This is a genomic window from Pantoea sp. X-Soil-TKNS-1279 (assembly GCF_059730565.1).
The window spans coordinates 3,449,260-3,564,602 of record NZ_AP035948.1 but is presented as its reverse complement, the minus strand read 5'-3'; the positions used below and the strand labels follow the sequence as shown (position 1 = coordinate 3,564,602).

General features: G+C 55.7%; 92 protein-coding genes and 1 other RNA gene (2 of these 93 only partly in view). 61 read left to right on the top strand and 32 right to left on the bottom strand.

Annotated features, from left to right (window positions below):
• On the bottom strand, positions 1–163 hold the 5' portion of the coding sequence (locus AC6I8N_RS16570; RefSeq protein WP_013510385.1) for an oxidative damage protection protein. It extends 110 nt beyond the left edge of the window; 163 of the gene's 273 nt are visible here — the first part of the coding sequence; the start codon lies at positions 161–163; its stop codon lies beyond the left edge, outside the window.
• Entirely contained in the window at positions 163–1,248 is a 1,086-nt protein-coding gene (mutY, locus tag AC6I8N_RS16565; protein WP_415173756.1) for an A/G-specific adenine glycosylase, read from the bottom strand. The genes AC6I8N_RS16570 and mutY overlap by 1 nt, the downstream gene beginning before the upstream one ends.
• Before the next feature lie 154 nt (positions 1,249–1,402).
• Between mutY and trmB the strand changes: the two genes are divergently transcribed.
• The 3 genes from trmB to AC6I8N_RS16550 all read left to right on the top strand — a co-directional run bounded on the left by trmB (position 1,403) and on the right by AC6I8N_RS16550 (position 3,278).
• On the top strand, positions 1,403–2,122 hold the full coding sequence (gene trmB, locus AC6I8N_RS16560) for a tRNA (guanosine(46)-N7)-methyltransferase TrmB (RefSeq protein ID WP_497829491.1): 720 nt from the start codon (positions 1,403–1,405) through the stop codon (positions 2,120–2,122).
• Positions 2,123–2,449 carry a YggL family protein gene (locus tag AC6I8N_RS16555; protein ID WP_021186190.1) on the top strand — a complete coding sequence of 109 codons (327 nt, stop codon included), beginning with the start codon at positions 2,123–2,125 and terminating at the stop codon, positions 2,447–2,449. It abuts the gene before it with no gap.
• A gap of 112 nt (positions 2,450–2,561) precedes the next feature.
• Positions 2,562–3,278 (top strand): YggN family protein, encoded by a 717-nt coding sequence (locus AC6I8N_RS16550; RefSeq protein WP_208723654.1) that lies wholly within the window; start codon positions 2,562–2,564, stop codon positions 3,276–3,278.
• 80 nt (positions 3,279–3,358) lie between these two features.
• Here AC6I8N_RS16550 and ulaA read toward each other — a convergent pair whose 3' ends face one another.
• From ulaA to tkt (AC6I8N_RS16530), 4 genes are all read right to left on the bottom strand, one after another.
• Entirely contained in the window at positions 3,359–4,735 is a 1,377-nt protein-coding gene (gene ulaA, locus AC6I8N_RS16545; RefSeq protein WP_021186192.1) for a PTS ascorbate transporter subunit IIC, read from the bottom strand.
• 86 nt (positions 4,736–4,821) lie between these two features.
• Entirely contained in the window at positions 4,822–5,094 is a 273-nt protein-coding gene (locus AC6I8N_RS16540) for a PTS sugar transporter subunit IIB (protein WP_021186193.1), read from the bottom strand.
• 34 nt (positions 5,095–5,128) lie between these two features.
• Positions 5,129–5,590 carry a PTS sugar transporter subunit IIA gene (locus tag AC6I8N_RS16535; protein WP_497829490.1) on the bottom strand — a complete coding sequence of 154 codons (462 nt, stop codon included), beginning with the start codon at positions 5,588–5,590 and terminating at the stop codon, positions 5,129–5,131.
• Positions 5,591–5,623: 33 nt separating this feature from the next.
• Positions 5,624–7,618, bottom strand: a complete 1,995-nt coding sequence (tkt, locus tag AC6I8N_RS16530) for a transketolase (protein WP_497829489.1) — start codon at positions 7,616–7,618, stop codon at positions 5,624–5,626.
• Between the two features lie 500 nt (positions 7,619–8,118).
• Here tkt (AC6I8N_RS16530) and AC6I8N_RS16525 point away from each other — a divergent pair, with 500 nt between their 5' ends.
• A complete protein-coding gene (locus tag AC6I8N_RS16525) occupies positions 8,119–8,853 on the top strand; it encodes a GntR family transcriptional regulator (protein WP_021186196.1) in 735 nt (244 codons plus the stop codon).
• Between the two features lie 51 nt (positions 8,854–8,904).
• Here AC6I8N_RS16525 and hemW read toward each other — a convergent pair whose 3' ends face one another.
• The 4 genes from hemW to AC6I8N_RS16505 are packed head-to-tail and all read right to left on the bottom strand — an operon-like array spanning position 8,905 to position 11,925.
• Positions 8,905–10,044, bottom strand: coding sequence for a radical SAM family heme chaperone HemW (gene hemW / locus AC6I8N_RS16520; protein WP_497829488.1), 1,140 nt, complete (start codon positions 10,042–10,044; stop codon positions 8,905–8,907).
• The gene (locus AC6I8N_RS16515; RefSeq protein WP_021186198.1) at positions 10,037–10,630 is read right to left on the bottom strand and encodes an XTP/dITP diphosphatase; all 594 of its coding nucleotides are present in this window, start codon (positions 10,628–10,630) and stop codon (positions 10,037–10,039) included. The genes hemW and AC6I8N_RS16515 overlap by 8 nt, the downstream gene beginning before the upstream one ends.
• Before the next feature lie 20 nt (positions 10,631–10,650).
• Positions 10,651–11,205 carry a YggT family protein gene (locus AC6I8N_RS16510; protein ID WP_021186199.1) on the bottom strand — a complete coding sequence of 185 codons (555 nt, stop codon included), beginning with the start codon at positions 11,203–11,205 and terminating at the stop codon, positions 10,651–10,653.
• A gap of 12 nt (positions 11,206–11,217) precedes the next feature.
• Positions 11,218–11,925, bottom strand: coding sequence for a YggS family pyridoxal phosphate-dependent enzyme (locus AC6I8N_RS16505; protein WP_415173732.1), 708 nt, complete (start codon positions 11,923–11,925; stop codon positions 11,218–11,220).
• 16 nt (positions 11,926–11,941) lie between these two features.
• On the opposite strand from AC6I8N_RS16505, the gene AC6I8N_RS16500 reads away from it, so the two are divergent.
• Positions 11,942–12,934: a type IV pilus twitching motility protein PilT gene (locus AC6I8N_RS16500; RefSeq protein ID WP_497829487.1), complete on the top strand. Its 993-nt coding sequence runs from the start codon at positions 11,942–11,944 to the stop codon at positions 12,932–12,934.
• Between the two features lie 4 nt (positions 12,935–12,938).
• Here AC6I8N_RS16500 and ruvX read toward each other — a convergent pair whose 3' ends face one another.
• The 8 genes from ruvX to metK all read right to left on the bottom strand — a co-directional run bounded on the left by ruvX (position 12,939) and on the right by metK (position 20,253).
• Positions 12,939–13,355: a Holliday junction resolvase RuvX gene (gene ruvX / locus AC6I8N_RS16495; protein ID WP_021186202.1), complete on the bottom strand. Its 417-nt coding sequence runs from the start codon at positions 13,353–13,355 to the stop codon at positions 12,939–12,941.
• Positions 13,355–13,918, bottom strand: a complete 564-nt coding sequence (locus AC6I8N_RS16490) for a YqgE/AlgH family protein (RefSeq protein ID WP_208723660.1) — start codon at positions 13,916–13,918, stop codon at positions 13,355–13,357. The genes ruvX and AC6I8N_RS16490 overlap by 1 nt, the downstream gene beginning before the upstream one ends.
• Positions 13,919–14,005: 87 nt before the next feature.
• The gene (gene gshB, locus AC6I8N_RS16485; protein WP_497829486.1) at positions 14,006–14,950 is read right to left on the bottom strand and encodes a glutathione synthase; all 945 of its coding nucleotides are present in this window, start codon (positions 14,948–14,950) and stop codon (positions 14,006–14,008) included.
• Between the two features lie 91 nt (positions 14,951–15,041).
• Positions 15,042–15,773 (bottom strand): 16S rRNA (uracil(1498)-N(3))-methyltransferase, encoded by a 732-nt coding sequence (gene rsmE / locus AC6I8N_RS16480; RefSeq protein WP_036627824.1) that lies wholly within the window; start codon positions 15,771–15,773, stop codon positions 15,042–15,044.
• A 74-nt stretch (positions 15,774–15,847) separates the two neighbouring features.
• Positions 15,848–16,555: a deoxyribonuclease I gene (gene endA / locus AC6I8N_RS16475; protein WP_021186205.1), complete on the bottom strand. Its 708-nt coding sequence runs from the start codon at positions 16,553–16,555 to the stop codon at positions 15,848–15,850.
• Positions 16,556–16,630: 75 nt separating this feature from the next.
• A complete protein-coding gene (locus tag AC6I8N_RS16470) occupies positions 16,631–17,143 on the bottom strand; it encodes a SprT family zinc-dependent metalloprotease (RefSeq protein ID WP_152521918.1) in 513 nt (170 codons plus the stop codon).
• Between the two features lie 100 nt (positions 17,144–17,243).
• On the bottom strand, positions 17,244–18,638 hold the full coding sequence (locus AC6I8N_RS16465; RefSeq protein ID WP_497829485.1) for a sugar porter family MFS transporter: 1,395 nt from the start codon (positions 18,636–18,638) through the stop codon (positions 17,244–17,246).
• A gap of 463 nt (positions 18,639–19,101) precedes the next feature.
• Positions 19,102–20,253: a methionine adenosyltransferase gene (metK, locus tag AC6I8N_RS16460; RefSeq protein ID WP_021186208.1), complete on the bottom strand. Its 1,152-nt coding sequence runs from the start codon at positions 20,251–20,253 to the stop codon at positions 19,102–19,104.
• Between the two features lie 128 nt (positions 20,254–20,381).
• On the opposite strand from metK, the gene AC6I8N_RS16455 reads away from it, so the two are divergent.
• The 9 genes from AC6I8N_RS16455 (at position 20,382) to AC6I8N_RS16415 (ending at position 47,806) form a co-directional block, all read left to right on the top strand.
• The gene (locus AC6I8N_RS16455; RefSeq protein WP_497829484.1) at positions 20,382–20,807 is read left to right on the top strand and encodes a hypothetical protein; all 426 of its coding nucleotides are present in this window, start codon (positions 20,382–20,384) and stop codon (positions 20,805–20,807) included.
• A gap of 242 nt (positions 20,808–21,049) precedes the next feature.
• Entirely contained in the window at positions 21,050–23,026 is a 1,977-nt protein-coding gene (gene speA / locus AC6I8N_RS16450) for a biosynthetic arginine decarboxylase (RefSeq protein ID WP_071783608.1), read from the top strand.
• Between the two features lie 714 nt (positions 23,027–23,740).
• A complete protein-coding gene (locus tag AC6I8N_RS16445; RefSeq protein WP_497829483.1) occupies positions 23,741–24,502 on the top strand; it encodes an EAL domain-containing protein in 762 nt (253 codons plus the stop codon).
• Positions 24,503–24,738: 236 nt separating this feature from the next.
• The gene (locus tag AC6I8N_RS16440) at positions 24,739–41,376 is read left to right on the top strand and encodes an Ig-like domain-containing protein (RefSeq protein ID WP_497829482.1); all 16,638 of its coding nucleotides are present in this window, start codon (positions 24,739–24,741) and stop codon (positions 41,374–41,376) included.
• A gap of 74 nt (positions 41,377–41,450) precedes the next feature.
• Positions 41,451–42,902 (top strand): TolC family outer membrane protein, encoded by a 1,452-nt coding sequence (locus tag AC6I8N_RS16435; RefSeq protein ID WP_497829481.1) that lies wholly within the window; start codon positions 41,451–41,453, stop codon positions 42,900–42,902.
• Positions 42,899–45,079 (top strand): type I secretion system permease/ATPase, encoded by a 2,181-nt coding sequence (locus AC6I8N_RS16430; RefSeq protein ID WP_208723666.1) that lies wholly within the window; start codon positions 42,899–42,901, stop codon positions 45,077–45,079. Before AC6I8N_RS16435 ends, AC6I8N_RS16430 begins: the two co-directional genes overlap by 4 nt.
• Positions 45,076–46,296, top strand: coding sequence for an HlyD family type I secretion periplasmic adaptor subunit (locus AC6I8N_RS16425; RefSeq protein WP_208723667.1), 1,221 nt, complete (start codon positions 45,076–45,078; stop codon positions 46,294–46,296). The genes AC6I8N_RS16430 and AC6I8N_RS16425 overlap by 4 nt, the downstream gene beginning before the upstream one ends.
• Before the next feature lie 143 nt (positions 46,297–46,439).
• Entirely contained in the window at positions 46,440–47,360 is a 921-nt protein-coding gene (speB, locus tag AC6I8N_RS16420; protein ID WP_208723668.1) for an agmatinase, read from the top strand.
• A gap of 35 nt (positions 47,361–47,395) precedes the next feature.
• Positions 47,396–47,806, top strand: coding sequence for a YidB family protein (locus tag AC6I8N_RS16415; protein WP_208725549.1), 411 nt, complete (start codon positions 47,396–47,398; stop codon positions 47,804–47,806).
• Positions 47,807–47,893: 87 nt separating this feature from the next.
• On the opposite strand, the gene loiP is transcribed toward AC6I8N_RS16415, so the two are convergent.
• Positions 47,894–48,649, bottom strand: a complete 756-nt coding sequence (loiP, locus tag AC6I8N_RS16410; RefSeq protein WP_497829480.1) for a metalloprotease LoiP — start codon at positions 48,647–48,649, stop codon at positions 47,894–47,896.
• Between the two features lie 274 nt (positions 48,650–48,923).
• On the opposite strand from loiP, the gene tkt (AC6I8N_RS16405) reads away from it, so the two are divergent.
• The 6 genes from tkt (AC6I8N_RS16405) to argO all read left to right on the top strand — a co-directional run bounded on the left by tkt (AC6I8N_RS16405) (position 48,924) and on the right by argO (position 56,543).
• Positions 48,924–50,915, top strand: coding sequence for a transketolase (tkt, locus tag AC6I8N_RS16405; RefSeq protein ID WP_013510352.1), 1,992 nt, complete (start codon positions 48,924–48,926; stop codon positions 50,913–50,915).
• 372 nt (positions 50,916–51,287) lie between these two features.
• Positions 51,288–52,307, top strand: a complete 1,020-nt coding sequence (gene epd / locus AC6I8N_RS16400; protein WP_021184642.1) for an erythrose-4-phosphate dehydrogenase — start codon at positions 51,288–51,290, stop codon at positions 52,305–52,307.
• Between the two features lie 51 nt (positions 52,308–52,358).
• Positions 52,359–53,522, top strand: a complete 1,164-nt coding sequence (gene pgk, locus AC6I8N_RS16395; protein WP_021184641.1) for a phosphoglycerate kinase — start codon at positions 52,359–52,361, stop codon at positions 53,520–53,522.
• Between the two features lie 113 nt (positions 53,523–53,635).
• Complete coding sequence (gene fbaA, locus AC6I8N_RS16390) at positions 53,636–54,715, top strand: class II fructose-bisphosphate aldolase (protein WP_021184640.1); 1,080 nt, start codon at positions 53,636–53,638, stop codon at positions 54,713–54,715.
• 188 nt (positions 54,716–54,903) lie between these two features.
• Positions 54,904–55,779, top strand: a complete 876-nt coding sequence (gene mscS, locus AC6I8N_RS16385) for a small-conductance mechanosensitive channel MscS (protein WP_021184639.1) — start codon at positions 54,904–54,906, stop codon at positions 55,777–55,779.
• A gap of 140 nt (positions 55,780–55,919) precedes the next feature.
• Entirely contained in the window at positions 55,920–56,543 is a 624-nt protein-coding gene (argO, locus tag AC6I8N_RS16380) for an arginine exporter ArgO (RefSeq protein ID WP_497829479.1), read from the top strand.
• Here argO and AC6I8N_RS16375 read toward each other — a convergent pair.
• Entirely contained in the window at positions 56,522–58,798 is a 2,277-nt protein-coding gene (locus AC6I8N_RS16375; protein ID WP_497830703.1) for an FAD-dependent oxidoreductase, read from the bottom strand. The genes argO and AC6I8N_RS16375 overlap by 22 nt on opposite strands.
• A 59-nt stretch (positions 58,799–58,857) precedes the next feature.
• On the opposite strand from AC6I8N_RS16375, the gene AC6I8N_RS16370 reads away from it, so the two are divergent.
• Positions 58,858–59,556, top strand: a complete 699-nt coding sequence (locus tag AC6I8N_RS16370; protein ID WP_497829478.1) for an IclR family transcriptional regulator — start codon at positions 58,858–58,860, stop codon at positions 59,554–59,556.
• Here the strand turns inward: AC6I8N_RS16370 and AC6I8N_RS16365 are convergent.
• Positions 59,543–60,850 (bottom strand): MFS transporter, encoded by a 1,308-nt coding sequence (locus AC6I8N_RS16365; protein WP_497829477.1) that lies wholly within the window; start codon positions 60,848–60,850, stop codon positions 59,543–59,545. The genes AC6I8N_RS16370 and AC6I8N_RS16365 overlap by 14 nt on opposite strands.
• Before the next feature lie 218 nt (positions 60,851–61,068).
• Here AC6I8N_RS16365 and AC6I8N_RS16360 point away from each other — a divergent pair, with 218 nt between their 5' ends.
• Complete coding sequence (locus AC6I8N_RS16360; RefSeq protein WP_021184633.1) at positions 61,069–61,797, top strand: oxidative stress defense protein; 729 nt, start codon at positions 61,069–61,071, stop codon at positions 61,795–61,797.
• Between the two features lie 74 nt (positions 61,798–61,871).
• Here the strand turns inward: AC6I8N_RS16360 and AC6I8N_RS16355 are convergent, their stop codons facing one another.
• Positions 61,872–62,777, bottom strand: a complete 906-nt coding sequence (locus AC6I8N_RS16355; protein WP_013510342.1) for a LysR family transcriptional regulator ArgP — start codon at positions 62,775–62,777, stop codon at positions 61,872–61,874.
• Between the two features lie 159 nt (positions 62,778–62,936).
• On the opposite strand from AC6I8N_RS16355, the gene rpiA reads away from it, so the two are divergent.
• Together rpiA and serA are read left to right on the top strand one after the other, a co-directional pair.
• Positions 62,937–63,596, top strand: a complete 660-nt coding sequence (gene rpiA, locus AC6I8N_RS16350) for a ribose-5-phosphate isomerase RpiA (RefSeq protein ID WP_021184632.1) — start codon at positions 62,937–62,939, stop codon at positions 63,594–63,596.
• Positions 63,597–63,875: 279 nt separating this feature from the next.
• Entirely contained in the window at positions 63,876–65,114 is a 1,239-nt protein-coding gene (gene serA, locus AC6I8N_RS16345) for a phosphoglycerate dehydrogenase (RefSeq protein ID WP_208723675.1), read from the top strand.
• 58 nt (positions 65,115–65,172) lie between these two features.
• Here serA and AC6I8N_RS16340 read toward each other — a convergent pair whose 3' ends face one another.
• From AC6I8N_RS16340 to zapA, 3 genes are all read right to left on the bottom strand, one after another.
• Complete coding sequence (locus AC6I8N_RS16340) at positions 65,173–65,763, bottom strand: 5-formyltetrahydrofolate cyclo-ligase (protein ID WP_497829476.1); 591 nt, start codon at positions 65,761–65,763, stop codon at positions 65,173–65,175.
• 76 nt (positions 65,764–65,839) lie between these two features.
• Positions 65,840–66,023, bottom strand: a non-coding RNA gene (gene ssrS / locus AC6I8N_RS16335) — 6S RNA.
• 39 nt (positions 66,024–66,062) lie between these two features.
• Positions 66,063–66,392: a cell division protein ZapA gene (zapA, locus tag AC6I8N_RS16330; protein WP_013510338.1), complete on the bottom strand. Its 330-nt coding sequence runs from the start codon at positions 66,390–66,392 to the stop codon at positions 66,063–66,065.
• Between the two features lie 170 nt (positions 66,393–66,562).
• Here zapA and AC6I8N_RS16325 point away from each other — a divergent pair, with 170 nt between their 5' ends.
• The 9 genes from AC6I8N_RS16325 (at position 66,563) to trhA (ending at position 77,467) form a co-directional block, all read left to right on the top strand.
• A complete protein-coding gene (locus AC6I8N_RS16325; RefSeq protein ID WP_013510337.1) occupies positions 66,563–67,144 on the top strand; it encodes a YecA/YgfB family protein in 582 nt (193 codons plus the stop codon).
• 51 nt (positions 67,145–67,195) lie between these two features.
• Positions 67,196–68,518, top strand: a complete 1,323-nt coding sequence (pepP, locus tag AC6I8N_RS16320) for a Xaa-Pro aminopeptidase (protein WP_497829475.1) — start codon at positions 67,196–67,198, stop codon at positions 68,516–68,518.
• Positions 68,515–69,693, top strand: coding sequence for a 2-octaprenyl-6-methoxyphenyl hydroxylase (ubiH, locus tag AC6I8N_RS16315; RefSeq protein WP_497829474.1), 1,179 nt, complete (start codon positions 68,515–68,517; stop codon positions 69,691–69,693). Before pepP ends, ubiH begins: the two co-directional genes overlap by 4 nt.
• A gap of 20 nt (positions 69,694–69,713) precedes the next feature.
• Positions 69,714–70,916 (top strand): FAD-dependent 2-octaprenylphenol hydroxylase, encoded by a 1,203-nt coding sequence (gene ubiI / locus AC6I8N_RS16310; RefSeq protein ID WP_208723678.1) that lies wholly within the window; start codon positions 69,714–69,716, stop codon positions 70,914–70,916.
• A gap of 477 nt (positions 70,917–71,393) precedes the next feature.
• Entirely contained in the window at positions 71,394–72,491 is a 1,098-nt protein-coding gene (gene gcvT / locus AC6I8N_RS16305; RefSeq protein ID WP_208723679.1) for a glycine cleavage system aminomethyltransferase GcvT, read from the top strand.
• A gap of 20 nt (positions 72,492–72,511) precedes the next feature.
• Positions 72,512–72,898: a glycine cleavage system protein GcvH gene (gene gcvH / locus AC6I8N_RS16300; protein ID WP_208723680.1), complete on the top strand. Its 387-nt coding sequence runs from the start codon at positions 72,512–72,514 to the stop codon at positions 72,896–72,898.
• Between the two features lie 84 nt (positions 72,899–72,982).
• Entirely contained in the window at positions 72,983–75,856 is a 2,874-nt protein-coding gene (gene gcvP, locus AC6I8N_RS16295; RefSeq protein WP_021184624.1) for an aminomethyl-transferring glycine dehydrogenase, read from the top strand.
• A gap of 60 nt (positions 75,857–75,916) precedes the next feature.
• Entirely contained in the window at positions 75,917–76,660 is a 744-nt protein-coding gene (locus AC6I8N_RS16290) for an SDR family oxidoreductase (protein WP_021184623.1), read from the top strand.
• A 153-nt stretch (positions 76,661–76,813) separates the two neighbouring features.
• Positions 76,814–77,467: a PAQR family membrane homeostasis protein TrhA gene (gene trhA / locus AC6I8N_RS16285; protein ID WP_021184622.1), complete on the top strand. Its 654-nt coding sequence runs from the start codon at positions 76,814–76,816 to the stop codon at positions 77,465–77,467.
• Positions 77,468–77,557: 90 nt separating this feature from the next.
• Here the strand turns inward: trhA and ygfZ are convergent, their stop codons facing one another.
• The gene (gene ygfZ / locus AC6I8N_RS16280) at positions 77,558–78,541 is read right to left on the bottom strand and encodes a tRNA-modifying protein YgfZ (protein WP_021184621.1); all 984 of its coding nucleotides are present in this window, start codon (positions 78,539–78,541) and stop codon (positions 77,558–77,560) included.
• A 225-nt stretch (positions 78,542–78,766) separates the two neighbouring features.
• Here ygfZ and sdhE point away from each other — a divergent pair, with 225 nt between their 5' ends.
• Together sdhE and AC6I8N_RS16270 are read left to right on the top strand one after the other, a co-directional pair.
• The gene (gene sdhE / locus AC6I8N_RS16275) at positions 78,767–79,033 is read left to right on the top strand and encodes an FAD assembly factor SdhE (protein WP_021184619.1); all 267 of its coding nucleotides are present in this window, start codon (positions 78,767–78,769) and stop codon (positions 79,031–79,033) included.
• Complete coding sequence (locus AC6I8N_RS16270; RefSeq protein WP_497829473.1) at positions 79,008–79,409, top strand: protein YgfX; 402 nt, start codon at positions 79,008–79,010, stop codon at positions 79,407–79,409. Before sdhE ends, AC6I8N_RS16270 begins: the two co-directional genes overlap by 26 nt.
• Before the next feature lie 84 nt (positions 79,410–79,493).
• On the opposite strand, the gene fldB is transcribed toward AC6I8N_RS16270, so the two are convergent.
• Positions 79,494–80,012, bottom strand: coding sequence for a flavodoxin FldB (gene fldB, locus AC6I8N_RS16265; protein WP_021184617.1), 519 nt, complete (start codon positions 80,010–80,012; stop codon positions 79,494–79,496).
• A gap of 102 nt (positions 80,013–80,114) precedes the next feature.
• Between fldB and xerD the strand changes: the two genes are divergently transcribed.
• The 12 genes from xerD (at position 80,115) to AC6I8N_RS16205 (ending at position 91,591) form a co-directional block, all read left to right on the top strand.
• On the top strand, positions 80,115–81,008 hold the full coding sequence (xerD, locus tag AC6I8N_RS16260; RefSeq protein ID WP_021184616.1) for a site-specific tyrosine recombinase XerD: 894 nt from the start codon (positions 80,115–80,117) through the stop codon (positions 81,006–81,008).
• A 22-nt stretch (positions 81,009–81,030) separates the two neighbouring features.
• Complete coding sequence (dsbC, locus tag AC6I8N_RS16255) at positions 81,031–81,744, top strand: bifunctional protein-disulfide isomerase/oxidoreductase DsbC (RefSeq protein ID WP_021184615.1); 714 nt, start codon at positions 81,031–81,033, stop codon at positions 81,742–81,744.
• Between the two features lie 6 nt (positions 81,745–81,750).
• A complete protein-coding gene (recJ, locus tag AC6I8N_RS16250; protein WP_021184614.1) occupies positions 81,751–83,481 on the top strand; it encodes a single-stranded-DNA-specific exonuclease RecJ in 1,731 nt (576 codons plus the stop codon).
• Positions 83,482–83,576: 95 nt separating this feature from the next.
• A protein-coding gene (gene prfB / locus AC6I8N_RS16245; protein ID WP_152521887.1) for a peptide chain release factor 2 occupies positions 83,577–84,675 on the top strand; the annotation gives its coding sequence in 2 pieces (ribosomal slippage) (positions 83,577–83,651 and positions 83,653–84,675; 1,098 coding nt in all).
• A 9-nt stretch (positions 84,676–84,684) separates the two neighbouring features.
• Complete coding sequence (gene lysS / locus AC6I8N_RS16240) at positions 84,685–86,202, top strand: lysine--tRNA ligase (protein WP_415175254.1); 1,518 nt, start codon at positions 84,685–84,687, stop codon at positions 86,200–86,202.
• 192 nt (positions 86,203–86,394) lie between these two features.
• Positions 86,395–87,246, top strand: coding sequence for a MurR/RpiR family transcriptional regulator (locus AC6I8N_RS16235; protein ID WP_021184611.1), 852 nt, complete (start codon positions 86,395–86,397; stop codon positions 87,244–87,246).
• Positions 87,247–87,487: 241 nt separating this feature from the next.
• On the top strand, positions 87,488–88,324 hold the full coding sequence (locus AC6I8N_RS16230; RefSeq protein ID WP_208723686.1) for a transporter substrate-binding domain-containing protein: 837 nt from the start codon (positions 87,488–87,490) through the stop codon (positions 88,322–88,324).
• A gap of 2 nt (positions 88,325–88,326) precedes the next feature.
• Complete coding sequence (locus AC6I8N_RS16225; RefSeq protein ID WP_021184609.1) at positions 88,327–88,959, top strand: DUF1989 domain-containing protein; 633 nt, start codon at positions 88,327–88,329, stop codon at positions 88,957–88,959.
• Positions 88,943–89,590 (top strand): urea carboxylase-associated family protein, encoded by a 648-nt coding sequence (locus AC6I8N_RS16220; protein WP_021184608.1) that lies wholly within the window; start codon positions 88,943–88,945, stop codon positions 89,588–89,590. Before AC6I8N_RS16225 ends, AC6I8N_RS16220 begins: the two co-directional genes overlap by 17 nt.
• Before the next feature lie 3 nt (positions 89,591–89,593).
• Entirely contained in the window at positions 89,594–90,244 is a 651-nt protein-coding gene (locus tag AC6I8N_RS16215; protein WP_415175252.1) for an amino acid ABC transporter permease, read from the top strand.
• Positions 90,244–90,909 (top strand): amino acid ABC transporter permease, encoded by a 666-nt coding sequence (locus AC6I8N_RS16210; protein WP_497829472.1) that lies wholly within the window; start codon positions 90,244–90,246, stop codon positions 90,907–90,909. The genes AC6I8N_RS16215 and AC6I8N_RS16210 overlap by 1 nt, the downstream gene beginning before the upstream one ends.
• Positions 90,910–90,922: 13 nt before the next feature.
• Complete coding sequence (locus AC6I8N_RS16205) at positions 90,923–91,591, top strand: DUF1989 domain-containing protein (protein WP_208723689.1); 669 nt, start codon at positions 90,923–90,925, stop codon at positions 91,589–91,591.
• A 112-nt stretch (positions 91,592–91,703) separates the two neighbouring features.
• Here the strand turns inward: AC6I8N_RS16205 and AC6I8N_RS16200 are convergent, their stop codons facing one another.
• Positions 91,704–92,330, bottom strand: a complete 627-nt coding sequence (locus AC6I8N_RS16200; protein ID WP_036626568.1) for a hypothetical protein — start codon at positions 92,328–92,330, stop codon at positions 91,704–91,706.
• 377 nt (positions 92,331–92,707) lie between these two features.
• On the opposite strand from AC6I8N_RS16200, the gene AC6I8N_RS16195 reads away from it, so the two are divergent.
• Positions 92,708–93,871 (top strand): MFS transporter, encoded by a 1,164-nt coding sequence (locus AC6I8N_RS16195; RefSeq protein WP_415175250.1) that lies wholly within the window; start codon positions 92,708–92,710, stop codon positions 93,869–93,871.
• On the opposite strand, the gene AC6I8N_RS16190 is transcribed toward AC6I8N_RS16195, so the two are convergent.
• Positions 93,868–94,788: a LysR family transcriptional regulator gene (locus AC6I8N_RS16190; protein ID WP_415175249.1), complete on the bottom strand. Its 921-nt coding sequence runs from the start codon at positions 94,786–94,788 to the stop codon at positions 93,868–93,870. The genes AC6I8N_RS16195 and AC6I8N_RS16190 overlap by 4 nt on opposite strands.
• 110 nt (positions 94,789–94,898) lie before the next feature.
• Between AC6I8N_RS16190 and lysA the strand changes: the two genes are divergently transcribed.
• A complete protein-coding gene (lysA, locus tag AC6I8N_RS16185; protein WP_415175248.1) occupies positions 94,899–96,152 on the top strand; it encodes a diaminopimelate decarboxylase in 1,254 nt (417 codons plus the stop codon).
• A 114-nt stretch (positions 96,153–96,266) separates the two neighbouring features.
• On the opposite strand, the gene AC6I8N_RS16180 is transcribed toward lysA, so the two are convergent.
• Positions 96,267–96,572 carry a PTS lactose/cellobiose transporter subunit IIA gene (locus tag AC6I8N_RS16180; RefSeq protein ID WP_497829471.1) on the bottom strand — a complete coding sequence of 102 codons (306 nt, stop codon included), beginning with the start codon at positions 96,570–96,572 and terminating at the stop codon, positions 96,267–96,269.
• 181 nt (positions 96,573–96,753) lie between these two features.
• Here AC6I8N_RS16180 and AC6I8N_RS16175 point away from each other — a divergent pair, with 181 nt between their 5' ends.
• The 5 genes from AC6I8N_RS16175 (at position 96,754) to AC6I8N_RS16155 (ending at position 101,158) form a co-directional block, all read left to right on the top strand.
• Positions 96,754–98,088 carry a PTS sugar transporter subunit IIC gene (locus AC6I8N_RS16175; protein ID WP_021184599.1) on the top strand — a complete coding sequence of 445 codons (1,335 nt, stop codon included), beginning with the start codon at positions 96,754–96,756 and terminating at the stop codon, positions 98,086–98,088.
• A 9-nt stretch (positions 98,089–98,097) separates the two neighbouring features.
• Complete coding sequence (locus AC6I8N_RS16170) at positions 98,098–99,525, top strand: glycoside hydrolase family 1 protein (RefSeq protein ID WP_497829470.1); 1,428 nt, start codon at positions 98,098–98,100, stop codon at positions 99,523–99,525.
• Between the two features lie 10 nt (positions 99,526–99,535).
• Entirely contained in the window at positions 99,536–99,853 is a 318-nt protein-coding gene (locus AC6I8N_RS16165; RefSeq protein WP_021184597.1) for a PTS sugar transporter subunit IIB, read from the top strand.
• 79 nt (positions 99,854–99,932) lie between these two features.
• Positions 99,933–100,706 carry an FCD domain-containing protein gene (locus tag AC6I8N_RS16160; RefSeq protein WP_208725551.1) on the top strand — a complete coding sequence of 258 codons (774 nt, stop codon included), beginning with the start codon at positions 99,933–99,935 and terminating at the stop codon, positions 100,704–100,706.
• Complete coding sequence (locus AC6I8N_RS16155) at positions 100,706–101,158, top strand: GNAT family N-acetyltransferase (RefSeq protein WP_497829469.1); 453 nt, start codon at positions 100,706–100,708, stop codon at positions 101,156–101,158. Before AC6I8N_RS16160 ends, AC6I8N_RS16155 begins: the two co-directional genes overlap by 1 nt.
• A 77-nt stretch (positions 101,159–101,235) precedes the next feature.
• Here AC6I8N_RS16155 and AC6I8N_RS16150 read toward each other — a convergent pair whose 3' ends face one another.
• A complete protein-coding gene (locus AC6I8N_RS16150) occupies positions 101,236–102,759 on the bottom strand; it encodes a methyl-accepting chemotaxis protein (protein WP_497829468.1) in 1,524 nt (507 codons plus the stop codon).
• Positions 102,760–102,924: 165 nt separating this feature from the next.
• On the bottom strand, positions 102,925–103,926 hold the full coding sequence (gene galR / locus AC6I8N_RS16145; protein ID WP_036626566.1) for an HTH-type transcriptional regulator GalR: 1,002 nt from the start codon (positions 103,924–103,926) through the stop codon (positions 102,925–102,927).
• 194 nt (positions 103,927–104,120) lie between these two features.
• Between galR and AC6I8N_RS16140 the strand changes: the two genes are divergently transcribed.
• The 7 genes from AC6I8N_RS16140 to AC6I8N_RS16110 form a co-directional block, all read left to right on the top strand.
• Positions 104,121–106,394: a molybdopterin-dependent oxidoreductase gene (locus AC6I8N_RS16140; RefSeq protein ID WP_497829467.1), complete on the top strand. Its 2,274-nt coding sequence runs from the start codon at positions 104,121–104,123 to the stop codon at positions 106,392–106,394.
• A 271-nt stretch (positions 106,395–106,665) separates the two neighbouring features.
• Positions 106,666–108,396, top strand: a complete 1,731-nt coding sequence (locus tag AC6I8N_RS16135; RefSeq protein ID WP_208723696.1) for a penicillin-binding transpeptidase domain-containing protein — start codon at positions 106,666–106,668, stop codon at positions 108,394–108,396.
• Between the two features lie 423 nt (positions 108,397–108,819).
• Positions 108,820–109,008 carry a hypothetical protein gene (locus AC6I8N_RS16130; RefSeq protein WP_021184590.1) on the top strand — a complete coding sequence of 63 codons (189 nt, stop codon included), beginning with the start codon at positions 108,820–108,822 and terminating at the stop codon, positions 109,006–109,008.
• 288 nt (positions 109,009–109,296) lie between these two features.
• The gene (locus AC6I8N_RS16125) at positions 109,297–110,433 is read left to right on the top strand and encodes an efflux RND transporter periplasmic adaptor subunit (RefSeq protein ID WP_497829466.1); all 1,137 of its coding nucleotides are present in this window, start codon (positions 109,297–109,299) and stop codon (positions 110,431–110,433) included.
• 9 nt (positions 110,434–110,442) lie between these two features.
• Positions 110,443–113,577 (top strand): efflux RND transporter permease subunit, encoded by a 3,135-nt coding sequence (locus AC6I8N_RS16120; RefSeq protein ID WP_497829465.1) that lies wholly within the window; start codon positions 110,443–110,445, stop codon positions 113,575–113,577.
• A complete protein-coding gene (locus AC6I8N_RS16115; protein WP_415175242.1) occupies positions 113,567–114,973 on the top strand; it encodes an efflux transporter outer membrane subunit in 1,407 nt (468 codons plus the stop codon). The genes AC6I8N_RS16120 and AC6I8N_RS16115 overlap by 11 nt, the downstream gene beginning before the upstream one ends.
• Positions 114,974–115,115: 142 nt before the next feature.
• On the top strand, positions 115,116–115,343 hold the start of the coding sequence (locus AC6I8N_RS16110; protein WP_497829464.1) for an MdtA/MuxA family multidrug efflux RND transporter periplasmic adaptor subunit. 1,020 nt of this gene lie beyond the right edge of the window; the window shows 228 of its 1,248 coding nt (coding positions 1–228); it begins with the start codon at positions 115,116–115,118; the stop codon falls past the right edge of the window.

Below are 115,343 nucleotides of genomic sequence, written 5' to 3'. Positions count from 1 at the left end.
GTTTTTTCTCGTTGATCAGCATGGTCTGCTTGGTCATCCATTGCTGCCAGGCCTCTTTGGAGATTTCGTTGTAGATGCGCTTACCCAACTCGCCAGGATAGAGCTGAAAGTCCTGACCTTCAGCGTCGCGTTGCAGATAAGTACAAAAAATAGTGCGGCTCATTACTCTTCCTCTTCGGTCACTCGCGTATGCAGTGCCAGTTGCTGGGGATGTCGCAGTTCATGCAACAGGCGCTCGACCGGCGCAGCCAGACCCACTGACGGTGGTTGCGCTAAGTTATACCAGAGACCGCCTGCTTCATCCATCAGCGACCCGGACGAAGGCCATGCCAGCCACATAGGCACAATATCCAGATGGAAATGGCTGAAAGTATGGCGAAATGCAGTGAGCTGCTGCGGTCTGGCGTGAATACCACGTTCTGCCAGCCAGTCGGTCATCGCCTGTTCGGTGGTGAATTGCGGGAAGCAGAACAGGCCGCCCCACAGGCCCACGGGTGGGCGTTGTTCCAGCCAGACATCATCACCGTGTTGCATCATCAGAAACCAGCCACTGCGTTCGGGCAGCGTCTGCTTAGGTTTTTTGCCGGGATAGTTGGCCCAACTGGCATTGGCATATGCAACACAGCCGCTGCTAAGGGGGCAAATCTCACACTTCGGACGTGAGCGGGTACACACTAACGCGCCGAGATCCATCATCGCCTGATTAAACTGGCTGACGCCCTGTGCTGGCGTCACTTCTTCGCTCAGTTGCCATAGCCGCTTCTCGACCTCTTTTTTCCCCGGCCAGCCTGCTACGGCGTAGCAGCGCGCCAGCACACGTTTAACGTTGCCATCGAGGATGGGGAAGTGCAGTCCCAGCGACAGCGACAATATCGCCCCCGCCGTTGAGCGGCCAACACCCGGTAACGCGGCCACGTCATCAAAGTTACGCGGGAACTCGCCAGCGTGTTTATCCACCACCTGTTTTGCCGCTTTGTGCAGGTTACGCGCACGGGCGTAATAGCCCAGACCGGTCCACAGATGCAGCACCTCATCCAGTGGCGCAGCCGCCAGATCGGCAACCGTGGGGAAGCGCGCCATAAAGCGTTCAAAATAGGGAATGACGGTGGCAACCTGGGTCTGCTGCAACATCACTTCGGAGAGCCATACTTTGTAGGGCGTTTTCTCCTGCTGCCAGGGCAGGGTTTTGCGACCAAAGCGCTGATACCAGTCCAGCACCTGTTGCGCGAACTGCGGCGCTTGCATCATAAGAAGGAAATTTTCCGTGGTTACTCTACACTCAGGCAGGAATTCCAGCATAGAGACATCAGGGTGTAAACCGGAAGTTTGCAAAGGCTTGCTTCTGCTATTGAACTTTGCATAATGCGCGTTTCCCTGAACACGCTAATCAACAGGCTTTGACATGATTAATGACGTCATCACCCCAGAATTTGATGAGAACGGGCGGCCATTGCGCCGTATCCGCAGTTTTGTGCGCCGCCAGGGGCGCTTAACCAAAGGGCAGCAGCTGGCACTCGATCAATACTGGCCGGAGATGGGCGTCGAGTATCAGCCGGAACCGCTGGATTTGACCGCGTTGTTCGGCCGCGATGCGCCGCTGGTGCTGGAAATTGGTTTTGGTATGGGAGCCTCGTTAGTGACGATGGCGAAAAATAACCCGCATCAGAACTTCCTCGGCATTGAAGTTCATGCGCCAGGTGTTGGTGCGTGTCTGGGTTCAGCAAAAGAAGCGGGGGTGGAAAACCTGCGCGTGATGTGTCACGACGCCGTTGAAGTGCTGGAGAAGATGATTCCAGATAACTCGTTGCGCATGGTGCAGTTGTTCTTCCCGGACCCCTGGCATAAAGCGCGCCACAACAAACGTCGTATCGTTCAGGTACCGTTTGCTGAGCTGGTCATGCGTAAGCTGAAGTTGGGCGGTGTCTTCCATATGGCGACCGACTGGGAAGCCTACGCCCAGCACATGCTGGAAGTAATGAGCAGCATTCAGGATTATCAAAACCTGTCTGCAAGTCATGATTACGTGCCGCGTCCGGAGACGCGTCCGTTAACCAAATTTGAGCAACGCGGGCAGCGACTGGGCCACGGCGTTTGGGATCTGATGTTTGAGAGGGTGAAATAAATGGCCACACAGCGCAGCCGTCGTTTACGTAAAAAATTGCATATTGATGAGTTTCAGGAACTGGGTTTCTCCGTTGCCTGGCGTTTTGCCGAAGGTACCAGCGAGGAGCAAATTGACAGCACGTTGGATGCTTTCATCAATGAAGTGATTGATCCAAATGGTCTGGCTTACGATGGTAGCGGTTACCTGGTCTGGGAAGGGTTGGTGTGCCTGCAACAAACTGGCAAGTGCACCGATGAGCATCGTGAACTGGTTCGCAAATGGTTACAGGATCGTGGCCTGACAGACGTGCAGGTGACTGAACTCTTTGATGTGTGGTGGGACTAAGAATCCTGTAGACGGTACTTATTGGTACACCCCGTAGCGGCGCGATTTTCGCGCAGTTCCATGCGCGATAAATCGCGCCGCTACGGTTCCGCAAATGGACGCAGGAGATTTCATGGTTCGTAAAGCGCTTCTCGCCGCGTTATTGCTGGCGGCGACACAGGCTCAGGCTGCTTATGAATGCAGCGTTAAGCCACAAGATGATGTGATTATTAAGCCGCAGAGCGTGCAGGTGGTGGGAGAGAACGGCAACCTCGAAATCTCGCCGCAGGGTGACGTGCAGTTCAATGGTCAGAAAGTTAGCGTTGATAACGCGACGCGCCAGAAAGCGATCAACTATCAAAATGCGTTGCGCCGTGACTTGCCCTGGATTGATCAAGGTGCCAGCACGCGACTTGAGCGTAGCCGCGTTGCGTTGGATCAGGTGATTGTCGAGAAGCTGGGGCCAAACAGCAACGTGCGTAATCGTCTTACTAAGCTGGATGGTCAGCTGAAGCAGCAGATGAACCGCATTATCGAACATCGCAATGATGGTCTGACTTTCCATCATCAGGCCATTGATCAGGTGCGTGCCGACGGTGAAAAGCTGGTGCAAAGCACTATGGGCGGCATCTTACAGGACAGCCTGAACGAGATGGGTAGCCAGCAGACAGGTGGCGGCAATAACCCATTGCAGGCACTGATGGGCAATCTTGGTGGTTTACAACAGTCGATTCAAACCGAGTGGAACAAGCAGGAGCAGGATTTCCAGAATTTTGGCCATGAAGTATGTAATCGTGTGACGGATCTGGAAGGGCAGCGTAAAGGCCTGGTACAAGGTTTTAAAGGTTAATTTCGTAGCGGCGCGATTTATCGCACGGTTTTTTCCGACACTGCGCGATAAATCGCGCCGCTACTTTTCAGTGATAAGTTTTATTCGCCTTTCACTTCTTTTGCCACGGCCTTATTGCTGGTGGCAAAGTTATAAATAACCAGCAGAGCGAAAATCCCGGTAATCACCATAGTGATGGTGCCCTTGTCCATATATCGGGCCATATTGCCGAGGATGATCCCGGTGACACCAAAGTCGGTATCCGAGAAGGTGGTGTTGGTTAATCCCAACGCGCCCAGTACTGGTAACAGCGCTACCGGCAGGAAGGTAATTAATACACCATGTGCGAACGCACCGAGCATTGCACCACGTTTACCTCCGGTCGCATTACCGAATACCCCGGCGGTGGCACCGCAGAAGAAGTGAGGCACTACGCCTGGCAGAATTAATACCCATTTCAGCTGGCCGAGGATAAATAATCCAACCAGACCCCCAACGAAGCTGGAAATAAAGCCAACCAGTACCGCATTCGGCGCGTAAGGGAATACAATCGGACAGTCGAGTGCCGGGCGTGCATTTGGCACCAGCTTCTCAGAGAAACCGGTAAACGCCGGGACGATTTCTGCCAGAATTAAACGAACGCCTTGCAGAATAATAAATACGCCAGCCGCGAAGGTGATTGCCTGCACGAATGAGTAGACCAGATAGTTCTGACCATGACTGAAATGGCTTTCCACATACTCTTTGCCCGCAGAAACGGACAGAATAAAATAGATAATCATCATCGTCAGGGAAATAGAGATGGTGCTGTCACGCAAAAAACTCAGGTTTTTTGGCATGTTCATCTCTTCGGTAGATTTTGAACCTTTACCGACTAATGAACCAATCCAGCCTGACAACACGTAACCCACCGTGCCGGTATGGGCTAACGCGACCTGGTCATGGCCGATGATTTTACGCATATGCGGCTGAGCCAGCGCCGGGAAAAATGCCATCAACATGCCGAGTGCCAGTGAACCGGTGTAAATAAGCTGGACACCTTCGAAGCCAGCCACCGACAGAATAATTGCCACCATACAGGCCATGTAAAATGTCACATGACCGGAAAGGTAGATATATTTCAGGCGGGTAAAGCGGGCAACCACAATATTCGCCACCATACCAAACGCCATAATCAGCGTGGTGGGTGCGCCGTATTTTTCCAGTGCAATGGAAACCATCGCTTCGTTGTTAGGGATAATTCCCTGTACATCAAATGCCTGCTTAAAGATATCACCGAGTGGCGTCAGTGAACCAACCAATACGGAGGCACCACCTGCCAGTACTAAGAAACCCAGAATCGTTTTTACCGTGCCTTTAATCACATCCGGGAACGGTTTTCTTTGCGCGACCAGACCAAATAAAGCCACCAACCCTACGAGGATTGAAGGCACTTTCAGCACGTCGACAACTACCAATAAAAGGTTTTGGATAAACATATTAACCTCAGCGGTAAGCGTTCTATTTTTTCAGGTTGCATATACCCTGGTTGCAACCTGAATTATTAAGGGTAGAGAAGGTTGAGTCAGGCTTTATTAAAATATTCGCGGATCTTTAGCTCAAGCTCTTTGATGTCAATGATGTTATTGATGATGATGACTTTATCCTCAGGCAGGTTCGCACTGTAGGCAATGTCTTTACCCATCACAAAAACATCAGCAACATCCGGGGTAACTGAACCCAGATCGGAATGTTCGACATCCGCTGTGATTTCGATGGCTTTAAGAACTTTTTTAATGTTCATTTCCATCATAAAACTGCTTCCCAGGCCTGAGCCACAAACCGCCATAATTTTCATATAACACCTCTTGATTCGTATTCTGAATGGTTTCTTAATTAACAGCCTTGTCTGCCAGTAAAATGGCGCTCAATTCTTCTTTACTACCTGCGTTGAATAATCGCCCCATCGTCTCGTCATCGGAAAGGACTTCAGCCAGTTGCGAAATCATTTCAATATGGCTGTTACTGTCCGGTGCTGAGAACATAAAAATAGCATCAACCGGATCATTTTCATCCGCATCGAATTTAACGGCATGGCCCAGTTTGACAATCGATAACCCCAGTTTTAGCGCTCCCTGTTCAGGGCGCGCGTGGGGCATAGCGATACGTGGTGCGATAACAAAGTAGGGACCAATGTCCTCTTTTTGCTGAATGATGACATCAATATATTGCTGAGAAATGGCGCCTTCATTCAGCAGTGGGCGTCCTGCAACCTGAATTGCCTCTTTCCAGTCGGAGACATTTTCCAGGTATTGGATCTTTTCCTCATTCAGCCACTTTGACAGATTCGACATAGTTATATCCTGAATTAAAGTCGTATTCGGTGTTTACTTCAGCAGGCTACGGGCGGTCTCAAGGACATTCTCCACCGTAAAGCCAAAATGTTTGAACAGGACGTTGGCCGGTGCTGACTCACCAAATGATTTCATACCAATCACTTTCCCATCCAGACCGGTATACCGCTGCCAGAATCCTTCGATGCTGGCTTCCACCGCCAGACGTTGGCGCACGTCTTTCGGTAGTACCGATTCTTTATATTGTTCGTCCTGTTGATCGAAACGCTCGGTACAGGGCAGGGAAACCACTCGCACTTTGCGGCCTTCTTCGCGCAGCACTTTGGCGGCGGCAACCACCAACTCGATTTCTGAACCGGATGAGATCAGCAACAACTCGGGCTTGCCTTCACAATCGATAAGGACATAACCACCACGGGAAATATCCGCCACCTGGGCCGCCGAACGCGGTTGCTGCTCAAGCGGTTGTCGGGTAAGGATCAGCGCGGTTGGTCCGTTTTGGCGTTCAATCGCCTGACGCCATGCCACCGCGACCTCAACCTGGTCGCAGCCACGCCAGGTTTCCATATTGGGTGTCAGTCGCAGCGAAGCTAATTGTTCCACCGGTTGGTGGGTTGGGCCATCTTCGCCCAAACCGATGGTGTCGTGGCTATAGACGAAGACCGAACGGATTTTCATCAGTGCCGCCATACGCACCGCATTGCGTGCATACTCCATAAACATCAGGAAAGTGCCGCCGTAGGGGATAAAACCACCATGCAGCGCCAGGCCATTCATGATGGCTGACATACCGAATTCACGCACACCGTATGAGATGTAATTTCCCGCCGGGTTTTCAGCGCTGAAATCGACAGAGGTTTGCTGTCGGGTCAGGTTTGAGGGTGACAAATCCGCTGATCCACCCAGCAGTTCCGGCAGTAAATCGGCAAAATGGTTCAGGCACTTTTGGCTGACCTGACGGGTGGCAAGATTAGCTGGCGTTGCCTGCAATCCGGCGATGTAGCTGTCCATGTCCTGTGCCCAGTTGGCAGGCAGCTCACCCTGCATACGGCGGCTAAATTCCGCCGCCAGCTCCGGCCAGCGCTGTTGATAAGCGGCAAACAGGTGGTCCCACTCTTGCTGGTTTTTTCCACCCTGCTCGGTTGCATCCCAGGCCTGGTAGATGGCGGCGGGAATTTCAAAGGGCGCATGCGGCCAGTTCAGAGCTTCACGCACCAACGCGACTTCTGTGCTGCCAAGGGCTGAGCCGTGGCAATCGTGGCTGTTGGCTTTATTCGGTGAACCAAAACCAATGATGGTTTTGCAACATAGCAGGCTGGGTTTGTCGGTGACGGCTTTGGCTTCACGCACCGCAGCATCCACTGCCGCTGCATCATGTCCGTCGACACCTTCAATCACATGCCAGCCATAAGCGCGGAAGCGGGCGGCGGTATCTTCTGAGAACCAGCCTTCCACATGCCCATCAATCGAGATGCCGTTGTCGTCCCAGACGGCAATCAGTTTGCCGAGCTGCAAAGTGCCTGCCAGGCCACATGCCTCATGGGAGATCCCTTCCATCAGGCAGCCATCGCCTAAAAACAGCCAAGTGTAATGATCGACCAGCGCGAAATCCGGTTTATTGAACTGTGCCGCCAGCCCTTTTTCGGCAATCGCCATCCCGACGGCATTTGCAACGCCCTGACCAAGTGGGCCGGTGGTGGTTTCTACACCGGGTGTATAACCGTATTCGGGGTGTCCTGGCGTGCGGGAATGCAACTGGCGAAACTGACGGATGTCTTCAATGGTCACATCATAGCCAGTCAGATGCAGCAAGGAATAAAGCAGCATGGAGCCATGTCCGTTGGACTGAACGTAGCGATCACGGTTGAACCACTGTGGGTTTTTGGGGTTGTGGCGTAAGTGATGACGCCATACCACTTCGGCAATATCCGCCATTCCCATTGGCGCGCCAGGATGCCCTGAATTGGCTTGCTGGATCGCATCAATGCTCAGAAATCGAATCGCGTTTGCTAACTCTCTATTTACCATGAACTGATCTCGCTTTAGCGCTGTTTTATGCAGAAATCCTGACTGTCATCGCTGGGTCGGTGGTAAAAGATGTCCAGTCACTTCCCGGTGGCTGCCCCTGGTGTGGCGCCCTGTCGTGATGTGTGAAGAGGTTCCCACCGTCAACCTGCTTTCGGCTGGGAAGTCACAGCATCTAAATAAATAATGATAAATATCATTATGTTGATTTGATTTGTTATGCAGGCATCCTGATTTTTATTTTATATCAATCGGGTTTTATGGTTGCCTGATTAAGTCTATACATGTTTAATGTGTCTAGTCATCTTGATGATGCACCTGGACGTGTACAGATACAATATGTAAAATTCAAATCTGGCTGGACACCCTGAGCGGGAGTGCAAATTCGTTAACTGGATCACATCCTCATACGGTCAGGCTGGTGCGAAGAAAATAAACTCAGGCATACATGTGCACTGATGGCTCGCGGTTGTCGGGTCTTACACTTATCGGGAACAACGTTGATGGTCGATGGCATTACTGAGAAGCAGAAAGAGGTTGTCGATTACATCCTCCGCAAAATCAAAGAGGATGGGCTTTTGCCTGGCGATAAGCTCGACACCGAAATCGCGATAGCCAAGAACATCGGCATCACTCGTGCGACGGTGCGCGAAGCAACCAGAATTTTGATTGAACAGCAGCGAATTTACCGGGTGAAAGGCTCAGGTCTGTTTGTTGGCTCGATTGGCAAAAGTAACCATTCTGGCCGTTTTCATGCGCTGTCACCTTTTGATTATCAGGCACAGAAAAAAGGTTTTAAGGGCGTCAGAAAAGTTATCACCGTCAGCATCATGAAAGTGCCAACGCCAGATATGGCACAGTCGTTACGCATTAAGAACAGCGACCAGGTGTATAAAATCGTCCGTTTAATGTGCTTTGATGATATTCCGGTGGCGCTGGAACATATTCATTTGCCGGTCACCATGTTTAGCAGCATGGAATTCAGCAAGCTGGAGATCTCCAAATACTCGTATATTGAACAGCTCACCGGGAAGAAAGTGCAGCGCAGGGATCAGAACCTGAGCGCTATCAACTTAACCGATGCTGATCAGCTTAATCTGCTGAATTTGAAAGAGAACGATGCCGTGCTGGAGATCAGTGAAACCGTCTATCTGGATGATGGTACGCCGTGCGAAGTGAATATCGCGCTGATTAACACCAACCTGCTTCAGCTACGACAAAATACCGAGAGAGGCTGATTTATCGCGCGTTTTTAAACACGCGCGATAAATCGCGCCGCTAAGTCGGGGCTACTCTTCAGCTAAGAACAACTCCAGCAGTGAGTTCAGGAACAATTTACCTTTCTCCGTAATCTGCCAATGTTGCTCCGTTTCCAGCACATATCCTGCTGCGATCGCTGCATCGATCTGTGGACGAATCACTGCCTCATCCAACCCGGTGTAGCGGCGGAAATCGGCGCGCGGTGCCGCTTCCAGCAGACGGAAACGGTTCATAAAGAACTCAAACGGTTTGTCGGCATCTGCGACATCATGCTGTTTATCGAGGTAATTACCCTTCATAAAACCACGCGGATGACGGGTTTTTACGGTACGGACAATGCGGCCATCCGGCTGTGTCAGTTTGCCATGCGCACCACAACCAATACCGAGGTAATCACCGAAGCGCCAGTAGTTGAGGTTATGCTCACAGCGATAGCCGGGCTTCGCATAGGCCGAAGTTTCATATTGCTGATAACCCGCGGCGGTCAGCAACTGATGGCCTTGTTCGAAGATATCCCACAGCGCGTCATCATCCGGCAGCACTGGCGGGCGTGAGCCAAACAACGTATTTGGCTCAATGGTCAGCTGATACCACGACAGATGAGGTGGATTTAAGGCAATCGCCTGACGCAGATCGTCGAGCGCTTCTTCCAACGACTGGTCTGGCAGACCGTGCATCAAATCGAGGTTGAAGCTGCGTAACCCAAGACCGGCGGCAAGATGTGCCGCGCGTTTTGCTTCTTCCGGACCGTGAATACGTCCGAGACGCTCCAGTTTTTGCGGACTGAAACTCTGCACACCAATTGAAATTCGGTTAATCCCGGCTTGCTGATAACCGCTGAAGCGGTCAGCTTCTACCGTACCAGGGTTGGCTTCCATGGTGATTTCGGCATCGGCCGCCAGCGGTAGCCGCGCACGTACGCCATCCATCAACATTTGCATCGCGTTGCTGCTTAACAGACTCGGCGTACCACCACCAATAAAGATGGTACGGACTTCGCGCCCGCTGGTCAGCGGTAAATCCTGCTCAAGATCGTTCAGCAGGTGCTGCACATACTCGATGTGCGGCACCTCGCCTTTCAATGCGTGGGAGTTGAAATCACAGTAGGGACATTTTTGTACACACCACGGAATGTGGATGTACAGGCTTAACGGTGGTAAATCAGGCATTGCGCATCGCATCCAGTAACAGCGTCAATGCTTTGCCACGGTGAGAAACAGCGCGCTTTTCATCTTTACTCAGCTCAGCCGCCGTTTTGCCTAATTCAGGTACATAGAAAATCGGGTCATAGCCAAAACCGCCTGCACCCGCGGCAGCACGCGTGATTTCACCGGCCCAGCTACCGTGGAATACCAGAGGCGTAGGGTCGGCCGCGTGACGCACGTAAACCAGCACGCAGTGGAACTGCGCCTGACGTTCGCCGTCTGGCACATTTTCCAGCGTAATCAGCAATTTGTCGAGGTTCTGCTGATCGCTGGCATCGAGACCGGCATAGCGGGCAGAGTAGATACCCGGCGCACCGCCGAGGGCGTCGACCGCCAAACCGGAGTCGTCGGCAATCGCAGGCAGGCCGGTGATTTGCGCGGCATGGCGGGCTTTGAGAATGGCGTTTTCAATAAAAGTCAGACCAGTTTCATCCGCTGACTCTACGCCTAACTCGGTTTGCGCCACGATATCCAGACCAAAGGCCGCCAGCAGGTCGGCCAGTTCACGAACTTTGCCCGGATTACCGGTGGCGAGAACAACTTTTTGCATAACAGTTCCAGATTAACGAATTACAGCAAATACCAAAGACCCGGGAACAGGTCCATGCCGAGGAAATTCAGCGCATACAGCACCAGAATGACAATCATGGCAGAAAAATCGATACCACCCATAGCTGGCAAAATGCGACGAATCGGTGCCATCAGCGGTTCAGTCAGTTGGATCAACACATAATCAATGGGACCGCGACCCTGGCTGATCCAGCTCATCAGTGAACGAATGATAATTACCCAGAACACCAGATAACCGGCTGACTTCAGCAGTGATAACAGGCCTACCAACAGGTTGGTTGGATCTACCGAGAACACGCCTACCTGAATCAACAGCAGAATCGGGTATTTCAGGGTGGTCAGCACAAACGCCAGCAGTAACGAGGCGGTATCAATCGGCCCCAATGCCGGTAATACGCGGCGCAGTGGTTTGATAATTGGCTGGGTAATCTTCACGACAAACTGCGACAGCGGGTTGTAGAAGTCACAGCGTGACCACTGCATCCAGATGCGCAGCAGCAAGACCATCACGTACAGGTCGATCAGCGTTTTGACTAAAAACGTCATTGTTAACATGAGGTTCCTCAATTATTGTTGTGAAGTGCGCGCATAATCTCGCGCGCCAAATACGGCGGTGCCGATACGCACCATAGTACTGCCAGCGGCGATGGCCGCTTCCATGTCGTCGCTCATTCCCAGAGAAAGCGTATCGACGTCAGGGTAATTCTGTTGCAGGGCACGAAACGCGGCAGCCATTTGCTGGCAGACCGCCAACTGGCGATCATAATCCTGTTCCGGTGCCGGAATCGCCATCAGGCCGCGCAAACGTAGCTGCGGCAAGGCAGAAATCTCCTGTGCCAACGTTGGCAGTGCCTCCAGCATGATGCCAGATTTGCTGTTCTCGTCACTGATATTTACCTGAATTAACACATTAAGTGGCGGCAGGTGCGCCGGGCGCTGGTCATTAAGACGTTGCGCAATGCGCTGACGATCCACGGTATGGCACCAGTCAAAATGCTCCGCCACCTGGCGACTTTTATTCGATTGCAATGGGCCAATGAAGTGCCATTGCAGTTCAGGATGTGCGGCCAGTGTGGTGACTTTTTCAACCCCTTCCTGCACGTAATTTTCGCCAAACGCCCGCTGTCCGGCAGCAATGGCTTCTTCGACCGCACTCACAGGTTTGGTTTTACTCACTGCAAGCAGCGTAATTTCTTCTGGAGCGCGTCCGCAACGCGCGGCAGCAGCGGCGATACGCTCGCGTACTTGCTGTAAGTTGTGCTCAATGGAAGTCATAGTCAGGAGAATTTCTATGGATTTGGATAAAGTTGTGGCCCTTAGTGTAAAGCATAACGCCGCCGATCTGCACCTTTGCAGCGGACATTTGCCACACTGGCGACGGCAAGGGGTGCTGGAGCCCATCCCGGAGCAATCCGCGCTGGAATCGGCCTGGCTGGAAGCCTTTATGATGCAGTGGCTGGATACCGCGCAGCAGACGGCGCTGGAAGCAAAGGGGCACGTCGATTTTGCCATCACATTGCCAAGTGGCGTGCGACTGCGCGCCAATCTGTTTCTCCAACGGCACGGTTTGTCTCTGGCCTTGCGGTTGATTGCCAGTCAGGTACCGGCAATCGACAGCCTGGGGTTGCCGCCGGTTGTTGAGCAATTGCTTCTGCTGGAAGAGGGATTGATTCTCATCACCGGTGCAACCGGCAGTGGCAAATCCACCACACTGGCGGCGCTGGTCGATAGCCTGAACCGTGCGCAGTCACGCCATATTCTCACGCTGGAAGATCCCATCGAGTTTATTCATCACAGCCTGCGTTCGCTGATTCAACAGCGTGAAGTTGGGGTGCACTGTGCTTCGTTCCGTCAGGGACTGAAGGCGGCGCTGCGCGAGGATCCGGATGTGATTCTGTTAGGTGAACTGCGCGATAGCGAAACTATCCGCCTGGCATTAACGGCGGCTGAGACTGGCCATTTGGTGCTGGCAACCTTGCATACGCGTGGTGCGACTCAGGCAGTGGACCGGTTGGTGGACGTGTTTCCCGCCGAGGAAAAAAACCTGGTGCGCAGTCAACTGGCAGGGAGCCTGAAAGCGGTGCTGGCGCAGCGGCTGGTGCCGGCAAAGCAGGGAGGGCGGGTGGGATTGTTTGAAGTGCTGGTGGCGACGCCTGCGGTAGCTAACCTGATTCGCGAAGGGAAAATGCATCAGTTGCCGGCAGTACTGCAAACCGGCGCACAGGCCGGAATGCAAACCTTCGCCCAGAGCGAGCTGGCGCGACAGCAGGCAGGGCTGATTTGAACGATCAGTGGGTGTCGAACCAATCTTCGAGGATGATGACCGCCGATTGCGAATCGACCGCTCCTTTTTGCAGCGCGCGGTAGCCACCACGTTCGAACAAACCGGCACGAGCTTCAACAGTACTGAGGCGTTCATCCTGCAACTCAACACGCACCCCAAAACGACCATGCAGGCGGTTGGCAAACTTACGTGCGCGCGCGGTCAGTTCCTGTTCGCTGCCATCCATATTGAGCGGCAGACCTACCACCACGTAGTCGGGCTGCCATTCTTTTAGTAACCGCTCGATCAGGTTCCAGTCCGGCGTACCATCCTGCGCTTTAAGCGCCGCCAGCGCGCGGGCGGTGCCTGTCAGTTGCTGTCCGACAGCAACACCAATACTTTTGGTGCCGAAATCAAAGCCCAGCAGCGTTTCACTGGCCATCAGGCGTGTCCTGCATCGTTAGTCATATTGTGGATATCCACACCCAGGCATTTCGCGGCTTCACGCCAACGTTCCGCGATCGGCGTCTGGAACAGAATGGTGCTGGATGCCGGTGTGGTGAGCCAGGCGTTTTCCAGCAATTCGTTTTCGAGCTGATCTTTTTCCCAGGCGCAGTACCCCAGCGCCACCAGCACATGTTCTGGTTGAGAGCTGCTACCAATCGCTTCCAGCACATCTCTCGAGGTGGTGATCACGGTGGTGTCTGAAATACGAATGCTGGAGGAGTAGACGCGTTGTGCAGAATGCAGAATAAAGCCACGGTCCTCCGCCAGCGGGCCGCCAGCGAATACCGGTTTATCCAGCCTGATAGCTGGATCGCGATCTGATGGGCTGATTTTGAGCTTTTTAAGGATGCCTTCGACCGTCAGATTCTCCATCGGCTTATTAATAATCAAGCCCATAGCACCATCTTCGTTATGCTCGCAAATGTACACGACCGAGCGCTTGAAGAAGGGATCTTGCAGGGATGGCATCGCAATCAAAAAATGATGCTGTAAATTCATTCTCACTCGTATACCAAAAATAACCGGCATTGCTGCGGCAATGCCGGTATTGGAGATATTCACGGAGCCTTGGCTCCGACGGCATCCTTAGCCCAGACGTTTCTCAATGGCATCCATCAGCATACCGGTGATGGAGATTGGGAAGGCGGCTTCAATTTCACGCACGCAGGTCGGGCTGGTCACATTCACTTCCGTCAGTTTATCACCGATGATGTCAAGACCGACAAAAATCAGCCCTTTTGCTTTAAGCATCGGCCCAACGCGACGGGCAATCTCCCAGTCGCTGTCGCTCAGGGGACGAGCTTCGCCACGGCCACCCGCTGCCAGGTTACCACGGGTTTCGCCACCTTGCGGAATTCGCGCCAGGCAGTAAGGGACGGGTTCACCGTCAACCACCAACACACGTTTGTCGCCATCTTTAATGGCTGGCAGGTAGTTTTGCGCCATACAGAAGTTCTGCCCGTGATTGGTCAGGGTTTCGGTGATAACGCCGAAGTTAGGATCATCCTGTTTCACGCGGAAGATCGATGCACCACCCATGCCATCCAGCGGTTTGAGGATCACATCGCCGTGCTCCTGCCAGAAGGCGCGTAATTTCTCTTTGCTGCGCGTCACCAGCGTGTCGGGGGTGAGATCGGCAAACCACGCGGTGTAGAGTTTTTCGTTGCAGTCACGCAGGCTCTGCGGCTTGTTGACGATCAGCGTACCTTGCTCTTCAGCACGTTCCAGCAGGTAGGTGGCATAGATAAATTCGGTATCGAACGGCGGATCTTTACGCATCAGCACCACATTGAGATCGGCCAGTTTGATCTCTTGCTCGCTGCCAAATTCATACCATTTATCGTAGTTTTGCTCGACGCTGAGCAGGCGCGTGCGTGCGTACGTCACACCGCCACGCAGGGAGAGATCGTTCATCTCCATGTAATGAATTTCGTAACCACGGCGCTGCGCTTCCAGCAACATGGCGAAGCTGGTGTCTTTTTTAATGTTGATGGACGAAATCGGGTCCATAACGATGCCAAGCTTAATCATTATTCTCTCCTCAAAGGGGGGAACTCACTACCCCTGCTTAGTCAGGACGCCATGTTAACGTTGGCGTCTTTATACAACCCGAAAGTATCCCTTAACCGAGGTCGCCAAACCTCACCTGAAGTGCCGTAATGGCGGTGAGGGCGGTGGTTTCGGTGCGTAACACGCGTGGTCCCAACAGAATATCAGTGAAACCGTGCTGTGCCGTCATGGCAATCTCCTCTGTCGACAGGCCGCCTTCAGGACCAATCAGCAGGCGGATGCGCTCAACAGGGTGGGGCAGCGTGTTGATACTGTGGCTGGCGCGCGGGTGTAAATTCAGTTTTAGCCCTTCATCGGCTTCACTGCACCAGGCTTCCAGCGTCATCGCTTCGCGAATCTCCGGCACGCGATTACGGCCGCACTGCTCGCAGGCGGCAATTGCAATTTTTTGCCATTGCTGGATTTTTTTTGCCAGACGCTCAGCATCCAGCTTTACGCCACAGCGTTCAGAAAACAAGGGCGTAATGACATTGACGCCAAGTTCGATGGATTTCTGGATGGTGAATTCCATTTTTTCACCGCGCGACATCACCTGTCCAAGGTGCAGATGCAGCGGTGATTCGCGATCATCCTGTTGACTGTCAAGGACTCTTACTTTTACACGCTTTTTATCAGCCTGGGTGATTTCGGCGGCAAAAGTCAGATTACTGCCATCAAACAGCTCTAGCCGCTGGCCTGCGTTCATACGCAGCACGCGTCCGACGTGATTGGCGGCGTCTTCATCAAGGAAGACCTCACTGTTCACAGTAAGGGGTTCGGGGTGAAAAATGCGAGGTATACGCATGCGGTTCCTGCCAGCGTTAATGCCGTGCCAGCGGCACGGCTCAATCGGAAAGCAGCTAGTGTAGGGTAGCGGTTTTAGCGCTGGCAAGCCTGAAGCACATAAGGATTATGATTGCCCTGCACTTTGGCGATGCGTTGATCGCGTTCGCACTCCCACGGCGTCACCGGATATTGCTTATCCCACGCGGTAAACAGCTGTGTTTGCTGACGTGACAGGCTCAGTTTGTATTGATCGCGCATATAAAAGTAGGTGCGGGCAATGGCTCCACGGGCGCGCTCCGGTGGCTGCGCCAGTTTCTGTTTAAAATCGATCTTCATGCTGCACTGGCCGTAGGGCTGTTCACCACCGTTCCACTGACTGTACTGGAAGTTGCCACGATCGCCATTCACTTCACCTATTGCCGGCTCAAGGTTGTGCAGATCGCTCTCAATGCGGCGGTAATCGGCATCTTTGCTGCAATTTTTACGTCCACCGTTTTGCCAGCACTGGCGCTGATGGCCGAACTCCCATGCAGGCATCACATGTTCCCATTCGATGCGGGCTGCGCGGTTAGCATTTTTACGCACGTTATAGCCACAGCTGCTGAGGTCAGGTACGCCTTTCTTGCCCTGCCAGTTGATTTTGCAGCCACAGTAGAAACTGCCGGGCGCATCGGCATTGATTGAGGCCGCGTATTCTTTGGCCTGCTGGAAGTTATTCTGATGGTAATTATTGAGGTTGAGGCTCCAGGCACTCAGCGGAGCGACTAACAAGGTCAGGGCGATAATAATTTTGCGAGACATATTCCAAACTTAACCCGATGCGAAAAAAGGCGGCAGGTTAGCAGAATGCGCCCGGCGGTGAAATGAGATTACCGACTAACTTGCTGAAAATTCACCAGGTTGCAATATCGTACCGCAATGTACGCAGCGATATTCACTTTCGCCACGCACGACGCGGTTATGACGGCGCACGGTGAGTTGATGTTGCTGACAACGGCAACGGTAGGCAAAGGTACGGCTGCGCACCGAGTCGATTTCGAATTGATGTGTGCGGCGTGCGGGAACACCCAGCACTTCCTCCATCATCCATTTCCACTCTTTGCCGTGTGGGGCAACGCGACCGAAGGTTTTCCATACCAGCAGATGTGCGAGTTCGTGCGGCACCACTTCGTCGATGAACGCCTGTTGATTTTCCAGCAACAACACCGGGTTGAGACGGATTTCCCACTTCTCCAGCCAGGCGGTGCCTGCCGCTGTACCACGCTGTTGATAAATCAGTTTCGGTTCGGGATAGCTGCGTTTCAGCCGCTCATTTGCCAGTTGCAGGAACTGGCGCAGTGAGCGCATCACTGCTTGTTGTATGGCAATGGGCAGGCGGGGCGTTTTCATGGCGGAAAGCATAAGGCGTTGCGCGGGGGAACTCAACTGCTGCGGGATGCGCCATAAAAAAGGGCCGCCCGCAGGCAGCCCTTGTTCGCGCATATTTCGATCATTCCTGACCGATTTCACGCAGTTTTTTACCCGACAGCAGGTTGCGTTCGATGTGCTCCAGCGAGACGTTTTTGGTCTCAGGGATCAGCACGAGCGTCAGCAGGATAAAGAACACGTTGAGTCCGGCGTAGACCCAGAAGGTCGGCGCGTTGCCCAGTGAGTTCAGCATGGTCAGGAAGGTGGCACCGACGATCATGTTGGCAATCCAGTTGGTCGCTGTTGAGACGGTGATACCGAAGTCACGGCCTTTCAGCGGCTGGATTTCAGAGCACAGTACCCAAATCAGCGGACCGGCGCTCATGGCGAAGCCGACGATAAACATCAACAGCATCGCCACCGCGAAGTACTGCGCACCGGCTGAGTGAATACCGACATGCAGCATGGTACCGAGGATACCCATACCGGCTGCCATCACCAGGAAACCCAGCACCAGTGTAGGCTTACGGCCCCAGCGATCCACCAGGCCAATAGCGATAAAGGTTGCCAGGACGTTGACCAGACCGACAATCACTGTGCCCCACATTTGTTGTGTGGTGTTGGCGAAGCCCGCGATTTCAAAGATTTTCGGTGCGTAGTACATGATGACGTTCATACCGGTGAACTGCTGCATCACCTGCAACAGCACGCCAAGGAATACCGCGCGACGGAAGTTGCTGTTGCTCTGGAACAACTGCCAGCCTGACTGTTTGATCTTCAGGCTTTCGCGGATTTCATCCAACTCGCGTTTGGCCTGCTCGCTGGTGTCACGCAGGCGATCGAGCACGCGCTGCGCATCGCGGAAGTTACCCTTCGCCGCCAGCCAACGCGGGCTGTTTGGCAGAAATACCACCCCTACCAATAGCAGGATTGCCGGAATGGTGATGACACCCAGCATCCAGCGCCATGCACCTGCGTCACTGAACGCGGTGTCGGACAGGTACGCGGCCAGAATACCAATGGTGATCATCAGCTGATACAGGGAGATCATACTGCCGCGGATTTTTTCCGGTGCGATTTCAGACAAATACAGTGGCGCAGTGTAAGACGCTACACCGACTGCCAGACCGAGTACCACACGGGCAACAATCAGCATTTCCGGGTTGGGGGCAAAGGCTGACCACAGGGAGCCAATCACAAACAGAATGGCACCGGCCATCAGGCTTTTTTTACGACCCAGTTGTGATGACATCCAGCCGCTGCCGATAGCACCCACTGCTGCACCAAACATCATGGAGCTGACGATCCACTCTTGCTGGTGGGAGGTAACGTTAAAGTCTTTAGCGATAAAGGGCAGGGCACCAGCGATAACGCCGATATCCAGACCGAACAGCAGGCCGGCCAGAGCCGCGAGAAAGCAGACAAACAAGGTCATCGCCTTATTTGAGGTTCTGCTTTTATGAGTATTGCCAGGCATATTGCCTCCAAATTTATCTATCGTTGTTTTTATCAATGTTAAGGAACCTGCTTGCGGGAAAAAGTGAGGAAGATCACATGAATGTAATCGGTTACACTCGCTGAATCCCTGTCATTCAGCATTTTTCGCCCAAAATGGTTCTGTAACCAGTAAGGTATAGCACCCTTTAAGTTTCTGACATCATTCTAAATATCGGCTATCAGACGACGCTGAAAATAACGCATTTTTACTGGAATAACCACGCTGCAAAATTCCTAAATCTCAGATATTTAAAGCGTTTCAAAATGTAATCGTTAACAATTTGTTGTTAATGGAAAAGCTGACCCGAAATGTAACGATGCGATTTATCGCGCGCTTTGGTTTCTGGCACGAAAAAAATGCGCGATAAATCGCGCCGCGACGGATGTGAGAAATAGTAAGGGAGGCCATTGGCCTCCCTTACTTGAACCGCAGGGGGATAAACTTACAAACCAGCAGCTTCGCGCAGCTGTGCAGCTTTGTCGGTTTTTTCCCATGGGAAGTGTTCGCGGCCAAAGTGACCGTAAGCGGCAGTTTCTTTGTAGATAGGCTTCAGCAGGTCCATCATCTGGATCAGACCGTACGGACGCAGGTCAAAGAACTCACGTACCAGCAGGGTCAGTTGCTCGGTTGCCACTTTCTCAGTACCGAAAGTTTCCACCATGATCGATGTCGGTTCTGCCACGCCGATTGCGTAGGAAACCTGGATCTCACAACGGTCAGCCAGGCCAGCCGCAACAATGTTTTTTGCCACGTAGCGTGCTGCGTAAGCCGCAGAACGGTCAACCTTTGATGGGTCTTTACCAGAGAAAGCACCGCCGCCGTGACGCGCCATGCCGCCGTAGGTATCTACGATGATTTTACGACCGGTCAGACCGCAGTCACCCATTGGGCCACCGATAACGAAACGGCCAGTCGGGTTAATGTGGTATTTGGTGCTGGCGTTGATCCACTCAGTCGGCAGTACCGGCTTGATGATCTCTTCCATTACCGCTTCACGCAGGTCAGTCTGGGAAATCTCTTCCGCGTGCTGAGTCGACAGTACCACGGCATCGATACCGACAATTTTGCCGCCATCGTACTGGAAAGTGATCTGGCTTTTTGCATCCGGACGCAGCCACGGCAGGGTGCCGTTTTTACGTACTTCAGCCTGACGCTGGACCAGACGGTGCGCATAGGTCACCGGAGCAGGCATCAGAACGTCAGTTTCGTTGGTGGCGTAGCCAAACATCAGGCCCTGATCGCCAGCACCTTGTTCCAGCGGGTCGGTACGGTCAACGCCCTGGTTGATGTCCGGAGACTGTTTACCAATGGCGCTCAGTACTGCGCAAGAGTTGGCATCGAAGCCCATATCGGAATGAACATAGCCAATTTCACGAACGGTATTACGGGTGATCTCTTCGATATCAACCCATGCGCTGGTGGTGATTTCACCGCCAACCAGCACCATACCGGTTTTCACGTAAGTTTCGCAGGCCACACGAGCTTTCGGATCCTGTTCAAGGATGGCGTCGAGCACGGCGTCAGAAATTTGGTCAGCGATTTTATCAGGATGTCCTTCTGATACGGACTCAGACGTAAAAAGGTGTTTAGCCATTCTGTTCTTTACCTTACAAATGGTTTGAATTCGACTGCATAGCGTAAGCGAGGTTGTGCCAGGCTCGACGCCCCTTCAGGCAAAGCCGCGAGCAGTAAGAAAGCTTGGATGTTAACCAGTTTAGATGGATGACCATCTGGACGGCTATTTTAGGTTACTCACTGAGCGAATTACCAGCCCTTTTTCTGTTTCCGCATTTTACGCAACAGCTGAACTGGAAAATTTTCCTGACACGGATCACCGTATTGATCTGGGTATCGGCCGGTCGGGCAAAAGCTTTTGCAATTTTATGCGTCAGGCTGTATAAATCGCCGCTGCTGTCGACCACAGCCCAAAAGGATGACGCCGCCGTGCGTCGCGCCCGTCAGATATGTGTGTATCTGGCTTTCACCCAGGCCGTTTCCCGCATGTTTTCCCCATGCGTTGGAGGTGATAAAAGTAATGAACCACCCTTTCTCTTTTTACGGTTCACTGCGCTCAACGTGCGCGTTGGCAATCCTTTCCATTTCCACTTCTGTTTTTCACTCCAGTCGAAGTTTTGTTCGTTGCGGTAATTATCCCGACACGAGCGCCGGCTAACTTGTTCCTACAATCCTGGTGATTTTTTTCACGCTCGGGTGATGATGGCACTGCCAGGCTATTTCTGGCACGGTTGCACGCATCCCGGCCTGGTGTTTTACACTTAACGTCAGCAGCTCTTGAGGATAAGCAGGCAGAATGGGGCAATTTTATCCCGGCGTAATAACGACAAAACCCGGCAACTTTTTCATATTTCAACGGAAAATTGAGGTTCGTGATGTCTGACGACATGAAGAATATCAAGGGTTCGTCAGCTGGCGAACAGGGTGTACTCCGCTCCATGCAGGAGGTGGCGATGAATGATCAGGAAGCGAGCCGAATGCTGCGCACCTACAATATTGCCTGGTGGGGTAATAACTATTACGACGTCAACGAATTGGGCCACATCAGCGTGTGCCCGGATCCGGACATGCCGGAAGTTCGTGTCGACCTCGCCAAACTGGTGAAAGAGCGTGAAGCTGATGGTCAGCGCCTGCCCGCGCTGTTTTGCTTCCCACAGATTTTGCAGCACCGTCTGCGTTCGATTAACGGTGCCTTCAAACGTGCCCGCGAATCCTACGGGTATAAAGGTGACTACTTCCTGGTGTATCCCATCAAGGTAAACCAGCACAAACGTGTGATTGAGTCGCTGGTCAACTCCGGCGAACCGCTGGGGTTGGAAGCTGGTTCCAAGGCGGAGCTGATGGCGGTATTGGCGCATGCGGGTAAAACCCGAACCGTTATCGTCTGTAACGGCTACAAAGACCGCGAATACATACGTCTGGCGTTGATTGGTGAGAAACTCGGTCACAAGGTGTATCTGGTGATCGAGAAGATGACTGAGGTACGCATGGTGCTGGAAGAGGCAGAACGGCTGAATGTCGTGCCTCGCCTCGGTATTCGTGCCCGTCTGGCATCGCAAGGCTCCGGTAAATGGCAGTCGAGCGGCGGTGAAAAATCCAAATTTGGTCTGGCGGCGTCGCAGGTGTTGCAGCTGGTGGAGATCATGCGTAAAGCGGGTCGTATCGATAGCCTGCAATTGCTGCATTTCCACCTTGGTTCGCAGATGGCGAATATTCGCGATATCGCTACCGGGGTGCGTGAGTCAGCCCGTTTCTATGTAGAGCTGGCGAAGCTTGGCGTTAACATCAAATGTTTTGACGTCGGCGGCGGTCTGGGTGTGGATTATGAAGGAACACGTTCACAGTCCGATTGCTCGGTTAACTACGGCCTGAATGAATACGCTAACAACGTGATTTGGGCGATTGGTGATGCCTGTGATGAACACGGTCTTGAGCATCCTACGGTGATTACCGAATCGGGTCGTGCGGTAACCGCTCATCACACCGTGCTGGTGTCCAATATTATTGGTGTTGAGCGCAACGAATTTAGCAACCCGGAAGCGCCGGATGTAGATGCGCCACGCCCAATCCAGAGCATGTGGGATACCTGGCAGGAGATGCACGAACCGAACGTGCGTCGCTCGCTGCGTGAGTGGTTGCACGACAGCCAGATGGATCTGTTTGACATCCATACCGGTTACTCGTCCGGCACTTATGATCTGCGTCAGCGCGCTTGGGCGGAACAGCTTTACCTCAGCATCTGTCATTACATCCAGCAGCACCTTGATCCGAGCAACCGTGCTCATCGCCCGATTATCGATGAGTTGCAGGAGCGTATGGCTGACAAGATTTACGTCAACTTCTCGCTGTTCCAGTCGATGCCGGATGCCTGGGGTATCGATCAACTCTTCCCGGTGTTGCCGCTGGAAGGGTTGAACAAAATGCCGCAACGTCGTGCGGTGCTACTCGACATCACCTGCGATTCAGATGGCACTATCGATCACTATGTGGATGGCGACGGCATTGCCACCACCATGCCGATGCCGGAATACGATATCGACAACCCGCCGATGCTGGGCTTCTTTATGGTGGGCGCGTATCAGGAAATTCTCGGCAACATGCATAACTTGTTTGGCGATACCGAAGCGGTTGACGTGTTTGCTTTCCAGGATGGCAGCGTGGAAGTTCAGCTTTCAGATGAAGGCGATACAGTGGCAGATATGCTGGAATATGTGCAGCTCAACCCGGCAGAACTGATGACGCTGTTCCGTAATCAGGTGAAGCAAACCGATATAGACGAAGATCTGCGTGCGCAGTTCCTGGAAGAGTTTGAGAGCGGTTTGTACGGTTATACCTATCTTGAAGACGAATAATTAATCGTCTCTTCACCGGGCCACGTTCGTGGCTCGGTCCATTTATTTCTCCACTATTTTTTCACTCCTGTCTTTTTTATTAAAATTGCGATCGTGATCACCGTGGTAATTTCTCTTGTCATTTAAAGATGGAATGGCGCAGACACAATATCGCTATCTCATTCATTTATTTGAAAAAGCGAAGCCGCAATCCATTACACACGGGAAATACCCATTAATTCAGTAAGGTCATTTGGCCTTATAAAGCAGGTTTTCTGTTATGTTATATTTTTTATGCATAATTAAAATTTGATCATTGGTGGTGAAATAATAACTGTCATTAACTAAATGCTTTTCGACGCTTTTTGGAAAAAATCTTCTCATGCCGATTCTGTAACTTTGACAAAAGAAATCCAAAACTCAACCATTCATATATTTTTTTAAATTAAAATCAAATAGTTAACATGAAATCATTTCTGTCAAGGTGGGAAAAAATATTATTTTTTCCAGGAATTGTCTGAAACGGTTGTCATAATTTCACCGGCTGCAAGATGAAAATCAATACGCCATTCCTATCAAAATGTGCGAATGTCTTGGCTTAACCTATTTCTCAAACTGTAAGTTATACGTTAACCTTCAGTTAAGGTGTTAAGTTTTACCAATGTTTTCCTTGTGTTTAACATGAGAAATTCTGACATTTTAAGGTGCGTCAGATCGTGGCAAAAGGGCGCGTTGATGAGCAATCCGCAACAATACACTTTTATACTGGAACCTGTTTACGGATTATCCGGCACCCTTTTTGCCTGGGAATTGCTGACGCGCTTTGTGGACGATGCTGATATTAAGCATATGAGGAATCCGGCAAGAGAAGCGGGTTTTTTCAGCCACTTACCCGTGGAGCAGAAATGGCAACTATTCCTGCGACAAATAGATCAACTGGAGCGACTCTATCAAAAGGGATTCCGGCAGATCATTAGTGTGAACATTAACAGGGATATTGTTTCCAGCATTTTTTCTGATGAAAAAACTCAACAAAGACTGGCACTGTTGCCTTTCTTTCGCTTTGAAATATCCGCATTTTTCATCGCCCGCTTTACTCATGCAGATCTATTAATTTTAAAGGGGTTGGCAAAAATTGCGCCCTTATGGCTGGATGACTTTGGTCCGGGATATTCCAGCCTCACCATGATGAGTAGCGGAATATTTGAGTGTGTCAAGATTGATAAAGCGTTTTTTTGGCAGTATGGCGAAAGCCATATATTTGATCTGTTGTTAGGCCATCTCAACGATTTATGCAGTGGCGTGATTATTGAGGGTGTTGAGAATCAACGTCATATCGAGATTCTGGCGCATAAAACGATATACGGTATGCAGGGCTATCATTGGGATGGCGTATATCTTGATGATTTTATTAATAAATCATGGGGCGCCACCAGCACCTCCGATCCATGCGGAAAACAACTGTGCCAAAAAAAGAATTTAAGGAGTTTCATGTAGTTCACGCAGTGCCAATAGATAAAAACGATATTTTCCCCGTTGTTATTTTAAGAAATAAAACGTCCCCATTACCAGGATGGCGGCTTAACAAGGCTCAGTACGATTTCATCATCAGCATGTATGAGGTCGTCAAAGAGAAAGAGTGAATATCCAACGTTTATTCACTGGTGAGACCGGGATCTGCGGATTTCGGGCGTTTTTATGGATTCTAATAACCTCGGTGGAATATAGAGAAAATGAATAATATCTCAGTAACGCCTAAAGGAGGCACGATCGCCTCGCTGACTAACGGAAGCGAAGTGACGTTAACCACTCCGAGTTTGGTTAAACTCAATCTGAATCAATCAGATATTAAATCTTACACACGCAATGGTAATGACCTCGTTATTACAACGAAGTCGGGTGAACATCTTGTTATTCATAATTTTTATGGGCCGAATGGCGAAAGTGACCTTGTGCTACAGGATGACAAGGGCGCTTTATGGTGGGTGGAGAATCCTGGTGGTGATGGCTTCCAGTATGTTTCTATCGACAGTACCGATGGCCTGTTAGCAGCAAATACCACCCATGATAACGCCATTGCCGCCTTTGGTATGGGAGGTGCACTGCTGGCGGGGCTTGGTGCGATGTTTGCGGGAACCACAGGCAGTAGTGGTTCCGAAGGGGGTAGCAATAATGCTGGCGGCGGTGATAACGGCGGTGGCGGCACTAATCCCGGCGGCGGTGGTACCATTCCCGGCGGTGGCGGCGATACCACCGCACCCGGCACGGCCAGTAACCTTGCTTTGACCGATAATGCCGGCGCCATTCAGGGAGCGATTACCAGTGGCACCAACACCGATGACAATACGCCGACCTTAAGCGGAACGGCTGAAGCGGGCAGCATCGTCAGCATTTACGACGGGTCGACCTTGCTGGGCACCGTGGTGGTCGGCGCAGATGGCAGCTGGAGCTTCACCACGCCAACGCTGGCGGATGGATCTCACAGTATTACCACGACCGTTACCGATGCTGCGGGCAATACCAGCGCTGCATCTGATCCTATCAACTTCGCTGTCGATACCGTGGCACCGGTAGCTGCCAGCGCTTTGGTGGTGACAGACGATGTCGGGGGGAGTCAGGGGCCACTGACTTCCGGCGCGACCACAGATGACAACACACCCACCTTAAGCGGCCAGGCTGAAGCCAATAGCATCATCAAAATCTATGATGGTCAGACGCTGCTGGGCAGTGCCGTGACAGATGCGAACGGTAGCTGGAGCTTTACTACCCCGGCGCTGAGCAATGGTAGCCATAGCCTCACCGTTACCGTGACGGATGCGGCGGGGAATGTCGGCCCGGCAACCCCGGCGTTTGATGTCAACATTGCGGCAGGTTTCCCACCAGCCACCACGTCGTTGCAGGTGACGGATGACAGCGGCAACACCCTGGTGCAGCTGCTTGATGGATCCAGCACGCGTGACACCACCCCGGTACTGACGGGGCTGGCAACGGCAAACGCCCTTATTACCCTGTATGACGGAAATACCTTGTTGGGTAGCGTCGTGGCTGGCACGGATGGGCAATGGGTGTTTACCCCAGGCACGCTGGCCGATGGTACACATACCTTTCATGCCACCATCACAGATGCTAACGGCAATGTGACTGATTCCAACACCATTCTTATCATTATTGATACGGTGGCCCCAGAAGCGGCCGGTGATTTGCAACTCGGTAACAACGAAGGCAGCACCGTGATACCGGTACCTGCGGGGGGATCAACCAATGACACCACTCCGGTGTTGACGGGTACAGCTGAACCGGGCAGTACCGTCACCATTTCTGATGGCACCACCGTGCTCGGTACGGCGGTTGTCGGCAGTGATGGCAACTGGAGTTTCACCACCCCGGCGTTAGGTGAGGGGCAACACAGCCTGACCACCACCGTGAGCGACCCGGCGGGGAACACCAGCCCGGCATCCGATCCCATCAATTTTATCGTCGATACTACGCCACCGGCGGCGGCTAGCGGCCTGACGGTAACTGACAACGTGGGCGACAGTCAGGGGCCGATCACCTCGGGTGTCTCCACCGATGACAACACGCCGACCCTGAGCGGTCAGGCTGAGCCCAATAGCGTGATCAGCGTGTATGACGGCACGACGTTGCTGGGGCAAACCACCACCGACGTGAATGGGAACTGGAGCTTTACTACTCCGGCGTTGACCAATGGTAGCCACAGCCTGACGGTGACAGTGACCGATAGCGCAGGTAATGTCAGCCCTGCCACACCTGCGTTTGATGCAGTCGTTGCGGCAGATTTGCCACCGGCGACCAGTTCATTGCAGGTCACCGATGACAGCGGCAATACCCTGGTACAACTGGCCAATGGTGCCAACACTCAGGACAGCACGCCGGCGTTGAGCGGTCTGGCCGGGGCGAATACCCTGATCACACTGTATGACGGCACAACCTTGTTAGGCAGCGTGGTGGCAGGCAGCAATGGGCAATGGAGCTTTACCCCGACCACGCTGGATGATGGTCCACATTCGTTCCATGCCACCATCACGGATGTTAACAGCAACATCACTGACTCCATCACCATCAATATCGTCATTGATACCCAGGCACCGGCGGCGGCCGGTGATTTGCAGCTCGGGGGCAATAACGGCAGTACTGTCGTTCCGATTGCGGCGGGTGGTGCCACCAACGACAGTTCTCCGCAATTGAGCGGCACGGCTGAACCCGGCAGCACCGTCACAATTTCCGACGGTAACACGGTGCTTGGCACGGCAACAGTCGGCAGCGATGGCAGTTGGAGCTTCACGACTCCAGTGCTGAGTGATGGCAACCACAGTCTGACCACCACGGTGAGCGATGCGGCGGGCAACACCAGCCCGGCGTCCGATCCCATCAGTTTTACCGTCGATACCGTACCGCCTGCGGCAGCCAGCGGCCTGACAGTGACCGATGATGTGGGCGACAGTCAGGGACCCCTTACGTCGGGTGGATTCAGTGATGACAGCACGCCAACCCTGAGTGGTCAGGCCGAGGCGAATACCGTCGTCAGCGTTTACGATGGCGATACGCTATTGGGTACTGTCACCGTGGGCAGTGACGGCAACTGGAGCTTCACACCAGAAGCGTTAACCAACGGCAATCACAGCCTGACCGTTACGGTGACCGATGCGGCCGGTAATGTTAGTCCGACAACCACGCCGTTCAACGTAACCATCAATGCCGATCTGCCAGCGGCAACCAGCTCTCTCCAGGTAACGGATGATAGCGGCAACACCCTGGTGCAGTTGGCTGATGGCGATTTTACCCATGACAGCACGCCAGTGCTGAGTGGCCTGGCGGGTGCAGGCAACCTGATCACCCTGTATGACGGCACCACCGTACTGGGCAGCGTCACTGCTGACAGTAATGGTCAGTGGGTCTTCACGCCTGGCACGCTGGTTGATGGATCGCATGCCTTCCAGGCCACCATCACGGATATCAACGGCAACATTACCAATTCTGACACCATCACCATCACCATCGATACGGTGGCGACGGGTGCCGCGGGCGGATTGCAGCTCAGTAATGACGAAAGCGGTACTCCGGTGCCGATCGAACCGGGTAGCGCAACCAATGACAACACCCCGGTACTGAGTGGCAGCGCGGAACCCGGCAGCATCGTGACCATCCAGGATGGTGACAATTTGCTGGGCACGGCCACAGTGGATAACGACGGTAACTGGAGCTTCACGCTACCCACATTGACGGAAGGTGAGCATAGCCTGACCACCACCGTGACCGACCAGGCGGGTAACACCAGCGAAGCCACCGATCCGTTTGTGTTCACCGTAGATACCACGCCGCCAGCGGTTGCTGACAACCTGCAACTGAGCAATGACACGAGCGGCACAGCAGTACCGATCACGTCGGGTGCGACTAATGACACGACGCCGGTACTTAGCGGTACCGCCGAACCCGGCAGCACTGTCACCATTTCTGACGGCGATACTGTGCTGGGTACCGCGATCACCGATAGCGACGGTAACTGGAGCTACACCACCCCTGCACTGGATGAGGGCGATCATAGCCTGACCACCACGGTGACCGATACGGCGGGCAATACGGGCCTGGCTTCCAGCCCTATCGCTGTCACGGTAGACACCACCGCACCAGAAGCGGCGAGCGGCCTGCAACTCAGTAATGACCTGAGCGGGACACCGGTACCTGTTGCGGACGGCGGCGTCACCAACGACACCACACCGGTGTTAACGGGAACAGCGGAACCGGGCAGCACCGTGACCATTTCCGATGGCGACACCGTGCTGGGGACCGCAACTGTTGACAGTAATGGCAACTGGAGCTTTACACCTGACCCATTGGGCGAAGGCGATCACAGCCTGACGGCAACGGTGACCGATGCGGCAGGGAATACCGGTCCGGCTTCGGATCCGGTCACTGTCACCATTGACACCACCGCGCCAGCCATTGCGGGTGATGTGCAACTCAGTAATAACGATGGTGGTACACCGGTGCCAGTTGCTGCTGGTGGGGCGACGAATGATACCACTCCGGTACTGAGTGGAACCGCCGATCCGGGCAGCATCATTACCGTTTCTGACGGTAACGATGTGCTGGGCACCACCACGGTGGATAACGACGGTAACTGGAGTTTTATTACCCCCGCTCTGGGTGAGGGTGATCATAGTCTGACGGCGACCGTGACCGATCCGGCAGGCAACACCAGCCCGCCTTCTGCGGCCATTGATTTTACCGTTGACACCACCGCACCTGATGTAGCGACGGGCTTGCAACTCAGCAGCGATGTCACCGGGACATCGGTCCCCGTCACTGCCGGCACCACCAACGATACCACGCCGATATTGAGTGGTACGGCGGAGCCAGGAAGCACGGTGACGGTGTCTGATGGCACTAACGTGCTGGGAACGGCGACCGTAGATGGCAATGGTAACTGGAGCTTTACTACCCCTGCGCTGGATGAAGGTGATCATAGCCTGACAGCGACGGTGACCGACCCCGCGGGTAATACCAGCGATGCTTCGGACCCGCTTGCGATCACCATCGATACCACCGCACCCGATCCCGTAGATGGTGTGCAACTCAGCAATGATTCAAGTGGTACGTCTGTGCCGGTAGCTGCGGGTGGTGCGACTAACGACACCACGCCGGTATTAAGCGGCACGGCAGAGCCAGGCAGTACCATTACCGTGTCAGATGGTGACACGGTGCTGGGAACCACCACGGTTGACGGTGATGGTAACTGGAGTTTCACCACCCCTGTGCTGGCAGAAGGCGATCACAGTCTGACGGCCACCGTCACCGACCCGGCAGGAAACACCAGTACAGCCTCTGATCCGCTGGCGTTTTCAGTGGATACCCAACCACCGGTTGCGGCCAGTGGTTTGCAACTCAGTAATGATTCCGGTGGTACCTCCGTACCGATTGCAGCTGGGAGCAGCACCAGTGATACCACGCCGGTATTGAGTGGTACGGCGGAGCCGGGTAGCACGGTCACGGTGTCCGATGGCAGTAACGTGCTGGGAACGGCGACCGTAGATGGCGACGGAAACTGGAGCTTTACCACCCCTGCGCTGGATGAAGGTGATCATAGCCTGACAGCCATCGTGACCGATCCGGCAGGCAATGCCAGCCCGGCATCCGATCCGATCGCGGTCACCATTGATACGACTGCCCCGGCGGCAGCCGATAACTTACAACTCAGTAGCGATACCAGTGGCACGCTGGTGCCGATTACCACGGGTGCGACCAACGATACCACGCCGATATTGAGTGGTACGGCGGAGCCGGGTAGTACCGTGACAGTTTCTGATGGCGCTAACGTGTTGGGAACCGCGACTGTAGATGGTGACGGTAACTGGAGCTTTACCTCTCCGGCACTGGATGAAGGTGATCACAGCCTGACGACGACCGTAACCGATGCGGCCGGCAATACTGGCGATGCCTCCGATCCTATCCTTGTCACTGTGGATACCACCGCGCCCGATCCGGTAACCAATCTGACGGCAGAAAATGACAATGGCGATACGCTTAACGGTCTGACCGGTGACAGCACGCCAACCTTGAGCGGTACGGCAGAAGCGGGCAGCATCATCACCATTTACGACAATATGGCGGTGATCGGTTCGGTACAGGCGGATGCAACCACCGGTAGCTGGAACTTCACGCCGCAAACCCTGACCGATGGCGATCACAATCTGATGGTCACGGAGACCGATCTCGCCGGAAATGTGAGCGCGCCGAGTAATATGGTGGCGTTGACCGTTGATACCACGGCACCAGACGCCGCCGACTTTGTTCTCAACAACAATAATGGCAGTACCGACGTCCCAATCACCAACGGGGGGCTGACTAACGACAACTCACCGGAACTGAGCGGTACGGCAGAGGCGAATAGCCTGATCACCATTTACGATGGCACCGATGTGATTGGCAGTGTGACCACCGATGGCAGTGGTAACTGGAGTTTCATTACCACGCCGTTACTGGATGGCAGCCATGCGTTGAGTATCACGGTGACCGATGCCGCAGGTAACATCGGCCCATCCTCCTCTGTGGTGAATTTCGATATCGATACCGCTGCACCGGATGCTGTGACTGATCTGGTGGTCAACAACAACGAAGGCAGTACGCTGGTGCCGATCACTGAGGGTAATCTCACCAACGATGCGACACCGGAGCTGACCGGTACGGCGGAGGCGGGCAGCATCGTCAATGTCTACGATGGCACGACGTTGTTGGGCTCAACATCCGTTGGTGCGGACGGCACATGGAGCTATATCACCCCAGAACTGGACCAGGGCGCGCATAGCCTGAGCGTCACGGTCAGCGACGCTGCCGGAAACACCAGTGCTAACTCTGACACCATAGATTTCACCGTGGACAGCGAAGCGCCCGATCCGGCGGATAATCTGCAACTCACCAATGACGCGACCGATACACCGATTGCGGCAGGCGGAGCCACTAACGACAACACCCCGGTGTTGAGTGGCACGGCTGAAGCCAACAGCATTGTGACGGTTTCAGATGGCAGCAATGTGCTGGGGACCGCCCTGACCGATATCGATGGCAACTGGACGTTCACCACGCCAACGCTGACAGACGGCGATCACAGCCTGACGGTGACGGTCACCGACACGGCAGGTAACGTCAGCACCGCGTCCGATCCGCTGGCGGTAACCATTGATACGCAGCCTCCAGTGGCTGCCAGCAATCTGCAACTCAGTTCTGATGCCAGCGGTTCGTTGGTACCGATCACGTCGGGGGCGACCAACGATACGACACCGGTGTTGAGCGGTACCGCTGAACCGGGCAGTACGGTCACGGTGGCGGAAGGCAGTAACGTACTGGGTACGGCGACGGTCGATGGCGATGGCAACTGGAGTTTCACTTCACCGGTATTGAGTGAAGGCGCGCACAGTCTTACCACCACCGTCACCGATGCTGCCGGAAACACCGGACCTGCCTCACCGGCAGTCGCCATCACCATCGATACCGCAGCCCCGGATCCCGTGGCCGATTTGGTGGTCAACAATAACGAAGGCAGTACCCTCGTTCCGATTGCTGATGGTGGCTTCACGAATGACCCTACTCCGGAACTCACCGGTAGCTCTGATGCGGGCAACATCATTAATGTCTATGACGGCACGACGTTGCTTGGCTCAACGGTGGTCGGCACCGATGGAACCTGGACCTTTACCACTGGTGCATTGGATCAAGGCGAACACAATCTCAGTGTCACCGTCACTGACCCGGCGGGCAACACCAGTGCAAACTCTGCTGTTATCGGCTTCACCATTGACAGCGAGGCACCTGACGCAGCGGATAATCTCCTGCTGACCAATGACCAGACCGATACCGAGATTGCCGCTGGCGGCGCGACTAACGACAACACCCCGGTGTTGAGCGGTACCGCTGAAGCGAACAGTATCGTGACGGTTTCGGATGGCAGTAACGTGCTGGGAACCGCGCTGGTGGATGCCGATGGCAACTGGAGCTTCACCACCCCAACGCTGACCGATGGTGAGCATAGTCTGACCGTCACCGTGACGGACAGCGCTGGAAACGTCAGTGATGTGAGCGATCCGCTGACGGTGACCGTTGATACTGTTGCCCCGACCATCGCCGAACTTACCCTGAGCAACGATATTGGTGGCGGTTCTGTGGCGATCCCGGATGGCGGGTTAACCAATGACAACACCCCGGTTCTCAGTGGTTCAGGTGAAGAAGGGGATATCATCACCATCTCCGATGAGAACGGTGTGCTTGGCTCGCTGGTGGTTGATAACACGGGGACCTGGAGTTACACCACCAGCGTATTGGCTGATGGTTCTCATACCCTGAGCGTGACCGCGACAGATGCCGCCGGCAACGTCAGTGCACCTGCGACCATCAGCGTACAGGTCGATGCAACGGCGCCAGACGTGGCAACCGGTATCACGCTCAGTAATGATAACGGCACCACGGCGGTGGGTATCCCGAACAACGGCACGACCAATGACAGCACACCGCTGCTGTCAGGAAGTGCTGAGGCAGGTAGTGTCGTCACCATCAGTGACGGCAGCACCGTCATTGGCAGTGCAACTGTCGATAACAACGGTCAGTGGAGCTTCAGTGTACCGACGCTAACCGGAACATCGCACAGCCTGAGTGTCACCGTCACCGATGCGGCTGGCAACACCAGTGACGCGTCAACGCCAATCAACTTCACGCTGGACACCAGTGCACCGATTGCCACCAGTATTGTGGTCAGCAATGACGACGGAACAACGCCTGTTCCACTTGCTGATGGCGACACCACCAATGACAACACACCGTTGCTGACGGGGACGGCGGAAGAGAACAGCATTATCACCATCTATGATGGCAGCGTAGTGATTGGTTCAACCACCGCGGATGCGGATGGCAACTGGAGCTTCAGTACACCAACCCTGATTGATGGCTCGCATACCCTGAGCGCCACCGTCACCGATGTGAACGGCAACGTCAGCACTGCCTCTACCACCTTTACGGTAGCGGTAGATGCCACAGCACCGGAACCGGTTGGCGATCTGGTACTGCAAAATAACGACAGCACGCCGTCCGTGGTGATACCTGATGGCGGCGCCACCAACGATAACACCCCTGAGCTGGTGGGTACCGCTGAACCGGACAGCATTATCTCGGTTTATGACGGAACAACCTTGCTGGGTACCACCACGACAGACGGTGATGGTAACTGGAACTACACCACGCCAACCCTCTCGAACGACACGCATACGTTGAATGTTACCGTCACTGACGAGGCAGGAAACGTGAGTTCGACCACCTCGGTCACCGTGACGGTCAACACGGTAACTCCTGATCCGGTTACCAACTTTGCTATCTACGACAACGACGGTACTACGCCGTTCGTGGTCGCTAATGGCGGTTCGACCAACGACGAGACGCCGGTATTGCGTGGTAATGCCACCGCAGGCACCACGGTGAATATCTATCAGGATGATGTGTTAATTGGCAGCACGACGGTAGGGGATAATGGTGTATGGCGCTTTGAAACCAGCGCGTTAACTGATGGTCCCTATACCTTTAATGTCTCGGTAACTGATGCGGCGGGTAACACCAGTGCCTTGTCGGCTGACTACACCGTTACTATCGACACCGTTGCACCGGATGCCATAAACGATTTTGTGGTTACGGATGATGCTGGTGGACAGACCGGTGAGCTGGCAAGCGGTGATACCACCGATGACAGCACCCCGACGCTGAGCGGCAGTGCAACGACTGGCGATGTGATTTCGATCTACGATGGCAATACATTGTTGGGCACCGTCACCGCAACCGCAGGGGCATGGAGCTTTACGCCAGCGGCATTAAGTAATGGTTCCCATAGCTTCACGGTCACCGTGACTGATCCGGCAGGAAACGTCAGCGCGGCGTCCTCACCTGCTTTTGACGTTACCATTAACGCCGGGATGCCGCCGGCCACCAGTACCCTGGAGATTACCGACGATAGCGGTAGCACCCTGGTGTCGTTGTCTGATGGTGCGGATACCAAAGACAGCACGCCTGTGCTGAGCGGTCTGGCTGCCGAGGATGATGTGATCACCATCCACGATGGCGCGACGGTGCTGGGTTCTGTTCTGGTTGATGCCAGTGGACAGTGGACCTTTACCCCTAATCCGGCGTTAGCCGATGGTGACCATGCACTGTTCATCACAACGGTGGATGGTCTTGGCAATCCAGGTGCAACGTCGAGCACCATCAATATCACCGTCGATACCACAGCACCTGATGCAGTGGATGATCTGGTGGTCAGTAAGGACACCGGTGGTACGGTGGTGGAGATTGCCGACGGTTCCTCAACCAACGACAGCACGCCATTGCTGACTGGCACGTCTGAAGCCAATGCGGTGATCACCATTTATGATGGCGCCGATGTGGTGGGATCGACCACGGCAGATGCGTCGGGCGTCTGGAGTTATAACACGCCGACCCTGAGCAACGGTTCCCACACGCTGAGCGTCACGGCGACCGATGCGGCCGGTAATACCAGCGCCAACTCGGCGGCAGTGACCTTTACGGTTGATACGCACGCACCGGATGTCGCGACGCTGGTGGTGACCAACGACACCACTAACACCGTGATTGCTAACGGCGCATCCACCAACGACAGCACACCAACCCTCAGCGGTACGGCGGAAGCGAACAGCACCATCACTATCTATGACGGCAGCACGGTGCTGGGAACGGCCATCACCACCGCGGGCGGCACCTGGAGCTTCACTACCGCAACACTGCCGGAAGGTAGCCATGTATTTACCGTCAGGGCAACGGATGCCGCAGGTAACGTCAGTGTGGCATCCAGCTCGGCAACCGTGGTGATTGATGTCACGGCTCCGGCGGCAGTAACGCTGGCGGCCAGCAACAACAACGGCACGACGGCGGTACCGATTGCCAACAACGGCACCACCAACGACAACACCCCGGCGCTCAGCGGTACGGCGGAGGCGGGTGCGAAGGTCAGCATCTACGACGGCGCGACCCTGCTGGGTACGGTGACGGCAGGCAGCAACGGGGCGTGGAGCTTCACCACCAGCACCCTGGCCGATGGTCCGCATACCCTGAACGTCACGGCGACCGATGCGGCGGGCAACGTCAGCCCGAACGCCTCCGTCACCCTGACGGTGGATACGGCGGCCCCGGCGGCGTCAACGCTGACCATCACCGCGGATAACGTCACGCCAAACGTGACGGTGCCGAGCGGTGGCTCGACCAACGACAACACGCCAACCCTGAGCGGCACGGCGGAGGCCGGTTCGGTGGTCACCATCTCCGACGGCAGCACGGTGCTGGGTTCCGTCACCGTGGGGACGGGCGGTACCTGGAGCTTCACCACCAGCGCGCTGAGCAACGGCAGCCATCCGCTGAGCGTGACGGTGAAAGACACCGCCGGTAACGTCAGCGGCACCACCTCGGCCACCATCACGGTAGATACCGTGGCCCCGGCGGCATCAACGCTGGTGATCACCAACGATGCCACCAACACGGTGGTGCCGAGCGGCGGTTCAACCAACGACAGCACCCCGGTGCTGAGCGGTACGGCGGAAGTCGGCAGCAAAGTCACCATCTATGATGGCAGCACGGTGCTGGGCACGCTGACGGTCGGTGCGGGCGGCACCTGGAGCTTCACCACCGCCACCCTCAGCAACGGTACCCATCCGCTGAGCGTGACGGTGACCGATGCGGCAGGTAACGTCAGCGGCACCACCTCGGCCAGCGTGATCATCGACACCGTGGCCCCGGCAGCGGTGACGGGGCTGGCGGCCAGCAACAACAACGGCAGCACGCCGGTGGCGATTGCCAACAACGGTACCACCAACGACAACACCCCGGCGCTCAGCGGTACGGCGGAGGCGGGTGCGAAGGTCAGCATCTACGACGGCGCGACCCTGCTGGGTACGGTGACGGCAGGCAGCAACGGGGCGTGGAGCTTCACCACCAGCACCCTGGCCGATGGTCCGCATACCCTGAACGTCACGGCGACCGATGCGGCGGGCAACGTCAGCCCGAACGCCTCCGTCACCCTGACGGTGGATACGGCGGCCCCGGCGGCGTCAACGCTGACCATCACCGCGGATAACGTCACGCCAAACGTGACGGTGCCGAGCGGTGGCTCGACCAACGACAACACGCCAACCCTGAGCGGCACGGCGGAGGCCGGTTCGGTGGTCACCATCTCCGACGGCAGCACGGTGCTGGGTTCCGTCACCGTGGGGACGGGCGGTACCTGGAGCTTCACCACCAGCGCGCTGAGCAACGGTACTCATCCGCTGAGCGTGACGGTGAAAGACACCGCTGGTAACGTCAGCGGCACCACCTCGGCCACCATCACGGTGGATACCGTGGCCCCGGCGGCATCAACGCTGGTGATCACCAACGATGCCACCAACACGGTGGTGCCGAGCGGCGGTTCAACCAACGACAGCACCCCGGTGCTGAGCGGTACGGCGGAAGTCGGCAGCAAAGTCACCATCTATGACGGCAGCACGGTGCTGGGCACGCTGACGGTCGGTGCGGGCGGCACCTGGAGTTTCACCACCGCCACCCTCAGCAACGGTACCCATCCGCTGAGCGTGACGGTGACCGATGCGGCAGGTAACGTCAGCGGCACCACCTCGGCCAGCGTGATCATCGACACCGTGGCCCCGGCAGCGGTGACGGGGCTGGCGGCCAGCAACAACAACGGCAGCACGCCGGTGGCGATTGCCAACAACGGTACCACCAACGACAACACCCCGGCGCTCAGCGGTACGGCGGAGGCGGGTGCGAAGGTCAGCATCTACGACGGCGCGACCCTGCTGGGTACGGTGACGGCAGGCAGCAACGGGGCGTGGAGCTTCACCACCAGCACCCTGGCCGATGGTCCGCATACCCTGAACGTCACGGCGACCGATGCGGCGGGCAACGTCAGCCCGAACGCCTCCGTCACCCTGACGGTGGATACGGCGGCCCCGGCGGCGTCAACGCTGACCATCACCGCGGATAACGTCACGCCAAACGTGACGGTGCCGAGCGGTGGCTCGACCAACGACAACACGCCAACCCTGAGCGGCACGGCGGAGGCCGGTTCGGTGGTCACCATCTCCGACGGCAGCACGGTGCTGGGTTCCGTCACCGTGGGGACGGGCGGTACCTGGAACTTCACCACCAGCGCGCTGAGCAACGGCAGCCATCCGCTGAGCGTGACGGTGAAAGACACCGCCGGTAACGTCAGCGGCACCACCTCGGCCACCATCACGGTGGATACCGTGGCCCCGGCGGCATCAACGCTGGTGATCACCAACGATGCCACCAACACGGTGGTGCCGAGCGGCGGTTCAACCAACGACAGCACCCCGGTGCTGAGCGGCACGGCGGAAGTCGGCAGCAAAGTCACCATCTATGACGGCAGCACGGTGCTGGGCACGCTGACGGTCGGTGCGGGCGGCACCTGGAGCTTCACCACCGCCACCCTCAGCAACGGTACCCATCCGCTGAGCGTGACGGTGACCGATGCGGCAGGTAACGTCAGCGGTACCACCTCGGCCAGCGTGATCATCGACACCGTGGCCCCGGCAGCGGTGACGGGTCTGGCGGCCAGCAACAACAACGGCAGCACGCCGGTGGCGATTGCCAACAACGGTACCACCAACGACAACACCCCGGCGCTCAGCGGTACGGCGGAGGCGGGTGCGAAGGTCAGCATCTACGACGGCGCGACCCTGCTGGGTACGGTGACGGCAGGCAGCAACGGGGCGTGGAGCTTCACCACCAGCACCCTGGCCGATGGTCCGCACACCCTGAACGTCACGGCGACCGATGCGGCGGGCAACGTCAGCCCGAACGCCTCCGTCACCCTGACGGTGGATACGGCGGCCCCGGCGGCGTCAACGCTGACCATCACCGCGGATAACGTCACGCCAAACGTGACGGTGCCGAGCGGTGGCTCGACCAACGACAACACGCCAACCCTGAGCGGCACGGCGGAGGCCGGTTCGGTGGTCACCATCTCCGACGGCAGCACGGTGCTGGGTTCCGTCACCGTGGGGACGGGCGGTACCTGGAGCTTCACCACCAGCGCGCTGAGCAACGGTACTCATCCGCTGAGCGTGACGGTGAAAGACACTGCCGGTAACGTCAGCGGCACCACCTCGGCCATCATCACGGTGGATACCGTGGCCCCGGCGGCATCAACGCTGGTGATCACCAACGATGCCACCAACACGGTGGTGCCGAGCGGCGGTTCAACCAACGACAGCACTCCGGTGCTGAGCGGTACGGCGGAAGTCGGCAGCAAAGTCACCATCTATGACGGCAGCACGGTGCTGGGCACGCTGACGGTCGGCGGGGCAGGTACCTGGAGCTTCACCACCGCCACCCTCAGCAACGGTACCCATCCGCTGAGCGTGACGGTGACCGATGCGGCAGGTAACGTCAGCGGCACCACCTCGGCCAGCGTGATCATCGACACCGTTGCCCCGGCGGCGGTGACGGGTCTGACGGCGACCAACAACAATGGTACGCCGGTCACCATCCCCAACAACGGCACCACCAACGACAGCACACCGTTGTTGAGCGGTACGGCGGAGGCGGGTGCGAAGATCAGCATCTACGACGGGGCTACCCTGCTGGGCACCACCACCGCAGGCAGCAACGGGGCGTGGAGCTTCACCACCAGCACCCTGACTGAAGGGACGCATACCCTGAACGTCACGGCGACCGATGCGGCGGGCAACGTCAGCCCGAACGCCTCCGTCACCCTGACGGTGGATACGGTGGCACCAACCGCGTCAACGCTGACTATCACCAACGATTCGGTCACACCAAACGTGACGGTACCGAGCGGCGGCTCGACCAGAGATACCACGCCGGTACTGAGCGGAACGGCAGAAGTGGGCAGTCGCGTCACTATCTATGACGGCGCGACGATCCTCGGCTCGGTTTCTGTCGGGGCTGGTGGTACGTGGAGCTTTACCACTGCGGTACTTGCTAATGGTTCACATTCGTTAAGCGTCACAGTAACGGATACGGCAGGCAACATCAGTGGCACCACTTCGGCAACGGTGATTGTTGATACCGTGGCACCGACGGCAGCTACCGGGCTGGCGGTCAACACGGCAGGTACCCTCCTGACGGGTACGGGCGAAGCCGGTACCACGGTTACCGTGAAAGACGCCGGGGGTAACACCATCGGCACTGGCACGGTGGCCAGCAATGGCAGCTTCTCCGTGACGCTGACAACCGCGCAAACCACCGGAGCGACGTTGTCTGTCTCCCTGACGGATGCAGCAGGCAACACATCGCCGACGGCGACTGTGCTGGGTGCGATCAAAATCGTGGCGGCGAATGACCTCACAGAAGTGGATTACACCACCTCTACCGCGACGATAAACAACGGCACCACCAGCGTCAGCCATTCAGCACTGGCAACGGTGAATCTGGGAACCGTATTGGGTCTCAGCGTGTTGTCGAACGGTAACGCTTATATCTTCAGCGTAGGCAATGACGATACGCGTAGCGTGACCTTGAATGGTACGGTTAGCGGTATCTCACTGATTGCTAACTACAATGTGTATCTCTATCAGCAGACCAGTACGGGTTGGACGTTGGTATCGGTGAACAACAACTATCTCTCGACCGGATTGATCAATCTGGGCGCGAAGACAGGGGCGAATATCAACTACAACAACCTGGGAACCGGGACTTATGCGGTGGTGATTGGTTCGACCGGCGGGGTTTCCTTACTGCCGACCACCACCATCACAACGGTCACGGATACCACCGTGATGGCGGTAACAGTGGCGGCTACCGTCACCGGTAACTTGCTGACCAACGATACCAGCTCAGTAGCCGGTACCGTGCCATCAGGTACGGCGGTAACCTCGGTTTCGGGTCATACGGTGGGCACCAGTACCTCGTTCAGCACCACTTACGGCACGTTAACCATCGACTCTCATGGCAACTACACCTATACGCTGAAGGCCGGGTTGGATATCGACACACTGCCAGCCGCAGACACCTTCACCTATACGGTGACAGATGCTCAGGGCGTTGCCACCACGGCCACCTTGACCGTTGATCTGGTGCATTCAACGGGTACGGCATCGTTGTTGGCTGTAAACAGTCTGTTTGCGGAAGCCTCAACCACGACGGATAGCGACAGCACGGTGAGCGGCAGCATCTGGGCCGACAGCACGACCAGTCACACCGGTACGCTGACCATCACCAATGAGCACGGTGATTCCACCACCGTGAGCAGCAGTGGCAGTACTGCGGTGGTGGGTGATTACGGCACCTTAAGCATTGCCGCAGACGGTAGTTATACCTATGCGCTGAGTGCCGACATTAACGTGCAGAACATCACTCACAAGGAGGTGTTTAGCTACACCCTGGCCTCAACCGACGGCACCCTCATCAGCAACTCGTTCACCATTGAGCTGCATCCGACCATTACCGGAACCTCGGCGGCGGATACGCTGACCAGCAGCGCCTATGACGACACCATCACCTCGGGTGCCGGAGCAGACACGCTGGTTTACCACTTGCTGAATGCGGCAGATGCCACCGGTGGCAATGGACACGATACCTGGACTGATTTCTCTGTCGCAAATGGCGACAAGATTGACGTCAGTAACCTGCTTATTGGCTGGAATGATGACACAAGTAACGTTAATGATTTTGTGAAAGTGGATCATACCGCTGATGGCAATACCGTGCTCTCGATCGACCGTGACGGAACCGGAACGGCTTACAGCAGCACCCAGTTGGTGACCGTGGAAGGCACTAACGCATCACTGGAGGAGTTGCTGCAACAACCGCACCAGAACCACACAGCGTAACCCTTGTTATCTGAGGCAGGATGCACCCCGGGCACAGGATGTGCCCCTTTCTCTTAATGACTGGTGGAGTATCGATGGACCTGATGCAATCAAGCGCAATATATCGCCGTTCCTGGAAGCTCAGCGTTTTCTGTGCTGGCATCGCTTTTCTCAGTAATTCTCAAGCAAACGCGGCCGATGACGCCCTGACAAGGGCCGGACGCATTACCACTCAGGGTCTGACACAACAGCAGGATCTACCTTCATTAACCGGCGAAGTTGCCGAACCCGCGTTAAACCACATCCCGGACACCCTGACGCTCAATCAGGCAGTGCAGCGAGCGGTGCACTGGCATCCCGATATTGCCGAAGCGGTAGGAAAACTGCTGGAGCAAGCCAATCAGGTTGATGTGGCGAAAGCAAAATATTATCCGCAGGTGAGTGCCGGGATGAATAATGGCTACTCCAACGCTTACACCGAAAAAGGCTACAGCCCCTCGTTTGTCCTGTCGGTGTCGCAGATGTTGTATGACTTCGGCAAAGTCAGCAGCTCGGTGCGATCGGCAGAAGCAGGCGTCGCGGAAGAGCAGGCTAACGTGCTGGTCAGCATTGATACCGTGGCGCATGACACGGCGGCCGCGCTGGTTGAAGTACAGGGTTATCAGCAACTGGTGGTCATCGCACAACAACAATTGGCGTCGCTGAATAAAATTGGCGATTTAGCCAGACAGCGTAATGACGAAGGGGCGGCTTCCCTTTCTGATGCCACGCAAACCGATGCCCGTATTGAAGGGGCGCGCACCACCCTGACGCAATATCAGGCCAATCTGGATCGCTGGCGTGCCACGCTGGCAACCTACCTCGGCTGGGCAACGGTCAATAAAGTCAGCGATGATTTTCCCGCGAAGCTGATGCGTTCCTGCCAGTCGTCGCAGGCGGAAGACCGTCTGATTCCGGCGGTGCTGGCAGCCTGGGCGGCGGCCAACCAGGCGCAAGCCAAGCTGGATAACGCCAACGCGCAGATGTTGCCGACTATCTCGCTGGAACCGGAAGTCACCCACTACCTTAACGATCACTATGCCAGCAGTGAAACGCTGGATCGCACCCAGTATTCCGCCTGGGTCAAAGTCGAAATGCCGATTTATCAGGGGGGGGGCATGACCGCCAGTCGTGATGCGGCGGCCAATGCCGTCAGCGCGGCTAATGCGGCGGTCAACTCGGCACGGCTTAAAGCACGCCAACAGCTGAGTGAATCGCAGAATACCTCGCAAAGTCTGGCGTTGACGCTCAACATTCTGGGACGGCAACAACAGCTAAGCGAGAAAACGCAGCAACTCTACCAGGACCAATATTTGCAGCTCGGCACCCGCCCGCTGCTCGACGTGCTGAACGCCGAACAGGAGGTCTACCAGACCCGCTTTACGCTTCAGCAAACCATCAGTCAGTTACGCTCACTGCAACTCGATTGCCTTTACAGCACCGGGCATATGCGGTCGGCGTTCGCCCTGAATAATCAGCGCATCCAGTCCGTGGAGATTCAGCCATGACGCAAATGCAGATTCCAGAAACCCCAGGCGCAAAGCCCGATCACGCTGAAGGCGGTGTGCCGTTACAGGGATGGGCGACGGCGATCATCCAGATCGCCACCCATTATCGTTTACCCTGCTCACCGGGCATGATCCTGGCTTCCAGCGAATGGCAGGGTAAACAGACGCGCGATAAGGCGCTGCGCCATCTGGCGCGTCAGGCCGGTTTATCGCTGCAATTGTATGATGATGAGAAATGGCAGGTGACCCACTGGCGGCTGCCGCTGGCGGTCGAACTTAATGATGGCCAGGTGGGGGTGATCACCTCCTTTGATGGCGAGGACGAAGTGCGGGTGCATTTTGCCGGTGATGAGCAACCCACACCGCTTTCCCTGCTCGCGTTGCTGGCGGATGTGCGTTTTGCCGCGGCGTTTCGCCCGTTGGCCCCGGCCAAAGACAGCCGGGTCGATCGCTACCTGGAAACCGTTAAGCCGGACTGGCTGCGCCGTCTGGTACTGAAAGATCTACGCCCCTACGGCTATGTGATGCTGGGATCTTTCCTGATCAACCTGCTGGCGCTGGTTGGCATTATCTTCTCGATGCAGGTCTACGACCGGGTGATACCGGCGCAGTCTTATCCGACATTGTATGTGCTTTATATCGGCGTGATTATTTCGGTGGTGTTCACCTATATCCTGCGCGTCGGGCGCGACCATGTTACCGACCTGCTCGGCAAACGGGCGGATATGCGTGTGTCGGACCGGGTGTTTGGTCATGCGTTGCGCCTGCGCAACAGCGCCGTACCGCGTTCAACCGGCACCTTTATCTCGCAACTGCGCGAACTGGAGGCGATCCGTGAGATGGTCACCTCCACCACCGTGACGGCGATTGTCGATATGCCGTTCTTCCTGCTGTTTTTGCTGGTGATGGCGATCATTGCACCGCAACTGGCGTGGATTGCGCCGGTGGCGGTGATTCTGATGGTGTTGCCGGGCCTGTTTATGCAGAAAAAACTGTCGAAGCTGGCGCAGCAGGCGCTTAAGGAGTCGACATTACGCAACGCCGTGCTGGTGGAGAGTGTGCAGGGGCTGGAGGATATCAAACTGATGCAGGCGGAGGATCGCTTCCTGCAACAGTGGAACAGCTACATCCGCATCACCGCGCAATCCGGGGTGGAAACCCGTAAGGCGATGCATTCGCTGATCAGTTGGGGAGTGACCATTCAGGGGATGGTGTACGCCACGGTGATTGTGATTGGTGCGCCGATGGTAATTAACGGTGATATCACCACCGGTGCGATTGTGGCGGCATCGTTGCTGTCATCCCGCATGATCGCGCCGATGGCGACGTTGTGCGGCGTGCTGGCTCGCTGGCAGCAGGTGAAAGCGGCGAAAACCAGTCTCGATGGCCTGATGACGTTGCCGGTGGAGAACAGCACCGACGAAACCCGCATTCATTGTCCGGTGCTGTTTGGTAATTATCAGTTTAACGAGGCGATGTTCCGTTACTACAGCGACACGCTCACCGTCGCGCTACGCATCAACCGTCTGACCATTAAACAGGGTGAACGCATTGCCATCCTCGGGCGCAACGGGGCCGGTAAATCGACCATGTTGCAGGCGATGATTGGCGGCGTGGAGTTAATTGGCGGTGAATTGCTGCTGGATAACCTCAGCCTGCCGCATATCGACCTGGCAGATGTGCGGCGCAACGTCGGTCTGATGACGCAGAACGCACGCCTGTTCCACGGCACCCTGCGGGAAAACCTGACTATGGGGGCGGCACACGCCACCGATGACGCCATTTTTGCCGCGCTGGTGGTCAGCGGCGGTGCTGACTTTATTCATCGTTTGCCGCTCGGCCTTGATCATCCGGTGATGGAAGGGGGCGTGGGCTTATCCGGTGGACAGCGCCAGTCGGTGCTGCTGGCCCGCATGTTGCTGCGCGACCCGAATATCGTGCTGCTGGATGAGCCAACCGCCTCACTGGATGATCACACCGAGAAAGAGTTTATCGAACGACTTGGGCAGTGGCTGAATGGCCGCACCCTGGTGGTCGCCACCCATCGTGCTGCGATTCTCGCGCTGGTGGATCGCATTCTGGTGCTAAAAGAAGGACAACTGGTGATGGACAGCCCGAAAGAGAATGCGCTGCCGCCACCGCGCGCCAGCCATGCGCGCCCGGAGGTTAACCCATGAAACAGTTACCTGCGAAATTACGCCTGGTGGCGGCAGAAGGGGATTCCTCGGACGATCTGGCGGGCGATCTGCAATCAGAAACCCACTATTCAGGTGCGGTGCGCTTGATTGTCATCAGCTTCTTTTTATTACTGGTCACCTGCGTCTGGGCTTATTTTGGCGTGCTGGATGAAGTCTCTACCGGTACCGGCAAGGTGATCCCCAGCTCCCATGACCAGGTGCTGCAATCGCTGGAGGGAGGCATCCTGGACGAAATCTATGTGCACGAGGGCAGCCATGTCGAAGCCGGTCAGGTGGTGGCGAAACTGGACCCGATCCGCTCGGAGTCGAGCGTTGGGGAGAGTGCGGCGCGCTATCGTGCGGCGCTGGCAGCCAGTGCCCGTCTTAATGCCGAGGTCAACGATTTGCCGCTCAGCTTCCCGGCAGAGCTGAATAAATTTCCCGACCTGATTGCGTCAGAAACCCGCCTGTTCAAAACCCGTCGCGCGCAACTGAAGGATGCTACCGCACAGATCCAGCAATCGCTTAGCCTTGCTAACCGCGAGTTGGCGATTACCGAACGTCTGGCAAAAACCGGTGCGGCCAGTAGCGTCGAAGTGCTGCGTTTGCAGCGTGACAAATCCGACCTTGAGCTGAAGATGACCGATATGCGCTCGCAATATTATGTCCAGGCGCGTGAGGATCTGGCGAAAGCCACGGCGGAAGCCGACAGCCTGTTGCAGACGGTTCGTGGGCGTGAGGATACCGTCAGTCGCCTGACCATTCGTGCCCCGATGCGTGGCGTGGTGAAAGACATCAAAGTAACCACAGTCGGTGGGGTGATCCCGCCCAATGGGGAGCTGATGAACATTGTGCCGATGGATGATCATCTGTTGATTGAGGCACGCCTGTCACCGCGCGATATTGCGTTTATTCACCCGGACCAGAAAGCGTTGGTGAAAATCTCCGCTTATGATTATTCAATCTATGGGGGGCTGGATGGGGTGGTGGAGAGCATTTCACCGGATACCATTCAGGATGAGGTGAAGCCGGAGATTTACTACTACCGTGTGTATATCCGCACCGATCATGATTATGTGCAGAATAAAGCCGGTAAACGTTTCTCTATCAGCCCCGGTATGGTTGCTACGGTGGATATCAAAACCGGTGAGAAGACGGTGATGGATTATCTGATTAAACCGTTTAACCGCGCCAAAGAGGCCATGCGCGAACGTTAATTGCAGCCGACGAGAATCTTCGCGATAATCAGCCGCATCAAATCCCTTCCTCGTCGGGTTTAACGACGCGGAAGGGATTTTTTTTGGTCATATTTCACCTATAACTAATCTCACGCAGATTCAGGATATAAAGAGGACGATTTATGTATAACACCCTCGGCAATCAGTACGATAACTCACTGGTTTCGAACGCCTTCGGTTTCATGCGTTTCCCGGTCAACTTCCAACCTTACGACAGCGACGCGGAGTGGGTCATCACCGGCGTGCCTTTCGATGCAGCGACCTCGGGCCGTCCGGGCAGCCGTTTAGGGCCGGGCGCTATTCGTCAGATCTCAACTAACCTCGCCTGGGAAGGCTGCCGCTGGCCGTGGGATTTCGATCTGCGTCAGCGTCTGAACGTGGTGGATTGTGGCGACCTGGTGTATGCCTTTGGTGATTCCCAGGATCTATCTGACAAGTTGCAGGCCCACGCCGAGAAACTGCTGGCGAACGGCAAACGTATGCTGACGTTCGGCGGTGATCACTACGTCACGCTGCCGCTGCTGCGTGCCCATGCCAAGCATTTCGGCAAAATGGCGCTGGTGCATTTCGATGCGCACACCGACACCTACTCCAACGGCCCGACCTTTGACCACGGCACCATGTTCTTCACTGCGCCGAAAGAAGGGTTGATCGATCCTCACCATTCGGTGCAGATCGGCATCCGTACCGAGTTTGATAAGAGCCTTGGCTTTAACGTGCTGGATGCGGCGCAGGTTAACGATCGCAGTGTCGATGACATCCTGGCTGAAGTGAAGCGCACCGTAGGTGATCTGCCGGTGTATCTGACCTTTGATATCGATTGTCTTGATCCGGCCCATGCGCCTGGCACTGGCACGCCAGTGATTGGCGGCCTGACCACCGATAAAGCCACCAAGCTGATTCGTGGCCTGCAAGGGATGAATATCGTCGGGATGGATCTGGTGGAAGTGGCACCGGGTTACGATCATGCCGACCTGACTTCACTTGCTGCTGCGACGCTGGCGCTGGACATGCTGCACGTACAGGCGGCCAATAAAGGCTAAACTTACTGACGGTCAATTAATCTTCGGAGGTCATGATGGGCTTACTGGATGATTTAGTCGGATCGTTAGAAGGCGGCCAGGGGCAGGGCAATCAGCTGGGCCAGTTGCAGGCTATCTGGAGCTGGGTGCAGGAGCAGGGCGGTATTGAAGCACTGCTGCATAAGTTCCAGCAGGGTGGGCTGGGCGACGTACTGGGTTCGTGGATTGGCACCGGCAACAATCAGCCGGTGGACAGTGGCGATATGCAGTCGGCGTTTGGTCAGCCGGAGTTACAATCACTGGCGGATAAGCTCGGTACCGATGTACAGGGCGCGTCCGGCACTCTGGCGCTGCTGCTGCCGCAACTGATTGATAAAATGTCGCCGCAGGGGCAACTGGATGATCAGAGTTTGCATGATAATCAGTTGGATTTGGGGTCGATGGTCGATCAGCTGTTCAAGCGTTAGGCTGGTTCCCGTAGCGGCGCGATTTATCGCGCGTCTTTTCCGGCACGATGCATGGAATTGCGCGATAAATCGCGCCGCTACGGTGCATTATTTCCCGTCGGCGGCAATGCGATCGCGAATATGCTGCGCGCGCGCTTCGGAATCGGGGTGTGAATCAAACATCGAGCTTTGACGCCCCTGTTCCAGTTGCGCCAACTTTTCGAAGCTGGTCGCCAGCCCCATTGGATTGATGCCGCGTTTCTTCAGCAAATCATACGAATAATCATCCGCTTCTGATTCCTGCGTTTGTGAGAACTGCGCATTCACCAGCTTCTCGCCCAGTTCCCCCAGTTGCGATTGGGATAACGAACCAATGACCCCACCCATTGAGGTTGCCGCGGTACGCGCCGCCGTGGTCGCGAAGGCTACCTGCATTGCTTTACGCGTATGGCCCAGGGCGACATGGCCCATCTCATGACCCAGCACCCCCTCGACCTCGTTATCGGTCATCATATCCATCAGGCCGCTGTAGACGCGGATGCAGCCATTCGCCATCGCCCAGGCATTCACATCTTTGGTCAGATAGACCTTATAGTTAGCTGGCACACCGTTGATGTTGTCACCCAGCGCTGCGCCGATTTTATCCAGGCGTTGCTGGTACTCGCTGTTCGCCGGGGCGAGCTGATTTTCCTTATCCATCTGCGCACAAGATTGATCGCTCAACTGCTTCACCTGGTCGTCACTTAACGCATAAGCCTGATACGCCTGCGCGCCGGATTGCAGCAACGCATTGTTGTCGAATCCTTCACAGCCGCTCAACAAGGCAGCTATCCCAAAGGCAATGATCGTCGGTTGGATCTTCATTCCAGAATCCTCAGAGTAACAAGGTAGTAAAAACAAACACCTGAACTTGATGCCGGTGTTTAAACGCTTTGTTTATAGCCTACAGGCGCTTCGCTGGATAGCAGACAGCAGCTGAATTGCAACCTCTGACCACCAGATTTAGCACCCCGTAGCATGTACTTTTGCCCCGTTTTTCATGTACATTGATGTGCGACTTTTTCCTTGCTTCGCCTGATAGCTGATTAATTACAATAAGTTAGGAGTGGCGAAGTATTAATCCGACCTGGAGTAGAAAATGCCCTCTCGTAAAGAGCTTGCCAACGCCATTCGCGCGTTAAGTATGGATGCAGTACAGAAAGCCAAATCGGGACACCCTGGTGCGCCGATGGGCATGGCGGACATTGCCGAAGTGCTGTGGCGTGACTTCCTGAACCACAACCCGACCAACCCGCAATGGGCGGCGCGCGACCGCTTTGTGCTGTCTAACGGTCACGGTTCGATGCTGATTTACAGCCTGCTGCACCTTACCGGCTACGATCTGCCGATGAGCGAGTTGCAGAACTTCCGTCAGCTGCATTCCAAAACTCCAGGTCACCCGGAATACGGCTACACCGCAGGCGTCGAAACCACCACCGGCCCGCTGGGTCAGGGTATCGCTAACGCCGTCGGCTTTGCGATTGCCGAACGCACACTGGCTGCGCAGTTCAACCGTCCGGGCCACGACATCGTGGACCACAACACTTACGTGTTTATGGGCGACGGCTGCATGATGGAAGGTATCTCACACGAGGTGTGCTCCATCGCCGGTACGCTGAAGCTGGGCAAACTGGTTGCCTTCTATGACGACAACGGCATCTCCATCGACGGTCACGTCGATGGCTGGTTCACCGACGACACCGCAAAACGCTTTGAAGCCTACGGCTGGCATGTGGTGCGCGGCGTGGACGGTCACGATGCCGACGCCATCAAAAAAGCGGTGGAAGAAGCCAAAGCCGTTACTGACAAGCCATCCCTGCTGATGTGCAAAACTATCATCGGTTTCGGTTCCCCGAACAAAGCCGGTACCCACGACTCCCACGGCGCACCGCTGGGCGACGCCGAAGTGGCGCTGACCCGCAAACAGCTGGGCTGGGACTACGCGCCGTTCGAGATCCCGGCAGACATCTACGCTCAGTGGGATGCCAAAGAAGCGGGCAAAGCGAAAGAAGCCGCATGGGACGAGAAATTCGCGGCCTACGCTGCTGCGCACCCGGAACTGGCTGCCGAATTCAAACGTCGCATGAACAACGAACTGCCGGCCAACTGGGCTGAAGAGTCGCAGAAATTTGTTGAGCAGTTGCAGGCCAATCCGGCGAAAATCGCCAGCCGTAAAGCGTCGCAGAATGCCATCGAAGCCTTCGGCAAAATCCTGCCGGAATACCTCGGCGGTTCAGCTGACCTGGCACCGAGCAACCTGACCATGTGGTCCGGTTCTAAACCGATCAACGAAGATGCGGCCGGTAACTACATCCACTACGGCGTGCGCGAATTCGGTATGACCGCGATTGCCAACGGTATCGCCCTGCACGGCGGTTTCCTGCCGTACACCGCCACCTTCCTGATGTTTGTGGAATACGCGCGTAACGCGGCACGTATGGCGGCGCTGATGAAGATCCGTCAAATCATGGTCTACACTCACGACTCCATCGGTCTGGGCGAAGACGGCCCGACGCACCAGCCGGTTGAGCAGATGGCGAGCCTGCGCACCACCCCGAACATGAGCCTGTGGCGTCCGTGTGACCAGGTGGAATCTGCGGTGGCGTGGAAATACGCCATCGAGCGTAAAGATGGCCCGAGCGCGCTGATCTTCTCCCGTCAGAACCTGGCGCAGCAGGATCGTAGCGCTGAGCAGCTGGCAAACGTGGCACGCGGTGGTTATGTGCTGAAGGACTGTGCCGGTCAGCCGGAACTGATCCTGATCGCCACCGGTTCAGAAGTGGAACTGGCGGTCGGTGCTTACGACCAGCTGACCACCGAAGGCCGTAAAGTGCGCGTGGTTTCCATGCCGTCCACCGATGCGTTCGACAAACAGGATGCGGCTTACCGTGAATCTGTACTGCCGAAAGCAGTGGCTGCGCGTGTGGCTATCGAAGCGGGTATCGCCGATTACTGGTTCAAGTACACCGGCCTGAACGGTGCAATCGTCGGTATGACCAGCTTTGGTGAATCAGCCCCGGCAGAGAAACTGTTCGAAGAGTTTGGTTTCACCGTTGCCAATGTGGTCGCAACCGCGAAATCGATTCTGTAATGCTTTTGGGCGGCCTGATGGCCGCCCGTTTGGATTCCCGTAGCGGCGCGATTTATCGCGCGGGGTTTTCCGACATCGCGCACGGAATTGCGCGATAAATCGCGCCGCTACGAATTCGGGCAAGCATTACCTCATTATTCCTCCAGTAATAATCTTAAATTGGCTTATTTTGTGACGTAGATCCAATAATCAGCAGCGCAGTTGATCACAATCATTCCTGTTATTCCTTCCTTGCTTTATCCTAGCTGAACCGTTTCAGTTGTGGCGTAGAACCCGCTGACAACCACAGGCAGTCGACAAGAATTCCCTGTACAAAAGGGTGTGAAACGCTCAGGCTATCGGCACGTTTTTTCAGGTGTGGTTGAAGGAAAGATGACCGTTCGCATAGCTATAAATGGTTTTGGTCGTATCGGGCGTAATGTGCTGCGTGCGTTGTATGAAACAGGCCGCAGAGCGGAAATCACCGTGGTGGCGATTAACGAACTGGCGGAAGCCGTCGGTATGGCGCATCTGCTGAAGTACGATACCAGCCACGGACGTTTTGCCTTTGACGTGCGCCAGGAACGCGACCTGCTATTTGTCGGTGACGATACTATCCGTATCCTGCATCAGGCCGATATCGCCACCCTGCCGTGGCAGGAGCTGAATGTCGATATCGTGCTGGATTGTACCGGTGTTTACGGCAGCCGTGCGGATGGCGAAGCCCATTTGCAGGCGGGCGCGAAGAAGGTGTTGTTCTCGCATCCGGGCGGTAACGATCTGGATGCCACCGTAGTGTTCGGCGTGAACGAACAGGCTCTTAAACAAACTGACCGCATTGTCTCCAACGCATCCTGCACCACCAACTGCATTATTCCGGTGATAAAGTTGTTGGATGACGCCTTTGGCATTGAGTCAGGCACCGTGACCACCATCCACTCGGCGATGCACGATCAACAGGTGATCGACGCTTATCACAGCGATCTCCGCCGTACCCGTGCAGCCAGCCAATCGATCATTCCGGTGGATACGCGGCTGGCGGCGGGTATAACGCGCATTTTTCCGAAATTTAACGATCGCTTCGAAGCTATCGCGGTGCGTGTGCCAACCATCAATGTTACGGCCATTGATTTGAGCGTTTCGGTACGCCAGGCGGTGAAGGCATGTGAGGTCAATGCCTTGCTGCAAAACGCATCAGAAGGGGCATTTCGTGGTATAGTTGACTATACGGAATTACCGTTAGTCTCAGTAGATTTTAACCATGATCCGCACAGTGCCATTGTGGATGGCACGCAAACGCGGGTCAGCGGTCACCACCTTATCAAAACCCTGGTTTGGTGTGACAACGAATGGGGCTTTGCTAACCGCATGCTCGACACAACGTTAGCAATGGCCGCAAGCGGTTTCAGGTAAGACGCGGTCTGCGTCTGGCAAAACTTATGAGAATCAACGAGAGGGTTCACCATGTCTGTAATTAAGATGACCGATCTGGATCTTGCTGGAAAACGTGTTCTGATCCGTGCCGATCTCAACGTACCAGTGAAAGAAGGGAAAGTGACGTCTGATGCACGTATCCGTGCTTCTCTGCCCACCATCGAAGCGGCGTTGAAACAGGGCGCGAAAGTGATGGTTACCTCTCACCTGGGTCGTCCGACCGAAGGTGAATACAACGAAGAGTTCTCCCTGCTGCCGGTTGTTAACTATCTGAAAGACAAGCTGAACGGCACCACAGTTACCCTGGCTAAAGATTACCTCGACGGCGTTGAAGTCGGTGCGGGTGAGCTGGTGGTGTTGGAAAACGTACGCTTCAACAAAGGCGAGAAGAAAGACGACGAAGCGCTGTCCAAAAAATACGCCGCGCTGTGCGACGTGTTTGTGATGGATGCCTTCGGTACTGCGCACCGTGCGCAGGCATCAACTCACGGCGTAGGTAAATTCGCACCGATCGCCTGTGCCGGTCCGCTGCTCTCTGCTGAGCTGGAAGCGCTGGGCAAAGTGATGAGCAACCCGCAGCGTCCGCTGGTGGCGGTTGTCGGTGGTTCTAAAGTCTCTACCAAATTCGACGTGCTGCAATCGCTGGTGAAGATCGCTGACACCGTGATCGTCGGCGGTGGTATCGCTAACACCTTCGTGGCTATCGACAACAACGTCGGTAAATCCCTGTACGAGCCAGACTTCGTGGAAGCGGCCAAAGGTCTGCGTGACCAGTACGGTATCCCGGTTCCGACCGACTCCCGCGTAGGCACAGAATTCTCTGAAACCGCACCGGCAACCGTGAAAAAGGTTTCCGAAGTGGCGGATAACGAAGAAATTATGGACTTCGGTGATGAAACCGCACAGGCGATGGCAAAACTGCTGAAAGACGCAAAAACCATCCTGTGGAACGGTCCGGTTGGCGTGTTCGAGTTCCCGAACTTCCGTAAAGGCACCGAAATCGTTGCTAACGCGATCGCTGACAGCGAAGCGTTCTCTGTCGCAGGCGGTGGTGACACCCTGGCAGCCATTGATCTGTTCGGTATCGAAGACAAGATCTCCTACATCTCTACCGGTGGCGGCGCATTCCTCGAATTCGTGGAAGGTAAAAAACTGCCAGCCGTAGCCATGCTGGAAGAGCGCGCGAAGCAGTAATCTTTTGGGGGCGGCGCTTTGGCGTCGCCTGAAGACTTGCCCTGACGCTATGGGGCATAAAATCCAGTCCCCCTCGATTCGGGGATGAACGGTAAACGAAACAGGACACAACCATGTCTAAAATTTTTGATTTCGTAAAACCCGGCGTTGTCACTGGTGATGACGTTCAGAAAATCTTCAAAGTGGCGAAAGAGAACAAATTCGCCCTGCCAGCAGTAAACTGCGTCGGCACAGATTCCATCAACGCAGTACTGGAAGCGGCAGCGAAAGTGAAATCGCCGGTCATCGTTCAGTTCTCCAATGGTGGTGCTGCTTTCATCGCGGGTAAAGGTTATAAAACCGACAAACCTCAGGGCGCGGCGATTGCCGGTGCTATCGCCGGTGCGCACCATGTGCACCTGATGGCTGAGCTGTATGGCGTGCCGGTTATCCTGCACACTGACCACTGCGCGAAAAAACTGCTGCCGTGGATCGACGGTCTGCTGGACGCGGGTGAAGCACACTTCGCCAAAACCGGTAAGCCGCTGTTCTCTTCTCACATGATTGACCTGTCTGAAGAGTCACTGCATGAAAACATCGAGATCTCCAGCAAATATCTGACCCGTATGGCGAAACTGGGTATGACGCTGGAAATCGAACTGGGCTGCACCGGCGGCGAAGAAGATGGTGTGGACAACAGCCACATGGACGCTTCTGCCCTGTACACCCAGCCGGAAGACGTGGATTACGCGTACACCGAACTGAGCAAAATCAGCCCGCGTTTCACCATTGCGGCATCTTTCGGTAACGTTCACGGCGTGTACAAGCCGGGTAACGTTAAGCTGACCCCGACCATCCTGCGTGATTCTCAGGAATATGTTTCTAAGAAACACAACCTGCCGCACAACTCGCTGGATTTCGTATTCCACGGTGGTTCCGGTTCTTCTGCTGCGGAAATCGAAGAGTCAATCAGCTACGGCGTGATCAAGATGAACATCGATACCGACACCCAATGGGCGACCTGGGACGGTATCCTGCAGTACTACAAAAAGAACGAAGACTATCTGCAAGGCCAGCTCGGTAACCCGAACGGCGTAGATAGCCCGAACAAAAAATACTACGATCCGCGCGTATGGCTGCGCTCTGCTCAGGCATCCATGGTGGTTCGCCTGGAACAGGCGTTCAAAGAGCTTAACGCGATCGACGTACTGTAATTTTCCCTTACAGTACAAAAAAGGCCCGAAAGGGCCTTTTTTTATGCATTATTTTCGGATTATTCAGTAAATTCTGACCATCTTTGGCGCTGGCCCCCATTATTGTTTACCCTTGTACGCGGGAGTGTCGGATTCATTCTGGCAGTTTTTGTTCTTTCCTGCGGGAAACTCAACAACAGGGCTAACAAATGGAAGATTTAAATGTCGTTGACGGCATTAACAACGCGGGTGGATGGCTGGTACGCAATCAGGAACTGATCCTGAGCTATGTCGTAAATATTGTGGCGGCGATTGCCATCATCATCATCGGGATGATTGTGGCGCGCATCATTTCGAATGCCATCAATCGGGTGCTGGTGGCGCGTCATATTGATGCTACCGTGGCAGATTTCCTGTCAGCGCTGGTGCGCTACGGCATTATCGCCTTTACCATTATCGCCGCGCTCGGACGCGTGGGGGTGCAGACCGCCTCAGTGATCGCCGTTCTGGGTGCCGCAGGTCTGGCCGTGGGTCTGGCATTGCAGGGGTCGCTCTCCAACCTCGCAGCTGGCGTGCTGCTGGTGACCTTCCGTCCGTTCCGTACCGGCGAGTTCGTTGATCTTGGTGGCGTGACGGGTACCGTACAGAACGTGCAGATCTTCTCCACCACCCTGAAAAGCGCCGATGGCAAAATCGTGGTGGTGCCGAACGGCAAAATCATTGCCGGTAATATCGTTAACTACTCTCGTGAACCGATTCGCCGTAACGAATTTATTATCGGCGTGGCCTATGATGCGGATGTGGATCAGGTTATCAGCTTACTGAAAGAAGTGACCGAAGCGGACGAGCGCGTGCTGAAGGACCTGGGTATCCAGATTGGCCTGAACGAACTGGCTGCCTCGTCGCTCAACTTCGTTGTGCGTTGCTGGAGCAAGAGCAGCGACCTGCAAAACGTCTACTGGGACCTGCTGAAAAACTACAAGCGCACGCTGGACGCGCATGGGATTGGCATCCCTTATCCGCAGATGGATGTACATTTCCATCCGGTGAAAAACGAAGCAGCGGTGGCTGAACGCACCGAGTAATCCTCTCAAGCGTAGCGGCGCGATAAATCGCACCGCTACGTAATCGCTTTTACTAATGACCCATTAATTTTTTCCATTTCCTCTAATAATTTCACGCCTTTATACTTCACGCCATCACCCATGTTGATGGAAAAATTCCCGTGTTATCTGTTTATTTACAAGGACTTGCTCTTGGGGCTTCGCTCATTCTGCCGTTAGGGCCGCAAAACGCCTTCGTGATGAGCCAGGGCATAAAACGCCATTATCATTTGATGACGGCGGCACTCTGCACCCTGAGTGACATTGCTTTGATTTGTGGCGGTATCTTCGGCGGCAGCGCTTTGCTTAATCAGTCGCCAGTGCTGCTGATGCTTATCACCTGGACCGGCGTGGTCTTTCTGAGCTGGTATGGCTGGAGTGCATTGCGCAATGCCTGGCAGGGGGATGTCTCGCTGACATCGGCAGAGATGATAAAGCAGGGACGCTGGCGCATTATCGCCACCCTATTGGCGGTGACCTGGCTCAACCCCCATGTTTATATCGATACCTTTGTGGTGTTGGGGAGCCTCGGTGGTCAGTTGCCGTCTGAAGCCGCACGCCGTTGGTTTGCCCTCGGCAGCGTCAGCGCCTCGATCATCTGGTTCTTTGGTCTGGCGCTGATGGCCGCATGGTTATCGCCCCGACTGCGCACCGTGCGTGCGCAACGTATTATCAATTTGCTGGTAGGCACGGTGATGTGGGTGATTGCTTTCCAGCTGGCGCGTCAGGGTATCGCCAACTGGTGATGCAGATGCAAACCGTAAAGTGCGGGCAGAGCGCCCGCCGTGGCAAGCAGTTCAAGGCGTATTTGCCGAAAACTCACGCCCTGCGGCAATGCATGATGGCAGAGTGAATGATGGTTATCGTTCACCTCAGCCAGCAACATCTCATCCAGCCATACGCGGTAATGGGTGGTGCAATGCGGCGTTACGGCCTGCGCATGCCCCATCTGCACCGTCTCCATTGCATGGTCAAAATCATTATCAAACAACAGGGTGAGTTGGCTGGCCTGCTGGGGCTGTGACCATTGCCAGCTCACCACCGGCGCACTGTCGTCTGATGCCGGAACCCAACAGTTAGTATGACTTTCCGGGCGCAGCTTACCGTTCAGTAGCGCGTCGCGATGCCACAGTTGCAACGGAGCCTCAAGGGAGAAGGCGATGAGAACCTGGTGTGGTGCGCGGCGTGGTAGCCAGAAATCAAATTCATCGACACCATAATCGCCATCATTAATCTGGCGAGTGCGTTTTGCCACCCGTGGATTCAGGCTGTTAAACACCATCATGATGCCCGGCAGCCGCTGGTTGGTCAGGGCGATCTCAATCGCCGGATTCTCGGCAAAGGCAATCATCAGGTAACGATCGCAGTCGGCGCGCCAGGCAAAATCCAGCCGGTATTCCCCTTGATCGTTGACGCAGATCGTCTGACTGGCCAGATGACGGTCGCCACAAGTATTGGCCGGGTTTTCACTGGTCAGCAGCGACACCTGTAGCGACTGTTGTGCAGCCGCCCGCATCGACACTTTCAGGGCGGGAAAACGTTCTCCGGCTTTCAAGGGCAGCAGCAGCGCGCAACGTGATTTCAGGGGCTGCCAGCCACCATCAGCAGGCAGGGAACTGAGCTGAAGCGTGCTGCTGACGTGTACCTTCACTGCGCCGGACGGGCTAAACAGCCGCTGGCGCGGAATGTAAGCGCCCTGGCGCAGCAGATGCTGCTGAAGCTGTCCGATTCGTTCAGGAGTGGAAAGCTCGCCTGGGGTGAGATGCTGCTGCTGGCAGATCGCCGCTGCACGTCCCACCACCTCACCGAGTACGCCGCAGGTACACATCACGCGTGCGCTACCGAACGCCACATGGGTGGCGGAGATCAACCTGCCGGTCAGCAGCAGGTTATCCAGCGACTGGCTGTACAAGGCGCGGAATGGGATGGTGTAGGTGCCTTTGCTGTGAAACTGGCGGCAGCCATCATGTTCGCTGTAGACGCCATCAGCGGGATGCAGGTCAATCGACCAACCGCCATAAGCCACGGCGTCATAATGATCGCGTTGTTCCACGATATCCTGCTGACATAGCAGCGTGTCACCGAGAAAGCGGCGGCTTTCACGTTTGCCGGGGATCAGGCCAACCCATTCGATAGTCAGGTTTTCCGCATCGGGAAACTCGCCGGAATTCTTGATGTAATCCCACACGCCCCAGACGATTTTCCACAGCTCCCATTTGATGGTTTCGCTCTCATGCACCGTATCGAGCCGTCCTCCCCATTCCAGCCACCACAAGTCGCAACCGTTCAGTTCAGAGGTCAGGCGTTTATAGCGTGGAATGGCCTGGATATCCTTCAGGGCAAAGCCTGGCGGGATAAAACGCACAGGCTCAGCGCTGCGTTTGGTGTAGAAGTAGATAGAGTGACCGAGTTTGTGGCCAAAATGCTCGCCGGGAGCCATTTTCTCACCGAATTCCTCCACCGATTCCGCACCGACCCGATGCGCGGCACCTGCCAGATAACCCAATACCCCGTCCCCACTGGCATCGATAAATTGTCGGGCGCTAACGTGATAGCGCGTCTGGTTGATGGCGTTAAAGGCATGCACCGCCTGTAACTGGCGACCTGATTTTTCTATTCCGGTCACTGTGGTGTTCAGCAGCAGCGTCAGGCCGCGCTGTGCCTGGACGAGATCCAGCAGCACCAGATCAAACAACACCGGATTGCCTTCTTTGTTGCGCCACAGGTTCTCCTCCATGATCTCGCCCATGATGCCACCTTCGCGCGCCCAGCGATTATTGTTACCCATGTGCGAGGTGGCACCGTTGGCCCACAGACGAACTTCGCTGGAGGCATTGCCGCCCAGCACCGGGCGATCCTGAATCAGTACCACTGTCACACCATCACGCGCTGCGGCCAGCGCGGCGCAGACACCGGCCAAACCACCACCGGCCACCAACACATCCGCTTGCAAAGGTTGCAGGGGAAATTGGCGGCTATCCTGAGAGGAGAAAATTTGCATCATTTCATTCCTGTAACTCTGACGCTAAGATTAAATTTTTGACCGCCACAGGGTGATGTATGTCTTCTCAACCCAATCAAAGCCTGATTGACGGTATTCGCTGCCTGCAATATCTGGTTTCCAGTGATAAAGCCGTTGGCTGTCGCGAACTGGCGCGCCAGATGGGGATGAACAGCACGCGGGTTAACCGCCTGCTGATGACTATGGCCTCGATTGGTCTGACGATGCAGGATGAGCATCGCCGCTATCTGCCCGGACCTGGGGTACATGCGCTGGCAGCACAGGCGATTCGCGGATCGTCGCTGTTTGCCCAGGCGCTGCCACAACTGGAAGCCAATGCGCCACGCGATATCGTGGTGGCGCTGGGCGTGCTGTGGGAGGACCAGGTGATCTATATCTGGCACTCGGAACCGGGCGAGCGCACCAGCACCAGCCAGGCGCTGGCGGGCTACCATATGTTGCCCGCCTGGCAGTCGGTGATCGGCGTATCGCTGCTGGCGGCGGAGAGCGATGAAGCCTTGCGGCCACGTTTCACCGACGATCAGTGGGCGCAGATTGCCCCGCTGCTGGCGCGTAAACGCACGCAGGACACCCTCATCTGGCATCGTGACGATGGCGAAATCAGCATGGCACTGCCGATTAATAACAATCGCGCGGCCCTGGCGTTCGCCAAAATCTGGCTGGCGGATGAGGCACATCTCCAGCAGCGTCTGGCGCAGTTGCAGGCGCTGGCGCAGCACATGATCATTGCGCGCTAACATGGTCGATTTTCCCGACGATAAACACGTAACTGGCGATGCCGATAGCGGCCAGCATGGCGATAAACGCCAGCGCTGGCGCGAAATTGTCGCCATCGATTAATGCGCCAATGGCGATCGGCACCACAATGGAGGAGAGCGCGCCGGTGAAGTTAAATACGCCACCGGCCAGCCCGATTAAATGGCGCGGTGCCAGCGCGGTAACAAACACCCAGGTAATGGTCGCGAGACCGTTGCCAAAGAAGGCGACAGACATAAACAGGATGATCAGCGCGGAGTTGTCCGTGTAATTGGCCCCGAGAATAAATAAGGTCAGCGATAATCCGAGGATTACCGGTAGTTTGCGAGCAACACTGGCCGAAACGCCCCGACGTATCATGCGGTCCGAGGCAAAGCCCGCCAGCAGCACGCCGCAAAAGGCGGCGAAGTAGGGCAGTGACGCCACATAGCCGCTCTTAATAAACGCCATATGACGATATTCCACCAGGTAGGTCGGGAACCAGGTGAGGAAGAACCAGAAGGTAGCCGAAATGGTGAACTGACCAATGTAGATGCCAACCAGCTTGCGACTGCGGAACATCTGCGCCAGATCCTGCCAGCGCGCGCGTGGTGGTTGAGCGCTCTGGCGGTCACCCAGTAGCGCGCCATTGCTGCGCAGATAATTCAGTTCTGCCTGGGAAACCCCTTTGTGATCGCCTGGTTCGCGGTAGAGGAGATACCACACCAGCGCCCAAATCATGCCTGCGACACCGGTAATCAGAAACAAGCCGCGCCAGCCAAACGCATCCTGCACATGAAACAGCAGCGGGGTCATGCAGGCTAAACCGACAAACTGCGCCGAAGAGTAAATACCGATGGCGCTGGCGCGCTCCTGTTCCGGGAACCAACTGGAGATCACCCGGTTGTTGGCGGGCATCACCGGGGCTTCAAAGGCACCGACGCCCAGACGCAGGCCAAACAGCGCGAGAAAGCTACCGGCAAAGGCGTGTAGCGCCGTCACCATCGACCAGACAAACAGCCCGACGCCATACACCAGCCGCGCGCCCAGACGATCGATCAGGAAACCGCCGGGGATCTGTAAGGCGGCATAAATCCAGCCAAAGGCAGAGAAAATTAACCCCATCTCCAGCGGCGTGAAGCGTAATTCACCGGCCATTGTCGTGGCGGCGACCGACAGGTTGGTACGGTCCATGTAATTAATAATGATGTTGATAAACACCAGGCCAAGCATCAGAAAGCGTGTGCGCCCGGCACGGACACAAACGTGGGGTTGGGCTATTGGTTGCTCTGTCATCGTGGAACGCTCCCGGAGGTCAGAGTGTCTCTTTAATAGAAACACTGGTAGGCAAATTCAGCGAATACAGGGTGATTATTTTGTGATCACGGAGACGATAAAACAGCAGAGTGCCCGAACTTTTCGTTGAATCAAAACTCAGACCATCACGCATGGTAATGTGTAGCAGGCTTCGCCATAGTGGCGACCTCAGAATTGAATCTTCAAGGAGGACTTTCGTGAAACTCAAAGCACTGGCGCTGGCCGCCGTAATGAGCGCGGGCGCATTGCCTGCGATGGTTCAGGCCGACGAGCTGCCGAATGGGCCGCATGTGGTGACTTCAGGGCAGGCAAGTGTCGAGGCACGTCCGGATATTGCTACGCTCTCGATTGTGGTGAATGTTTCATCGAAAGACGCGGCGGATGCAAAAAAGCAGGCCGATAGCCGTGTTGCACAATATTTTGATTTTCTGCAAAAAAATGGCATCGAGAAGAAAGATATCGATGCTGCTAACCTCAGCACCCAGCCGGAGTACGATTACACCAAAGAGGGGAAATCGGTACTGAAAGGCTACCGCGCAGTACGCCAGGTACAGGTGACGCTGCGTCAGCTGGAGAAGCTGAATGAACTGCTGGATGGGGCGTTGAAAACCGGGTTGAACGAGATTCGTGCTGTCGATCTCGGCGTGGCAAATCCGCAGACCTATAAGGATCAGGCGCGTAAAGCGGCTATCGCCAATGCAACTCAGCAGGCATCAGCACTGGCGGAAGGTTTCAATGCGAAACTTGGTCCGGTGTATAGCATCCGCTATCACGTAGCCAACTATCAGCCGATGCCGATGGCTCGCATGTTCAAAGCGGCGGCACCAGAGGCGGATACCTCAGCGCAGCAAACCTACGAGCAGCAGACCATTCACTTTGACGATCAGGTGGATGTGGTATTCGATATCAAACCGAATACACCGTGATGTTTCCGTAGCGGCGCGATTTATCGCGCAATCCTGTGCGTGATAAATCGCGCCGCTACGAATTCGTGCTGCTGTCAGGCCGCTAAATCATCCTGACGCAATACGCGGTGGCCGTGGGCAATTAATGCATCGGTGACGCGACGCATCAGACGGCTTTCCGGGGCAAAGCGATGCCAGTACAGCATCCGGCGCTGGTATAAGCCGGGCGTCAAATCTACCAACTCACCATTCGCCAGTTCACGTTCAATCTGCAAATGCGGGATCATACAGCAGGTCGACCCCTGACGAGCCAGCTGGACGAAGGCTTCCGACGAGTTAACGATATGGCAGGGTACGCTACCCGGCGACAGATCGAAATTCTGTTGCAGAAACGCCTGATGCATATCATCGAGATGATCAAAGGCAATGGCCGGGGCTTTCAGCAGCGCCGAACGTGTCACGCCATTCGGGAAGTAGCGATTGGCAAACTCGGGTGACGCTACAAACAGATAATCTAACGCACCCAGTTGATCAACCAGACAGCTCGGTAAGGGTTGTGGCTGAATACTCACCGCACCCACCACTTCACCACGACGCAAGCGCTCCTGAGTACGGGTTTCGTCTTCGACCTGAATGTTGAGGCGCACCGGGGAATCGGCCAGCACATCTTTCAATGCGGGCAGCAGCCAGGTTGCCAGACTGTCGGCGTTGACCGCCAGTGACAACAGCAGCGGCGTGGTGCCACCGTTTTCATCACCCAGCCACTCCTCTTCCAGCAGTTCCACCTGATGCAACAACGCCAGCAGCTTCTGCCCCTGTTCCGTCGGGCGCGGCGGTACAGTACGCACCAGCAGTGGCTGACCGAATAAATTTTCCAGCTGTTTAATACGCTGCGACACCGCAGACTGCGTAATACAAAGTTTTTGCGCGGCGCGCTCAAAGCCGCGTTCACGAATCACAGCATCCAGCGCCTGAAGCGTTCGATAATCCGGGCGTTTCATTGTTGTTCTCTCTCGTTCAGGATGGAGGGTACTATGCCACAAAAAATCAAAAGATGGTTTTTGTGCACTGAGTTACAAAGCCTTTAACAGCCGCGCTTTTTTACGCCGCCTTGTTTTATACTACGCGCACCTCGTTGTCGCACAGGTTTTAAACATACCATGACCCAGGATGAACTGAAAAAAGCGGTAGGTTGGGCAGCACTGCAATATGTGCAGCCGGGCACCATTGTTGGCGTTGGCACCGGTTCGACCGCTGCTCATTTTATTGATGCGTTAGGTTCGATTAAGCATCAAATTGAGGGCGCAGTTTCCAGCTCGGAAGCCTCAACGCAGAAACTGAAATCCCTCGGCATTCATGTGTTTGATCTCAATGAAGTGGATTCGCTCTCGGTATATGTCGACGGTGCTGATGAGATCAATCCGCAGATGCAGATGATTAAAGGCGGCGGCGCGGCGCTGACGCGTGAGAAAATTGTCTCCGCCGTGGCTGAGAAATTTATCTGTATTGCCGATGCCTCGAAAGAAGTGGATGTATTGGGCCACTTTCCGCTGCCGGTTGAAGTGATCCCGATGGCGCGTTCCTATGTGGCGCGTGAACTGGTGAAATTGGGCGGCCTGCCAGAATATCGTCAGAACGTGGTGACCGATAACGGCAACATTATTCTCGACGTGCACAATCTACGCATCCTCGATCCGATCGCGCTGGAAAAAGCCATCAATGCGCTGCCTGGTGTGGTGACGGTAGGGCTTTTTGCAGCACGCGGCGCTGATGTCGCGCTGATCGGCACTGCTGATGGCGTAAAAACCATTACCAAATGATCTGTCCGGCGCTGTTGCAGCGCCGCTTATTTCCATACGCAAAACATCTTTTCTTCGTATGCTGAAATTCGGTGACTTATGTCACAAAACAGTCATCAACAGCAGGTTCATTCTTCGCTCTGTACGCATATCCCGATTTTGTACGGCATTGTGCTGCCGTAGCGCTGACGCGTGCTGAGGTCGAGGCAATCGATTGTCTTGCTGCAAACGAATTTTTTGATATTTTGACAGAAGGCTGGCTTATGGCAGCCCTCGTTGAATTCTGAATAGGGTCGGGAAATGGCAGAGTTATCACTGGAAAAAGACAAGATTAAGTTCCTGCTGGTGGAAGGTGTCCATCAGAGTGCGCTGGATAACCTGCGCGCAGCAGGTTACACCAACATCGAATTCCACAAAGGTGCACTGGATGCGGAGACGCTGAAGTCCTCCGTTCGTGACGCACACTTCATTGGTATCCGTTCCCGTACCCAACTGACCGAAGAGATTTTCGCTGCGGCTGAAAAACTGGTTGCGGTTGGCTGCTTCTGTATCGGCACCAACCAGGTTGACCTGAATGCAGCAGCAAAACGTGGCGTGCCGGTGTTTAACGCCCCGTTCTCCAACACCCGTTCGGTTGCCGAACTGGTGATTGGTGAAATGCTGCTGATGCTGCGTGGCATCCCGGAAGCGAACGCCAAAGCGCACCGCGGTATCTGGAATAAAATTGCAGCGGGTTCCTATGAAGCTCGTGGCAAGAAGCTGGGTATCATCGGCTATGGCCACATCGGTATGCAGCTCGGTGTGCTGGCGGAAAGCCTTGGCATGCATGTGTTTTTCTACGATATCGAGAACAAACTGCCGCTGGGCAACGCCACACAGGTGCGTCACCTGTCTGACCTGCTCAACATGAGTGATGTGGTCAGCCTGCACGTACCGGAAACCCCATCAACGCAGAATATGATCAGTGCCGCTGAACTGGCGCTGATGAAGCCAGGTGCGCTGCTGATTAACGCCGCACGCGGTACGGTGATTGATATTCCGGCGCTGTGCGATGCCTTGTCCAACAAACATCTGGCGGGTGCGGCGATTGACGTGTTCCCGGTGGAGCCGGCGACCAACAGCGATCCGTTCAATTCACCGCTGTGTGAATTCGATAACGTGATTCTGACGCCACATATCGGTGGTTCGACGCAGGAAGCGCAGGAAAACATCGGTCTGGAAGTCTCTGGCAAGTTGGCGAAGTATTCTGACAACGGTTCAACCCTGTCTGCTGTTAACTTCCCGGAAGTGTCGTTGCCGATGCATGCCGCCAGCGCCAGTCGCCTGTTGCACATCCACGAAAACCGTCCGGGTGTACTGACCGCCATCAACCAGATTTTTGCCGAGCAGGGCATCAACATTGCCGCCCAGTATCTGCAAACCTCGCCGCTAATGGGCTACGTGGTGATCGATATCGATGCACAGCAGGATGTGGCGGATAAAGCGCTGCAACTGATGAAGGCGATTCCGGGCACCATTCGCGCGCGCTTGCTGTACTGATTTAACATCGCGCTGCTACAGCTATCGTAGCGGCGCGATTTATCGCGAAATAACCCGGTTACCACTGCCACAATTTCGACGGTGTAATCACCACCGGCAACGGCACATCCCAGGTCGCTACTGGCAGCGTTTCAACATGCTGACAGTCATGTGCAATCCCCACCGGTAGAAAACCATGCTGCTGCCAGTTTTGTAGCGTGCGATCGTAAAAACCGCCTCCCATACCCAATCGCTGCCCGCTTTGGTCGAACGCGACTAATGGCACCATCACCACATCCAGCTGATCAAGGGTGACCATTTGGGTGATATCCAGCGGCGGTTCCGGGATGCTTAATTTATTCGGGCTGAGTGGCGTGTCGGGTGTGTAGCGCAGGAACAGTAAATTTCCGGGGGCGAAAGGGTGCAGCACCGGCAGGAAAACCTGTTTTTTCTGTTGCCAGAGCTTGGCGATGAGTGGGCGAGTATTCAACTCCCCATCAACGGACAGGAACAACGCAATACGTTCGGCAATGCTGATGGGCGCAAAATTTATCGCATGCTCTGCCAGCAAATCGGCGGCTTGTTCCTGCTGTTCAGCCGTGAGGTTGCGGCGCAGATGACGCACATGTTGACGAATGTCTTGTCGGTCACGAAATGAGGGTTCAGACATGATATCCCCGGCAAAGTCGGCTGTTGCCAGCCACTATATCATGCGTACCGGGGGATAACAGAAGTGGAACTGAGAGGAGATCTCCGAGATGCCGCCGCAGGCTGTAACCCTTGAACCCTTGGTTCAAGGTGAATGTGTCGTCGCAACTATCAGGCTTCTCGGACGGACCGAGCATGCTCACAAGTTACGGAGCGCCACATTCTGTGGTAATGAAATATCGGCTCAGGGGACTGGCCCGCATGCAAACATCTCAGAGAAAATTTACTTCACCGTTACTGTATCACGATAACCATGAAGTGTTATTCAAACTTTGTGCCCTGGCGATCAGTTATGCGACCTTGCTCAACTAATGCTTGTTCAATGGTCTGTTGCAGCATACGAATACGTTGTTCCATATTGGCTGCGTAGTCGCGCGTCTTACCTTTCTCTTGTGCCAATTCGTGGCAGATGTTTAACGCGGCGATGAACACCAGTTGCTCTGTATTTGTGACTCTAGTGCGAACTTTTAAATCTTGCAACCGTTGATTGAGGTCCTCAGCTGCCGCATTCAGCGCATCTTGCTGTTCAGGCGGACAATTCACTCTCAACGAACGACCAAAAATCTGAATATCTACCGGTTGTGCAGACATGCCACCTTCCTGACTGATTACTTCGCCCGCATCTCCCTTAGCAGTCAATGGCTTGGGAGGAGCGCAACTATATAGACCTGGGTGAGAAGTTACAACCCCTTTTCTGGAAACCCTGAGGCACCTGGTGGTAGCATAACACGAACTTATTCTGCCAACGACGACCAAAGCTTATGTCTTTACAGAACGCAACGCCCACTTACAACGCGCTGGCAGCGGCGCTTTCCCAGCAGGGCGTGGGAATGACACCCGCCGAAATGCACGGCCTGATTTGCGGCATCCTGTGCGGCGGTAACCAGGATAACAGCTGGAAGACGCTGGTGCACGACCTCACCAACGAAGGCATGGCCTTTTCACAAAGCCTGTCGCAGCCGTTGCAGGCGCTCCATGAAAGCCTGACCAACACTCTGGATGAAGAGGGTTTCCTGTTTCAACTGATGTTGCCTGACGACGATGACATCACGGTATTTGACCGTGCCGATGCGCTGGCGGGATGGGTCAACCATTTCCTGCTGGGACTGGGTGTGACTCAGCCGAAACTGGACAAGGTCACCGGCGAAACCGGAGAAGCGATTGATGACCTGCGTACCATCGCTCAACTGGGCTACGACGAAGATGAAGATCAGGAAGAGCTTGAGCAATCACTCGAAGAGGTGATTGAGTATGTGCGCGTTGCCGCGCTGCTGTGTCACGACACCTTCACTCAGCCGCGACCGCCGACAGCACCTGAAGTACAGAAGCCCACGCTACACTAAGCGCGTCATTCCGGGTACTGCCGTGCCCGCTTTTCAACAGGGAGTGCAAACATGATTACACTGGAAACTTTCCAGCAACGTCGTCAGGCGCTGATTGCCCGTATGGCGCCCGGTAGTGCCGCATTGATTTTTGCTGCGCCGGAAGTGACGCGCAGTAACGACAGCGAGTATCCCTTCCGTCAGAACAGCGATTTCTGGTATTTCACCGGTTTTAACGAGCCGCAGGCGTTGCTGGTGTTGATTAAAAGCGACGAGACGCACAACCACAGCGTGTTGTTCAACCGCGTGCGTGATCTGACCGCCGAAATCTGGTTTGGCCGTCGTCTGGGCCAGGATGCGGCACCGGCGAAACTCGGCGTGAACCGGGCATTGCCGTGGGACGATATTGGCGAACAACTGCATCAACTGTTAAACGGTCTGGATGTGGTGTATCACGCCCAGGGGTTGTATGCCGAAGCCGACAAACTGGTGTTCAGTGCGCTGGAAAAACTGCGTCGTGGCTTCCGTCAGAACCTGAGCGCGCCAGATACCCTCACCGACTGGCGTCCGTGGGTGCATGATATGCGCCTGTTCAAAGGACCCGAAGAGATCGCCATCCTGCGTCGTGCCGGGGAAATCAGCGCACTGGCCCATACCCGCGCCATGCAGGTCTGTCGTCCGGGGATGTTTGAATATCAGCTTGAAGGTGAAATCCAGCATGAGTTCAATCGTCACGGCGCACGTTTTCCCTCCTACAACACCATTGTCGGAGCGGGTGAAAACGGCTGCATCCTGCACTACACCGAAAATGAGTGCGAGATGCGCGATGGTGATTTGGTACTGATTGACGCAGGTTGCGAATTCCAGGGCTACGCGGGCGATATCACGCGAACCTTCCCGGTTAACGGCAAGTTCACCGTCCCTCAGCGTGCCATTTACGACATCGTGCTGGCGTCACTGTACAAAGCGCTGGAGCTGTTCCGTCCGGGCGTGAGCATCCATGACGTGAACGAAGAAGTGGTGCGAATCATGGTCACCGGACTGGTGGAACTGGGAGTGATGGAAGGCGAAGTGGATGCCCTGCTGGCCGAGCAGGCCCACCGTCAATTTTTTATGCACGGTTTGAGCCATTGGCTGGGGCTGGATGTACATGATGTCGGTCACTACGGCACACCAAGCCGCGACCGCATCCTCGAACCCGGCATGGTTCTGACCATTGAGCCTGGTCTGTATATCGCACCAGACGCCAGGGTGCCTGCGCAATATCGCGGAATCGGTATTCGTATCGAAGATGACATCGTCATCACCGAAGACGGCAACGAGAATCTGACCGACAGCGTGGTGAAGGATGCTGACGCGATTGAAGCCTTAATGGCGGCGGCACGACAGGCATGAGCATTCTGATTGCAGGCGGCGGCATGACCGGTGCCACTCTGGCACTGGCGTTATCCCATCTCACTCAGGGAAAACTGCCGGTAACGCTGATTGAGCGCAGTGAGCCGGACAGCCGTGCGCATCCGGGGTATGACGGCCGTGCCATCGCGCTGGCGGCGGGTACCTGCCAGCAACTGGCGGAGATCGATCTGTGGCGTTCATTGCAGGATTGCGGCACGCCAATCACCCAGGTGCACGTTTCTGACCGTGGCCATACCGGGTTTGTCTCGATGCAGGCGGCGGATTATCAGCTGCCGGCGTTGGGGCAGGTGGTGGAGTTGTTCGATGTTGGACAACGGCTGTTCCAGCGTCTGAAACAGGCGCCGGGTGTAACGTTACGTTGCCCGGCGCAGGTCACGGCGGTGTCACGCAGCGCTGATAACGTGCAGGTCACGCTCGATAGCGGCGAGCAACTGGACGGTGCTTTGTTGGTGGCGGCTGACGGTTCGCGTTCACCGCTGGCTGCCTCCTGCGGCATTAACTGGCAGCGTGAGGATTATCAGCAATTGGCGGTGATTGCCAATGTCACCACGCAGTTGCCACATCAGGGGCGCGCCTTTGAGCGTTTTACCGAACATGGCCCACTGGCGCTGTTACCGATGTCGGGCAATCGCATGTCACTGGTATGGTGTCATCCGCTGGATGACCGAGAAGCCCTGATGCAGTGGGATGACGCGACTTTCCTGCGTGAGCTGCAACAAGCCTTTGGCTGGCGTCTCGGGCGCTTCACCCATACCGGTCAGCGCGAAATCTACCCGCTGGCGTTGCAAACGGCTGAACGCCAGGTGGCGCATCGTCTGGCGCTGGTTGGCAATGCGGCGCAAACGCTGCATCCGATTGCCGGGCAGGGCTTTAACCTCGGCCTGCGTGATGTGATGTCGCTGGCGGAAAATCTCGCCAGCGCCTGGCGCCAGCGTCAGGACCCTGGCAGTTATGCGGTGCTGCATCATTTTGCCGCACGACGCCAACCGGACCGTACCGCCACCATTGGCGTCACCGATGGTCTGGTGCGGTTGTTCGCCAACCGTTATGCTCCGCTGGTGGCAGGACGAAATTTTGGGCTGGTGGCGATGGACCACCTGCCGTGGCTGCGAAACCCCCTTGCCGCGCGAACGCTCGGCTGGGTAAAACGTTAAGCATGAATTAAGGGGCAGCAATGCAAACTTTTGATGTGGCTATCGCTGGCGGTGGCATGGTCGGACTGGCCGTCGCTTGTGGGCTGCAAGGCAGCGGATTACGCGTCGCGGTGCTGGAGAAGGCCGCAGAACCGCAGTTTGATCCGGCGGCTGCGCCATCCGTTCGCGTCTCGGCAATCAATGCCGCCAGCGAACGCCTGCTGCAAAAACTGGATGTCTGGTCAACGATTCTGGCTCTGCGCGCCAGCGCGTATCACGGCATGGAAGTGTGGGATCAGGACAGCTTTGGCAGCATCAGTTTCGATGATGAGCAGCAGGGCCTCGCACATCTCGGCCATATTATTGAAAATCCGGTGATTCACAGCGCGCTGTGGCAACGTGCCAGCCAGTGCAGCGATATCACCTTGCTGGCTCCGGCGCAGTTGCAGCAGGTGGCGTTTGGCGACAACGAAGCCTTTATCACGCTCCAGGACGGCAGCATGATGAGCGCGCGTTTATTGATTGCCGCTGACGGCGCCAACTCGTGGTTGCGTGATAAGGCCGATATTCCTATCACTTTCTGGGATTATGATCATCACGCGCTGGTGGCAAATATCCGCACCGATCTGCCGCATGATGCGGTGGCGCGCCAGGTGTTCCACGGCGACGGCATTCTGGCATTTTTGCCGATGCAGGACCCGCATCTCAGCTCCATAGTCTGGTCATTGTCGCCGCAGGAAGCCAGCCGTTTGCAGGCGATGCCCGAAGCGCTGTTTAATCAACAGCTTTCCGTTGCGTTCGATATGCGCCTGGGTCTGTGCCAGGTCGAGAGCGAACGTAAAACCTTCCCGCTGATGGCGCGTTATGCACGTAACTTTGCTGCGCACCGACTGGCGCTGGTCGGCGATGCCGCGCACACCATCCACCCATTGGCAGGCCAGGGTGTCAATCTCGGCTTTATGGATGCGGCGGAGTTGATCGGTGAAATTCGCCGCCTGCACAGTCAGGGCAAGGATATTGGTCAGCATCTCTATCTGCGCCGTTATGAACGCAGTCGCAAGCACAGTGCTGCGTTAATGCTGGCGGGTATGCAGGGCTTCCGTGAATTATTTGCGGGCAGCAATCCGGCCAAGAAATTGCTGCGTGATGTCGGCTTGAAACTGGCCGATACCTTGCCAGGCATCAAACCGATGATGCTCAAGCAGGCCATGGGGCTGAATGATATCCCCGCCTGGCTGCGCTAATCTCCCCACCCTGTAGCGGCGCGATTTATCGCGCGGTTCTGTGCGCGATGCATGAAAAACCGGCGCGATAAATCGCGCCGCTACGATCATTGCCTCCTTTGCACCATCCTGATGCATTCCCGCACCCTTTTTGCGCCTCGTTTGATTTATTCTAATTTTACGTCGGAATTCGCATTACATTTTCTCATGCAAAATATTTTTTTATGCGGTGCCATTGGCCCATAAGGAGTGCTGGATTACATTATTTTTCTGTATAAAAGTTAACTTGTTGTATTTTGTGCGTGGTTAATCACATAAAACCAGTGAATTATCCTGCATTCTGTGCGGCGTTTTGCTGACGTCCAACGCAAGTTCGCCCTCGTTTTGCTTATGGTTAATTGCCTCATTCGGTGGTAACGTCAGCGCAAAGAGAACGTTTGCGTCAGCCGCAATCGGCTACGCAGGCGCGTCACGCTCACTTGTTTCTACAGGATGGTTATGACTCAGCAAACGCCTCTATTCGAACAGCATCAGGCCTGCGGCGCACGTATGGTGGATTTTCACGGCTGGATGATGCCGCTCCACTACGGCTCGCAAATGGATGAGCATCATGTGGTACGCACTGATGCCGGCATGTTTGATGTTTCCCACATGACCATCGTTGACCTGCACGGTGCCCGCACCCGCGAGTTTCTGCGTTACCTGCTGGCGAACGACGTCGCCAAACTGACCCAGCCAGGTAAAGCACTGTACACCGGCATGCTAAATGCATCAGGTGGCGTCATTGATGATTTGATTGTTTACTTTATGACCGAGGACTTCTTCCGTCTGGTGGTGAACTCAGCCACGCGTGAGAAAGACCTTGCATGGATTGGTGAACACGCACAGCCGTATGGCATTACCCTGACTGAACGTGACGATTTAGCACTGATCGCGGTGCAGGGACCGCATGCGCAGCAGAAAGCGCAGTCGCTGTTCAGTGCCGCGCAACGTGATGCCGTCGCGGGCATGAAACCGTTCTTCGGTGTGCAGGCGGATGATCTGTTTATCGCTACCACCGGTTATACCGGTGAAGCGGGTTACGAAATTGCCATGCCGGCTAACGCCGCCGCGGATTTCTGGCAGCGCCTGTTGGCGGCAGGGGTTAAACCGGCTGGTTTGGGGGCGCGTGATACGTTGCGTCTGGAAGCGGGGATGAACCTCTACGGCCAGGAGATGGACGAGGGCGTTTCACCGCTGGCGGCGAATATGGGCTGGACCATTGTTTGGGAACCCACCGACCGTGATTTTATTGGCCGCGAGGCGTTGGAAGCTCAGCGCGCTGCCGGAACAGAAAAACTGGTCGGTCTGATCATGACCGAAAAAGGGGTGTTGCGTAACGGCCTGCCGGTACGTTTCACCGATGAACAAGGTCAGCCGCAGCAGGGTATTATTACCAGTGGCTCCTTCTCACCGACGCTGGGATACAGCATTGCGCTGGCACGCGTGCCAGCCGGAATTGGCGAGCAGGCGATTGTGGAAATCCGCAATCGTGAAATGCCGGTAAAGGTCACCAAACCAATTTTTGTTCGCGCCGGTAAACCGGTCGCACAGTAACTTTTTCAGGAGATTTGGCGATGAGCAATGTACCAAACGAATTGAAGTACAAAGATAGCCACGAGTGGGTGCGTCAGGAAGCCGATGGCACCTACACCGTAGGGATTACCGAACACGCTCAGGAGCTGTTGGGTGACATGGTGTTTGTCGATCTGCCGGAAGTGGGCCGCGTGGTTGAGAGTGGTGAAGATTGCGCAGTTGCCGAATCGGTAAAAGCGGCTTCTGATATTTACGCTCCCATCAGTGGCGAAATTTTGGCGGTCAACGAAGAGCTGGAAAGTTCACCGGAACTGATCAACAGCGACCCCTACACCGACGGTTGGCTGTTCAAAATCAAGGCCAGCGATGAGTCTGAACTCGAGTCGCTGATGGATGCCGAAGGTTATAAAAAAACCATCGAAGATTAAGCGCCAGTATCAGAAGGTGTCGCGTGGCGGCACCTTTCTTTTTTGTCTGTATTAATACCCAGCCCGATTCAGGATTTACTGCTAATGACTCAGACTCTCAGCCAGCTTGAACATAACGGTGCTTTTATTGAGCGCCATATCGGACCAACGCCGGAGCAACAGGCCACCATGCTGGAAGCGATTGGTGCCAGCTCTTTGGAATCCCTGATTGGTTCCATTGTGCCTGCCGACATCCAATTGCCGGGACCGCCCGCTGTGGGTGATGCGGCCACCGAGCAGCAGGCGCTGGCAGAGCTGAAAGCGATTGCCAGTCAGAACCAGCGTTATAAATCCTGGATTGGTATGGGCTACACTGCGGTGATCACCCCTCCGGTGATTCTGCGCAACATGCTGGAAAATCCGGGCTGGTACACCGCCTATACCCCGTACCAGCCGGAAGTGTCTCAGGGCCGTCTGGAAGCGCTGCTCAACTTCCAGACCCTGACGCTGGACCTGACCGGCCTTGATATCGCATCGGCTTCACTGCTTGACGAAGCCACCGCCGCCGCTGAAGCGATGGCGATGGCAAAACGCGTCAGCAAGCTAAAAAATGCCAACAAATTCTTTATCGCTGACGACATCCATCCGCAAACACTGGATGTGGTGCGTACGCGTGCCGAAACCTTTGGTTTTGAACTGATTATCGATAGCGCAGCAAAAGCGCTCGATCATGACGACCTGTTTGGTGTGCTGCTGCAACAGGCGGGTACCACCGGTGAAGTGCATGACTACCGTTCGCTGATTGCCGAGCTGAAAAGCCGCAAAGTGGTGGTGAGTGTCGCCTCTGACTTTATGGCGTTGGTGCAACTGGAAGCACCGGGCAAGCAGGGCGCAGACATTGTATTTGGTTCTGCGCAACGTTTCGGTGTGCCAATGGGCTACGGCGGTCCTCACGCGGCATTTTTTGCCAGCCGTGACGAGCACAAGCGTTCTATGCCGGGGCGTATCATCGGTGTGTCGCGCGATGCCGCCGGTAACACCGCGCTGCGTATGGCGATGCAAACCCGTGAACAGCATATCCGCCGTGAGAAGGCCAACTCCAACATCTGTACTTCACAGGTGCTGCTGGCAAACATCGCTGGTTTCTATGCGGTTTATCATGGACCGGCTGGCCTGAAACGTATTGCTTCACGTATCCACCGTCTGACCAGCATCCTGGCGGCCGGACTGAAAAATGGCGGACTGAAACTGCGCCACAATAGCTGGTTCGATACCCTGACCGTCGAAGTGGCTGACAAAGCGGCAGTGCTAAACCGTGCTCTGAGTTTCGGTGTTAACCTGCGTAGCGACATTCATCACGCCGTGGGCATCACGCTGGATGAAACTACCCGTCGTGAAGACGTGCAGGCGCTGTTCGCCATTTTGCTGGGTGATGAACATGGCCAGGACATTGATGCGCTGGACAGCGCCGTGGCTGCTGAAAACAGCGGAATCCCGGCAGGGCAGCAGCGTCAGAGTGCGATTCTCGAGCACCCGGTATTTAACCGTCATCACAGCGAAACTGAGATGATGCGTTATATGCACAGCCTGGAGAAAAAGGATCTGGCGCTGAACCAGGCGATGATCCCGCTCGGTTCCTGCACCATGAAACTGAATGCCGCCGCAGAGATGATCCCAATTACCTGGCCGGAATTCGCTGAACTGCACCCGTTCTGCCCGGCAGAACAGGCGTCCGGGTATCTGCAAATGATCGGCCAGCTGTCGCAGTGGTTGGTACAGCTGACCGGTTACGACGCGCTGTGTATGCAGCCGAACTCTGGTGCGCAGGGTGAATATGCTGGCTTGCTGGCTATCCGTCGCTACCACGAAAGCCGTAACGAAGGCGATCGTCATATTTGTTTGATCCCCAGCTCTGCGCATGGCACCAACCCGGCGTCGGCACAGATGGCGGGAATGTCGGTGGTGGTGGTGGCTTGTGACAAACAGGGCAACATCGACCTCGGCGATCTGCGTGAGAAAGCGGCGCAGTCAGGCGATAAACTCTCCTGCATCATGGTGACCTACCCGTCAACGCACGGCGTGTATGAAGAGACTATCCGTGAAGTGTGCCAGATCGTGCATCAGTACGGCGGTCAGGTTTATCTGGATGGCGCCAACATGAACGCACAGGTGGGGATCACCACGCCAGGTTATATCGGCGCGGATGTCTCTCACCTTAACCTGCATAAAACCTTCTGTATTCCACACGGCGGTGGCGGCCCAGGTATGGGACCGATCGGCGTGAAAGCGCATCTGGCACCGTTTGTACCGGGCCATAGCGTAGTGCAGATTGATGGTGTACTGACGCAGCAGGGCGCGGTATCCGCAGCCCCCTTTGGCAGTGCCTCGATTCTGCCGATCAGCTGGATGTATATCCGCATGATGGGTGCTGAAGGATTGAAGCAGGCGAGTTCGGTGGCAATCCTCAATGCCAACTACATCGCCAGCCGTTTGCAGTCAGCCTATCCGATTCTCTATACCGGTCGCGATGATCGCGTGGCGCATGAATGTATTCTTGATATTCGCCCGCTGAAAGAACAAACCGGCATCAGCGAAATGGATATCGCCAAACGTCTGATCGATTACGGGTTCCATGCGCCAACCATGTCATTCCCGGTTGCGGGTACGCTGATGGTCGAGCCGACGGAATCAGAGAGCAAAATCGAGCTGGATCGCTTTATTGATGCGATGCTGGCAATCCGTATGGAAATCGATCGTGTGGCAGATGGTGAATGGCCGGCAGAGGACAATCCGCTGGTCAATGCGCCGCACACTCAGATGGAGATCGTTGGTGAGTGGGCGCATCCGTACAGCCGTGAGCTGGCCGTGTTCCCGGCAGGCAGCGCTAACAAATACTGGCCGACGGTAAAACGTCTGGATGATGTGTTTGGCGATCGCAACCTGTTCTGTAGCTGCGTACCGATGAGTGAGTATGCGTAAGCTACACTGAACCACACGTTATCGAAGGCCGGGAAACCGGCCTTTTTCTTTGGAGGCAAAATGGAACTGGCATTAGTCACTGGCGCAAGTCGCGGTATCGGTCGTGCTACGGCGTTATTACTGGCGCAGGCAGGTTATTGCGTGGCGGTGAATTACCGCCAGCGTGAAGCTGAAGCGCAACAGGTGGTCGCCGCCATCGAAGCACAGGGTGGCAAGGCGTTTACGGTGCAGGCGGATATCGCCGATGAAGCGCAGGTGGTACGGATGTTTCAGCAGCTTGACCGCTACGAAGCGCCGCTGAAGGTGTTGGTCAACAATGCGGGCATTCTGTTTCAGCAGTGCCGCACTGAAGACCTGACCGCAGAACGTCTCCAGCGTGTCTTTGCTACCAATGTCACCGGTACGTTCTTATGCTGCCGCGAAGCGGTGAAGCGCATGGGAACCCAACATGGCGGCAGCGGTGGCGCGATCGTCAACGTGTCATCCGCCGCGGCCAGAACCGGAGCGCCAGGAGAATATGTGGATTACGCCGCCTCCAAAGGCGCGATGGATACACTTACTAAAGGCTTATCGCTGGAAGTTGCCGCGCAGGGGATTCGCGTGAACGGCGTACGTCCGGGATTTATTTACACCGAAATGCATGCTGACGGTGGTGAACCTGGCAGGGTAGATCGGCTTGCCAGCGTTATCCCAATGGGGCGTGGCGGTCAGCCGCAGGAGATCGCCGAGGCTATCCTCTGGCTCACCAGTGATGCCGCATCCTATATCACCGGCACTATCATTGATGCTGCAGGTGGGCGGTAAACAAAATATCGCGCCGCTACGTCTGATCATGCTGGCTGAAACACTGATTCACAGATTAATTTTAGCGTACATGTGTACACTGAAATTAATTCTGGTTACTCTGATGCACAGAAAAAGCACAGTCAGTTTCTTCGTTTTTCGGGATGCACTCTCATGGTACAGAACCGTCTTATCGCTCAGGGCTATTCGCTGGCAGAGGAGATTGCTAACAGTATCAGCCACGGATTGGGCTGCCTGTTTGGCATTATTGGCCTGGTGTTGCTTTTAACGCAAGCCGTTGAAATGCAGGCGGATGCCACCGCGATCACCAGCTACAGTTTGTATGGTGGCAGCATGATCCTGCTGTTTCTGGCGTCGACCCTTTATCACGCCATTCCACACCAGAAAGCCAAATACTGGCTGAAAAAATTTGACCACTGTGCCATCTATTTACTGATTGCAGGGACGTATACGCCATTCCTGCTGGTGGGACTGAAATCGTCGCTGGCTAAAGGGCTGATGATTGTCATCTGGAGCCTCGCGCTGGCGGGAATCATCTTTAAACTCACCATTGCCCACCGTTTTAAGGTGCTATCGCTGGTCACCTATCTCAGTATGGGCTGGCTGTCGCTGGTGGTGATTTATCAGCTGGCAACAAAATTGTCAGCGGGTGGCGTATGGCTGCTGGCGGCGGGCGGGATCGTGTACTCGTTAGGCGTGATTTTCTATGTCGCGCGCCGCATCCCTTATAACCATGCAATCTGGCACGCGTTTGTGTTGGGTGGCAGTGTGTGCCACTTCTGCGCTATTTATTTCTACGTGATGTAAAATCCATCCTCCCGGTCATGCATATGGCATATCTCCCTCTCCCGTCTTACGGGAGAGGGGCGGGGTGAGGGAAAAGGAAGCCTGAGAAATTTAATCTTCGAGAGAATAGGGCAATGGCTGAATGGTCAGCTTGCCCCCTTCATCACCCTCAACCCGCAGCACGCTATCCGGTTCCAGATCGTTATTCATCACCACCTGAATCCATGCTTCACCGTCATCCAGTTGAACGGCGGTGAGCACGGTGCCGGTGCGACGCCACCTGTCACCCATCTGTAATTCCAGCGACCCATCGGCCGGTGGCAGATGGCTGGCCTGGCCAGCTAGCCAGTACAGCGCGCGTTTGTTGGCGCCACGGAATTTAGCGCGTGCAACCATCTCCTGCCCGGTGTAGCAGCCTTTTTTAAAGCTGATGGCATCCAGCGCTTGCAGGTTAGTGGCTTGTGGGATCAACTGTGCGCTGGTGGCGCTGTCAATCACCGGAATGCCTGCTTCAATATCCAGTGCCAGCCACTGCGTGCTGTCATTGAATTGCGCATCACCCGTCAGTTTATCCTTCAGCGCTTCAGCCTGGGCCAGCGTGGTAACCAACAGGAAGCGTTCCGCCGGTTGCTCAAACCACAGCAAAGTCGTGTCGCCCTGCTGCACCACCGGTGTTGTGGCATCCGGCAGCACCGGGAACAGACCTGCCAGTGCAGTGCGTGCCTGGAAGCCAGCCAGGCCCAGCAGTACAGCATCATCATCGGCGGCAATGGTCACCTTGGCGAACACCGCATATTTTTTCAGCTCCGTAAGCTGGGTATCACGCAGATTACGGCGTACCAGGTAGCCATAACCTTCGCCACGATGAAACAGACGCAGGCTGCTCCACATTTTCCCTTTGGCATCGCAATGCGCGGCCGGACGATGCTGTGTCGCATCCAGCGCAGCTACATCCAGCGTCAGTTGGCCTTGCAAATACGAGGTGCTGTCTTTGCCCTGCACCGCAACCAGCGCCCACTCATCGAGTGACATCAGGGTTAAAGGCAGACGAGATGATGCAGTCGGCTGACGAGGGGGAAGGGTAAATATGGGCATGGGTTTTTCCTGATTAATGGGTTCATCCGTAGACAATCTTTCCATGTTAAAAGAGCAGCGCGGCTTTGCAACCAGTTTGCGGAACCTGACGCACAAATCGCGTGATAACCCTGCATTGTGTGAAAGGGTTTTGCGCGTCACTGCACAGCCAGTGCAGTGACGCCTGCACCCGCGAAAAAAAGCAGGTACACTGAGCGCCATTGTTTGCCGCTGTGGAAAAGAGACATGGATATTCATGACAAAGCCCGCGTCCAATGGGCGTGCCGTCGGGGCATGCTGGAGCTGGACATCGCTATCATGCCGTTTTTCAAATATGAGTACGATTCGCTGACTGACACCGACAAGCAGGTGTTCGTGGCCTTATTGAAAAGCGACGACCCGGATTTATTCAACTGGATGATGAACCACGGTGAACCGGTCGATCCCGAGTTTCAGCGTATGGTGAAACTGATTCAGCAGCGCAATCGTGAACGCGGTCCGGTGGCGATGTAAGCTGCATCCATCGCACAGCGCCCGGATATTGCAGGCGCTGATGCTGCTGCTTTGTTGTTCACTGGTGGTTTGCCTGCCCTGGCCGGAAACATGGCGCTGGAGTAAAGCGCCGTTGTTGTTGGTATTGCTGGTGGAGGGATGGGGTCACCAGCGGCAGTTGCAACGACGCTGCGGGCCACTTTCGTTGGATCATCAGGGTATCTGGCACTGGGAAGATATGCGCTGGCACAACGCGCGCGCACCTGGCTGGTTGCCGATTGGCGTCTTGCTGGTGCTACGTAACGACCAGGGGCAATGCAGGCGGTTGTGGCTGATGTCTGACAACATGCCAGCAGCAAGCTGGCGCACATTGCGTGCCTGCTGTTTAAGCCCGTAGCGGCGCGATTTATCGCGCGGTTTCGTGCGTAATGTGGGAAAAACCGCGCGATAAATCGCGCCGCTACATCGTAGGAATCACGCGTTAAAGTAGCGCGGCGGTTTCCGTCAGAATCTGTTCACACCATTGTTCGATGCGTTCATCACTCAGTTCAAACTGGTTCACATCATCAAGCGCCAGACCGACAAATTGTTTGCCATCGGCGGTTAACGGTTTCGGGCTGGTAAATTCGTAGCCCTCCAGCGGCCAGTAGCCGACAAACTGCACGCCCATCGGCTGCAACAACTCATGCAGCATACCCAGCGCGTCGAGAAACCATTCACTGTAGCCAATCATGTCACCCATGCCATACAGGGCGACAATTTTTCCGCGCAGATTCAGCGCCGGGATTTGCGGCCAAATCGCTTCCCAATCCTCCTGCAACTCACCGAAGTCCCAGGTTGGGATACCGAGGATCAGCAAATCGTACTGCTCCATCAACGCCGGATCGTCATCTTTCAGGTTGTGCAGGGTGACTAATTCTTCACCAATAAAGTCGCGAATCTTCTCCGCGGTCATTTCGGTGTAGCAGGTACTTGAACCGTAAAACAGGCCGATATTCATGCAATTAATGCTCTGTCTGAGACTGACTCTGGCGCAATTGTACCAGAAGCAGGCGCTTTTCAGGCATAATGAGCACGATTTCACACCGGTTGGAGGGAGAAAGTGGCAGACAGCGACCTGATTGAACAGTTTCTGGATACGCTCTGGATTGAGCGCAATCTGGCACAAAATACCCTCGCATCCTATCGCCAGGATCTGCAAACTCTCACCGGCTGGCTGCATCATCATGAGCGCACGCTGCTGACGCTGGAAGCACTCGACTTGCAGCAGTTTCTGGCGGAACGGGTGGAGGGCGGTTATAAAGCCACCAGCTCAGCACGTACCCTGAGCGCCATCCGGCGGTTGTTTCAATATCTTTACCGTGAAAAGCTGCGTAGCGACGATCCCAGCGCACTGCTTTCCGCCCCGAAACTCCCGCAGCGCTTGCCTAAGGATCTGAGTGAAAGCCAGGTAGAGCGCCTGTTGCAGGCACCCTCGATTGAGATTCCGCTCGAACTGCGCGACAAAGCGATGCTGGAGCTACTCTACGCCACCGGTCTGCGCGTTTCTGAGCTGGTGGGGTTAACCCTGAGTGATGTCAGCCTGCGTCAGGGGGTGGTGCGGGTGATTGGTAAAGGCAACAAAGAGCGCCTTGTGCCAATGGGTGAAGAAGCGATTTACTGGATTGAGCATTATATGACGCATGGTCGTCCGTGGTTGCTCAATGGCCAGACGCTGGATGTGCTATTCCCCAGCAATCGCGCGCAAAAGATGACCCGTCAGACGTTCTGGCACCGGATTAAGCACTACGCTTTGCTGGCGGGAATCGACAGCGAAAAACTGTCGCCGCATGTGTTGCGCCACGCTTTTGCGACACATCTATTGAACCACGGTGCCGATTTGCGCGTCGTACAGATGTTGTTAGGTCACAGCGACCTTTCCACTACCCAAATTTATACGCACGTTGCCACTGAGCGCTTGCGATTGTTACATCAACAGCATCATCCGCGCGCCTGAAACGCGGCAACAAGGAAATGAGATGAAAAAACAGTTAACGATGCTGGCTCTGCTGGTCAGCACCTTCTCCGGGCTGGTTCATGCCGATGACAGCGCCATCCAGCAGGCTTTGAAAAAGTTGGGACTGCAACAGACGGAAATTCAGCCGTCACCGCTGCCAGGCATCAAAACTGTGCTGACGGAGAGTGGCGTGTTGTACGTCACCGACGATGGTAAGCACATGATTCAGGGGCCGTTGTACGATGTCAGCGGCGCACAACCGGTGAACGTGACGAACCAGCTGCTGGAGAAGAAAGTCACGGCGCTGGAACCGCAAATGATTATCTACAAAGCGCCGAAACAACAACACGTTATCACCGTGTTTACCGACATTACCTGTGGTTATTGCCGTAAGCTTCATGAGCAAATGGCTGACTACAACGCGTTGGGCATCACCGTGCGTTACCTGGCATTCCCGCGTGAAGGTCTGCATGGTCAGGTCGAAAAAGCGATGAAAGCCATCTGGTGCAGTGCCGATCGTAACAAACAGTTTGATGAGGCGATGAAAGGTAATGCGCCGCAGATGGACGCACCGGCGACCTGCAAAATCGATCTCGACCAGCAATATAAACTGGGCATCTTGTTTGGTATTCAGGGCACGCCTGCCATCCTGACCGACAGCGGCATGATGATCCCGGGTTATCAGGGGCCACAGGAGCTGAAGCAAGTGCTCGACGGCCAGAAAAGTGGCGGTTAATCCACAGTGATCCATTCTGTTGAACTGCGTCGGCGTGAACCCCATGCCGACGATACCTTGCCTGCCGATTTGCCGCCGCTGCTGCGGCGGCTCTACCTGCAACGTGGCGTGCGTGATGCCGCTGAACTCGAACGCGGTGCTAAACATCTGCTGCCGTGGCAAACGCTTGGTGGCATCGATGCTGCGGTGACGCTGCTGCATCAGATGCTGCGCGACGGTCGCCGCATTGTGGTGGTGGGCGATTTTGACGCCGATGGTGCCACCAGCACCGCGTTAACGGTGCTGGCGCTGCGCAGTCTCGGTGGCAACATCGACTACCTTGTCCCCAACCGTTTTGAAGATGGCTACGGCCTCAGCCCGGAAGTGGTGGAGCAGGCGCGGGCGCGCGGTGCCGAGATGATCCTCACGGTAGATAACGGCATTTCGTCGCATGCGGGCGTCGATACGGCGCATCAGCATGGCATCCCGGTGCTGGTCACCGATCACCACCTGCCGGGTGAAACGCTGCCGGCTGCCGAAGCCATTGTTAACCCAAATCTGAACGACAGCGATTTCCCCTCACGGGCGCTGGCGGGTGTGGGCGTCGCCTTCTATCTGATGCTGGCGTTGCGCGCGTACCTGCGTACGCAAAACTGGTTTAGCGAGGGCCGGGCGGAACCGAATCTGGCGGAATGGCTTGATCTGGTAGCGCTGGGCACCGTGGCTGACGTGGTGCCGTTGGATGCCAACAACCGCATTCTGGTGTGGCAAGGCTTAAGCCGCATCCGCGCCGGGAAATGCCGTGCCGGTATTCGTGCGTTGCTGGAAATCGCCAATCGCGATGCGCGACAACTGGTGGCGAGCGATCTCGGTTTCGCCATCGGTCCCCGTCTCAATGCGGCGGGGCGTCTGGATGATATGTCGGTGGGCGTTGCCTTGTTGCTGACCGAAGACATCAGCGAAGCGCGCATGCTGGCCAACGAGCTGGACGCGTTGAATCAGACGCGTAAAGAGATTGAGCAGGGCATGAAAAGCGAAGCACTGGCGTTGTGTGATGCCCTGGAGCGACAGCACACTGACTTGCCGCTCGGTCTGGCGTTCTACCATCCCGAGTGGCATCAGGGAGTGGTGGGGATTTTGGCTTCGCGCCTCAAGGAGCGTTTCCACCGTCCGGTGATCGCTTTCGCTCCGGCAGGGGACGGCACGCTGAAGGGCTCTGGCCGCTCGATTGCCGGGCTCCATCTGCGTGACGCGCTGGAACGTCTCGATACCCTGCATCCTGGCCTGATGATCAAATTCGGCGGTCATGCGATGGCCGCTGGATTATCGCTGCAAGAAGCTCGCTACGAAGAGTTTCGTCAGCGCTTTGCCGCGTTGATTGACGAATGGCTGGATGGCGAAGCGTTGCAGGGGGTAATCTGGTCAGATGGTGAATTGCGCGCGCAGGAGTTTTCGCTGCAAACCGCTGAGCTGCTGCGGGAGGCGGGACCCTGGGGCCAGGCATTCCCTGAACCGGTATTTGATGGCCGGTTTAAACTGCTGCAACAACGGCTGGTGGGCGAACGTCATCTGAAAGTGATGGTGGAGCCGATTGGCGGAGGTCCGTTGCTGGATGGGATCGCCTTTAACGTTGATACGACTTTGTGGCCGGACAGCAGCGTGCGCCAGGTCGAACTGGCCTACAAACTGGACATTAACGAGTATCGTGGCAACCGTTCGGTGCAGCTGATTATCGACCATCTGTGGCCGCTGGCATAAGCGGCCAGCAAAGCTATAAAGTGAACGCGCTTTCGGTTAAACTAGCGCGTTAGATTTTCCTCCTCTCACGAATCGTCAAAAAAGACTGAAAAGCCATGTTTGAAATCAACCCGGTCAAAAACCGTATTCAGGACCTCACCGAGCGCAGCGACGTTCTTAGGGGGTATCTTTGACTACGATGCCAAGAAAGAACGCCTCGAAGAAGTAAACGCCGAGCTGGAACAACCTGACGTCTGGAACGAACCTGAGCGTGCGCAAGCGCTGGGTAAAGAACGTTCGTCGTTAGAAATCATCGTCGGCACCCTGGACCAGATGTATCAGGGGCTGGAAGATGTGCAGGGCCTGCTGGAGCTGGCGGTTGAAGCCGATGACGAAGAAACCTTCAACGACACCATTGCCGAGCTGGACGTGTTGGAAACCAAGCTGGGTGAACTGGAATTCCGTCGTATGTTCTCCGGTGAATACGACAGCGCCGATTGCTACATCGACCTGCAAGCCGGTTCCGGCGGCACCGAAGCGCAGGACTGGGCCAGCATGCTGATGCGCATGTACCTGCGCTGGGCAGAAGCCAAAGGCTTCAAAACCGAGATTATTGAAGAGTCAGAAGGTGAAGTGGCCGGTCTGAAATCCGCCACCATTCGTGTTTCTGGCGAATATGCTTTCGGCTGGCTGCGTACCGAAACCGGCGTCCATCGCCTGGTGCGTAAGAGTCCGTTTGACTCGGGTGGCCGTCGTCACACCTCCTTCAGTTCTGCCTTTATCTATCCGGAAGTGGATGACGATATTGATATCGAAATCAACCCGGCAGATCTGCGTATTGACGTTTACCGTGCTTCGGGCGCGGGTGGTCAGCACGTTAACCGTACGGAATCTGCGGTACGTATCACCCACATTCCGACCGGCACCGTGACCCAGTGTCAGAACGATCGTTCGCAGCATAAGAACAAAGATCAGGCCATGAAGCAGATGAAAGCGAAGCTGTATGAGCTTGAGATGCAAAAGAAAAATGCTGAGAAACAGGCGGCGGAAGATAACAAATCTGACATCGGCTGGGGCAGCCAGATCCGTTCATACGTTCTCGATGATTCGCGCATCAAAGATCTGCGTACTGGCGTAGAAACGCGTAACACCCAGGCGGTGTTGGATGGCGATCTCGATCGTTTTATTGAAGCAAGTTTAAAAGCAGGGCTATAAGGAACCGACATGTCTGAACAACAACCGCAGAGCGCTGATGCCGCACTTGAGTTAAATAACGAACTGAAAACGCGTCGCGAAAAACTCAGCGCGCTGCGTGAAACCGGCGTGGCGTTTCCTAACGATTTTCGCCGTGACACCACCTCCGATCAGCTGCACGCCAGCTATGACGAAAAGAGCAACGAAGAGCTGGAAGACCTTGGCATCGAGGTCAGTGTTGCCGGTCGTATGATGACCCGCCGTATCATGGGCAAAGCGTCATTCATCACGTTGCAGGACGTCGGTGGCCGCATTCAGTTGTACGTGGCGCGCGATGATCTGGCGGAAGGCGTCTACAACGAGCAATTCAAGAAGTGGGATCTCGGCGATATCCTCGGCGCACGCGGTAAGCTGTTCAAAACCAAAACCGGTGAGCTGTCAATCCACTGCTCAGAACTGCGTCTGCTGACCAAAGCGCTGCGTCCTCTGCCGGACAAATTCCACGGCCTGGCCGATCAGGAAACCCGTTATCGTCAGCGTTACCTGGACCTGATTGCCAACGACGAATCGCGTCACACCTTCCAGGTGCGTTCAAAAATCATGGCGGGCATTCGTCAGTTCATGGTTGGTCGCGACTTTATGGAAGTGGAAACCCCGATGATGCAGGTGATCCCGGGTGGTGCGTCAGCCCGTCCGTTTATCACCCATCACAATGCGCTCGATATCGATATGTACCTGCGTATTGCGCCGGAACTGTATCTGAAGCGTCTGGTGGTTGGCGGTTTTGATCGCGTGTTTGAGATCAACCGTAACTTCCGTAACGAAGGCATCTCTCCGCGCCACAACCCAGAGTTCACCATGATGGAACTCTACATGGCGTATGCGGATTACAAAGATCTGATCGAGCTGACCGAAAGCCTGTTCCGTACCCTGGCGCAGGACGTCCTCGGCACCACGGAAGTCCCGTACGGTGAGAACACCTTCGATTTCGGCAAGCCGTTCGAAAAACTCACCATGCGCGAAGCGATCAAAAAGTACCGTCCGGAAACTGATCTGGCGGATCTGGATGATTTCGACAAAGCCGTGGCGATTGCCAACTCACTGCACATCAAAGTCGAGAAGAGCTGGGGTCTGGGCCGCGTGGTAACCGAGATCTTCGAAGAAACCGCCGAAGCGCATCTGATCCAGCCGACCTTCATCACCGAATATCCGGCAGAAGTGTCACCGCTGGCACGTCGTAACGACGAGAACCCGGAAATCACCGATCGCTTTGAATTCTTCATCGGTGGTCGTGAAATCGGTAACGGCTTCTCCGAGCTGAATGATGCGGAAGATCAGGCTGAGCGTTTCCTGCAACAGGTGAACGCTAAAGATGCCGGTGATGACGAAGCGATGTTCTATGACGAAGACTATGTCACCGCGCTGGAACATGGTCTGCCGCCAACTGCCGGTCTGGGTATTGGTATCGACCGTATGGTGATGTTGTTTACCAACAGCCACACCATTCGCGACGTAATCCTGTTCCCGGCGCTGCGCCCGTCTAAGTAATTGAGCGGTCTTTAACCCTCACCCTAACCCTCTCCCATAAGGGAGAGGGGACTTTCTTTCTCCCTCTCCCTTATGGGAGAGGGCCGGGGTGAGGGTATCAGCACGCAGATGTCCCCCCATCCAAATAAAAAATCCAGATGACAACCCGGCACGCTCTGTGCAGGATGGTTTTTTTATTTTCAGGGATCCACCATGAGTGCAAAAACGGCATCACTGGAAGGCCGGATTCGTCAGCATTGGGAGCAACTCTCCAGCCACGAACAGCGGCTGGCCGACGTACTGCTGGCAGCCCCAGGCCAGCTCGCCATGAATACCGCCACTGAACTGGCGCACAGCGCCGGGGTTTCCAAAGCCACCACCACGCGTTTTTTCCGCCACCTCGGTTATGAAAGCTACGAAGCCGCTCGCCGTCAGGCGCGTGATATGCAGAGCAGCGGTTCACCGCTTTATCTGCAAGCCGCACCCAGCGCTTCACCGCTCGACAGCATCATGCAGCAGCATCTGGAAAAAGAGATCGCCAATCTGGTGAACAGCTATCGCACGCTGGAGAGCAGCCAGTTGCAGGATGCGGTCAGCGCCATCGCCCGCGCACGGCGCGTGGTGGTGATGGGCTGGCGTCATAGCCAGACCATTGCGCAACTGATCTATCGCGATCTGATCCACGTTCACCCCGACGTACGCCTGCTGCCGCGCCCCGGCGATTCGCTGGCGGAGCATCTGGCATCACTGAATGAACAGGATGTGGTGATTTGCGTTGGCCTGCGTCGTCGTATGCCAGCGTTAGAGGCAGCGATGAATGCGCTGGCCGAGCGCCAGGTACCGATGCTGTATCTGGCCGATGTGCTGTCCGGTAAACCGGCCCGCCATGCGCAATGGGTGGTACGCTGCCACACCGACAGTAGCCTGATTTTTGACAGCACCGCTGCGCTCTCCGGCATCTGCAACTTGCTGTGCTCCCTGGTGGCGCGCGAGATGGGCAAAGCCAGCAACGATTACCTCGCCCAGGTTGAAGCTCTGCACCAATCCCTCGACGAACTCGAATAACGCCCCGCACTGGCGCATATTGCGCCCGCCATTGCACCGAAATGGTGCGCTGGCGGGCATCCCTGTTTTCAATGTATGAAATCACAGAAACGATAAATGTGAACTAAGAAACAAATGTTTCTTTATGATTGTACAGGGAAAAGTGATATCCCCGACCCTGGTATGCGTGGTGTGTGAAAAATCTGGCACAAAATATGCTCAGAAGAAAAAGACATTTCACCAACACCAGGGAAACACCATAATGAAAAAAACCGCTTGGCTCATCGCCGCACTTTTATCTGTTGGATCGCTGGCACAGGCGCAAGCCGATACGCTGGCCGATATCAAAAGCAGCGGCAAAATCACCGTCGGTATCGACCCGACATTTCCTCCGTATGAGTACACCGACGACAGCGGCGCGATCACTGGCTACAGCGTGGCGATCATGCAATCCTTCGCCAAAGATCTCGGCGTGAAACTGGAGTTTCAGAAAACCGCCTTCAGCGGCATTTTGCCGGGCCTGATTTCCGGCTCGTTTAACGCCGAAGGTTCCTCCCTCAACGTCACCGCCGAACGGGCGAAAAAAGTGCTGTTCACCGTGCCCTACAGCAAAACCGTCAACGGTGTGCTGGTGCGCGAAGATGAAGCCAAAACCTTTAGCGGCAAAACCCTCAGCCCTGAAAGCCTGTCCGGCCTGCGCGGTGCGGTGAAAAGCGCCAGCGTGCCAGAACAATTGCTGAAAGGCTTTAACGACGAACTGAAAAAAGCCGGTAAGAAACCGATCACCATCATCAGCGTCGATTCGCTGGATCAAACCGTCAGCACCCTGATGACCAAACGCGCGGATTTCGTCTACGACGATATCTCCGTGCTGGCGCCGGTGGTGAAGAAGTACCCGAGCAAAGTGGCGCAGGTGGGGGAAGTCGGTCCGTCACAATGGATGGGTTGGGCAACGCGTAAAGAAGACGGCAGCCTGAACAAAGCTCTGAGCGACCACATTTTGGCGATGCAGAAAGATGGCGAGCTGACCAGGCTGCAACAGCAGTATCTCGGCACCACCTTTACCGTTCCGGCCAGCGATTTCATTCCCCAGGAGTAATTATGTGTCAGTCAACCCTGACGGTCCCGGCGGGCCACGGCAAAACCTTCCGTGTGCGCAAAGGGCAGTTTATTACCGTCATTGATAGCGAAGGGCAGCAGGCCGCGGATTTTGTCGCGGTCAATGCCGACGACCTGAACGAAAAGCTGTCGCCGGTCCATACCCGTCAGCATCTGCGTTCGCTGTTTTTCAAACCGGGTGATGCGTTATGGTCGAGCGAGAACCGTCCCCTGTTGCGCATCGTTGCCGACACCATCGGCATTCACGACGCCAACGTGCCGGCCTGCGATCGCACCCGCTTCAGCGTGGATTTCGGCGTCGAAGGTCATCGCAACTGCGTGGATAACCTGCTGGAAGGCATGAAGGCCTATGGCGTGACCTATTTCAGCCTGCCGGAGCCGTTCAACCTGTTCCAGAACGGTCCGGTCACTGCCGATGGCCGTATGGAGGTGACCGACCCCCACAGCAAAGCGGGCGACAGCATCACCTTTGAAGCACTGTGCGACCTGATTTGTTCCGTCTCTTCCTGCCCGCAGGACATCATTCCGGGCAATGGTTTACAGGTGACGCCCATCGATATTCGCGTCAGCGATCACTACCACGCCGAGGAGAAGTCGCATGCTGTTAATGCGTGAGAGTTATGAAGAAACCGCGGTGCGCACCCTCGCAGCACCGATTGAGGTCACCGCGGGAGGTGTGGCGTCGATTCGTGTGCTGCGTGGTCAACTGCTGCGTATCACCGCGCTGGGCGAAGGGGCGGTCGCGTCGTTGTTCGGTTTTAGCCTGCAAGACCCGGCGGTGTGGTTGTCGGTGCATCATACCCGCGTATTCAGCAACAGCTACCTGTTGGGTTCCGGGATGCGCCTGGTCAACAACCGTCGTCGTCCGATGATGGTGTTGGGCAAAGATAGCGTCAAACGTCACGACCTGCTGCTGCCCGGTTCCACTACGGCGTTTCTGGCAGAGCGAGGCTACGGCGGCGAAGGCTGTATCGAAGCGGTCAGCGGCGAACTGGCTCGTCTGGGCATGACGGTGCCGAAACTGCCGGACCCGATCAACCTGTTTATGCATGTCAAACTGACGCGTGAAGGCGACATCCTGCCGGAACAGAACCTTACCCAGCCAGGTGACAGCATTACCTGTCGCGTGGTGATGGACACGCGTTTCATCGTTTCCGCCTGCAATACCGGCATCGAGGGGAATGACAAGCCCGCACCGCTGCGGTTGTCAGTGGCGGAAAACCTGACGGATTTTAACGCGGAGTAAGCAATGGGGCTGGATCAACAGGTAATAGCCGCGCTGCCGGAACTGGGGCACGGTCTGCTGATGACGCTGGTGCTGACGGTACTGGCGTCAATGGTGAGCGTAGTGATGGGGCAGCTTGGCTGTTTCCTGCAACTGCGCCGTGCCTGGATCTGGCGCTTTATTGGCCGTCTCTACGTGAGCCTGATGCGTGGCACCCCGGCCATTGTTCAACTGTTTGTGGTGTTTTTTACTCTACCGCGCCTGGGGCTGGGTGGTCAGCCGATGCTTGCAGCTGTGGTGGCGATTGGTCTGAACAGTGGTGCGTACGTGGCGGAAATTCTGCGCGTTAACCGCAGTCTGGTGACGCGCGGTCAGTTGGAGGCCGCCCGGACGTTGGGGTTAAGCCGCGCGCTGACCTGGTGGTATGTCATCAATCCCCAGGTCATGCGCGCCAGCCTGCCAATGCTGGTGAATGAATTCACCATTTTGCTGAAAACCACTCCGCTAGCCTCGGTGGTGGCGCTGACGGAACTGACCTATGCCGGTCAGATCGTTATCGCCCGCACTTATGATGCGACTCAGGTGTTGTTGCTGGTGGCTGCGGGGTATCTGTTAATTGCCTTGCCGCTGATTAGCGCGGCACGACGGCTGGAAGCGAAACGGAGGCTGGCATAATGGATTGGCAGGCGATTGCGACCTCATTGCCGTCGTTAGGTGACGGCCTGATTGCCACCCTGCAACTGTGTGCGGTGGCGGCCCTCTGTTCCTTACTGTGGGGCGGATTGATGGCGTGGATGCTGATGCGCGCCTCGCCGTTCTGGCTAAAAATTCTCAACCTCTACAGCGGGTTAACCCTGGCGCTGCCCTTGCTGGTGGTGATCTATCTGCTCTATTTCGTGCTGCCGGAGTATGACATCACCCTCTCTTCACCGGTAGTTGGGGTGCTGGCGTTAACGCTCTATTACGCGCCTTACATCGCGCAGGTCATCCGCGCCGCGATTGCCGCGCTGCCGCAAGGCCAGTGGGAGGCGTGCCGCGTACTCGGTCTTAGCCGCAGCGAGCAACTGCGTGATGTGGTACTGCCGCAGACGTTGCCGCAAATGATATCGCCGCTGGTCGGGTTAACCATTGGTTTGATTAAAGACTCTGCGCTCTTATCGATTGTTTCGGTGCAGGAGTTTATGTACGCCGCCAAACAGGCAATTTCTGATACCTACGCGCCGCTGGAGATCTACCTGACGGTAGCACTCTGCTACTGGCTGCTGAACAGCTTGATTGACTGGCTGGCGCGTTGTCTTGAATCCCGCATGACGCGCTATCGTCGCGGCATGCAGCATTAATCTGGAGAACAACATGTCAGCTGAATTTCAGCAACGCGCGATCGTCACTATCCCGGCGCGCTACGGTAAAGCCGTTCGTCTCAACAAGGGCGAAGCGGTACAGGTGATCAACCTGCACGGCACCCAGGTGGTGGATTGCTGGGCTTATAACGCGGAAGACGTGAGCGAGTATATGTGTATGGAGGCGACGCGAGTCTGGAACCAGCGCCTCAACCCGAAGGTGGGCGATAGCTTTATCACCAGCCAGCGCCACCCGATTCTGACGCTGGTGGCTGACACCTCGCCAGGCGTGCACGACACCTTTATGGCTGCCTGTGATGCCCGCCGTTATGAACTGCTGGGCTGCACCGAACCACATCGCAACTGTCACGATAACCTGCATGAAGGGCTGGCAGAGCTGGGGGTGACACTGCCGCACGGCAATCTGGCGTCGTTCAATATCTTTATGAATATTCAGGTACAACCTGATGGCATCACCCTGAAGACGCTACCGGTGGTGACCAAACCGGGCGATTACATTGTGCTGCGCGCCGAAATGGATTGTTTTGTGGCGTTCTCGGCCTGTCCGCAGGATATCGTCAGTATTCAGGGGCAGGGCGATAACACGCCGCGCGACGCGGAGTTGCGCATTCTGACCAGCGGTTTCCCGCAAGTGAAATTACAGGGGCCGTGGGTGCCCTGACCCTCACCCTAACCCTCTCCCGCCAGCGGGAGAGGGGACCGATCGAGCATATGGCACGCTCTCCCTCTCCCGTCTTGCGGGAGAGGGCCGGGGTGAGGGCAACAGGCCGCACTTACGACTTCATCACCCCATCCAGCCACTTCTGGAAGCGTCCATAAGGCACGTACAGCGCCACATCCTTATACAACGTCTTCCCACTGTGATTGTCGTTAATCCGGCTGCTGTAGCCCACGATAACCCCGGCCAGGGTATTGTCGCTGGCGTTGTACACCGCGCCGCCAGACATGCCTTTCACCACGCCAGCATTGGCGGCAACCACCACGCAACTGGCTTTATTCCAGTCATTTACCAGCGTGGTATTGATCAGATTCTGCCCGTTGGACGCCACCGGCAGCGCGGTAATAAAGCTGTAGCCGTAGAGATTGACGTCGTCGCCAATCCGGCCATTGCGAAAATGCGGAGGCAGATTCGCCTCATCATTTTTGTGATATACCACGGCGAGATCGCATTCCGGGTGCCATGCCTTCACCCGATACAATGAATATTTCGCCACATGGGCAGCCGTCAGGCTGTACTCAGGGGTGAGCGGGATAACGCTGCCCAGCGAACCGACACCCAGCACTGTCGGGATACCGGTGAAGGTCATATCGACCCGTTTTTCTGCTTCTTTACTGTACTCGTAGTGTCCGACAGAACAGCCACTCAGGCAGCCGATCGTTAAGGCCATGAGCCATCGCATACGCTCTCCCCTTTGAAGAATGACGAGACATTACCAGGCAATCCATTGGGGTATCGGCAACGCGTAAATTTCCTTTAAGGAGTGGATCGCCGTCAAAATGAGAGGGTGATCACAACCAGTGTTCAAGAATAGCGTGAAAAATCAGCTTCGTGAGAGAAATGGGAAAAGGCCTAATTGCAAAAGGTCCATTAACAGATGTGAACAATTATTGCGGTGGCGGCAAAATATCCTTGCTGCAACCGGGGTGTATGCCCGAAGGTGGCTATGCTTTAATACTCAATGTGACGCAGTTCAAAAATTTATAAGTGTCCGCTGTAACCATTCCACGTTCGTGGGGTGGCCCGCCTGCAAAATTATCGTTATTGGGAGAGTGTGTTATGCCTGTTGCATTACTGGCGCTGGCGCTGAGTGCGTTCGCCATCGGCACCACGGAATTTGTCATCATGGGATTGCTACCGGAAGTGGCGGGCGATCTCCAGGTGTCGATTCCCTCTGCGGGATGGCTGATCAGTGGCTATGCGCTGGGTGTCGCCATTGGCGCGCCAATTATGGCGCTGCTGACCGCCAAACTGCCGCGTAAACGGACTCTGGTACTGCTGATGAGCATCTTTATCATCGGCAACGTATTGTGCGCGCTGGCCTACAGCTACGATCTGCTGATGATGGCGCGTATCGTCACCGCGCTGTGCCACGGTGCATTTTTTGGTATCGGTTCAGTGGTGGCGGCCAGCCTGGTTGCGCCGAGTCGTCAGGCATCGGCTGTCGCCCTGATGTTCACCGGCCTGACGCTGGCAAACGTACTGGGCGTACCGTTAGGCACCTGGTTTGGTCAGATGTTTGGTTGGCGCGCCACCTTCTGGGGTGTCGCGATTATCGGCATCCTCGCGTTTGTCGCGTTAATTGTCAGCCTGCCGACCAACAAAGAAGAGAAACCGGTGCATCTGGCAAGTGAAGTCAGTGCGCTGGCGAATGGCAAGTTGTGGTTGTCGCTGCTGATGACGGTGTGCTTTGCCGCTGCCATGTTCGCGTTGTTCAGCTACATAGCGCCGCTGCTGTTGCAGGTCACCGGCATCAGCGATCGTGGCGTGAGCTGGACGTTGTTCCTGATTGGCGCGGGCCTGACGGTCGGTAACATCCTCGGCGGCAAGCTGGCCGACTGGAAAGTCTCTTTCAGCCTGGTCCTCAGCTTCTCACTGATTGCGCTGTTTTCACTGCTGTTTAGCTGGACCAGCCATGCGCTGTGGCTGGCCGAGATTACGCTGTTCCTGTGGGCGATGGCGACCTTCGCCACCGTACCGGGTCTGCAAATTAACGTGGTACGTCATGGCAAAGATGCCCCCAACCTGGTGTCGACGCTGAACATCTCCGCGTTTAACGTTGGCAATGCGCTCGGTGCCTGGGTTGGCGGTGCGGTGATCGACAAAGGCTACGGCCTGACGGCAGTGCCGGTCGCGGCAGCGGCGCTGGCGGCGATTGGTCTGATTGTTTGCCTGATCACCTTCCGTAAATCCGGCGGGCAGGGCGAGGCGGTGCGCGCTTAAACCAGACGCTCGGCAATGCGCTGGGGGAACGCCGCGACCTGTTGTTGCAAATGGTCGCAGAAGTGGTCCACCAGCGCAGAAGCCGGGCGATGCTGCGGCCGTACCAGGCTGATGGTGAATGGCACCGCAATGCTGAAGCGTCGCATCACCACACCGCTGTCGGCGTAATCCAGCGCCGTCAGCGGGTTAACAATCGACACCCCCACGCCCGCGCGTACCATCGCGCACACCGATGCGGCGCTATGCGTCTCCAGCACCAACCGCCGTTCAACCCCCTGCTCATGAAACAACGAATCCAGTAGCTGACGATAACTATCGCTACGCGACAGGCTGACATAGTTCTCGCCCTGGAAATCTTGCGGCGTCAGCACCGCGCGCTGACACAGTGGATGCTGCGGCGGCAGTACGCATACCTCATCGCAGGTTAGCAGCGCAACGCGTTCGGTGCCAGCCGGAGCGTGCTGGGTTTCCGTCAGGCCCAGATCGTAACGCTGCGCCGACAACCACTCCTCCAGCAACGGCGACTCCTGCGGGATGATGTTCATACTGACCTGAGGATAGCGTTGCAAAAACGGTTGGCACAGTGGCGGCAGCAGCGACTGGGAAAACACCGGCAGACAGGCGATGGAGAGTTCGCCCTGACGGAACTGACGCAGGCCATCGGCGGCATCCATGATGCGATCCAGCCCGTACCACGAGCGTTGCACCTCTTCAAACAGACGCAATCCCTGCACCGTGGGTTGTAACCGACCACGCACACGTTCAAACAGTTGCAGGCCAAGCTGCTGTTCCAGCCGCGCCAGCTCTCGGCTGACGGTAGGCTGCGAGGTATGCAGCAGCGTGGCCGCCTGCGTCAGATTGCCGCTGGTCATCACCGCATGGAAAATTTCGATATGTCGCCAGTTAATCTTTGCCATCACGCCCTCCGTTCAATCCATATCATATTTGCATAGCTGCTGCTAAAACAGATATTTTTCTGCATGGTATGGCTGTGGCTAAATAGCGTTAACGTCACAGGAGAATTGCTATGCCACGTCCACTGAATAACACCGAAACCGCGTTGACCGCCGCCAATTTGCTGCCGCTGGCGCAGCACTACAGCGGCCCGTTCTGGGCCTATGATGCCAGCGTCATTCAGCAGCGCATTGCCCAGTTGAACCAGTTCGACGTGGTGCGTTTCGCCCAAAAGGCGTGTTCAAATATTCATATTCTGCGCCTGATGCGCGCGGCAGGGGTGAAAGTTGACTCCGTCTCGCTGGGCGAAATCGAGCGCGCGCTGGCGGCGGGTTATCAGCCGGGCGGCGAAGATATCGTGTTCACCGCCGATGTGCTGGACCAGCCCACGCTGGCGCGCATCGCCGAACTGAAAGTTCCGGTTAACGCCGGTTCAGTGGATATGCTGCATCAACTCGGTGCCGTGTCGACAGGCCATGCGGTATGGCTGCGTATCAACCCTGGCTTTGGCCACGGCCACAGCCAGAAAACCAACACCGGCGGTGAGAACAGCAAACACGGCATCTGGCACAGCGACCTGCCACAGGCACTGGAGGCGATTCAGCAGCACGGCCTGCGCCTCGTCGGCCTGCATATGCATATCGGTTCTGGTGTCGATTACGGCCATCTGCAACAGGTATGTGATGCGATGGTGGATCAGGTGGTGAGCTTTGGTCAGGACCTGGAGGCGATCTCTGCCGGTGGCGGTTTGTCGATCCCTTACCGTGTGGGTGAAGAGGCGATTGATACCGATCACTACTATGGCCTGTGGAACGGCGCGCGCGAACGCATCGCGGCGCACCTTGGTCATCCGGTGAAACTGGAAATTGAACCGGGTCGTTTCCTGGTGGCGGAGTCCGGCGTGTTGGTGTCTCAGGTTCGTGCGGTGAAAGAGATGGGCAGCCGCCACTTTGTGCTGGTGGATGCCGGATTCAGCGATCTGATGCGTCCGGCGATGTACGGTAGCTATCACCATATTTCGTTGCTGCCTGCCGATGGCCGTACGGTGAATGACAGCCAGACAGTGGAGAGCGTGATTGCCGGTCCACTGTGCGAGTCGGGTGATGTGTTTACCCAGCTCGAAGGTGGCAAAGTGGAAACCCGCGCGCTGCCTGCGGTGCAGATCGGTGATTATCTGGTGTTCCATGACACCGGGGCCTATGGTGCGTCGATGTCATCGAACTACAACAGCCGCCCGCTGATCCCGGAAGTTCTGTTTGAAAACGGCACCGCGCGTGAGATCCGCCGTGCGCAGACTATCCAGGAATTGCTGGCGCTGGAGCTATAATTTTACCCTCACCCTAACCCTCTCCCGCTGGCGGGAGAGGGGACTGATGCGAGCACAGGCTAACATTTTGCACTGACTCCCTCTCCCGCTTGCGGGAGAGGGTCGGGGTGAGGGCTACCGCAGCTCCTTACGCAATAATACAATTTCCCCCGCCAAATCCCGGCACAGCATCGCGGTCATCAGATGGTCCTGCGCATGCACCAGAATCAATGTCACCGGCACTTTCCCGCAGCCTTCATCCGCCCCAATCAGCGCGGTCTGGATCTTATGCGCCGCTTTCGCAGCCTCATCTGACGCGGCCAGCGCGGCATCGGCACCTTCCCAGTCCCCTTTGCGCGCCTGCTGGATCGCCATCATCGCCTGCGATCGTGCTTCACCGGCATTTATCAGCAACTCCATCATCGTTTGTTCAAAATCCATCCTCGCCTCGCTTATTGGTATGCCAAATTCATATTTTTGATGCTACCGGAATACCAAAAATAAGTTCCGCGAGCAGGATCACAGAAAGAAAACACAATGATCGCCATTTTGGTATGCCACAGACACGGAAGCTGATGCACAACACAGGAATGCTCCATTCAAACCGCTGAGGGTTGAACCAATGTCTCTACAAGACCGTCTTATCGATTCTCTGGGTAGCTTTGCCACGCGTTTCAATAGCTACCGCTATATCATGGCGATCAAAGCCTCGTTTATTACGCTGATGCCGGTGATCATCGTCGGCGCGTTTTCGGTATTGATCTCCAACATGGTGTTGGATGCGAAGAACGGCCTCGCCAGTTTCCAGGCGCTGGCGTTTCTCGCCGATCTGAAACCGATCACCAGCAGCATCAACTACGCCACGCTGAGTTTTCTTAACATTGGCGCGGTGTTCCTGATTGGTATCGAGCTGGGGCGTATCAACGGCATCAAAACGCTGTTCCCCGGCTTGCTGGCAATTATCTGCTTCGTCTCGGTTACCCCAACCACCTTGCAGATGCTGGTGGATGGTCAGATGCATCTGGTCACCGATGTGCTGGCGAAACAGTTCTCCGACACCAAAAGCCTGTTCCTCGGCATGTTTATCGCCATCCTGTCGGTGGAGATTTATTGCCGCCTGGAAAATGTGGAACGGCTGAAAATCAAAATGCCGGATACCGTGCCACCCAATGTCTCGGCCTCTTTCTCCGCGCTCATCCCGTCGATCATCACCGTCACGCTGGTTGCTACCTTCGGCTTTATTTTCCATCAGGTTACCGGCATGTACCTGTACGACGCGGTCTACAAGGTGGTGCAGCAGCCACTGGAGTCGGTGGTGCAGAGCCTGTGGGGCATTCTGTTGCTGATGTTTGTCGCGCAACTGTTTTGGGTGATTGGCATCCACGGCAACCAGATGATTAAGCCGATTCGTGAACCGCTGTTGCTGGGGGCGATTTTGGTCAATATGAACGCCTTCGAGCAGGGCAAAGAGGTGCCAAATATCATCACCATGCCGTTCTGGGATGTGTATATGAGCATCGGCGGTTCTGGCTTAACCATTGGTTTACTGACCGCCGTGATGCTGGCGACCAAACGCAAAGAGATGCGCGAAATTGCCAAGCTGTCGCTCGGGCCGGGGCTGTTCAACATCAATGAACCGGTGATCTTTGGTATGCCGATTATGCTCAACCCGATCCTTGCCATTCCCTTCATCATTACCCCGCTGGTAACCGGTTCGATTGGTTATTTCGCCACGGTGATGGGCTTTGCCGGAAAAGCGGTGGTGATGGTGCCCTGGACCACCCCGCCGATCATCAACGCCTGGCTCTCCACCGCCGGTTCAATGGGCGCGGTGGTGACGCAAATCATCTGTATCTGCGTGTCCGTATTGATTTACCTGCCGTTTGTGAAGGTGGCGGCGCGTCGTGCTGAGGCGGCAGAAGCGAAAAATCTGCAACCGGAACTGGCGCAAAACTAAGGAGCAAGCATGAGTACCTACAACATCCCACTGCCGGACGGCTTTATTTTGGGTGCGGCAGCATCGGCGTGGCAAACCGAGGGTTGGAGCGGCAAGAAGCCGGGGCAGGATTCGTATCTGGATGCCTGGTATACCAACGATCGTCATGTCTGGCATAACGGTTACGGTCCGGCGGTGGCGACGGATTTTATCAACCGTTTCCGCGAAGATGTCGCGTTGATGAAAGCGGCAGGTTTGACGCACTATCGCACTTCGATCAACTGGTCACGCTTTCTCACCGATTATGAAAACGCGGTGGTGGATGAGGAATACGCGGCCTATTACGACCAACTGATTGATGAAATGCAGCGCAACGGTATTGAACCGATGTTGTGCCTTGAACATTACGAACTTCCGGCACAGTTGTTAGAGCAGTACGGTGGCTGGCAGTCAAAGCATGTGGTGGAGCTGTTTACCCGCTATGCCGCTCAGGTTTTTGCCCGCTATGCCGGAAAAGTGACGCGCTGGTTTGTCTTCAACGAACCGATTGTGGTGCAGACCCGTGTCTATCTGGATGCGTTGCGCTGGCCGTATGAGCAGAACACCCACAAATGGATGCAGTGGAATCACCATAAAAATCTCGCGACAGCGAAGGTGGTTCAACTGTTCCGCCAACAGGGCTATGCCGGGACGGTAGGCACCATCCTCAACCCGGAAGTCACTTATCCGCGCTCGTCGGCGGCGCATGATGTTAAAGCGGCGAAGATCTATGACCTGTTCTACAACCGGGTGTTTCTCGACCCGGCGATCAAAGGGGAGTATCCCGTCGAGCTGGTGCAGTTGCTGGAAAAGCACCAGGTGCAATGGGAGGTAACGCCCGAGGAACTGGCGATTATCGCGGCCAACACCGTCGATGAGGTCGGGTTAAATCTCTACTATCCACACCGGGTAAAAGCCCCGTCGCGCGCCTGGCATCCGGAAACGCCATTCCATCCCGCTTATTACTACGAACATTTCGAGCTACCAGGCCGCCGCATGAATACCTCGCGGGGTTGGGAAATTCAGCCGCGCATCATCTATGACATGGCGCAACGCATGAAGGAGGAGTACGGCAACCTGCCGTGGTTTGTAGCGGAAAGTGGTATGGGTATTGAAAACGAAGCCCGTTTTAAAGATGCGCAGGGGGAAATTCAGGACGACTACCGTATCGCTTTTATTGCCGAGCATCTGTATCAGGCGGTGCGCGCCAGGGAGGCGGGCAGCAATTGTCAGGGTTATATGCTGTGGGCCTTCACCGATAACGTCTCGCCAATGAATGCGTTTAAAAATCGCTACGGATTAATTGAAATTGACCTGGATAACCAACGCCAGCGGCGAATGAAAAAGTCGGCGCACTGGTTTCGTCAGCTGCGCGACAGCCAACAGCTGACGGTCAACATTGATGATGAAATGAAATAAGGACGCGAAGATGAAACGAATCGTACTGGCTTGCGCTGCGGGTATGTCGACCTCTATGGTGGTGACCCGCATGGAAAAAGAGGCAGCGGCACGCGGTCTTGAGTATCAAATCTATGCCATCCCGGAGCAAAACCTGCGGGAAGAGTTACAAAACTACGGCAACGAGGTGGCGGTGGTGCTGCTCGGCCCACAAGTGCGCTTTAAGCTGGAGGAGAACAAAAAGCTCACCGACAGCTATCAGCTGCCGATTGCGGTGATCGACACCGTTGCTTACGGTACGCTGAATGGTGCAAAGGTACTCGATCAGGCGCTGGCTTTGGTACACTAGCGGCCAGATTGCAGACAGGTTGCAGCCTGCCAGGGAGGCGGCTGCAACCTTGCGCGCCATGATGCAAAAAGGTGAAAGCGTGGAAAAAGCCGAAGCGCCACAAGAGAAAAAGCAGTATCAGGAAATTGGTCAGCATCTGCGCCAGCAAATCATTGATGGGCATTACCCGGTTGGCTCACGTCTGCCGCCGGAGCGTCAGTTGGCCGAGACCTGGGGCGTCAGCCGTACCATCGTGCGTGAAGCCTTATTGATGCTGGAGCTGGAAGGAACGGTGGATATCCGTCAAAGCTCTGGCGTGTATGTGATGCGCATACCTTCCGACAGCGATGACGCGGAAGAGGCGTTTTTCCGCAGCGATGTTGGCCCGTTTGAGATGTTGCAGGCACGTCAGTTGCTGGAAAGCAACATTGCCGCGTTTGCCGCCAAAATGGCGACCAAAGCCGACATTGAAAACCTGCGCCGCACCCTTGAGCAAGAGCAGAGGGCTATTGCGCTCAATGACAGCAGCCAGGACAACGATAAGTTATTCCATCTGCTGCTGGCCGGGGCGACACAAAACCAGATGCTGCTGGACACCGTGACCAGCGTCTGGCGACATCATGAGGCCAGCCCGCTGTGGCAGCAGTTGCGCCCGCAGTTCGAAACCCGCGCTTATCGTCTGAAGTGGCTGGGCGATCATCAAACGATCCTTGCTGCGTTACGCCGCCGGGATGTGATGGGTTCATGGCAGGCGATGTGGCAGCACCTGGAAAATGTGAAAAATACCCTGCTGGAGTTGTCCGATGCCGATGCGCCGGATTTTGACGGCTATTTGTTTGAATCGGTGCCGATCTTTCAGGGAAAATTGATGTAATGCAGATCCTGCCATTGAATGAAGTGCCGCAATTTGCCGAACAGATAACCGACTGGTTGTGGCAGGCGTTTGGTGCCGGGACCACGCGCGAGTTCTACGCCAGCATTGTGCAGAGCAGCCTGAACGGCGCTGATTTTCCTGTCACTTTTGTCGCGCTTGATGCGAGGCGGGTGGTTGGCACCGTGGGTTTCTGGCGTTGTGATTTGATCAGCCGCCAGGATCTCTATCCGTGGCTGGCGGCGTTGTATATCGATGAAAATGCCCGCGGGCAGGGTGTCAGCCAGGCGCTGCAACAACATGTTATCCACTACGCCCGACAGCGTGGCTATAACCGGCTGTGGCTATGGTCAACGTTCGCCGGTTATTACGAGCGTTTTGGCTGGCAGTTTGCGGGCGAGGCGCTGGAGTATCCGCACACACGGGTACGTCTGTACCAGAAAAAACTGTCGTAGCGGCGCGATTTATCGCGCAATTCGGTGCACGGTGTAGGAAAAATCCGCGCGATAAATCGCGCCGCTACGGGAGGGGGTTAAGCGCGATTTAGGCGGAACGCCCCCACCAGCCGTGAGACATGCTCCGCCTGTTCCTGCAACGACTGCGACGCCGCCGACGCCTGCTCCACCAGTGCGGCGTTCTGCTGCGTCACATCATCCATTTGATCAATCGCCCGATGCACCTGGCTGATCCCCTGGCTTTGCTCTGCTGCCGCGGTAGAGATTTCACTGACCAGGCTGTTGACCTTTGATATCACCTCGTTGACGGATTGGATGCTATCGCCCACCTGCGCTGCCTGCTGGGCACCGGACTCAATCAAATTGGTTGAGGCTTCAATCAGCGTTTTAATTTCGCGCGCGGCAGTGGTGGAACGATGCGAGAGATTCCGCACTTCCCCGGCCACCACGGCAAACCCTTTTCCGTGCTCCCCGGCGCGTGCGGCTTCTACTGCGGCGTTCAGCGCCAGGATATTGGTTTGAAACGCAATGCCCTCAATCAGCCCGGTAATGTCTTTCACTTTCAGGGCGCTCAGATGAATGTCATTCATAGTGCTGAGCATGGTATTCAGCGACTCGGTGCTTTGCTGCGACAGGCTGCTGGCGTTATCCGCCAGTTGGGTAGCATCGCGGGTGTGATCGGCGGTCTGACGTACCGTTTCGCTCAGCTCGGTCATGCTGGACGCGGTCTGCTCCAGCGAGGCCGCCTGTTGTTCGGTGCGGGCAGAGAGGTCTTCATTACCAGCAGCAATTTGCGTTGAGGCGCTGCTCACTGAGTTGGCGGCGCTGTTCACCGCCGTCAGGGCCTGCGAAATATGGCGCATCAGTTTGTTAAAGGAACCCGCCATTTTGCTCACTTCATCATTGCGGCTCTCATCCGCTTCGAGCGTGAGATCGAGATGTTGCATGGCCTGCGCCATGATGGAGGAGATGTTATTCAGGCTGCGACGGATTTGCTTAATGGTCAGCAAGGCAAACACCACAATCATCAACACCGCCACGGTGATACCCGCCACCGTCGCCCAACTGACAAAATGGAAAATGGTGCGGTTGGTGGTACGGAGTTGATCTCCCATCGCCATATTCAGCGTCATCTGTTGGCGATAACCGGCAATCAGCTTTTGCAGTGTGCCGCCGACACCGTTAGCATTTGCCAGCACGTTCGGTTGATTAGCTTTTACCGCGTCGAGAAACGCGGGCAGACGCTGGCTCATCAGGTTAAGGGTGTCCGTCGCCTGTTGCGCCAGTTGGGCGTCTTTATCATCGGCGATATGGTTGTTCTGGTAAGCCTGCTGTTGGTCGCGAATGCCGGCGATCTGTTGCGTCAGCTGTGATTCAAGCGAATCTGTCGGGCTGTTTTGATATTGATACAAACTTAGCCATAGTTGTTGGCTACGGTCAGTGAGGTCACTCAGAAGTTTGATTGAGGGAATGGCGCGGCTTTGTACATTCTCGAAGCGATCCTGAAACCCGCTGATAAAGCTGATAGCCAGCGTCCCCTGCGCGATGATAACCGCGGTGATAAAACCCAGAGCCAGAAGTAAACGTCTGGAAATGCTCATCTTTCCTCCTTAAATTTCTATCGATCCTTGCTGGCAAGGCCAGAAAAGTCCGGCACAGGTATCGGCAGAAACGTTAAGAAGATGAGGGATATTTAACAGTCGTATTCCAATTTTGTGATGAATGCCCAGGGCGATTTTCATCGCCCTTACGGATCACGATAAAATTTAACCCGGCCCGCTAACGGAATGGCGACGTACCAGCGTCGGACTGAACATATTGGTCACTTCCGGCATCGGCAAATCGTTTGCCAGCGCTAACGCCAGTTGGGCGGCTTGCTGCGCCATGGTCACAATCGGGTAACGTACCGTGGTCAGACGCGGGCGCACGTAGCGTGATACCAGCACATCGTCGAAACCAATCAGCGACATCTCTTCCGGCACGCGGATACCGTTATCGCTCAACACCGCCAGCGCGCCAGCGGCCATAGAATCGTTGTAACAGGCCACCGCGGTGAACTGCTTGCCGCGACCGAGGAGTTCGGTCATCGCCTGTTCGCCGCCTACTTCATCCGGTTCGCCCCAGGCAACCAGACGATCATTACTCGGCAGACCATGTTCCTTCAGCGCATCGTAATAACCCTGGAGGCGGTCTTCGGCGTCAGAAATGGTGTGGGTGGAACAGATGAAAGCAATCTGGGTATGGCCCTGTTGGATCAAATGGCGTGTCGCCAGCCAGGCACCGTAGCGGTCATCCAGCGCAATGCAGCGTGACTCAAACCCTTTCAGTAACCGATTCAGCAACACCATACCGGGGACTTGCTTCATCAGTTGCTCCAGATCATCGTCCGGGATCTTCTTGGCGTGCACCACCAGCGCCGCGCAGCGATGGCGCATCAGTTGCTCGATCGCCTGACGCTCTTTTTGCTCGTTATGGTAACCGTTACCAATCAGCAAAAAGTTGCCGGTCTGGCCCGCCACTTCATCAACGGCTTTGACCATCGCACCAAAGAACGGGTCGGAAACATCACCGACTACCAGGCCGAGTGTTTCGGTGGATTGCTGTGCCAGCGCGCGTGCGTTGGCGTTTGGGTGGTATTGCAACTGCTCCATTGCCTGAGTCACAGCGAGGCGTGAACTCTCGCTGGCCTTGGGGGAATTATTAATCACGCGGGATACGGTCGCGACCGAGACCCCAGCCATTCTGGCGACATCCTTAATGGTAGCCATGCGTTAGCCTGCTTCCGGGAAAACGTTTACACATGCCCCCAGTGTTACGGAAATCCCCCAGCGTCGCAACCCGGCAGAATGCCAGCGCTGTCGCAAAAGTGCGGAAAATCAGACGCTCGCGGCAGGCTTTAGCCCGGCGCAGCCCCTATGTTATGCTGGCGGAACGAATCACACCTGCCTGCCGGACCCTAATCATGAAAACACGCGTGCCACATCTGGCGCACTGGGGCGCTTTTACCGCGGTGACGGAAAATGGCCGTCTCACCGGTTGCGAACCGTTCTTCGCCGATGCCGATCCTTCACCGATGCTGAATACCATCCCTGAGCTGGTTTATTCGGACAAACGTATTCGCCAGCCGATGGTGCGTCGTTCGTGGCTAAAATCCCGTGAGAACAGCGATCGCACGCTGCGTGGTCGCGAAGATTTTGTCGCAGTGGACTGGGACACCGCGCTGGATCTGGTGGCGGAGGAAAATCGCCGGGTGCGCGACCGTTACGGTGCATCAGGCATTTTTAACGGTTCCTATGGCTGGTCCTCAGCCGGACGCGTAAACCACGCACGCACGCTGATCCGTCGCTTCTATTTTCAGGGCGGCGGTGGGGTTGACCAGCAGGGCAACTACAGTTGGGGGGCGGCGCAGTTCTTTTTACCTTATGTGATTGGCACTTACATGCCGCTGACCGGCCGAGTCACCGACTGGCCGGATGTGGTGGAACATGCCGAGATCTTTATCGCCTTTGGTGGCCTGGCGCTGAAAAATGCTCAGGTAGCGTCCGGTGGCGCGGGGCAGCACAGCCTGAAACCGGCGCTGGAGCAACTGACCGCCAAGGGCACACCGATCATTAACATCAGCCCGATGCGTGATGACTGCCCGGCGTTCGTCAATGCCGAGTGGATTCCAATTCGTCCCAATACCGATGTGGCATTGATGCTGGCGCTGGGCTTCGAAATTACCCGGCGTCAGGCGGTGGATGAGGCGTTTCTCGCCAGCCACTGCACCGGTTGGCCGCAGCTACGCGCCTATCTGCTGGGCGAGAATGATGGCATTGCCAAAACGCCGGAATGGGCCAGCCAAATCACCGGCATCCCAGCCGCGCGCATTGCGTTACTGGCGCAACAACTGATTGGCAAACGCAGCTTTATCACCTGTTCTTATTCGGTACAGCGCGCCCATCGCGGTGAACAGCCCTACTGGATGATGATTGCGCTGTCGTCGATGCTGGGGCAGCCCGGTTTGCCTGGCGGCGGTTTCTCCTTTGGTCATGGTTCGATGAACAGCGTCGGCAACCCGCGTCAGGAAGGCCCGGCTCCGCTGATGAGTACCGGACCCAATCCGTCTGGTCTGTCGATTCCGGTGGCGCGCATCAGTGATATGTTGCTCAACCCCGGCCAGCCCTACAGCTTCCAGGGCGAGACGTTGCATTACCCGGATATCCATCTGGTGCATTGGGCGGGTGGCAACCCGTTCCATCATCATCAGCAACTGAATCGTCTGGTCGAAGGCTGGCAGCGCCCGGATACCGTGGTGGTGCAGGATATCGTCTGGACGCCAGCGGCGCAGATGGCGGATATCGTGCTACCTGCCACTACCACGCTGGAACGCAACGATATTGGCGGCTCCTCGCGCGATCGCTTTGTGCTGGCGATGCATCAGGCGATTAAACCGCAGCATCATGCGCGCCATGACTTTGATATCTTTGCCGATTTAGCCGATCGTCTTGGTTATCGCGAGGTGTTCACCGAAGGGCGCAATGAGATGCAATGGATTGAGCATCTCTATCAGCAGTGCGCAGTGGCGCATGCGCGCAAAGGGATCCACTTCCCGGAGTTTGGTGAGTTCTGGCAGCGTGGTTTTGTCGAAATCCCGCAGGGAGGCGCGCCTTACGTGTTTATGGATGCGTTTCGTGCCAACCCGGTGGCGAATCCGATTCAGACCGCCAGCGGCAAAATTGAACTGTTTTGCCAGACCATCGCGGATTACCAACTGGAGGATTTCGCCGGTCACCCGGAATGGCGTGAGCCGCAGGAGTGGCTGGGGGCAAGACTGAGCGAGCAGTTCCCGCTGCATATGATCTCGATTCAACCCTCCGATCGCCTGCACAGCCAGCTCGACGCTACCGCGACAGTGCAGGCCAACAAAACCGCCGGGCGTGAAACCCTGTATATGCATCCGCAGGATGCGGCGGCGCGTGCAATTAACGATGGCGACGAGATTGAAGTCAGCAACGCGCGTGGCCGTATGTTGGCAGGCGTGCGTGTAACCGATGGTCTGACACCGGGCGTGGTGATTATCTCGACCGGGGCCTGGTTTGACCCCGGCTTTGGCCGCGTCTGGCAGCCGTGGGACCGCGCCGGTAACCCGAATGTATTGACGCTGGATATTGGCACTTCGTCGTTAACCCAGGGGCCAAACGCCATGAGTTGCCTGGTGGAAATCAAAAAACATGAGGTTTGCACAATCCAGTAAGAATCTCATCGCTGGTTACATTTTGCGGGTAACTGTTGCGTTTGAGAGATGGCATCCCGTCTCTGCGCCTTGCTACAGTCAGGGTCCCAGAGGTATTGATGGGTGAACATCAAAAAGTTTTCTTGATTACACCGACCTGCGCAGATGCGCAGGTTTTTTTTGCCCGCACATTTCGCTAACGAACTGAAACACAGTTTTCCTGTTATCCCGCCTCGCGTTTCTTTATAACTGCTGCGTATAGCCTGTTTATCTATTCCGCCGCGGTAATATCATGCCCCGAATAAAAAAATTTCTGGGAAAAGACCAGATTCAAGCTCCATTTAATCCCTTTCGTTTTCGCCTGATCTGTCTGGGTGTGCTCTCCTGTCTGGGCCTGTTGCTGGCACGCGTCGGCGATTTGCAGCTGATTAACCACCCGATGCTGGAACACGAAGCGGATCAGCGTTCACTGCGTACCGTGACGTTGCCGACTAACCGTGGCACCTTACTCGACCGCGATGGTGAAGCGCTGGCACTGAGCGTGCCATCGCGCGACATCATCGCTGACCCGATGCGGGTGCTGGAGAGTAACCCGGACTTTACCAGCGCCAAATGGGCCTATCTGGCGAATGCACTGAATATGCGCCCGGACCAACTGGCGCAGCAGATTGTGGCCAACCCGAAAAAACGCTTCCTCTATCTCGGGCGAAAAATTGAACTGAGTATCGCCAAAGATATTGCCGCGCTGCGCCTGAAAGGCATCAGCTCGGTGTATGACGACAGTCGTTTCTACCCGATGAGTGAAGCCGCAGCCCCGTTGATTGGTATCGTTGGCGCGGATAACAACGGTCTGAACGGCCTGGAAAAAGGCTTTGATCGCCTGTTACATGGCGAAGAGGGTAAAGAGGTTTATCGCCAGGATAAAAATGGCGACATCATCTCGATGATTGATTACCAGCCACCGCAGCAGCCGCCGACGGTGCAACTGAGTATCGACAAATTTGACCAGTACACGCTGTTTAGCAAGTTGCGCGATGGCGTGTTGCTCAACAAGGCCGATTCCGGTGCTGCGGTGTTGGTGAAAATCGATACCGGGGAAATTCTGGCGATGGCCTCCTATCCGTCGTTCAACCCCAACAACTATGACGATGCTACCCCGGCGCAGATGCGTAACTCGGCGATTAACGACAGTTACGAACCCGGTTCCACCGTGAAGCCGTTGGTGGTGTTGGAAGGTCTGGAGCGTCATCTGGTGCGCCCTGACTCGGTGATTGATACCTCGCCTTATTCGGTCAACGGCCATCTGATCCGCGACGTCGGCCATTGGCCGCGTCTGACCATGACCGGGATTTTGCAGAAATCGAGTGATATCGGTGTTTCCCATATCGCGCTGGCGATGCCTGCGGAAGCGCTGGTCAATACCTATCAGGCCTTTGGCCTCGGTAAACCTACCGGGCTGGGGCTGACCGGTGAAAGTGTCGGTTACTTCCCGCTGCATCGTGAACGTTGGGCGGATATTGAACGCGCCACCTTTGCCTTCGGCTACGGCCTGCGCGTTACGCCACTGCAAATTGCGCGTGAATACGCCACTCTCGGCTCCTATGGCATCTATCGACCGTTATCGATAACTAAGGTGACGCCGCCGGTGTTGGGCACCCAGGTGGCCGATGCACAAATGGTACAAACCGTGGTGCATATGCTGGAGAGCGACGTCCTGCCGGGCGGCACCGGGGTGAAAGCGGCGGTGCCGGGCTATCGTCTGGCGACCAAAACCGGTACCGCAGAGAAAATGGGGAGCAGCGGCAAGTACGATGGCGGTTACGTCAACTACACCGCCGGCATTGCGCCTGCCAGCCATCCTGAAGTGGCGCTGGTGGTGATGATCAACCATCCGACCGCCGGGGATCACTTTGGTGGTTCGGTAGCCGCACCGGTATTCGGCAACATTATGGGGCCGGTGCTGAAGCATATGAACATCGCGCCGGATGCGATCTACAGTAAACCGACACCAGATAAATCTTAATGAAATCAGGATGTAAACGAGATTGCGGAGTTTTCACACCTCGTTGCATTTCCCTGAATTCGGTTGCGTTTTCCGGCTGTCGTCATCACACCGATGATGCGAGGATGAAAGTCCCAGAGGTATTGATTGGTGTGAAGAATGGCAGCCGATGCTGCTCACCCTGTTCAGTTGCACCGACCCACGCAGATGCGTGGGTTTTTTTTATCTGCGATACCTGCCAAACTGCTTGTTATCGTCCTGCTTAATCGTTCACACCTCTTATCTATCTCTTAACGTTCCACCGCCAACAAAAAAATATCTCGTCGTGTAACGTATTACCTAACGCACCGCGATGTCGCATTCCATCAAGGTCCGCCAGCCCCTTACTGTGTTGGTAGCGCAGGTAAGGGGCGTATTTATTGCCTTTGTTGAGTCGACAACCCTATGCCAAAACTCAAAGACAGAACGCCGAAAGGCGAGGGCCGCTCAGCGGCTTTTCAGCTGCGTATTCATCCCGAATTGCATAATCAGCTACGCGAACTGACCGATGACGACAATGTCACCTTGTCCTGTTGGTTAAAGGATCTGGCACGACGTGAATTACGTCGTCGTGGCATTGAGCCGAAAGGGTAATTAGCGCGATAAATCGCGCCGCTACATCAGGGGACAAAGTTTAGCAGTGGCGCTAAAAGTCGACGATCCCGTAGCGGCGCGATTTATCGCGCGATAACTTCTATGCATACCCGAAAACCCGCGAAAAGCTAAAAAACACAGCGATTTATCGCACGAAAGGTTTACCATTTTCGTTTCGAAAATATGTTTTACGCAACCTTAACAGCTGCGCCATTGCCTCCTGCCTACAATGACTTTCCTTGAGAGTAATCATTCTCATTACTTTCCCCAATCTTGTTGAGAAAAACTATGCGCCTGAAACTTCTTTCTGCCAGCGTGGTGTTTTTACTGGCAGCCTGTGATCAGGGTGGAGCGACACCCGCCGCGTCTGCGACACCGCAAGTCGGCGTTGTTACTCTGAAAACCGAACCCGTAACGCTGGTAACGCAATTGCCTGGCCGTACCAATGCGGTTCGTACCGCTCAGGTGCGCCCGCAGGTCAGTGGTGTGATCCAAAAAATCCTCTTCACCGAAGGTGGGGAAGTCAAAGAGGGGCAGCCGTTGTATCAGATTGATCCGGCGACCTATAAAGCGTCTTATGACAAAGCGATGGCGACCTGGCAAAACGACGCGATGGTTGCGAGACGCTATCAGCCGCTGGCTGCCGCCCATGCCATCAGTCAGCAGACCTACGATGACGCGGTAGCTGCGGAGCGTGAAGCTAAAGCTGATGTGGAAACCGCCAAGGTCAATCTCGACTACACCCTGGTAAAAGCGCCGATCTCCGGGCATATCAGCCGTTCGCTCTACACTGCCGGTGCGCTGGTGACCAGCGGGCAGACGGACTACCTTGCCACCATTACGCAGCTCAACCCGATCTATGTCGATGTGAATGAGTCCGCCACCGATCTGCTGCGTCTGCGCCGGGCACTGGCGGAAGGCAAAATTGCCAAAGTGGGTGACAACACCGCGGCGGTGGGTCTGACGCTGGAAGATGGCAGCAAATATAGCGAACAAGGCAAACTGGCCTTCTCGGAAGTCAACGTTGATACCGCCACCGGCACCGTGGTGCTGCGTGCCGTGTTCCCGAACCCCAGTAACGAATTGCTGCCAGGTATGTATGTTCATGCCAGCTTCCCGCAGGGTATCCAGCAACAGGGCATTTTGGTGCCGCAGGAATCCATCATGCATGACACCAAAGGGCAGCCTTATGTCTATGTGGTGAAAAGCGACAACACCATCGCACAGCGCAGCATCAGCACCGGTGAAATGATCCACGGCGAGTGGCTGGTTACCGGCGGTCTGCAAGAGGGGGAAAATGTGGTGGTGAACAACCTGCAAAGTGTTCGCAGCGGCGTTAAAGTGACCACCACCGCCGCCAATACCAATGACACGCCATCCGCTAATGCCGTCAGCCTCTCCATGACTGATGCTGCGGCACAATAAGGGGGCGTCATGTCTAAGTTTTTTATTGAACGCCCGATATTTGCATGGGTTATCGCGATCATTGTGATGCTGGTAGGGGCGATTGCGACGCTCAATCTGCCGGTTAACCAGTATCCGAATATCTCGCCTCCGGCGGTTTCCATCTCCGTTACCTATCCCGGTGCCAGTGCCGAAACCACGCAGAACACCGTGGTGCAGGTGATTGAGCAGCAGCTCAACGGTCTGGACGGCTTACGTTATCTGGAGTCGAGCAGTGCGTCGGACGGTAGTGCGCAGATCATCGCTACCTTTAATCAGGGCATTAACCCGGATATCGCCCAGGTACAGGTGCAGGACCGTGTGTCCCTGGCCGAATCTCAGCTACCGACTGATGTGACACAGCAGGGCATCCGTATCCGTAAGTACCAGAAAAACTTCATGATGGTGGTGGGGTTGATCTCGAAAGACGGCAAGCTGACCAACGGCGACCTGGCCGATATGCTGGTGTCGAAGCTGGAAGATCCGATTTCACGTACTCCCGGTGTCGGCGACTTTATGGTGCTGGGTTCAGAATACGCCATGCGTATCTGGCTCGATCCGGCCAAGTTGTATAAGTACAACCTGATGCCAAGCGATGTCAGTACGGCTATCGATAACCAGAACGTGCAGGTTTCTTCCGGTTCGTTGGGCGGGCTGCCAACGATTCAGGGCGCCAAAACCCAGGCGACCGTGCTGGGCAAAACCCGTTTCACCACGGTGAAACAGTTTGAAAACGTGCTGCTGAAAGTGAACAGCGATGGCTCGCAAGTGCGCCTGAAAGATGTGGCGTCCGTGGCCCTTGGTCCACAGAGCTACGGCATTGATGCCACCCTGAACGGTAAGCCTGCGGCCGGTATCGCGCTGCGTCTGGCGACCGGTGCTAACGAACTGAACACCGCCAAAGCAGTACGTCAGACCATTGCTGACCTGAAAGACGCCTTGCCGGATAACGTGGAAGTCACCTATCCCTACGACACCTCGCCGGTAGTGAGCGCCTCCATCGAAGAAGTGGTGAAAACCCTGATCGAAGCGGTCATCCTGGTGTTCTTCGTGATGTTGGTGTTCCTGCAAAACCTGCGCGCGACCCTGATCACCACCCTGGTGGTGCCGGTGGTGCTGCTGGGGACATTCGGTATCCTCGCTGCCTTTGGTTACAGCATTAACACCCTGACAATGTTCGGGATGGTGCTGGCGATAGGGCTATTGGTGGATGATGCCATCGTGGTGGTGGAGAACGTCGAGCGTGTGATGCACGAAGAAAAGCTCGATCCGAAAACCGCCACCATTAAATCGATGCAGCAGATTCAGGGGGCGTTGTTCGGTATCGCGCTGGTGCTGTCGGCGGTACTGCTGCCGATGGCCTTCTTCTCTGGTTCGACCGGGGTTATTTATCGTCAGTTCTCGATCACCATTGTGTCCGCAATGGCGCTGTCGGTGATTATGGCGTTGATCTTTACCCCGGCGCTCTGTGCCACCTTCCTGAAAGCCAGTTCGGCAGAACACAAAACGACCGGGTTTGCCGGTTGGTTTAACCGTAAATTCGACAGTGGCGCGATGCACTACACCCGTGGGGTGAATAAAGTGATCTCGCGTCGTGGCCTGTTTTTGGTGGTGTATCTGGTGATTGTGGGCGTGACCGGCTTCCTGTTTACCCGTGTGCCGACCACCTTCCTGCCGAACGAAGACCAGGGTCTGATGATGGTGCAGATGACCTTGCCGGTAAACTCGTCATCGCAGCGTACCCAGCAGGTCATCAACGATCTGAATGATTATCTTCAGAAAAATGAAGCCTCGGTGGTGACCACCACCTTTGGTGTGGCAGGGTTTAACTTCGCTGGTCGCGGGCAGAGTAACGCTATGGCGTTTGTGCGCCTGAAGGACTGGGGGGAACGTACCCACAGCGGCCAGAGCGTGCAGGATTTGGCGAACCGGGTCATGGCTCACTTCGCCAACTACAAAAACGCCAAAATCTTCGCCATGGTACCGCCTGCGGTAATGGAACTGGGGAACGCCACCGGTTTTGACCTCTACTTGCAGGATACGGGCGCGCACACCCACCAGCAGATGATGGATGCCACGCATCAGCTGATTGATCTGGCAAACAAAGATCCACGTCTGGCTCAGGTGCGTATGAATGGCCTGGAAGATGAACCGCAGTATCAACTGGAGATCAATGACGAGAAAGCCAGCGCGCTGGGCCTGAGCATGACCGACATTAATAACACCCTGTCGGTGGCCTGGGGTTCGAGCTATATCGACCAGTTTATGTATAACGGTCGCGTGAAAGAGGTCTATCTGATGGGGAAAGCGGATTCGCGTGTCACGCCGTCCGACCTTAATAAATGGTACTTCCGTAACTCCAGCGGCACCATGGTTCCGTTCTCCGCATTTGCCTCGGGTAAATGGGTATATGGTTCGCCCCACTTCGAACGTTTCAATGGCCTGACGGCGGAAGAGATTCTTGGTTCCCCGGCACCGGGTAAGAGTACCGGTGAAGCGATGAAAGCCGTAGAAGAGCTGGCAAAACAGTTGCCGAGCGGCTTCCGTGTGCAGTGGTACGGCATCTCCTATGAGGAACAGGCTTCCGGTAACCAGACCACGCAGCTGTATGCCATCTCGATTCTGGTGGTATTCCTGTGTCTCGCCGCGCTGTATGAAAGCTGGTCGATTCCGTTCTCGGTGATTCTGGTGGTGCCACTCGGCGTGCTGGGTACCATTTGCGCCGTGTTGCTGCGCGGCTTGCAGAACGACGTGTTCTTCCAGGTTGGGTTATTAACCACCGTCGGACTGGCGGCGAAGAACGCCATATTGATTGTTGAATTTGCCAAGGAGCTGCACGAACGGGAAGGTAAGAGCCTGATTGAGGCGGCGGTGGAAGCAGCACGCCTGCGTATCCGCCCGATTATCATGACCTCGATGGCCTTTATCCTCGGAGTCCTGCCGCTCACCATCTCTAACGGTGCCGGCGCGGGCAGTCAGCACTCCATCGGTACGGCGGTAGCGGGCGGGATGATTACCGCAACCTTCCTCGCCATCTTCTTTGTGCCGATGTTCTACGTGGTGGTGTCGCAATTCTTTGCGCGTAAGAAAAAAGCATCCGTAGAGGGGGTGCAGCATGATAACTAAAACCTTCAATTGGGCGTTGCTGCCGCTGGCCGCTGCACTGGGCTTAACCGGTTGTACTATGGAGCCGCATTACCAGCGGCCATCCATGCCAGTGGATGCGCGCTACGATCAACCCACGGCAGTGGGCAACGTCGCGGATTTGCCGTGGCAGAACTTCTTTAATGACGCGACGATGCGCAACCTGATTCAGCTCTCGCTCGACAACAACCGCGATCTGCGTGTGGCGGCATTAAACGTGGAAGAAGCGCGTAACGATGTGACGGTGCAGCGTGCGGCGTTGATGCCATCGATTGACGCCACCGCCAGTCAGACCTCGGCGCATGAGCCGGGTAATCTGTACAACACTAAAACCACCGGTCCGGTGACCTATCACGAGCTGAACGCCGGTCTGGGCGTTACCTCGTGGGAGCTGGATTTCTTTGGTCGTTTGCGCAGCCTGCGTGATCAGGCTCAGGAAACGTATCTCTCCACGGCGGCCACGGAACGCGCCACCCGCATCTCGCTGATCTCCGAAGTCGCGACCGCATGGCTGACTTTGTGTTCGGATAATGATCTGCTGCATCTGGCACAGAACACCGCGCAGAGCCAGCAGGACTCGTACCGTCTGACCAAAATGAGTTACGACGGCGGCGTCAGCAGCGATCAGGATCTGGCGGAAGCGGAAAGCACGGTGCGCGCCGCCGAAGCCGACGTTGCCAGCTACACACGTCAGGTGCGTCAGGATGTCGATGCGCTGCGGCTGTTGGTCGGCACCGATTTACCGGTATCGCTGTTGTCACATGCCACGCTGGACGCAAACTGGCAGTTCCCGGCTACGCCTGCCGGGTTGCCATCAGATTTGCTGACGCGTCGCCCGGATGTGATGGCGGCTGAGCATACCCTGAAAGCAGCTAACGCCAATATTGGCGCGGCGCGTGCCGCCTTCTTCCCGAGTATCACGCTGACCGCCTCCGGCGGATCAACCAGTAGCTCGTTGGGCAGTTTGCTGGGTGGTGGCACCGGAGCCTGGTCGTTTGTACCGTCAATTAATCTGCCGATTTTTGACGGTGGCAAAAACGAAGCCAACCTGAACATCGCGCATATCGAGAAACGCATCGAGATCGCCAACTATGAGAAAGCGATCCAGACCGCGTTCAAAGAAGTGAACGATGCGCTGGCGGGGCAGGACACCTGGCAGGATCAAATGACGGCCCTGCAAAAAGAGGTAGGTGCGAACCAGCGCGACTACGACTATTCTGAATTGCGTTATAAGCAGGGCGTTGATAATTATCTCAATGTGTTAGTCGCCCAACGTTCGCTTTACAGTGCGCAACAGTCGTTGATCAGCGCGCATCTGGGCCAGTTAAGCCAGAAAATCACGCTGTACAAGGCATTGGGTGGCGGCTGGAAATCCTGAGGTTCTTAACGGAATCCTTACGGTTTGAGCATGGAAAAAATCCTGCTCTTCCGCCGATAATACGCCCGGTAATGATTTACCTTTGAAATAATCCCCTGCTTTTCAGGGGATTTTCCATTTATCTGATGACCTGAAGAACCTAATGAAGACCAATGTACCTCGCTCCGCTTTCTCTCGCTGGCTGAAATGGCTGCTGCTGTTAGTTGTGCTGTTAATTGTCGCTGGCGTGATCTGGCGCGTAGTCGGGGGGCATGCGCCGGGTGGTATGCCATCGGGTGGTGAACGTGGCGGTCGCGGCGGTCATCGTCCGGCCGGTGGTCCTCCGGGCATGGCGATGATGATGGGCGGTGCAACCCTGGTGCATAGCGGT

Coding starts and splice junctions, on each gene's coding strand:
- mutY (WP_415173756.1), bottom strand. CDS start 1,248: ATGATGCAAGCGCCGCAGTTCGCGCAACAGGTGCTGGACTGGTATCAG.
- trmB (WP_497829491.1), top strand. CDS start 1,403: ATGATTAATGACGTCATCACCCCAGAATTTGATGAGAACGGGCGGCCA.
- AC6I8N_RS16555 (WP_021186190.1), top strand. CDS start 2,123: ATGGCCACACAGCGCAGCCGTCGTTTACGTAAAAAATTGCATATTGAT.
- AC6I8N_RS16550 (WP_208723654.1), top strand. CDS start 2,562: ATGGTTCGTAAAGCGCTTCTCGCCGCGTTATTGCTGGCGGCGACACAG.
- ulaA (WP_021186192.1), bottom strand. CDS start 4,735: ATGTTTATCCAAAACCTTTTATTGGTAGTTGTCGACGTGCTGAAAGTG.
- AC6I8N_RS16540 (WP_021186193.1), bottom strand. CDS start 5,094: ATGAAAATTATGGCGGTTTGTGGCTCAGGCCTGGGAAGCAGTTTTATG.
- AC6I8N_RS16535 (WP_497829490.1), bottom strand. CDS start 5,590: ATGTCGAATCTGTCAAAGTGGCTGAATGAGGAAAAGATCCAATACCTG.
- tkt (WP_497829489.1), bottom strand. CDS start 7,618: ATGGTAAATAGAGAGTTAGCAAACGCGATTCGATTTCTGAGCATTGAT.
- AC6I8N_RS16525 (WP_021186196.1), top strand. CDS start 8,119: ATGGTCGATGGCATTACTGAGAAGCAGAAAGAGGTTGTCGATTACATC.
- hemW (WP_497829488.1), bottom strand. CDS start 10,044: ATGCCTGATTTACCACCGTTAAGCCTGTACATCCACATTCCGTGGTGT.
- AC6I8N_RS16515 (WP_021186198.1), bottom strand. CDS start 10,630: ATGCAAAAAGTTGTTCTCGCCACCGGTAATCCGGGCAAAGTTCGTGAA.
- AC6I8N_RS16510 (WP_021186199.1), bottom strand. CDS start 11,205: ATGTTAACAATGACGTTTTTAGTCAAAACGCTGATCGACCTGTACGTG.
- AC6I8N_RS16505 (WP_415173732.1), bottom strand. CDS start 11,925: ATGACTTCCATTGAGCACAACTTACAGCAAGTACGCGAGCGTATCGCC.
- AC6I8N_RS16500 (WP_497829487.1), top strand. CDS start 11,942: ATGGATTTGGATAAAGTTGTGGCCCTTAGTGTAAAGCATAACGCCGCC.
- ruvX (WP_021186202.1), bottom strand. CDS start 13,355: ATGGCCAGTGAAACGCTGCTGGGCTTTGATTTCGGCACCAAAAGTATT.
- AC6I8N_RS16490 (WP_208723660.1), bottom strand. CDS start 13,918: ATGAATTTACAGCATCATTTTTTGATTGCGATGCCATCCCTGCAAGAT.
- gshB (WP_497829486.1), bottom strand. CDS start 14,950: ATGATTAAGCTTGGCATCGTTATGGACCCGATTTCGTCCATCAACATT.
- rsmE (WP_036627824.1), bottom strand. CDS start 15,773: ATGCGTATACCTCGCATTTTTCACCCCGAACCCCTTACTGTGAACAGT.
- endA (WP_021186205.1), bottom strand. CDS start 16,555: ATGTCTCGCAAAATTATTATCGCCCTGACCTTGTTAGTCGCTCCGCTG.
- AC6I8N_RS16470 (WP_152521918.1), bottom strand. CDS start 17,143: ATGAAAACGCCCCGCCTGCCCATTGCCATACAACAAGCAGTGATGCGC.
- AC6I8N_RS16465 (WP_497829485.1), bottom strand. CDS start 18,638: ATGCCTGGCAATACTCATAAAAGCAGAACCTCAAATAAGGCGATGACC.
- metK (WP_021186208.1), bottom strand. CDS start 20,253: ATGGCTAAACACCTTTTTACGTCTGAGTCCGTATCAGAAGGACATCCT.
- AC6I8N_RS16455 (WP_497829484.1), top strand. CDS start 20,382: ATGACCATCTGGACGGCTATTTTAGGTTACTCACTGAGCGAATTACCA.
- speA (WP_071783608.1), top strand. CDS start 21,050: ATGTCTGACGACATGAAGAATATCAAGGGTTCGTCAGCTGGCGAACAG.
- AC6I8N_RS16445 (WP_497829483.1), top strand. CDS start 23,741: ATGAGCAATCCGCAACAATACACTTTTATACTGGAACCTGTTTACGGA.
- AC6I8N_RS16440 (WP_497829482.1), top strand. CDS start 24,739: ATGAATAATATCTCAGTAACGCCTAAAGGAGGCACGATCGCCTCGCTG.
- AC6I8N_RS16435 (WP_497829481.1), top strand. CDS start 41,451: ATGGACCTGATGCAATCAAGCGCAATATATCGCCGTTCCTGGAAGCTC.
- AC6I8N_RS16430 (WP_208723666.1), top strand. CDS start 42,899: ATGACGCAAATGCAGATTCCAGAAACCCCAGGCGCAAAGCCCGATCAC.
- AC6I8N_RS16425 (WP_208723667.1), top strand. CDS start 45,076: ATGAAACAGTTACCTGCGAAATTACGCCTGGTGGCGGCAGAAGGGGAT.
- speB (WP_208723668.1), top strand. CDS start 46,440: ATGTATAACACCCTCGGCAATCAGTACGATAACTCACTGGTTTCGAAC.
- AC6I8N_RS16415 (WP_208725549.1), top strand. CDS start 47,396: ATGGGCTTACTGGATGATTTAGTCGGATCGTTAGAAGGCGGCCAGGGG.
- loiP (WP_497829480.1), bottom strand. CDS start 48,649: ATGAAGATCCAACCGACGATCATTGCCTTTGGGATAGCTGCCTTGTTG.
- tkt (WP_013510352.1), top strand. CDS start 48,924: ATGCCCTCTCGTAAAGAGCTTGCCAACGCCATTCGCGCGTTAAGTATG.
- epd (WP_021184642.1), top strand. CDS start 51,288: ATGACCGTTCGCATAGCTATAAATGGTTTTGGTCGTATCGGGCGTAAT.
- pgk (WP_021184641.1), top strand. CDS start 52,359: ATGTCTGTAATTAAGATGACCGATCTGGATCTTGCTGGAAAACGTGTT.
- fbaA (WP_021184640.1), top strand. CDS start 53,636: ATGTCTAAAATTTTTGATTTCGTAAAACCCGGCGTTGTCACTGGTGAT.
- mscS (WP_021184639.1), top strand. CDS start 54,904: ATGGAAGATTTAAATGTCGTTGACGGCATTAACAACGCGGGTGGATGG.
- AC6I8N_RS16375 (WP_497830703.1), bottom strand. CDS start 58,798: ATGCAAATTTTCTCCTCTCAGGATAGCCGCCAATTTCCCCTGCAACCT.
- AC6I8N_RS16370 (WP_497829478.1), top strand. CDS start 58,858: ATGTCTTCTCAACCCAATCAAAGCCTGATTGACGGTATTCGCTGCCTG.
- AC6I8N_RS16365 (WP_497829477.1), bottom strand. CDS start 60,850: ATGACAGAGCAACCAATAGCCCAACCCCACGTTTGTGTCCGTGCCGGG.
- AC6I8N_RS16355 (WP_013510342.1), bottom strand. CDS start 62,777: ATGAAACGCCCGGATTATCGAACGCTTCAGGCGCTGGATGCTGTGATT.
- rpiA (WP_021184632.1), top strand. CDS start 62,937: ATGACCCAGGATGAACTGAAAAAAGCGGTAGGTTGGGCAGCACTGCAA.
- serA (WP_208723675.1), top strand. CDS start 63,876: ATGGCAGAGTTATCACTGGAAAAAGACAAGATTAAGTTCCTGCTGGTG.
- AC6I8N_RS16340 (WP_497829476.1), bottom strand. CDS start 65,763: ATGTCTGAACCCTCATTTCGTGACCGACAAGACATTCGTCAACATGTG.
- zapA (WP_013510338.1), bottom strand. CDS start 66,392: ATGTCTGCACAACCGGTAGATATTCAGATTTTTGGTCGTTCGTTGAGA.
- AC6I8N_RS16325 (WP_013510337.1), top strand. CDS start 66,563: ATGTCTTTACAGAACGCAACGCCCACTTACAACGCGCTGGCAGCGGCG.
- pepP (WP_497829475.1), top strand. CDS start 67,196: ATGATTACACTGGAAACTTTCCAGCAACGTCGTCAGGCGCTGATTGCC.
- ubiH (WP_497829474.1), top strand. CDS start 68,515: ATGAGCATTCTGATTGCAGGCGGCGGCATGACCGGTGCCACTCTGGCA.
- ubiI (WP_208723678.1), top strand. CDS start 69,714: ATGCAAACTTTTGATGTGGCTATCGCTGGCGGTGGCATGGTCGGACTG.
- gcvT (WP_208723679.1), top strand. CDS start 71,394: ATGACTCAGCAAACGCCTCTATTCGAACAGCATCAGGCCTGCGGCGCA.
- gcvH (WP_208723680.1), top strand. CDS start 72,512: ATGAGCAATGTACCAAACGAATTGAAGTACAAAGATAGCCACGAGTGG.
- gcvP (WP_021184624.1), top strand. CDS start 72,983: ATGACTCAGACTCTCAGCCAGCTTGAACATAACGGTGCTTTTATTGAG.
- AC6I8N_RS16290 (WP_021184623.1), top strand. CDS start 75,917: ATGGAACTGGCATTAGTCACTGGCGCAAGTCGCGGTATCGGTCGTGCT.
- trhA (WP_021184622.1), top strand. CDS start 76,814: ATGGTACAGAACCGTCTTATCGCTCAGGGCTATTCGCTGGCAGAGGAG.
- ygfZ (WP_021184621.1), bottom strand. CDS start 78,541: ATGCCCATATTTACCCTTCCCCCTCGTCAGCCGACTGCATCATCTCGT.
- sdhE (WP_021184619.1), top strand. CDS start 78,767: ATGGATATTCATGACAAAGCCCGCGTCCAATGGGCGTGCCGTCGGGGC.
- fldB (WP_021184617.1), bottom strand. CDS start 80,012: ATGAATATCGGCCTGTTTTACGGTTCAAGTACCTGCTACACCGAAATG.
- dsbC (WP_021184615.1), top strand. CDS start 81,031: ATGAAAAAACAGTTAACGATGCTGGCTCTGCTGGTCAGCACCTTCTCC.
- lysS (WP_415175254.1), top strand. CDS start 84,685: ATGTCTGAACAACAACCGCAGAGCGCTGATGCCGCACTTGAGTTAAAT.
- AC6I8N_RS16235 (WP_021184611.1), top strand. CDS start 86,395: ATGAGTGCAAAAACGGCATCACTGGAAGGCCGGATTCGTCAGCATTGG.
- AC6I8N_RS16230 (WP_208723686.1), top strand. CDS start 87,488: ATGAAAAAAACCGCTTGGCTCATCGCCGCACTTTTATCTGTTGGATCG.
- AC6I8N_RS16225 (WP_021184609.1), top strand. CDS start 88,327: ATGTGTCAGTCAACCCTGACGGTCCCGGCGGGCCACGGCAAAACCTTC.
- AC6I8N_RS16220 (WP_021184608.1), top strand. CDS start 88,943: ATGCTGTTAATGCGTGAGAGTTATGAAGAAACCGCGGTGCGCACCCTC.
- AC6I8N_RS16215 (WP_415175252.1), top strand. CDS start 89,594: ATGGGGCTGGATCAACAGGTAATAGCCGCGCTGCCGGAACTGGGGCAC.
- AC6I8N_RS16210 (WP_497829472.1), top strand. CDS start 90,244: ATGGATTGGCAGGCGATTGCGACCTCATTGCCGTCGTTAGGTGACGGC.
- AC6I8N_RS16205 (WP_208723689.1), top strand. CDS start 90,923: ATGTCAGCTGAATTTCAGCAACGCGCGATCGTCACTATCCCGGCGCGC.
- AC6I8N_RS16200 (WP_036626568.1), bottom strand. CDS start 92,330: ATGCGATGGCTCATGGCCTTAACGATCGGCTGCCTGAGTGGCTGTTCT.
- AC6I8N_RS16195 (WP_415175250.1), top strand. CDS start 92,708: ATGCCTGTTGCATTACTGGCGCTGGCGCTGAGTGCGTTCGCCATCGGC.
- AC6I8N_RS16190 (WP_415175249.1), bottom strand. CDS start 94,788: ATGGCAAAGATTAACTGGCGACATATCGAAATTTTCCATGCGGTGATG.
- lysA (WP_415175248.1), top strand. CDS start 94,899: ATGCCACGTCCACTGAATAACACCGAAACCGCGTTGACCGCCGCCAAT.
- AC6I8N_RS16180 (WP_497829471.1), bottom strand. CDS start 96,572: ATGGATTTTGAACAAACGATGATGGAGTTGCTGATAAATGCCGGTGAA.
- AC6I8N_RS16175 (WP_021184599.1), top strand. CDS start 96,754: ATGTCTCTACAAGACCGTCTTATCGATTCTCTGGGTAGCTTTGCCACG.
- AC6I8N_RS16170 (WP_497829470.1), top strand. CDS start 98,098: ATGAGTACCTACAACATCCCACTGCCGGACGGCTTTATTTTGGGTGCG.
- AC6I8N_RS16165 (WP_021184597.1), top strand. CDS start 99,536: ATGAAACGAATCGTACTGGCTTGCGCTGCGGGTATGTCGACCTCTATG.
- AC6I8N_RS16155 (WP_497829469.1), top strand. CDS start 100,706: ATGCAGATCCTGCCATTGAATGAAGTGCCGCAATTTGCCGAACAGATA.
- AC6I8N_RS16150 (WP_497829468.1), bottom strand. CDS start 102,759: ATGAGCATTTCCAGACGTTTACTTCTGGCTCTGGGTTTTATCACCGCG.
- galR (WP_036626566.1), bottom strand. CDS start 103,926: ATGGCTACCATTAAGGATGTCGCCAGAATGGCTGGGGTCTCGGTCGCG.
- AC6I8N_RS16140 (WP_497829467.1), top strand. CDS start 104,121: ATGAAAACACGCGTGCCACATCTGGCGCACTGGGGCGCTTTTACCGCG.
- AC6I8N_RS16135 (WP_208723696.1), top strand. CDS start 106,666: ATGCCCCGAATAAAAAAATTTCTGGGAAAAGACCAGATTCAAGCTCCA.
- AC6I8N_RS16130 (WP_021184590.1), top strand. CDS start 108,820: ATGCCAAAACTCAAAGACAGAACGCCGAAAGGCGAGGGCCGCTCAGCG.
- AC6I8N_RS16125 (WP_497829466.1), top strand. CDS start 109,297: ATGCGCCTGAAACTTCTTTCTGCCAGCGTGGTGTTTTTACTGGCAGCC.
- AC6I8N_RS16120 (WP_497829465.1), top strand. CDS start 110,443: ATGTCTAAGTTTTTTATTGAACGCCCGATATTTGCATGGGTTATCGCG.
- AC6I8N_RS16115 (WP_415175242.1), top strand. CDS start 113,567: ATGATAACTAAAACCTTCAATTGGGCGTTGCTGCCGCTGGCCGCTGCA.